General features: G+C 44.4%; 97 protein-coding genes and 1 pseudogene (2 of these 98 cut by a window edge). 59 read left to right on the top strand and 39 right to left on the bottom strand.

Features of this window, described 5'->3' with window-relative positions:
* The 3 genes from glgX to malK all read right to left on the bottom strand — a co-directional run.
* Positions 1-623, bottom strand: the 5' portion of a protein-coding gene (gene glgX / locus ACKLNH_RS10935) for a glycogen debranching protein GlgX (protein WP_413112292.1). 1,324 nt of this gene lie to the left of the window's left edge; only the first 623 of its 1,947 coding nucleotides appear in the window; the start codon lies at positions 621-623; its stop codon lies off the left edge, out of view.
* Between the two features lie 223 nt (positions 624-846).
* Positions 847-2,142 carry a carbohydrate porin gene (locus ACKLNH_RS10930; RefSeq protein WP_413112291.1) on the bottom strand — a complete coding sequence of 432 codons (1,296 nt, stop codon included), beginning with the start codon at positions 2,140-2,142 and terminating at the stop codon, positions 847-849.
* Between the two features lie 921 nt (positions 2,143-3,063).
* The gene (gene malK / locus ACKLNH_RS10925) at positions 3,064-4,173 is read right to left on the bottom strand and encodes a maltose/maltodextrin ABC transporter ATP-binding protein MalK (RefSeq protein WP_413112290.1); all 1,110 of its coding nucleotides are present in this window, start codon (positions 4,171-4,173) and stop codon (positions 3,064-3,066) included.
* Positions 4,174-4,722: 549 nt separating this feature from the next.
* Here malK and malE point away from each other — a divergent pair.
* From malE to malG, 3 genes are all read left to right on the top strand, one after another.
* Complete coding sequence (gene malE, locus ACKLNH_RS10920) at positions 4,723-5,904, top strand: maltose/maltodextrin ABC transporter substrate-binding protein MalE (protein WP_413112289.1); 1,182 nt, start codon at positions 4,723-4,725, stop codon at positions 5,902-5,904.
* A gap of 66 nt (positions 5,905-5,970) precedes the next feature.
* Complete coding sequence (gene malF / locus ACKLNH_RS10915; RefSeq protein ID WP_413112365.1) at positions 5,971-7,548, top strand: maltose ABC transporter permease MalF; 1,578 nt, start codon at positions 5,971-5,973, stop codon at positions 7,546-7,548.
* A gap of 11 nt (positions 7,549-7,559) precedes the next feature.
* Complete coding sequence (gene malG, locus ACKLNH_RS10910) at positions 7,560-8,450, top strand: maltose ABC transporter permease MalG (protein WP_413112288.1); 891 nt, start codon at positions 7,560-7,562, stop codon at positions 8,448-8,450.
* A 197-nt stretch (positions 8,451-8,647) separates the two neighbouring features.
* Here the strand turns inward: malG and ACKLNH_RS10905 are convergent, their stop codons facing one another.
* Both ACKLNH_RS10905 and ACKLNH_RS10900 read right to left on the bottom strand, forming a co-directional pair.
* Positions 8,648-9,889, bottom strand: coding sequence for a GGDEF domain-containing protein (locus ACKLNH_RS10905; RefSeq protein ID WP_413112287.1), 1,242 nt, complete (start codon positions 9,887-9,889; stop codon positions 8,648-8,650).
* A gap of 223 nt (positions 9,890-10,112) precedes the next feature.
* Positions 10,113-12,107, bottom strand: a complete 1,995-nt coding sequence (locus ACKLNH_RS10900) for an exoribonuclease II (protein WP_413112286.1) — start codon at positions 12,105-12,107, stop codon at positions 10,113-10,115.
* Between the two features lie 423 nt (positions 12,108-12,530).
* Here ACKLNH_RS10900 and ACKLNH_RS10895 point away from each other — a divergent pair, with 423 nt between their 5' ends.
* From ACKLNH_RS10895 to ACKLNH_RS10865, 7 genes are all read left to right on the top strand, one after another.
* Positions 12,531-14,402: a DEAD/DEAH box helicase gene (locus tag ACKLNH_RS10895; protein WP_413112285.1), complete on the top strand. Its 1,872-nt coding sequence runs from the start codon at positions 12,531-12,533 to the stop codon at positions 14,400-14,402.
* Positions 14,403-14,623: 221 nt separating this feature from the next.
* The gene (locus ACKLNH_RS10890) at positions 14,624-16,546 is read left to right on the top strand and encodes a putative bifunctional diguanylate cyclase/phosphodiesterase (RefSeq protein WP_413112284.1); all 1,923 of its coding nucleotides are present in this window, start codon (positions 14,624-14,626) and stop codon (positions 16,544-16,546) included.
* A 90-nt stretch (positions 16,547-16,636) separates the two neighbouring features.
* On the top strand, positions 16,637-17,266 hold the full coding sequence (locus ACKLNH_RS10885; RefSeq protein ID WP_413112283.1) for a hypothetical protein: 630 nt from the start codon (positions 16,637-16,639) through the stop codon (positions 17,264-17,266).
* 107 nt (positions 17,267-17,373) lie between these two features.
* Entirely contained in the window at positions 17,374-18,081 is a 708-nt protein-coding gene (modA, locus tag ACKLNH_RS10880; RefSeq protein ID WP_413112282.1) for a molybdate ABC transporter substrate-binding protein, read from the top strand.
* Positions 18,078-18,761, top strand: a complete 684-nt coding sequence (gene modB / locus ACKLNH_RS10875; RefSeq protein WP_413112281.1) for a molybdate ABC transporter permease subunit — start codon at positions 18,078-18,080, stop codon at positions 18,759-18,761. The genes modA and modB overlap by 4 nt, the downstream gene beginning before the upstream one ends.
* A complete protein-coding gene (modC, locus tag ACKLNH_RS10870; RefSeq protein WP_413112280.1) occupies positions 18,761-19,834 on the top strand; it encodes a molybdenum ABC transporter ATP-binding protein in 1,074 nt (357 codons plus the stop codon). The genes modB and modC overlap by 1 nt, the downstream gene beginning before the upstream one ends.
* A gap of 242 nt (positions 19,835-20,076) precedes the next feature.
* Positions 20,077-20,355 carry a hypothetical protein gene (locus ACKLNH_RS10865; protein ID WP_413112279.1) on the top strand — a complete coding sequence of 93 codons (279 nt, stop codon included), beginning with the start codon at positions 20,077-20,079 and terminating at the stop codon, positions 20,353-20,355.
* 85 nt (positions 20,356-20,440) lie between these two features.
* On the opposite strand, the gene ACKLNH_RS10860 is transcribed toward ACKLNH_RS10865, so the two are convergent.
* Positions 20,441-20,635: a hypothetical protein gene (locus tag ACKLNH_RS10860; protein WP_413112278.1), complete on the bottom strand. Its 195-nt coding sequence runs from the start codon at positions 20,633-20,635 to the stop codon at positions 20,441-20,443.
* Positions 20,636-20,791: 156 nt separating this feature from the next.
* Entirely contained in the window at positions 20,792-21,754 is a 963-nt protein-coding gene (gene rlmF, locus ACKLNH_RS10855; protein ID WP_413112277.1) for a 23S rRNA (adenine(1618)-N(6))-methyltransferase RlmF, read from the bottom strand.
* Positions 21,755-22,035: 281 nt separating this feature from the next.
* Here rlmF and ACKLNH_RS10850 point away from each other — a divergent pair, with 281 nt between their 5' ends.
* The 3 genes from ACKLNH_RS10850 (at position 22,036) to ACKLNH_RS10840 (ending at position 23,147) form a co-directional block, all read left to right on the top strand.
* The gene (locus ACKLNH_RS10850) at positions 22,036-22,542 is read left to right on the top strand and encodes a GNAT family N-acetyltransferase (RefSeq protein WP_413112276.1); all 507 of its coding nucleotides are present in this window, start codon (positions 22,036-22,038) and stop codon (positions 22,540-22,542) included.
* Between the two features lie 39 nt (positions 22,543-22,581).
* A complete protein-coding gene (locus tag ACKLNH_RS10845) occupies positions 22,582-22,800 on the top strand; it encodes a DUF3820 family protein (protein ID WP_413112275.1) in 219 nt (72 codons plus the stop codon).
* An 83-nt stretch (positions 22,801-22,883) separates the two neighbouring features.
* Positions 22,884-23,147 (top strand): hypothetical protein, encoded by a 264-nt coding sequence (locus ACKLNH_RS10840; RefSeq protein WP_413112274.1) that lies wholly within the window; start codon positions 22,884-22,886, stop codon positions 23,145-23,147.
* A gap of 12 nt (positions 23,148-23,159) precedes the next feature.
* Here the strand turns inward: ACKLNH_RS10840 and ACKLNH_RS10835 are convergent, their stop codons facing one another.
* The 4 genes from ACKLNH_RS10835 to ACKLNH_RS10820 all read right to left on the bottom strand — a co-directional run bounded on the left by ACKLNH_RS10835 (position 23,160) and on the right by ACKLNH_RS10820 (position 28,172).
* Positions 23,160-25,721 (bottom strand): LuxQ periplasmic sensor domain-containing protein, encoded by a 2,562-nt coding sequence (locus ACKLNH_RS10835; protein ID WP_413112273.1) that lies wholly within the window; start codon positions 25,719-25,721, stop codon positions 23,160-23,162.
* Positions 25,721-26,830: a substrate-binding domain-containing protein gene (locus ACKLNH_RS10830; protein WP_413112272.1), complete on the bottom strand. Its 1,110-nt coding sequence runs from the start codon at positions 26,828-26,830 to the stop codon at positions 25,721-25,723. The genes ACKLNH_RS10835 and ACKLNH_RS10830 overlap by 1 nt, the downstream gene beginning before the upstream one ends.
* 68 nt (positions 26,831-26,898) lie before the next feature.
* Positions 26,899-27,798 carry a chemotaxis protein gene (locus ACKLNH_RS10825; protein WP_413112271.1) on the bottom strand — a complete coding sequence of 300 codons (900 nt, stop codon included), beginning with the start codon at positions 27,796-27,798 and terminating at the stop codon, positions 26,899-26,901.
* A 200-nt stretch (positions 27,799-27,998) separates the two neighbouring features.
* Positions 27,999-28,172 (bottom strand): hypothetical protein, encoded by a 174-nt coding sequence (locus ACKLNH_RS10820; protein ID WP_413112270.1) that lies wholly within the window; start codon positions 28,170-28,172, stop codon positions 27,999-28,001.
* A gap of 73 nt (positions 28,173-28,245) precedes the next feature.
* On the opposite strand from ACKLNH_RS10820, the gene ACKLNH_RS10815 reads away from it, so the two are divergent.
* Entirely contained in the window at positions 28,246-28,683 is a 438-nt protein-coding gene (locus ACKLNH_RS10815; RefSeq protein ID WP_413112269.1) for a GNAT family N-acetyltransferase, read from the top strand.
* 378 nt (positions 28,684-29,061) lie between these two features.
* A complete protein-coding gene (locus ACKLNH_RS10810) occupies positions 29,062-29,823 on the top strand; it encodes a LexA family transcriptional regulator (RefSeq protein WP_413112268.1) in 762 nt (253 codons plus the stop codon).
* Between the two features lie 72 nt (positions 29,824-29,895).
* On the opposite strand, the gene ACKLNH_RS10805 is transcribed toward ACKLNH_RS10810, so the two are convergent.
* The 3 genes from ACKLNH_RS10805 to ACKLNH_RS10795 form a co-directional block, all read right to left on the bottom strand.
* Entirely contained in the window at positions 29,896-30,675 is a 780-nt protein-coding gene (locus ACKLNH_RS10805; RefSeq protein ID WP_413112267.1) for a DeoR/GlpR family DNA-binding transcription regulator, read from the bottom strand.
* 62 nt (positions 30,676-30,737) lie between these two features.
* A complete protein-coding gene (locus ACKLNH_RS10800; RefSeq protein WP_413112266.1) occupies positions 30,738-32,627 on the bottom strand; it encodes a TRAP transporter permease in 1,890 nt (629 codons plus the stop codon).
* Between the two features lie 66 nt (positions 32,628-32,693).
* Positions 32,694-33,698, bottom strand: coding sequence for a TAXI family TRAP transporter solute-binding subunit (locus ACKLNH_RS10795; protein WP_413112265.1), 1,005 nt, complete (start codon positions 33,696-33,698; stop codon positions 32,694-32,696).
* Between the two features lie 495 nt (positions 33,699-34,193).
* On the opposite strand from ACKLNH_RS10795, the gene otnK reads away from it, so the two are divergent.
* The 5 genes and pseudogenes from otnK to ACKLNH_RS10770 form a co-directional block, all read left to right on the top strand.
* A complete protein-coding gene (gene otnK, locus ACKLNH_RS10790; RefSeq protein ID WP_413112264.1) occupies positions 34,194-35,453 on the top strand; it encodes a 3-oxo-tetronate kinase in 1,260 nt (419 codons plus the stop codon).
* On the top strand, positions 35,440-36,078 hold the full coding sequence (gene otnC, locus ACKLNH_RS10785) for a 3-oxo-tetronate 4-phosphate decarboxylase (protein WP_413112263.1): 639 nt from the start codon (positions 35,440-35,442) through the stop codon (positions 36,076-36,078). The genes otnK and otnC overlap by 14 nt, the downstream gene beginning before the upstream one ends.
* Before the next feature lie 2 nt (positions 36,079-36,080).
* Positions 36,081-36,857, top strand: coding sequence for a 2-oxo-tetronate isomerase (gene otnI, locus ACKLNH_RS10780; RefSeq protein WP_413112262.1), 777 nt, complete (start codon positions 36,081-36,083; stop codon positions 36,855-36,857).
* Between the two features lie 36 nt (positions 36,858-36,893).
* Positions 36,894-37,682, top strand: coding sequence for an HpcH/HpaI aldolase family protein (locus tag ACKLNH_RS10775; protein WP_413112261.1), 789 nt, complete (start codon positions 36,894-36,896; stop codon positions 37,680-37,682).
* Positions 37,683-37,840: 158 nt separating this feature from the next.
* Positions 37,841-37,978 (top strand): annotated as a pseudogene (locus ACKLNH_RS10770) (transposase); the annotation flags it as partial.
* A 78-nt stretch (positions 37,979-38,056) separates the two neighbouring features.
* Here ACKLNH_RS10770 and ACKLNH_RS10765 read toward each other — a convergent pair.
* The 3 genes from ACKLNH_RS10765 to ACKLNH_RS10755 form a co-directional block, all read right to left on the bottom strand.
* Positions 38,057-39,442 carry a sulfatase gene (locus tag ACKLNH_RS10765; RefSeq protein WP_413112364.1) on the bottom strand — a complete coding sequence of 462 codons (1,386 nt, stop codon included), beginning with the start codon at positions 39,440-39,442 and terminating at the stop codon, positions 38,057-38,059.
* Between the two features lie 71 nt (positions 39,443-39,513).
* Positions 39,514-40,818: an anaerobic sulfatase maturase gene (locus ACKLNH_RS10760; RefSeq protein WP_413112260.1), complete on the bottom strand. Its 1,305-nt coding sequence runs from the start codon at positions 40,816-40,818 to the stop codon at positions 39,514-39,516.
* Between the two features lie 69 nt (positions 40,819-40,887).
* On the bottom strand, positions 40,888-42,381 hold the full coding sequence (locus ACKLNH_RS10755) for a sulfatase family protein (protein WP_413112259.1): 1,494 nt from the start codon (positions 42,379-42,381) through the stop codon (positions 40,888-40,890).
* 1,183 nt (positions 42,382-43,564) lie between these two features.
* On the opposite strand from ACKLNH_RS10755, the gene ACKLNH_RS10750 reads away from it, so the two are divergent.
* The gene (locus tag ACKLNH_RS10750) at positions 43,565-46,324 is read left to right on the top strand and encodes a M16 family metallopeptidase (RefSeq protein WP_413112258.1); all 2,760 of its coding nucleotides are present in this window, start codon (positions 43,565-43,567) and stop codon (positions 46,322-46,324) included.
* A 158-nt stretch (positions 46,325-46,482) separates the two neighbouring features.
* Here the strand turns inward: ACKLNH_RS10750 and ACKLNH_RS10745 are convergent, their stop codons facing one another.
* Genes ACKLNH_RS10745 through ACKLNH_RS10735 form a run of 3 tightly spaced genes read right to left on the bottom strand, consistent with a single transcriptional unit; the run spans position 46,483 to position 49,867 of the window.
* Positions 46,483-47,730, bottom strand: coding sequence for an ABC transporter substrate-binding protein (locus ACKLNH_RS10745; protein ID WP_413112257.1), 1,248 nt, complete (start codon positions 47,728-47,730; stop codon positions 46,483-46,485).
* Positions 47,727-49,160, bottom strand: a complete 1,434-nt coding sequence (locus ACKLNH_RS10740) for a sensor histidine kinase (protein WP_413112256.1) — start codon at positions 49,158-49,160, stop codon at positions 47,727-47,729. Before ACKLNH_RS10740 ends, ACKLNH_RS10745 begins: the two co-directional genes overlap by 4 nt.
* Positions 49,160-49,867 (bottom strand): response regulator, encoded by a 708-nt coding sequence (locus ACKLNH_RS10735; protein ID WP_413112255.1) that lies wholly within the window; start codon positions 49,865-49,867, stop codon positions 49,160-49,162. Before ACKLNH_RS10735 ends, ACKLNH_RS10740 begins: the two co-directional genes overlap by 1 nt.
* 253 nt (positions 49,868-50,120) lie before the next feature.
* Here ACKLNH_RS10735 and ACKLNH_RS10730 point away from each other — a divergent pair, with 253 nt between their 5' ends.
* Together ACKLNH_RS10730 and ACKLNH_RS10725 are read left to right on the top strand one after the other, a co-directional pair.
* Complete coding sequence (locus tag ACKLNH_RS10730) at positions 50,121-51,590, top strand: PTS transporter subunit EIIC (RefSeq protein WP_413112254.1); 1,470 nt, start codon at positions 50,121-50,123, stop codon at positions 51,588-51,590.
* A 409-nt stretch (positions 51,591-51,999) separates the two neighbouring features.
* Positions 52,000-53,235 carry a RidA family protein gene (locus ACKLNH_RS10725; protein ID WP_413112253.1) on the top strand — a complete coding sequence of 412 codons (1,236 nt, stop codon included), beginning with the start codon at positions 52,000-52,002 and terminating at the stop codon, positions 53,233-53,235.
* Between the two features lie 95 nt (positions 53,236-53,330).
* On the opposite strand, the gene ACKLNH_RS10720 is transcribed toward ACKLNH_RS10725, so the two are convergent.
* Positions 53,331-53,852, bottom strand: a complete 522-nt coding sequence (locus tag ACKLNH_RS10720) for a DUF2058 domain-containing protein (protein ID WP_413112252.1) — start codon at positions 53,850-53,852, stop codon at positions 53,331-53,333.
* Between the two features lie 278 nt (positions 53,853-54,130).
* Here ACKLNH_RS10720 and ACKLNH_RS10715 point away from each other — a divergent pair, with 278 nt between their 5' ends.
* Complete coding sequence (locus ACKLNH_RS10715) at positions 54,131-56,023, top strand: putative ATP-dependent zinc protease (protein WP_413112251.1); 1,893 nt, start codon at positions 54,131-54,133, stop codon at positions 56,021-56,023.
* A gap of 131 nt (positions 56,024-56,154) precedes the next feature.
* Here ACKLNH_RS10715 and ACKLNH_RS10710 read toward each other — a convergent pair whose 3' ends face one another.
* The 3 genes from ACKLNH_RS10710 to fucI are packed head-to-tail and all read right to left on the bottom strand — an operon-like array spanning position 56,155 to position 60,060.
* Positions 56,155-56,796 carry an L-fuculose-phosphate aldolase gene (locus tag ACKLNH_RS10710; protein WP_413112250.1) on the bottom strand — a complete coding sequence of 214 codons (642 nt, stop codon included), beginning with the start codon at positions 56,794-56,796 and terminating at the stop codon, positions 56,155-56,157.
* A complete protein-coding gene (gene fucK / locus ACKLNH_RS10705; RefSeq protein ID WP_413112249.1) occupies positions 56,789-58,279 on the bottom strand; it encodes an L-fuculokinase in 1,491 nt (496 codons plus the stop codon). The genes ACKLNH_RS10710 and fucK overlap by 8 nt, the downstream gene beginning before the upstream one ends.
* Before the next feature lie 14 nt (positions 58,280-58,293).
* Positions 58,294-60,060: an L-fucose isomerase gene (gene fucI / locus ACKLNH_RS10700; RefSeq protein WP_413112248.1), complete on the bottom strand. Its 1,767-nt coding sequence runs from the start codon at positions 60,058-60,060 to the stop codon at positions 58,294-58,296.
* A 437-nt stretch (positions 60,061-60,497) separates the two neighbouring features.
* Between fucI and ACKLNH_RS10695 the strand changes: the two genes are divergently transcribed.
* The 8 genes from ACKLNH_RS10695 (at position 60,498) to ACKLNH_RS10660 (ending at position 69,422) form a co-directional block, all read left to right on the top strand.
* A complete protein-coding gene (locus tag ACKLNH_RS10695; protein WP_413112247.1) occupies positions 60,498-61,256 on the top strand; it encodes a DeoR/GlpR family DNA-binding transcription regulator in 759 nt (252 codons plus the stop codon).
* A 57-nt stretch (positions 61,257-61,313) separates the two neighbouring features.
* Positions 61,314-63,335 (top strand): alpha-L-fucosidase, encoded by a 2,022-nt coding sequence (locus ACKLNH_RS10690; protein ID WP_413112246.1) that lies wholly within the window; start codon positions 61,314-61,316, stop codon positions 63,333-63,335.
* A gap of 9 nt (positions 63,336-63,344) precedes the next feature.
* On the top strand, positions 63,345-65,147 hold the full coding sequence (locus ACKLNH_RS10685; protein WP_413112245.1) for a sodium:solute symporter family protein: 1,803 nt from the start codon (positions 63,345-63,347) through the stop codon (positions 65,145-65,147).
* A 118-nt stretch (positions 65,148-65,265) separates the two neighbouring features.
* Positions 65,266-66,192 (top strand): isoaspartyl peptidase/L-asparaginase, encoded by a 927-nt coding sequence (locus tag ACKLNH_RS10680; RefSeq protein ID WP_413112244.1) that lies wholly within the window; start codon positions 65,266-65,268, stop codon positions 66,190-66,192.
* A gap of 207 nt (positions 66,193-66,399) precedes the next feature.
* Positions 66,400-66,828, top strand: coding sequence for a GNAT family N-acetyltransferase (locus ACKLNH_RS10675; RefSeq protein WP_413112243.1), 429 nt, complete (start codon positions 66,400-66,402; stop codon positions 66,826-66,828).
* Positions 66,829-66,998: 170 nt separating this feature from the next.
* A complete protein-coding gene (locus ACKLNH_RS10670; RefSeq protein ID WP_413112242.1) occupies positions 66,999-68,423 on the top strand; it encodes a basic amino acid/polyamine antiporter in 1,425 nt (474 codons plus the stop codon).
* Positions 68,424-68,536: 113 nt separating this feature from the next.
* Complete coding sequence (locus tag ACKLNH_RS10665; protein ID WP_413112241.1) at positions 68,537-69,019, top strand: acyl-CoA thioesterase; 483 nt, start codon at positions 68,537-68,539, stop codon at positions 69,017-69,019.
* A 133-nt stretch (positions 69,020-69,152) separates the two neighbouring features.
* Entirely contained in the window at positions 69,153-69,422 is a 270-nt protein-coding gene (locus ACKLNH_RS10660) for a hypothetical protein (RefSeq protein ID WP_413112240.1), read from the top strand.
* Positions 69,423-69,455: 33 nt separating this feature from the next.
* Here ACKLNH_RS10660 and rarD read toward each other — a convergent pair whose 3' ends face one another.
* The 6 genes from rarD to ACKLNH_RS10630 all read right to left on the bottom strand — a co-directional run bounded on the left by rarD (position 69,456) and on the right by ACKLNH_RS10630 (position 76,540).
* Entirely contained in the window at positions 69,456-70,376 is a 921-nt protein-coding gene (rarD, locus tag ACKLNH_RS10655; protein WP_413112239.1) for an EamA family transporter RarD, read from the bottom strand.
* A gap of 221 nt (positions 70,377-70,597) precedes the next feature.
* Positions 70,598-72,598, bottom strand: a complete 2,001-nt coding sequence (gene tkt / locus ACKLNH_RS10650; RefSeq protein WP_413112238.1) for a transketolase — start codon at positions 72,596-72,598, stop codon at positions 70,598-70,600.
* A 72-nt stretch (positions 72,599-72,670) separates the two neighbouring features.
* On the bottom strand, positions 72,671-73,621 hold the full coding sequence (gene tal / locus ACKLNH_RS10645; RefSeq protein ID WP_413112237.1) for a transaldolase: 951 nt from the start codon (positions 73,619-73,621) through the stop codon (positions 72,671-72,673).
* A 509-nt stretch (positions 73,622-74,130) separates the two neighbouring features.
* Positions 74,131-75,606 (bottom strand): transposase, encoded by a 1,476-nt coding sequence (locus ACKLNH_RS10640; protein WP_413112236.1) that lies wholly within the window; start codon positions 75,604-75,606, stop codon positions 74,131-74,133.
* Positions 75,607-75,628: 22 nt separating this feature from the next.
* Positions 75,629-76,339 (bottom strand): purine-nucleoside phosphorylase, encoded by a 711-nt coding sequence (gene deoD / locus ACKLNH_RS10635; protein ID WP_413112235.1) that lies wholly within the window; start codon positions 76,337-76,339, stop codon positions 75,629-75,631.
* A gap of 30 nt (positions 76,340-76,369) precedes the next feature.
* Positions 76,370-76,540 (bottom strand): XapX domain-containing protein, encoded by a 171-nt coding sequence (locus tag ACKLNH_RS10630; RefSeq protein WP_413112234.1) that lies wholly within the window; start codon positions 76,538-76,540, stop codon positions 76,370-76,372.
* Positions 76,541-77,445: 905 nt separating this feature from the next.
* Between ACKLNH_RS10630 and ACKLNH_RS10625 the strand changes: the two genes are divergently transcribed.
* The 5 genes from ACKLNH_RS10625 (at position 77,446) to ACKLNH_RS10605 (ending at position 83,812) form a co-directional block, all read left to right on the top strand.
* On the top strand, positions 77,446-78,978 hold the full coding sequence (locus ACKLNH_RS10625; RefSeq protein WP_413112233.1) for a Re/Si-specific NAD(P)(+) transhydrogenase subunit alpha: 1,533 nt from the start codon (positions 77,446-77,448) through the stop codon (positions 78,976-78,978).
* A 143-nt stretch (positions 78,979-79,121) separates the two neighbouring features.
* Positions 79,122-80,495: a Re/Si-specific NAD(P)(+) transhydrogenase subunit beta gene (gene pntB, locus ACKLNH_RS10620; RefSeq protein ID WP_413112363.1), complete on the top strand. Its 1,374-nt coding sequence runs from the start codon at positions 79,122-79,124 to the stop codon at positions 80,493-80,495.
* 407 nt (positions 80,496-80,902) lie between these two features.
* Complete coding sequence (locus ACKLNH_RS10615) at positions 80,903-82,000, top strand: ABC transporter substrate-binding protein (protein WP_413112232.1); 1,098 nt, start codon at positions 80,903-80,905, stop codon at positions 81,998-82,000.
* Positions 82,001-82,010: 10 nt separating this feature from the next.
* Positions 82,011-83,036 carry a FecCD family ABC transporter permease gene (locus ACKLNH_RS10610; protein ID WP_413112231.1) on the top strand — a complete coding sequence of 342 codons (1,026 nt, stop codon included), beginning with the start codon at positions 82,011-82,013 and terminating at the stop codon, positions 83,034-83,036.
* Entirely contained in the window at positions 83,027-83,812 is a 786-nt protein-coding gene (locus ACKLNH_RS10605) for an ABC transporter ATP-binding protein (RefSeq protein ID WP_413112230.1), read from the top strand. Before ACKLNH_RS10610 ends, ACKLNH_RS10605 begins: the two co-directional genes overlap by 10 nt.
* 114 nt (positions 83,813-83,926) lie before the next feature.
* Here ACKLNH_RS10605 and ACKLNH_RS10600 read toward each other — a convergent pair whose 3' ends face one another.
* Positions 83,927-84,112, bottom strand: a complete 186-nt coding sequence (locus tag ACKLNH_RS10600) for an N-acetyltransferase (RefSeq protein ID WP_413112229.1) — start codon at positions 84,110-84,112, stop codon at positions 83,927-83,929.
* 290 nt (positions 84,113-84,402) lie between these two features.
* On the opposite strand from ACKLNH_RS10600, the gene ACKLNH_RS10595 reads away from it, so the two are divergent.
* Complete coding sequence (locus ACKLNH_RS10595) at positions 84,403-85,047, top strand: DUF6795 domain-containing protein (RefSeq protein ID WP_413112228.1); 645 nt, start codon at positions 84,403-84,405, stop codon at positions 85,045-85,047.
* Positions 85,048-85,056: 9 nt separating this feature from the next.
* Positions 85,057-86,217 (top strand): lipase family protein, encoded by a 1,161-nt coding sequence (locus ACKLNH_RS10590; RefSeq protein WP_413112227.1) that lies wholly within the window; start codon positions 85,057-85,059, stop codon positions 86,215-86,217.
* On the opposite strand, the gene ACKLNH_RS10585 is transcribed toward ACKLNH_RS10590, so the two are convergent.
* Together ACKLNH_RS10585 and ACKLNH_RS10580 are read right to left on the bottom strand one after the other, a co-directional pair.
* Complete coding sequence (locus ACKLNH_RS10585) at positions 86,204-86,686, bottom strand: GNAT family N-acetyltransferase (RefSeq protein WP_413112226.1); 483 nt, start codon at positions 86,684-86,686, stop codon at positions 86,204-86,206. The genes ACKLNH_RS10590 and ACKLNH_RS10585 overlap by 14 nt on opposite strands.
* Before the next feature lie 246 nt (positions 86,687-86,932).
* Positions 86,933-88,612: an RluA family pseudouridine synthase gene (locus tag ACKLNH_RS10580; protein WP_413112225.1), complete on the bottom strand. Its 1,680-nt coding sequence runs from the start codon at positions 88,610-88,612 to the stop codon at positions 86,933-86,935.
* Between the two features lie 449 nt (positions 88,613-89,061).
* Between ACKLNH_RS10580 and ACKLNH_RS10575 the strand changes: the two genes are divergently transcribed.
* Positions 89,062-89,358 (top strand): hypothetical protein, encoded by a 297-nt coding sequence (locus ACKLNH_RS10575; protein WP_413112224.1) that lies wholly within the window; start codon positions 89,062-89,064, stop codon positions 89,356-89,358.
* 4 nt (positions 89,359-89,362) lie between these two features.
* Here the strand turns inward: ACKLNH_RS10575 and ACKLNH_RS10570 are convergent, their stop codons facing one another.
* From ACKLNH_RS10570 to ACKLNH_RS10550, 5 genes are all read right to left on the bottom strand, one after another.
* Positions 89,363-90,238 (bottom strand): hydroxymethylglutaryl-CoA lyase, encoded by an 876-nt coding sequence (locus ACKLNH_RS10570; protein ID WP_413112223.1) that lies wholly within the window; start codon positions 90,236-90,238, stop codon positions 89,363-89,365.
* A gap of 14 nt (positions 90,239-90,252) precedes the next feature.
* Positions 90,253-91,005, bottom strand: a complete 753-nt coding sequence (locus ACKLNH_RS10565; protein WP_413112222.1) for an enoyl-CoA hydratase-related protein — start codon at positions 91,003-91,005, stop codon at positions 90,253-90,255.
* Between the two features lie 11 nt (positions 91,006-91,016).
* Complete coding sequence (locus tag ACKLNH_RS10560) at positions 91,017-92,564, bottom strand: carboxyl transferase domain-containing protein (RefSeq protein ID WP_413112362.1); 1,548 nt, start codon at positions 92,562-92,564, stop codon at positions 91,017-91,019.
* A gap of 38 nt (positions 92,565-92,602) precedes the next feature.
* Entirely contained in the window at positions 92,603-93,760 is a 1,158-nt protein-coding gene (locus tag ACKLNH_RS10555; protein WP_413112221.1) for an acyl-CoA dehydrogenase family protein, read from the bottom strand.
* Positions 93,761-93,851: 91 nt separating this feature from the next.
* The gene (locus tag ACKLNH_RS10550; protein WP_413112220.1) at positions 93,852-94,220 is read right to left on the bottom strand and encodes a MerR family transcriptional regulator; all 369 of its coding nucleotides are present in this window, start codon (positions 94,218-94,220) and stop codon (positions 93,852-93,854) included.
* A gap of 131 nt (positions 94,221-94,351) precedes the next feature.
* On the opposite strand from ACKLNH_RS10550, the gene ACKLNH_RS10545 reads away from it, so the two are divergent.
* The 15 genes from ACKLNH_RS10545 (at position 94,352) to ACKLNH_RS10475 (ending at position 112,115) form a co-directional block, all read left to right on the top strand.
* The gene (locus ACKLNH_RS10545; protein ID WP_413112219.1) at positions 94,352-95,506 is read left to right on the top strand and encodes a thiolase family protein; all 1,155 of its coding nucleotides are present in this window, start codon (positions 94,352-94,354) and stop codon (positions 95,504-95,506) included.
* Between the two features lie 34 nt (positions 95,507-95,540).
* Positions 95,541-97,040, top strand: coding sequence for a CoA-acylating methylmalonate-semialdehyde dehydrogenase (locus ACKLNH_RS10540; protein WP_413112218.1), 1,500 nt, complete (start codon positions 95,541-95,543; stop codon positions 97,038-97,040).
* Between the two features lie 8 nt (positions 97,041-97,048).
* Positions 97,049-98,194 (top strand): acyl-CoA dehydrogenase family protein, encoded by a 1,146-nt coding sequence (locus ACKLNH_RS10535; protein WP_413112217.1) that lies wholly within the window; start codon positions 97,049-97,051, stop codon positions 98,192-98,194.
* Between the two features lie 14 nt (positions 98,195-98,208).
* On the top strand, positions 98,209-98,985 hold the full coding sequence (locus ACKLNH_RS10530) for an enoyl-CoA hydratase (RefSeq protein ID WP_413112216.1): 777 nt from the start codon (positions 98,209-98,211) through the stop codon (positions 98,983-98,985).
* Positions 98,986-98,995: 10 nt separating this feature from the next.
* On the top strand, positions 98,996-100,111 hold the full coding sequence (locus ACKLNH_RS10525) for an enoyl-CoA hydratase/isomerase family protein (protein WP_413112215.1): 1,116 nt from the start codon (positions 98,996-98,998) through the stop codon (positions 100,109-100,111).
* Positions 100,108-101,046 (top strand): 3-hydroxyisobutyrate dehydrogenase, encoded by a 939-nt coding sequence (gene mmsB, locus ACKLNH_RS10520; protein ID WP_413112214.1) that lies wholly within the window; start codon positions 100,108-100,110, stop codon positions 101,044-101,046. The genes ACKLNH_RS10525 and mmsB overlap by 4 nt, the downstream gene beginning before the upstream one ends.
* Complete coding sequence (locus tag ACKLNH_RS10515) at positions 101,036-101,788, top strand: SDR family NAD(P)-dependent oxidoreductase (protein ID WP_413112213.1); 753 nt, start codon at positions 101,036-101,038, stop codon at positions 101,786-101,788. The genes mmsB and ACKLNH_RS10515 overlap by 11 nt, the downstream gene beginning before the upstream one ends.
* 277 nt (positions 101,789-102,065) lie before the next feature.
* A complete protein-coding gene (locus ACKLNH_RS10510) occupies positions 102,066-103,337 on the top strand; it encodes an NRAMP family divalent metal transporter (RefSeq protein ID WP_413112212.1) in 1,272 nt (423 codons plus the stop codon).
* 374 nt (positions 103,338-103,711) lie between these two features.
* A complete protein-coding gene (locus ACKLNH_RS10505) occupies positions 103,712-105,283 on the top strand; it encodes a cytochrome-c peroxidase (RefSeq protein ID WP_413112211.1) in 1,572 nt (523 codons plus the stop codon).
* Between the two features lie 299 nt (positions 105,284-105,582).
* Positions 105,583-107,145 (top strand): transcriptional regulator TyrR, encoded by a 1,563-nt coding sequence (gene tyrR / locus ACKLNH_RS10500; RefSeq protein ID WP_413112210.1) that lies wholly within the window; start codon positions 105,583-105,585, stop codon positions 107,143-107,145.
* Between the two features lies 1 nt (position 107,146).
* Positions 107,147-107,740, top strand: a complete 594-nt coding sequence (gene rimJ / locus ACKLNH_RS10495) for a ribosomal protein S5-alanine N-acetyltransferase (RefSeq protein ID WP_413112209.1) — start codon at positions 107,147-107,149, stop codon at positions 107,738-107,740.
* Positions 107,733-108,332 (top strand): HD domain-containing protein, encoded by a 600-nt coding sequence (locus ACKLNH_RS10490; protein ID WP_413112208.1) that lies wholly within the window; start codon positions 107,733-107,735, stop codon positions 108,330-108,332. Before rimJ ends, ACKLNH_RS10490 begins: the two co-directional genes overlap by 8 nt.
* 113 nt (positions 108,333-108,445) lie before the next feature.
* Entirely contained in the window at positions 108,446-108,829 is a 384-nt protein-coding gene (gene gloA2 / locus ACKLNH_RS10485) for an SMU1112c/YaeR family gloxylase I-like metalloprotein (RefSeq protein ID WP_413112361.1), read from the top strand.
* Positions 108,798-108,962 (top strand): hypothetical protein, encoded by a 165-nt coding sequence (locus tag ACKLNH_RS10480; RefSeq protein ID WP_413112207.1) that lies wholly within the window; start codon positions 108,798-108,800, stop codon positions 108,960-108,962. The genes gloA2 and ACKLNH_RS10480 overlap by 32 nt, the downstream gene beginning before the upstream one ends.
* Before the next feature lie 240 nt (positions 108,963-109,202).
* Positions 109,203-112,115, top strand: a complete 2,913-nt coding sequence (locus ACKLNH_RS10475) for a beta-galactosidase (RefSeq protein WP_413112206.1) — start codon at positions 109,203-109,205, stop codon at positions 112,113-112,115.
* 184 nt (positions 112,116-112,299) lie between these two features.
* On the opposite strand, the gene ACKLNH_RS10470 is transcribed toward ACKLNH_RS10475, so the two are convergent.
* Entirely contained in the window at positions 112,300-112,539 is a 240-nt protein-coding gene (locus ACKLNH_RS10470) for an RNA recognition motif domain-containing protein (RefSeq protein ID WP_413112205.1), read from the bottom strand.
* 417 nt (positions 112,540-112,956) lie between these two features.
* Between ACKLNH_RS10470 and ACKLNH_RS10465 the strand changes: the two genes are divergently transcribed.
* The 4 genes in view from ACKLNH_RS10465 to ACKLNH_RS10450 are tightly spaced (at most 13 nt apart) and all read left to right on the top strand, a layout consistent with a single transcriptional unit that may run on beyond the window.
* Positions 112,957-113,745: a transporter substrate-binding domain-containing protein gene (locus ACKLNH_RS10465; protein ID WP_413112204.1), complete on the top strand. Its 789-nt coding sequence runs from the start codon at positions 112,957-112,959 to the stop codon at positions 113,743-113,745.
* Positions 113,746-113,758: 13 nt separating this feature from the next.
* The gene (locus ACKLNH_RS10460; RefSeq protein WP_413112203.1) at positions 113,759-114,427 is read left to right on the top strand and encodes an amino acid ABC transporter permease; all 669 of its coding nucleotides are present in this window, start codon (positions 113,759-113,761) and stop codon (positions 114,425-114,427) included.
* 12 nt (positions 114,428-114,439) lie between these two features.
* Complete coding sequence (locus ACKLNH_RS10455; RefSeq protein ID WP_413112202.1) at positions 114,440-115,090, top strand: amino acid ABC transporter permease; 651 nt, start codon at positions 114,440-114,442, stop codon at positions 115,088-115,090.
* Positions 115,077-115,343, top strand: partial view of an amino acid ABC transporter ATP-binding protein gene (locus ACKLNH_RS10450; RefSeq protein WP_413112201.1) — the 5' end (the start) only. The gene runs 462 nt beyond the window's last position; 267 of the gene's 729 nt are visible here — the first part of the coding sequence; its start codon is at positions 115,077-115,079; its stop codon lies off the right edge, out of view. The genes ACKLNH_RS10455 and ACKLNH_RS10450 overlap by 14 nt, the downstream gene beginning before the upstream one ends.

The following is a 115,343-nucleotide window of genomic DNA, read 5'->3' as shown; positions in this document are numbered from 1 at the left end:
AAGCGTTTATCTGGTGCAAAAAAGCAAACGGGGTTATAACCCCAGTAGTTGGTTAGCCCTTTATCAATAAGGTGTTGTTCATCTTTTTTTGTTGTAATCGGGAGTAGTTGAATTGTCGTGATGCCAGTGCGTTTAAAGTGATCGATAACGGCAGGGTGACATAAACCGAGATAAGTACCTCTTAGTTCTTCAGGTACGTCGGGGTGGCATTGGGTAAAGCCTTTTACGTGGGTTTCACATAATACTGTTGATTGATTTTCATTGGCTGGTGCGGATGCGCCTTGCCAATCAAAGTTGTGGTCGACAACGAGGTTAATATCGATATTTGGATGTAATGGGTGGGCAGTCAGTGCGTCGGCATAGGGGTCGATAAGCCAACGTTTTTCCCCAAGATGAAATTGGCAATAGGCATACCGTGAGCCAGCGACAACATTGTCTATTTGGAGAGCGTAGGTATGCCGACGATGATGCAGAAGGGGGAAATAGGTCTCTTCTCCTTCCCTGTTAAAGAGGACCAAATGAAGATGTTTTGCATTAACGGCATGAATCGCGAAGTTGCAGCCTTTTGGGGTGAGAGTTGCGCCAAGCTTATCTGTTTTACCTGGTTTTATTTGCCACTCCATAAACGTCCTTATAATGTGAAATAAGCAGTAGTGACTGCTTTGAATCAAGTGGTGTAGCCACTTTTACATGCTCTTTGGTGCATATCAAGCAAAACTGACTGAAAAATAGCGTCGTACGGAAGTGGATGAGAGTCATATAGCGGCCAGTGTTAGTCATTTCTTATTTAATCTAAAAAAAACAGCCGGTATCAAACCGGCTGCTGAGAGAAGATCTAGGTGATGTTTACCACCATGCTTCTACTTGGACTCCCGCCATTGTCTCTGCTTTATCTTTAACAGAGTCACCGCTATAGTTGGTAACAAAAGCGCGAATAGAAGGACGTGCCCAGAAGTTATCGCCCGCAGTCCACTGCTGTGCCAGTGTTACTTTGGTTATATCGTTACTGTCACCGTTGACTTTTTCGTTAGCGTGCCCTAGTTCAACAACGGTACTCATCGTATTGCTCCATTTATACGATGGGCGAACGACGAGGTTGTAGAATTCTGTCTTACCTGTGCTCATCCATGCAGTGTTGGCCACTTCATCGACATCTTTTTCACCATAAATAAATGAGTAACCGAGATTCCACTTTTCTTGCTCAACTACGCCCCAGTTAATGACACGCCAGCCGTCGCCTTTTAGTGCTGCTAGGCCTTCACCTGCGTGGTTATCAAAGCCACCTACGGCTAAACCATCAGAGCCGTATTGGAAGATTAATTTGTTAAATCCAGCAGCGTGGCCTTGCGTATGCTCTAGTGTTAGCAAGACGCCGTCATTGTCGCTAAGGTTTGGATTAGGCACCGCTGCTTTTTGATCATCTGACAGTGACGCTGTTCCATAAATAAAACCAAGTTCCAAGCTGCCATCTTTGTTTGTTTCAATACCGCTAAGACGAGCGTCAATTTTGTGGGCTCGACGCCAGTCATCACCGTGGATGCCGCCTGGGTAGTTACCCGCCATATCCCCGTCTTCATCAGTAACACCACTTTGCCAGTCTTCCGCGGACATGGTCCATGCCAGTGACAAGTTACCAAAACCAGTATCAACATTTTCAATACCAGCGCCGTACCCTGAATTGTTAAGGTAGTAGAAGTCCAAAATATGGATGTCTTTACGCTGATAGAAGCGCTTACCTGCCCATAGACTGTAATTGCCTTGGTTCGTGGTGACAAACGCTTCACGGAGTGATGTGTTACCACTGTCCCATGGGCCACCGTCACCCACTCGCTGCATTGAGTTACCTTGTTTGTTTACGTTGCCTTCAGGTGTGGCGTAAGCGACAGTGGTTTTTAAGTAAAATGATTTGTCGTCAACGTTATAGACTTCTTTGCCGAGACTAATTTCAGCATAAGTGTCACATTCATCGCCTAAGCGGCCGACAGTGTGGCCAGAGCCGCCATTTCCGTAACAAGCTTGGGCACCGCCGTCTGCGTTGGTTGCAACGCTGGCGCGCATGTAACCGTTAAAATCAACAGCTGATGCGCCTGTTGATACTAGTGCAGCAATTGCAGTTGCCAGAGACAATTTGTTCAGTTTCATTGGTATTACTCCTTAATGGAACATTGTATTTTTATTATTCCGTTTATGTTTTGGTGTTTCTTATACGCTTGTATTTTCAAGCGATTAAATCTATGCGAGAAAAAAGGTAAATATATAAATATCACCGTCTAACAATCTCAAGGTGTATTGTTTGCTAGAACTAACATGGCAGTGGTTACCTCTTCCCGTTTGGACAGGTATATATTGCTCTTGCTCTTGATTAGATAAATCATCCTAAGGGGTGTGAGGATAAGGAGGAGAAGGGAGGAGGAGTGTTTAGGTCACGTTTTGTTCAGCCTGAACATATTATTTGGATGGGAGCTAAACCATGTGATCAAGATCGACCTGACACTAGAATGCAGTACTACAGACAGTGACTTAGCTCATTATTCTTGTCTAGTTTTTAAAGGGAGTAGAAGGGTCTAGTGTGATGCTACATGCAGCACATCCTCTTTAAGTGGTTGTTTTATATGACTTTTATTGAATGAGATCTTGGTCATGTTTTTGATGTTACGGTATGTTTTCTGTGAAAATGCTCTGGGAAAGACGACGCTATTATTAATGATGGTATGGCATAGAATTAAGGGGGGAAATGTAAGCCATGTGTGACGTGTCGTTGTATAGATTAAAATGTTAACGATGAAGATAATTATGTCTATGTTATAATTTAATGCAGAGGTTGTTATGATTGGGTGTTCTTTAGTTACGCGTAATTGAGTTATTAGTTGTGGCTTTACTATGGCGTGAAAATATATATCCAATGGTGCTTGATGTTTGATAATGTCACAAGGTCAATATTAAAGGCTTGTACTGTCAGCGATCGACAGGCTTTTAATGTGACAATAGGTCGATAATTCACCCACGACAAATACCCCGAAGACAGCCTTCAGGGTATTATTGCCAACATAACGTTGTGTTTATTTAACAGCCGATTTCTTTATGTAGTCGTCGACAGGCATTGCCATTTTCGTGGAACAAGTGACAACGGTAAGCGGGGATGCCCACTTTGTAGTTTTGGTCGCTTTCAACTTGTAGTGTGTCCGGACGGCGATAAATCACGTTGGCATCAGCGCCGGGTACCTGAAGGTAGACTTGAGTTTCGTTGCCGAGTTGCTCAACCACTTGTACCGTGCCATCAAGCACCGCGTCACCTTCTTCTGCAGTGACTAAGTGTTCAGGACGAATGCCTAATGACATGCGAGAGCCTTTCTTCACCGTCGAGCCATCGACTGGGATCCAGAAAGTATTGCCATTTGCGAGCTGAACCATGACTCGATTCTCTTCGACACTCTCAATAGAAACACTCATAAAGTTCATTTTTGGAGAGCCGATAAAGCCGGCAACAAAACGATTCTCTGGGTAGTGATACAGCTCTAGCGGTTTACCGACTTGAGAAACGTAACCCCCATCAAGAACGACGATTTTGTTTGCCATGGTCATCGCTTCTACTTGGTCGTGAGTAACGTAGATCATGGTACAACCAAGTTGTTTGTGCAGCTTGGCAATCTCGATGCGCATTTGAACGCGTAGTGCGGCGTCTAAGTTGGATAGGGGCTCATCGAGGAGAAAGACCTTCGGCTGCGCAACAAGCGTACGCCCAATCGCAACACGCTGACGTTGGCCGCCCGAAAGCGCTTTAGGTCGGCGGTCTAAAAGGTGACCGAGTTGTAAAATGTCTGCAGCATGATCAACGCGTTTTTTCGTTTCGGCTTTATCTGCATTCGCCAGTTTCATGCCGAAGGACATGTTGTCGAAAAGGTTGAGGTGCGGATATAGCGCATAGGACTGAAATACCATTCCTACACCGCGCTGCGACGGCGGCACATCATTCATGCGTTTCTCGCCGATATAAAGATCGCCTGACGTAATGTCTTCTAATCCCGCGATACAACGCAGTAGAGTAGATTTACCACAACCTGACGGACCAACGAAAACGACAAATTCGCCTTCGTTAATGTCTAGATCCACATTTTTTGATATCAAGTTGTCGCCGTATGCTTTGCATACATTTCTTAACGTGACACTCGTCATTGTGTCTTCCTTCTTCTTGTGAATATCGCCTGCCTGCATTTTATCAGGCCACAAACAGGTTAAAATACGTGTTAGGTAAGAAAAAGTGGCATACGGATAATATGCCACGGAAAAAGTAAACACCATTTCCCCTTGATGTTTACGCTTCCTTAAATCCAGCAGGGAATTAACAAAAGGTGAAACAACATATCTTACCCCCCTTATTCCTAAGGGACGACGCTATTTTGCTTAAATTACCGCTGCAATGCCTCATCCCTACCTTAGTAAATTTAGGGGTATTTTGGGGGATGAGGTGTCAGGTCAATATATCCAAATGCTTGTGTGGGTATAAAACGGGCTAGAAATAAACGCCTGCACTGGATCACAAAATATGGAAAACCGTGAATGAGATCACCCTAAAGTACCTATGGAGATCACGAATTTTCATTTTTAATAATGGGGCGTAGGGACTGGGATGATGCGGCGGAATGCGATTTTTCAGATGATGTCCCCCAGATACAACGATGCCATTGAGCGCATCAACATTTCATAATCAGGAAGGATATAAAAATGAAGAAAATCCTCAGCACGGTAGCTTTGTGTACCCTTACAGCACTTGGTTCATTATCTGCGCACGCTGCGATTGAAGAAGGTCAGTTGACCATTTGGATCAACGGTGACAAAGGCTATAACGGCCTAGCTGAAGTTGGGAAACGCTTTGAAGAGGATACTGGCGTAAAAGTTCGTGTTGCGCATCCAGATGCTTTGGAAGAGCGCTTTCCACAACTAGCGTCAACGGGTGATGGCCCAGATATTGTCTTTTGGGCTCATGACCGCTTTGGTGGCTATGCACAAGCTGGTTTACTGGCAGAAGTGAACCCTTCAGCAGACTTTAAAGCGCAGTTTACTGATTTTACGTGGGACGCAGTGTCTTATGAAGGCAAATATGTTGGTTACCCTGTTGCTGTCGAAGCACTGTCTCTTATTTATAATAAAGACTTGATCGCCGAGCCACCAGCGAACTGGGAAGACATTGCAGCGTTAGATAAGAAGCTGTCTGCCGAAGGTAAGCGTGCCATCATGTGGAACCTACAAGAACCGTTCTTCACATGGCCAGTACTGGCTGCCGATGGGGGTTATGCCTTTAAGTTTACTGCTGACGGTTATGATGCGAAGGATGTTGGCGTAAATAACGACGGTGCAAAACGCGCGATGGCGTTTGTTAAGGGCATGGTCGATAGTGGTGTAATCTCTGCCGATACTGACTATTCTGTTGCAGAAGGCGGCTTCAATCAAGGTAACGTGGCGATGACCATTAATGGTCCATGGGCATGGAGCAATATTGATGCGGCTGGAATTAACTATGGCGTTACCACGCTACCTAAGTTGAGCGGTAACCCATCTAAGCCTTTCGTTGGTGTATTGACGGCAGGTATTAGTACTGCATCGCCAAACCAAGATCTAGCGATTGAGTTTATTGAAAACTACTTGTTGACCAATGAAGGTTTACGCTCAGTTAATGATGACGTTGCATTGGGCGCGGTAGCATTAAAATCATTCCAAGACGAGCTAGCTGCTGACCCACGCATTGCAGCAACAATGGACAACGCAATGCACGGTGAAATCATGCCGAATATCCCTCAGATGTCTGCCTTCTGGTATGCAGAAAAAGCAGCAATCGGTAACGTCATCACTGGACGCCAGTCCATTGAGGATGCCTTAAACACTGTTGCAGAACGTATGACCAAGTAATTAATTGTTAAGTTGAGGGGGAATTTCCCCCTCGTATTGTTTTAAGATGCACTGTGAGGATCTATGATGCAGTCTTATCAAACCGCTGACGTGGTAGTTGAAGAGGAACGCAAGCCCAAGATGAATAAATCAGCAATGATAAAAGTTGGGTTGTTGTCTCTAGTTGGTACTATCAATGGTTATGCCACGATATTAATGTACGCCCGTGGCGAAACGGCATTCGCTTTATTGACCTTAGTCTTAACGGCGCTAGGTATTTACGTTTTTGCCCGCCAGAAGACCTATGCTCACCGCTATATTTACCCTGGCGTAGCGGGCATGATCCTGTTTATTATCTTCCCTTTGATTTATACCATTGGGCTGGCCTTTACTAACTACAGTGGCAGTAATCAGTTAACATTCGAGCGTGCTCAAAGTGTGTTAATGCAGCGTACATTCCAAAGTGGGGACAGTTATAGCTTTGGCTTATATGAGCAGTCTAACGGCGAATATATTATTGGTGTCGAAACAGCAGAAGGCTGGTTATCAACACCGAGCTATGCGATTAATGCGCTGCCACAAGAAAAGGTAGCACTCACACTAGGCGGCGAACCTATCGGTGATAAAGCCCCGTTGCGTTTAGTCATTCAGAATCGCTCTGCCATCAGTGGACTGACGGTGGAAACCCCTGATGGTACAGACCTTCGCATGTCTGGTTTGCGTAATTTTGCCGGGATTCGTCCGGTTTATTTGCTTGCTGAAGATGGTGAAACACTGTTCGATCAACAAAAAGAGATAACCTTAAAGCCCAACTATGAAATTGGCTTTTATCAGCAGATAGATAACGAAGGCGAGTTTATCGGTGAACCAATTTCTCCCGGCTTTATTGTTGGGATTGGTTTCGGTAACTTCGCACGCATTGTTTCAGATCCGGGTATTCAAGAGCCGTTTTTAAAGATCTTTGTCTGGACGATTATTTTTTCAGGCCTAACGGTTATTTTAACGCTAGCTGTTGGTGTTGTATTGGCCCAAATCATTTCATGGGAAGAGCTAAAAGGGCGTGGTGTTTATCGCGTGTTGTTAATTCTGCCATATGCTGTTCCTGCGTTTATTTCGATTCTTATCTTCAAAGGCCTCTTTAATCAGAGTTTTGGTGAGATCAATGCGGTATTACAAGGACTATTTGGCTTAAGTCCGCGCTGGTTTACCGACCCATTACTGGCTAAAACGATGATAATCATCGTAAATACGTGGCTGGGTTACCCGTATATGATGATCTTAGCGATGGGGTTATTAAAATCGATTCCAGATGATCTATATGAAGCCTCAGCAATGGATGGTGCTGGGCCGATTGATAACTTCTTCCGTATTACAGTGCCGATGCTGATCAAGCCAATGATCCCATTATTGATTGCGAGCTTCGCTTTTAACTTTAATAACTTTGTTTTAATCCAGTTATTAACCAATGGTGCACCTGACATGATTGGTACCAGTGTTCCAGCGGGCCACACCGATTTACTGGTTAGCTATACCTATCGCATCGCCTTTGAAGGCGCGGGTGGGCAAGACTTTGGTCTTGCAGGCGCCATCGCGACGATCATTTTCTTGTTAGTGGGTGGCTTATCACTGCTTAACCTGAAATTCACCAAACTGGAAGCAGAATAAGGAGTATTCTCATGGCAATGGTTCAACCAGCATCTCTAAAATATCGCGTACTGGCGACACATATCGGTCTGATCTGTTTTCTGTGCATTATTATGTTTCCTTTGCTGATGGTCGTGGCTATCTCGTTCCGAGAAGGTAACTACGCCACTGGCTCGATTATTCCAACCAATCCATCTTTGGATCACTGGAAGTTGGCGCTAGGCATTCCAATTGAGCATGCTGATGGGTCGATGACACCGCCACCATTCCCTGTTTTATTGTGGCTGTGGAATTCGGTCAAAGTGGCAGGGTTAACGGCGATAGGGATCGTTGCATTATCAACGACTTGTGCCTACGCATTTGCGCGAATGAAGTTTGCAGGCAAAGGCCTCATTCTGAAGTCGATGTTGATTTTTCAAATGTTCCCTGCGGTATTGGCGCTGGTGGCGCTCTATGCTCTGTTCGATCGTTTAGGGGCTTACGTGCCGTTCTTGGGGCTAAATACCCACGGGGGCGTTGTCTTTGCCTATATGGGCGGCATTGCCTTGCACGTTTGGACAATTAAGGGCTACTTTGAGTCAATTGACTTCTCATTGGAGGAAGCAGCAGCATTGGATGGGGCTACGCCTTGGCAAGCCTTCCGCTTAGTTTTGTTGCCACTATCAGTACCGATTTTGGCGGTCGTTTTTATCCTTTCATTTATCGCCGCTGTCACCGAGGTTCCGGTCGCTTCGCTCTTGCTTCGAGACGTTGACTCATATACATTGGCTGTAGGTATGCAGCAGTACCTTTATCCGCAAAATTATTTGTGGGGAGACTTTGCTGCGGCTGCTGTGCTATCAGCACTACCGATTACCATTGTGTTCTTATTGGCACAAAAATTCTTGGTAGGTGGTTTGACCGCCGGTGGCGTTAAAGGATAATTATAAAAATGGGGCGGCTTTTTCACTTAGGGTCAGCCTCAACTTCTGAGCTAACGTGCTGTAGAAAGGTTTGGCCGCCGACACTACTGCATTAACTCGTTTATTGGCGTTACTGCATAGCTGGACCTGTCCTTGCAGGTTATTGTAACCACCCCGGTCTGAACAGCCGGGGTTTTTATCATTGCTGTTTCTTGCGACTACGCCGAAACAACACAGTTCCTGCCTTTCTTTTTTGCTTTGTAAAGCGCATTGTCCGCTGCCTTCATTGCCTCTTGTGGGTTAGCGTGGCCTTTGCCATCGGTAACGCCAATACTGATCGTGACATTAACGGCATTACGTTTTACCGCTTGTTGCCGCATTTTCTTCCCTTGCTTACGATTATCAGGGCGCTTTTTATTGTCTCGTAAAATCAGTGGATAGTTAGCGATACGCTCTCTCAACTCTTCCAAATGTTCGATGATTTGTTGGGTGTTTCTATTTTTGAACAGTACAGTGAACTCCTCGCCACCATAACGGTAAACTTGAGCTCCGCCATTTGTTAGCGTCATTTGCTTGGCAACCAGCCTTAACACATCATCACCAGTGTCGTGACCATGGGTATCGTTAAACTTTTTGAAGTGGTCAATATCCAGCATCGCGATGGTGTACTTGCGGCTGAGGTGCTTCATTTCGTCTTCCAGTGCGCGACGCCCGAGGATCCCCGTCAACTGATCGATAAAGGCGAGCTCATGACTGCTGCTAATAATATTAGCAATCAACAAAATGGCAGCCACACTATAGAAAGTAGAGGATATGAAAGGGTAATCGAAGAGCAAAAATGTTGATGTGGAGAACATTAAGCAAATGAAGATAACTTGATCTGAACCTTTGTTACGTCGAATGATAATTAGTGCCACTAAGCAAATGATGAGAATGCTTAATACCAGCAATAAAATGGGTAGTGGGGATTTATTGGGCAAGTAATATAGGTAGCCCTGCCATAGTTCGTTACTGTAAGGGATGAGCTCATCGAGCACACGATTCGCAGCCAGCAACTGTACAATCGTCCAGAGAAAGTAAATGATTCCTTGTTGGGAGAATGGTCGCCGCTGCGGTAAAATTAGTAGTGCGCTTAAGTTGAGTGGCAACAATGCAGCCATCATGGCAAAAATTAAACGATTATTACCAATAAAGAGCGGGTCTTGCAGTTGATTTTGAATAACCCAATAACTGAGTAGCATTAAAAATGCAGCTTGCGCTGTACGCCCTTGATTAAAAGGGTGAGCAAGGGCTATCGTTAACACGAAGCCAGCATAGGGTAAAAAAACCACCAAATCTAGATAATCGCTAGAGGCGGTGATGAGCTCTTCAAGATTGAAGATAAGATAACCGACAGCAATAAGCGGAAAGAAAATCCGGAAAACAGGCGTCGCGATGATTTTAATTGGTGATAATGTCATCAATGAGTTCGTTTGTGATAATGCATAAATATAACAATCAGATACTGATGTCATGATATAGACATTTCAAACGACAGAGAATGAATAATGTTAATTAACAATAAAAAGTGAGATGCTTGTTTGCTGGTTAATTAAGCAATACGGTTAAGGAATGTTAATAACTGTACAAAAATAAAAAAAGCCACCGTCAGTGGCTTTTTTAAGTGAGTAAACAATTTTATCGCTACTCTGCGCTATCGCTATCAATAGTAATGACGTCAGGGTATGTTTTGGTGGTTTTTGCAACGATGCTGCGTGTGGCATGTTTAATTTCTGCCAATTGCACTTCGATATGGTCACCTAATTGATATTCGCGTTGTTTGTCGATATTAATGACACCTTGCTCACCAATACATTCGATACGCTGTTTGTTGCTCATGATAAGTGGTGCGGGAACAAACGCTGATGCACCATTCTCAAGTAGACGGATACGCATACCTGCGCGATTAATATCAAAGATTTCAGCGGTGAATTTTGTTTCTTTCTCTAGATGCTCTTGTAACAACTGCACATATAGCCAATCACCGACACCGCGCTCTGCCATGCGGTGTACGCGGCGGTGCAATGCCATCTCTTCTCCAACGGTGTCATCTGGCTGTTGAACAGGCTCTGTGCCAGTGATGACCGCTTTCAGCATTCGGTGGTTTATCATATCGCCGTATTTACGGATAGGTGATGTCCACGTCGCGTAAACATCAAGGCCCATCGCATAATGAGGGAGTGGTGTATTACCGACTTCACTGTACGCTTGGTATTTACGTATACGGTTGTCTAGATAAGGTGTTTCTTGGTCATTTAACCAACGACGTAGGGCACTGAAGCCTTCAAGCGTTTTGAGCTGATCAGCGTCAAATGGTGCATCATGTTCATTGAGAAGCGCGATAATATCGGCCATTTTGTCATTATTTAGCCCTGCATGGCTGTTAAACACCCCTTTGTTGAACGCGCTAGCTAGGACACGACCCGCACAGATATTTGAGGTGATCATTGCCTCTTCGACCATGCGATTGGCGGTACGACGCGGTTCAATGTGAATGGCAACAACATCGTTTTCTTTACTTAGTTCGAAACGATAGTCGGGGCGATCTGGAAAAATTACCGCATTTTGGCTACGCCAATTGGTACGTGCATTAGCAAAGGCATGCAGCGTTGCAATTTGTTCTGCAATGGTAGCGTTAGGTTGCCAGGCGTCACATTGTCCATTTTCTAAGTAATCAGAAACATGATCATAAGCTAAGCGGGCTTGGGACTTAATCCATGCCGCAAAGAAGCGGATGGTGTCTTTTATCGTACCATCGGCAGCAATGTGCATTTCGCAGCACAAAGCAGGGCGTTGTTCATCTTGCTTTAGCGAACACAGTTCATCACTGAGTTCGCGCGGTAGCATTGGGATATTTCGACCCGGGAGGTAAACCGTGAAGCCTCGTTTGCGGGCTTCATCATCCATACTGTCACCAACCTCGATATAAGAGGTTGGGTCTGCAATGGCGACGGTAACTTTAAAGCTGCCATCATCGTTTTTAACAGCATATAGCGCGTCATCCATATCTTTGGTCGATTCGCCATCAATGGTAACGAACGGTAGGGCGGTCAAGTCTTCTCGCTCAAGTCCTTCGTCTAGCATTGTCCAGTTATCGATGCCTGCGGGTTCTGCATTGGGAAGGTTATGTTGAGCAAGGGTTACCCACCAAGGAGCAATTTTGTCATCATGGTCGGTGATTTTTTCGCTAATCTCACAAAAAAATGTTTTGTTATCCTTTTGCAAAGGATGCTGGGTTAGGTGAGCCACGACCCAGTCGCCTTCTTGCAATGCGTCTGCTGACAACCCCTTTTGAGTTTTTGCTTTTATTGCATCTTTTAGTTGCGGATGATCAGGTACAACGTTTAAGCGTCCTTTAAAGAGCTTAACGCGACCAATAAATCGAGATACTGATGCTTCAATTAAGTTGTCTGGTTCTGCGACTTGACGCTCTTTCTCAGTACGAATCAACGCAGAAACTTTGTCACCGTGCATGACTTTTTTCATATATGACGGTGGGATAAAAATGCTGTCTTTACTATTGTCGACTTCTAAGAAACCAAAACCACGTTCCGTTGCTTTGATGGTTCCTTCTTTTTTAGGCAGCTTTTCTTGAATATCTTTCTTAAGTTGGGCTAGTAGGGGGTTATCTTGAAACATCGTATCCAGATCTCAGGTTAATAACCTTGATACTATACGGGCTAGACGGGGTAAAACCAAGTGTTGAGCCAGATCTGACCTGAAAAGATCGAACCTGAAAACAGTATAGGCCAGTTGCTATATTGTCGATTGATGCTGCATCCAACCTATCAGGCTTGGTAATCTTGACCTATCATGAAGAAGGTGCAGATGGGCTTAAAGTCAGTTAAATCTGACATTGGTGCTCGAAAAAGTCATTTTTTGAGCTGTTATTACGATTATTTAAGTAAAAATGTGATGAGGTTCATTTTTTTCTAGTATTTGTGAAAGTTATGACGTAGAATCCGCGCCTCATTTGTCGAGGCCCATAGCTGCGGTTGCTGTTGCAGAACCTTTGAGCTTAAGGGGTCTCTATTTTTTAGTCGATTATTTATTGGGATCCCAATGCAAGAATCTGTCACAGAATTTCGCCAGTTAGATCTGGCCGACACCCTATTATCTGCACTTGACGCGATGGGCTTTACAGCTCCAACGCCAATTCAGGCTGCTTCTATTCCCCTGCTTTTAAAAGGTACTGATGCTTTAGGTAAAGCACAAACAGGTACTGGTAAAACAGCGGCTTTCTCTCTTCCTTTACTTAATAAGTTAGATCTAAACCAACATAAGCCTCAAGCAATTGTTATGGCACCGACTCGCGAGCTAGCGATTCAGGTAGCTGCAGAGGTGAAAACGTTAGGTCAAAATATTAAGGGCCTGAAGGTATTAGAAATTTATGGTGGTGCATCGATCGTTGATCAAATGCGCGCACTTAAAACTGGTGCTCACATCGTTGTTGGTACACCAGGTCGTGTAAAAGATCTGATTACACGCGATCGTTTGCATCTTGATGAAGTCCACACTTTCGTTCTTGATGAAGCAGACGAAATGTTAAAAATGGGCTTTGTTGATGATGTTACTTGGATCATGGAACAAGCACCATCTAGCGCTCAGCGTGTACTATTCTCTGCAACCATGCCACCAATGGTTAAGCAGATTGTTGATCGTTTCTTGCGTGATCCTGCGCGTATTGACGTTGCGGGTGAAAACCGCACTGTTGCAAAAGTAGAGCAACAGTTTTGGGTTGTTAAAGGCGTAGAGAAAGACGAAGCAATGTCACGTCTTTTAGAAACCGAAGAAACCGATGCTTCTATTGTGTTTGTTCGTACACGTCAAGATACTGAACGCCTAGCTGATTGGTTGTCTGCACGTGGCTTTAAAGCTGCAGCACTGCATGGTGATATCCCACAATCTTTGCGTGAGCGTACTGTTGACCATATCAAACGTGGCGTTATTGACATTTTGGTAGCAACAGACGTTGTTGCTCGTGGTCTTGATGTGGCACGTATTACACACGTATTTAACTATGACATTCCTTTTGATGTCGAATCGTATATTCACCGTATTGGCCGTACAGGTCGTGCCGGCCGTACTGGTAAAGCGATTCTGTTAGTTCGTACTAACCAAATTCGTATGCTGCGTACAATTGAACATGTGACTAAGTCTCGCATGGAAGAGATTCAGCTACCACTACGTGACGCGGTTGCTGCTGCACGTCTTACACGCTTGGGTGAAGATTTGTCTTCAGACAAAGAAATGCCAGCGCTAGACAAATTTGTTGAGTTGGTCGAATCACTACAATCCACCATCGATGTAGATGCAGCAACATTGGCAGCCATGCTGCTTAAGCGTCAGCAAGGTAACCGTCCGTTATTCTATAACGGTCCAGACCCAATGATTGCAGCACTTGAGCGTGAGAAGCAACGTCGTCAAAACCGTGGTGAGCGTGGCGAACGTGGTGAGCGCGGTGGTGAACGCCGTGAGCGTCGTCAATTTAATGCAGCTGATTGGGATACTTATCAGCTACAAGTTGGACGTGAGCAAGGTGTTCAAGTTAAAGACATCGTTGGTGCGATCGCTAACGAACTTGGTCTAACCAAAGACAGCATTGGTGCGATTAAACTAGCGCCAGAACACACATATGTTCAGTTACCGAAGAAGATGAGCCAAGAAGTGGCGACTCAACTTAAGAAACTGCGCATTCGCCAGAACCAAGCAAATGCTGTTGTGGTTGAAGGTGAAGTGATGAACGAGCAACGTCGTGGTGGTCCACGTGGTGATCGTGGTGGTTTCCGTGGTAACCGTGAAGGTGGCCGTGGTCGTCGCGAAGGCGAGCGTCGTTTTGATCGTAACCGTGGTGGTGATCATCGTGGAAGCCATCGTGGTGAGCGTAGCCATACTGGCGGTGAACGCCGTCGTCGCCCTGCTAGCGACCAATAATTTGTGAGATTAACGCATTTTATAAAAACCTCGGCCTAGCCGAGGTTTTTTTTATGTAACAAGAGTGAATAACCAGTCTCTAGGTGCAATGTCTCTCGAAGCCGTGAACAGGGTATTTTCAACACTGACAAAATCCGTTATAGCTAAGCTTCATATTATTAAACGAAATAGGTCGACAGTGTGCTTCCTTTTCGAGCACAGAATCGAGTAAATATTGTAGTATGCTTCAAATTACGCTTAACCCATTGATTAGCTTAATGCGTTCGCCTGTTGGTAGAGTGGTCCTGTTCTCATTTATGGCTTGTCTGTTATTGTTGGGATCGATTATTGTACTTTTCGTGTTGTCTCCTTTTCCCTCGCGATATGCTCTCTTTTTATTCGTACCTTTATATGGGGTATTTATTTGTTACCAACGCATACATCAAGCATTACGTGATTTTTATGATTTAAAACAACATATAGAGCGAGTTGACTTAGAAAATAGAAGCCTACGGGCACTGTGTAATAGCACGTCAGACTTCAACTGGATTAAAGATACCCAAGGTCGTTTTCTTTTTGCGAATAACGCATTTGCAGGAATTCATCGCCGTTCAGCGGATACGTTATTAGGTGAAACCGATTTTGACCTTTATCCGGCTGATGTTGCTCAGCGTTACGTGGCTGAGGATGAAACGATACTCTCTAATGGCAAGAAGCATGTAGCAGAGCTGCGCACCGATTATTTAAGCCCATATTGCGACTGGGTTGAAGTAACGAAAGTCCCCATTGTTGATGAAACAGACAGTATTGTTGGTATGGTGGGAGTTGCTCGTGATGTGTCGTTACGTAAAACCGCAACCCAAAAATTAGAGTTTCACACCTATTTTGATGAGTTAACTCGCTTACCCAATCGTCATTCCTTAGAAAAGGAGCTAAATGCTGCGATTAGCGTTCACCAAGCGGGTGAGTTATTGGCTGTATGTTTTCTGGATTTAGATAAGTTTAAACTGGTTAACGATTCGCTGGGGCAGATTGCTGGTGATCAAGCGTTAATGATGATGGCGCAAGTGCTGCGCCAATCCGTCGGTGAAAAAGGGGTGGTTTACCGCTTAAGTGGTGATGAATTTGTGGTTGTTTATCGTAAGCTAAAAGGTGTCGCCGAGCTCAATCAACAGGTGAAGCAGTTGCTAGAGGCATCGAATCAGACATGCACAATATCGAGATTTGAATTCAATCTCTCTGCATCTATGGGCGTGAGCTTTTACCCAGATCATGGTGATGATTGTTGGGATCTGATCCGTGCGGCTGACATCGCGATGTACCAAGCAAAGCAAGCTGGTCGAAAACGGTACCATTTTTTCAGTGAAGAGTACGCAGAGCTTGCATTTGAACAGCTGTGCTTAGAGAAACGTTTGAGAAATGCGTTAAAGAGTGGAGAATTCTTTTTACGTTATCAGCCTATTGTGGAAGTTCATTCTGGAGAGATGACTGCAATGGAAGCGCTTGTTCGCTGGGACGAACCCGAGAAAGGGGAACAATTACCCGCGACGTTTATTCCTTTTGCCGAGCAGACCGGATTAATTACAGATATTGGAGATTGGGTGTTAGAAGCCGCAATACAGCAACAAGCTGAGTGGCATAAGCAAGGTTTTGAGTTAGTCCCTGTTTCGGTGAATGTTTCAAGTTTACAGTTCTTTCAACCTGACTTTGTGTCACGCTTGGCGCAGCTTCTCTCTAGCTACGATGTTGATGGGCGGTGGATCGAATTAGAGTTGACAGAAACAATATTGATGAAGCACGAAGAGCGGTTGTTAACCACGTTAAACCGCATTCGGAGCCTTGGCGTAGCGTTGAGCATTGATGATTTTGGCACTGGGTATTCAAGCCTTTCTTATCTATCAGCATATCCTATTAATAAGTTGAAAATTGATCGCGCTTTTATCGACATGATAGATCAGCGGCCTGAGAAAGTGACAATAACAAAAACGATCATTGAGTTAGGAAGAAGTTTAAATTTGACGGTGGTAGCCGAAGGTGTTGAGCGAAGCCAAGAAAACGAGGCGGTGATGCACCTTGGTTGTGATCAGGTCCAAGGATTTTTCTACTCTCGTCCATGCTTGGTACATGAATTAGTTGAATGGCAGAGGGAGCTTGCTATTGCTTGATTTTTGGTACATAAATGGCAGAAAGCACAGTAGTATTAATGTGAGCTAATATACTGAGTAACTGATGCAGGCGATGAGCAGGGAGCGGAGATGGCCTCAACGATACAGATGGATGCTGATTTTCAACGGTTAAAAACAGCGTTACAGTTTAATCAGCAGCGTGAGTGGGAAGTGAATGAGCGCTTAACGATGCAGGTAAACGCCCTTGAACAACATCAGAAATCTGCTTTTGTATCATCTTTTAACCAAGATTTAGCCGGACAAGCCACCGTCGAGACACTGTTTACTCTACCGGAGTACTGGATTAATGAAGATGTTGTTGGTCGCCGTTCGTTAACGATAGATGCTGATATCACTTTAAGCAAAGGGCCAATATGTTGTGGTTTAATGAAGGTGTCGGTGAGTTTTTGGCGTTCAAAAGGACACTGGTACTGTGCAATAGATTTTAATCTAATCGCTGTGCTCTCGACGTATCGTAATCAAGGCGTTGGCTCAATGTTAGTAGAGCAAGGGATGGTACATTATGTTAATCCGCTCATCATTAGTTGCTTTACTCAAATTACACACTCTAATACAAAGTTAGACGTGGTTTTTTCAGCAGATTATCTTAACCAGGCAAGTAAAAAACTGGGCCAGTTAGCTTTCGACTACTTAGAAGCGATAGACATTGAATTGTCTGCACGTAGCTTTCTTGTTGATCTAAATAAAGAATTCTCCTAACTTATACAGTGTGCATCACGCTTATTCTTATACTGCTCACATCATTAGCGGTGGAATGTTAGGTATACTTAGCGCTCATAACACGAAGCGGTGAAAGGTATAAGGATATGATACGGGCTTTTTGGCTTATTACGTTAATGATCGCGTTTAATACACAGAGTGCTTCTCTCCAAGTCTATGTGGCCTCTTCGATGTACAAGCCCGTTAAACAGGTGCTTGAACAGATGAATATCGATGCCGTGTTAATACAAGGGTCTTCTGCACAACTGGCCCGGCAGATCAATCAGGGAGCGCCGGCTGACCTGTATATTTCAGCGCATCCCACATGGGCGGAAAGTGTACAACAACGTTACGACTTACCACCCCAGCCACCATTTGTTAGTAATCAGCTTGTCGTTATTGGTGGTAAGGCGCTATCGTTACATTTTGCGCAAATGTCATTGTTAGAGCTGTTATCTGGTGAAGGAGGAACGCTGGCAATTGGGGACCCATCTCATGTTCCAGCTGGTATGTATACGATGGAGGCGGTCGAAGCGTTGAACATTGCTGATCGTGGGCAGTGGATACCTGCGCGACATGTTCAGCATGCATTACGGTTTGTCGAGATCGGTAGCGTTCCGTTGGGCGTGGTATTTAAGACAGATGCCGTTCATTCTGATCGGGTGAATATTTTGCAAGTTATACCGGCGCAATACCATTCGCCAATTGTCTACATGTCGGTCGCATTAACCGAGTTAGGTCAACAGTTACAAACAGCGTTGAATCAAGACACGTCGCGACAAATATTGAATGGCTATGGATTCACGCCATTATGATATTGTCGCCATTTGAAATTAATGCCATCTATTTAAGCCTTAAGGTTTCAGCTGCCGCAATTATTGGCAGTTTTCCCATTGCGCTATTGCTTGCCTGGGTATTGGCACGTTATCAGTTTCGTGGCAAGTCGGTATTGAATAGTGTTATTCACTTGCCTCTGGTTGTTCCTCCGGTGGTTATTGGCTATCTGCTGTTAGTGACGATGGGGCAACAAGGTGCAATCGGACGTTGGCTATATATGTGGTTTGGCATGACATTCAGTTTCAACTGGAAGGGAGCTGCCTTAGCGTCAGCGGTGGTCTCATTGCCTTTAATGGTAAGGGCATTACGTAGTGGGTTTGAATCAGTCGATGCCAAGTTAGAGGTTGCGGCGCAAACCTTAGGGGCTAAGCCGTGGCGTGTTTTTGTCACCATTACCTTGCCGCTCTGTTACCCCGCCATTATTTCGGCTGTTATTTTGGGCTTTTCGCGTGCATTGGGGGAGTTTGGTGCCACCATCACTTTTGTCGCGAGTATTCCGGGACAAACTCAAACTATTCCTTTAGCGATATATCAGTATTTAGAAGTACCTGGTAGCGAGTGGGAGGCGCTGCGATTGTGTGTGGTTTCAGTATTATTCGCATATTTAGCGGTGGCACTGTCTGAGTATTTTCAGCGAATTCAGGAGAAGCGACCGTAATGATCAAAGTTGAGACCACTTTTCATCGTCGAACGCATTTTGAGTTTAATGTTGAAATCCCGAGTGTTGGGATTACGGCGGTATTTGGTCCCTCTGGCGCAGGGAAAACCACCTTTATCAATTTAATTGCGGGCATAGAAACACCGGATGAGGGACGTATCACCGTTAATGGCACCGTGTACTTTGATAAACAGTGTCAGCATAACGTGCCAATATACCGCCGTCGTGTAGGGTATGTTTTCCAAGATGACCGCTTGTTTCCCCACCTATCTGTTAAAGAGAATTTGTTGTACTCGCAGCAAGCGGCTAACCACCATCAATATGATGCGATTGTTACATTACTAGACCTTAATGGATTACTCAGCCACTATCCGCCACAACTCTCGGGCGGAGAGAAAAAGAGAGTAGCGATAGCGCGTGCCCTATTACATTCTCCAGAGGTACTGCTGTTAGATGAGCCGATGTCAGGACTTGATACGCGCCGAAAAGCTGAATTAATTCGTTATTTGATTAAGTTGGCGAACTTTCAGCAAGTGCCAATTGTTTTTGTTTCTCATCATTTGGATGAGATTTTCCAACTGGCCGACCATATGATACTGATTGATAATGGTAAGTGTATCAACTATGGGGCACTGAGTGATGTATGGTCAGGCAAAGAAATAAGGCCTTTTATAAATGAAACGGTATTAAGTTCTTTATTATTGGGCACGGTTGTGGCTTATCACGATAAATACCCAATGACAGCTATTAAAATGGCAGATGGTCAATTATTATGGGTAAATAATCTGGGCTATGCTTTAGGGGATGCGGTAAAGGTGAATATTATTGCCGGAGATATAGCCATTGCCAAAGCGCCGATTAAGTCGAGTATTCGCAATAGCCTAAAGGTTGTGCTGCAAGGTGTAGACAAAGAGTCCCACCAACATCTCGTTACCCTTGAGTTAGCAATTGATGGTGCGATACTGCTTTGCAACATCACCGAATGGGCGTTTGACGAGCTGAATCTTAAGATTGGTGATCGCTGCTATGCGTTGATTAAGGGGCTCAAGATACTGGCATTCAACTGTAAATAAACGTATTTAGGCAAAGGTGTCGTGATATTGACCCTTTTGGGACTGAGGCGTGAATATTTGCATCACCCGGCACAATATTTTCTAGACAATATGTAGAAGCTCTATTATTATTTGTCTATTACTACCTTTCTAAGTAGTAAATCACTTTGTGTGAAGCCTTATCAAGTAGAGCTTCATCGCTATCGTACCTTATGTACAATTTATATTCTTACAGTGGAATGCCCAAGCGGGTAAATCGATCAATGAATGAATTTGAAAAAGCGGAAAAAGCGCTAGCAGCGGCTTTAAATCAAGTAGCGACAGGTTCAACTGAGCAAAGAACAGATTATCGCAGCGTACTTATTGATTTTGCTGATGAGGTACCTGGGCGGCAAAAAGCAGTAATTAAGCGTATGCCGTTAGAGAAGGTAAATAATCTAATAGCGGTATTAAATGAGTTTAAAGAAGACTCTCGCCAACAGCGCATCGCAGAGATTAGTGAAATGTTAGCACGAGACGGAATTGATCCAAACGATTTGTAATTGTGGATCACTACCTATAATACTCAAATATTAAGACAAACCATCTTAGCCTTTAGCTGAGATGGTTTGTCTCGTTGTCTATGACCTATGTCGTCGGTTCGCCCAATTCGGCTTCTAAATGGTGGAACACTAAACTTACGTGTTCAAAACTGGCTACAGTATTGTTATTCCCATCTCGAATTTCATAAACGGGTCGACTCTTCTTTCCATCTTGATGTATCGTACGTCTTTCAAAGACTGAAAAACCGTATTTTTCCTTTATCAGCACCTCAAAATCCATATAACCTCCTTTTATATCTATTAAAGATAAGCTTATGCGAGTTCCCTTCGTTAGTTTGCTATCTAGATCAGATACTGACAAAAAAAGACCACACTTCGTTTGAAGTGTGACCAACTTAAAGTAAAGATAATGTTTTCAGTGTGCTACAGGTGTCTATTATAGATCACTTATCCACGCACAGTGTTTGTCGGTAGGAATAAAAGTCCACGCGATAAAACGACTGATTTTGTTTCCTTGCTGCATTTCACAGATGCGGTATTGGGTCGCCCCCATAGCGTTGATCTGCTTCTTTAATGGTCGCAAATTATCAGACTTTGAAATCAGGCTAGTAAACCACAATACGTTTTCTTTGAACTCTTTGCTCTCTTTAATCATATCGGAAACGAATCGTTGCTCTCCACCTTGGCACCACAGCTCATTTGCATTACCACCAAAGTTAAGCCCGTGCTTGGCTTGGCCACTTTGTCCTCGTTTAGCTTGGTTGCTATTTAGGTTATTCCGTTTTCGTTGCGTGCCTTGTTGAGCCTCTTTGGCTGAACGGTGAAATGGCGGGTTGCACATGGTAAAGAGGATACGCTGTTTTTTATTGATAACCCCTGAAAAAAAGTGATTAGCATTGCTTTGCTCGATCAGTCGAATGGCGTGTTGTAAGCCATTATTAACAATAATATTGTTAGCAGCACTGATAGAGACTGCTTGAATATCTGAGGCAATAAACTGCCAACCGTACTCTTTATTGCCGAGCAGGGGGTAGATACAGTTTGCACCAGTACCAATGTCGAGGCCTACCACACTTTCACCTTGTGGTATCACTCCTTTATTACTCTTTGCCAATAGGTCGGCTAAATAATGGATGTATTCAGCGCGACCAGGGATCGGCGGGCAGAGGTTTCCATCAGGGATTGCCCAAAATTTAATATTATAGTGGTATGCAAGCAAGGCGCTATTGAGTGCAAGCACGGCCTTAGGTTCTGCAAATGGAATCGTGCTTCTGCCTGTTGGTGACTTGGTTACCCACCTTTTTAGTTCTGGGTTAACTTTCACTAAGGCATCGAAATTATAGCCATTTTGATGCTTACTTCGTTTATGCAAGTTACTTTTTTGTTTAGAGACGTTCACTTTACCACACTAGATTTTGGAGATAGGGGAGTCATATCGTCAATACTACGTTGAGGGTATGTCTCCAGTAATGAGCCACTTATTGCTGGAGATATTATAATTCAAAGCAGGACAAACGAGGAATGAGTTTGTCACGTTAAGATGCTAAAAAGTACGGCGCATAAGCCTCGTATCTACAATGTTGGGTATGTTGTTGTTCTAACTAGCATGAAATGGAAAGACATTTGGGATTCAGCTTTAGCATGTTATTGTGACCTCATGATCCTTTAGTAAAGAAAGACATGATACGTTTAGCGAATGAAAGCGATGCAGAAAAGATTAACGAGATATATAACTATTATGTTACTCATACTGCTATCACCTTTGATATCACCCCGTGGTCACTAAGCCATCGTCAGCAATGGTTGAAAGAATTTAACCATGATGCATCACCTTACAAACTGTTTGTGTATGAAAGTGAAGGCTTGGTGGTTGGCTTTGCCTATTATCATCGCTTTCGCGAGAAACTGGCCTATGCCTCTTCTGCAGAGTTAACCTTATACTTATCACCTGAGCAGAAAGGGACGGGTGTTGGTGGCAAGTTAATGAATAAGTTACTCAACTCTCTTCATGAACATGAATTTAAGAAAGCGTATTCATTGGTGACGTTGCCCAATGCCGCGTCGATAGCACTGCATAAAAAGTATGCATTTAATCAAGTTGGCAAATTGACCGATGTTGGTTATAAGTTTGATCGCTACCATAGCGTATTGATTTTTGAGAGAACACTAAAGTTTGAACACCAATAAATGTAAAATAGGTCTGCTATCACGAGGTAATGTCATTAAATGTTTTCAAAACAAGATTTAGTTGAACTCGCCAACTCCGTCATTCCCTTCGGTAAGTATAAAGGCCGGTATTTGGTGGATGTGCCAGAAGAGTACTTACTTTGGTTCGAACGCAAAGGCTTTCCTGACAACCAGCTCGGAATAAAAATGGCTTTCATGTTAGAACTTAAACGGCAAGGGGCCGAGCAAGTATTACAGCCATTGGTTAGACGTGTTTAGGTTGAAACAGTGTTCAACATGTCGCTTGAGCCGTCATTGTCGTCTATATTAATGACAGACTAACTAAATGGTAAGGGCTGGCCGTGAACGAAAATGGAGCGGTGTTGCAAGAAAGAGAGTTTTCACTGTCTCGTTTAGAGACTGATAAAGGGGTATTTCGGGCCGAAGGTTATGCCATACTCGATGGGATCAGCGTTACCCATATACGTTATGCTGAGTTGTGGAAGTTGGGCCCAGATGGCTGGGTTGAAATTGAATTATCTGAACAGCAAGAAGAGGTCGTGGCAGAGAGTATATTTGACGACGTCGCTACCGCGATCCTCCAAAGTGGAGAACTACTGTTGTAGTTAGTTACTCTCTTAGTGAGTGATACTGCTTTTCAGTCGTTTCTCCGCGGCATAAAACTGCAACGCCTGCAGGAAATTTTTCTCTCTAATCGGCTTAGTAATAACATAGTTAGCACCAGCAGTTAAGAATTCATCCTTAATCTCATTAAATGCATCAGCAGTGCAAGCATAGATAGGCGTTTTAATGCCAAGATTGTCACGCATCTGTTTTGTCGTATCGATGCCGCTGAGCTTCGGCATATGGTTATCCATAAGGATTAAATCGTAGTCGTTTTGTTGTACGCTTTTTAGTGCATCATAGCCGTTATCTACCCATGTCGTGTTGAAATTAAATTTCTGGCAAAATGCTTTAGCGACATACGCATTGGTTTTATTATCCTCGACGATTAGCACGTTAAGTTGCTCTGTTATAGGATTTATAGTCGGCAAGGGAATGCTTTTATTCATCTTCAGTTCGTCAGGAAACGCTGCGCTGTGTGTTTTAGGAATACGCACCGTGAAACAAGAACCGACACTAACAGTGCTTTCAACGTTAATTTTGCCATCTAAAAGTTGGACTAGGTTTTTAACGATCGATAAACCAAGCCCATTACCATCGTATTCGCGTGTGGTGTATGCCTCTGCTTGGGTAAACGGTTGATACAGCGTTTCCAAATTCGATTTGTCGATACCAATCCCGGTGTCAGTGACACTGAACTCTAGGATATCTTCTTTCTGTATCACTGACAGTGTGATACTGCCTTGATGAGTAAATTTTACAGCGTTACTCATTAAATTAAATAGCACCTGAATCAATCGGGCTCTATCTGTTATGCAATATGCCCCTTGGTCGATGTCTAATTTAACAATTAGGTCGAGATTTTTATTTTTGCATAAAGGCTGGTAAACGTGTTGGACATAGTTGATTGTTTCAGTAATCTGAATTTTCTTAAAGAGTAGCTTTAGCTTGCCTTGTTCTATTTGAGAAAAATCAAGAATGTCGTTTAAGACAGTTAAGAGGTGCTCACCGCTTTGGAAAAGCATATCAACCTTTTCAAGATCGTCGGAATGGCTGAGGTTATCTCTTATTGATTGAGACAAGCCCATGATACCATTTAATGGTGTACGAATTTCATGACTCATCCGCGCAAGAAAGTCGGATTTTGCTTTTTCCGATGCTTCAGCTTGAATTTGTGCGAGTCTACTTTGTCGTTCTGCATTAAATAGTGCAGTAACATCTTGTGCTAGGCCAATAATGGCAATAACCTTTCCACTAATGCTTAATGGAGCAAAACTCCATAAATAGGTCGTGCCAAGTAGTGATGTATGTACATTTTCAACACGCGTCCCTTTTATTGCAATGTTCAGGTATGGCGTGATCTGTTTTTTAAACTCTATAAATGTCGCATGATCATGTGATTGCTCTTCCTGGTATTGGAAATGCTGACAGGCCGACTCGTTGATTCGACTAATAGAGAAATCGCAATCCCACACAACCATTGGTGAAGCTGATATTTTGAAAAGGTCGTCAAGAGAGCGTTCTTTTTCGATAATAGCTGACAGTGTTGATTGTAAGGTATCACCAATTATGTTGAACTCAGTAATTGATGAACCTGGGTAAGGGTGAAAGTTGTTTGTATTGTCTTTGGCTGATTCAGTGTAGTTCATTAGCACACCGAGTGAATTCAGAACCTTGGATGTAATGACTTTTTTTGCGAGAAGACCAAGCAGACAAGCACAAATAATGGAAATGATGATTGATTTAAGCAAGTCTAACCGTAAAAATTCTATGTTGCGGTTTGCTTTTAGCGAGACAAGGTGCATGGGAGTAGAAGCCAAAATATCGTATTCGCTAAACACATTGATTAAATGACTACCAATACGTGAGGTTCTCAGCTCGCTTTGCTTTATTGTTCGAATAATCGCATGAACAGGTGAGTCTATCGGTTCAGATGAGCTAATTATTTGATTGTTTATAATTAGCATGACGGCATCAACACCAGTAGATTGTTTAAATTCGCTCATTAAGGGTAAATTATTATTGAGAACGATTGCAATATGCAGGTAAGCGACGACTCGGCCATTGCCCCTATCAATGATTGGTGTTTTCCTCAGTATGAGGTTTTTAATTCCCAATTGCCCAGCAATTTCGTTGTAGCTCCAGTAATTATCAATACAGCCACAATCGATGATATCTGCGATCATAGCTTTTTCTATTCCGTAAAATTGGCTGTTACCGTCTTCCCAAACTAACTCATTATTTTGTGTTATAAAGCGGAAATCCGGCGTGTTGTAAGGTATCTTTTGTTCTAGCTGGAAAAATAGCTCATCAAGCCCCAATAAGTCATTTGAGTTGATAAGCGATGCTAATTGGGGATTGGTTGATTGGATCTCATGTACTGTCGACAATGATGATAATTTAAATTGGACAGTGTTTTGGAAAAGCAAAGTGGTTTGCAGTTGACTTTTCTCTATTTCATTATTAACGGCAGAAGCACTGAAGTGATATGCTAAATAACTAATTGCAATGGTAACCAGGCAAAGCGTGCTAACAACCAGTTTAAACGTTATTGTTGTTAAGGATTGTACTTTCATTATTGTGTTGTCCATTTCTGGTTATCAGAATAGCGAAAAGCGCGCTTTTTTAGTGCATTGATATGCTCAATTGAGTCATGCTTAGTAATTAATTCAAGGTTGCCCGAATAAACAAGGGGAACTGGGTGGTTTTCAAGATCCAACTTTATCGCTTCTGCCATCGCAACACCTGCATCATCATTGATTCGCATCACTGTCACATCAATTTTTCCATTAGCCAGTGCTGCCAGTTCCGCTGAGCCTCCTCCCCAGCCATTTAGCATTATCTGTGAGTTGAGATTTTTTTCAGCTAACGCTTTGGCAGCGCCGAGTGCGATATCTGTCGAGCAAGCATAGATAAAGTCGACATCGGCCTTTTGCTCTAACATAAGCATGGTTGCATCATAACCTGATTGTTGATCTGCTCGAGTGTAATAGATGCTCTCTGGCCAGTATCTTTGCGATGGCTGCAAGCGATTTATGAACGTATCCCCCCGTGCGTTACTGATATAGCCAGGAGAAAAGTAAAGCAAATTATAAGTCGCTGAATCTGGAAATATGGACTGGAAATAGTCAGCGAGCAAATGAGTCCCTTGATGATGGTCAAAGCCGACATAAAAAAAGGGCTGATTCTTGTTCCAAGACTTAATTGGTGTGGTGATGTTTTGCAAAATAAGTTTAGTGGTAGGGCTTTGTAATACGTGCTCAATAAAAATGCGGTGGCGTTCTGTATCTAAAGTGAATATAAGGTAGTCAGGTTCACTTTGTAGTGCTTCTAGGAGCTGTTCGTTTTGTCTTCTTTGATTTGTATTCGGCGATGAGAAGAAAGCTGAAATTTCATGCGGTATGCCTAGTTCGTTAAGTCTTTGGGTAAAAGCAGAAATATTACGCACCCAATAATCTGATATTTGCTCACTTGGGTAGACAATAGACACCGTTATGGGTTTGTTGACCTCCCCACTAAAGGCAATCGGATCGTTGTCTACTAACGCTGAGAAGTGCTCTGTTAGCGCTCGCTGCTTAGGGTGTAGATCCAGATAGTCACCATACTCCCAGTAACGATTGGCTGCCTGTATTGTTAAAGCAGGAAATAATAGCAGCACCAGAAAAATGGTGTGTTTAATGTGCATGACAGAATCACTTATAAATTTGCAAATAGTGCGTAGCGTTACTGGGTATCATGGCTCGCGTCCGCTGATTATTCCGTTGCCTTATAAATATGTTTTACACCTCGTAACATAGCGTGAATTAACTCGTTGGCGTCAAATTTAGATAAGGCTTCATGCGCCCCCACTTGATGAGCTTGTGATACACTGATCTCACTAGATAGTGATGTGTGTAAAATGACATAAGATTCTGATAATGATGGATTATTTTGCACTTCAAATGCTAGTTCATACCCATCAAGGCCAGGCATTTCGATATCGCTGACTAAAATATTATACGGATCATTTTCAGCCGCGGCATGATGGAGCATGGACAGCGCATCATTTCCGTTCGTGGCGAAGTGATAGGGGATACTTATGCTCTCTAATGCATCGATTAACTGACGACGCGCCACACTTGAATCATCGACCAATAGAATTTTCATTGGTCTTAATGTTTCACGTTGTAGATCTGTTAGCGTAGGAAATAGGCTGCCTGGTGATGGAGGGTAAACCGTCGAAATAATTAGCTCAATATCGAGAAGTTGCACCAACTGCTCTTCCACCATCATCACACCAGTAACGCAAGTATCCTGACCCAAAGACTTGGGTGGTGGGGCGATTTGCTTCCAATCAAAGCTAACTATGCGGTCGATCCCTCGAACGAGAAATCCAATGAGTTGCTGTCGGCATTCGGCAACAATGATAGAGCACTGCTCCCTCTCTTCTTCCCTAATCGGGCGATAACCAATGGCTTTCGCCATATCTATAACCGGTAGCGTAACGCCTCTAAAGTGAGTCGAGCCCATGATATGCGGGTGAGACTGGGGAATAGCGGTGAGTCGGCGATAGGGGACAATTTCCTTAATCTTAAGTGTGCCCATAGCAAACTTTTGCGATAGAGACAGAGAAAATAGCAGCATACCTTGCGAGGTAGTTGTGGAATTGTTCATTATAAGCTCGCCTTGTCGGACACGATACTGAGAGAATTGTTAATGGTGCAATCATGGCATCGTTGACGCCTGATTTCTAGCTCTAAACCATTAAAATTGTAAGGTTTTGTCTGGTGATGCAGAAAAGAAGATGATGTGGCTAAGTGGCTCGAACTATGTTCTGGCCCAGTATTGGGTTACTGGGCTAGAAAACGCCAAAACTAACCTGTGGTTGGAAGGATAACCCATTCGCCACTTGCTATTTTTTGGTCAAAGGTTGTTGGCTTAACTTTGCGAGACTTCATCTCATGACCACAAAGCCAGTATATAACCCCTTTTGTATATGTATATTTCGTCTCTTCACTCATTTTAGGGACATAAAAAGAAATTTGCATATTACTCCCCTCATCTATCTATGATAAAAGTGATAATTATTTGTAGTATTACACCTCCTGTAGTAGTTGATTTATGTCCGATTATTCTAAACCGATTAGTGTCTGTCAAATAACACCGACTCAAACAATTGATATCCGTCACACGGTGTTGTGGCCTGCGTTACCAAGAGAACACGTTATTTTGAACGAAGACAGTAGCGGGGTGCATTTTGGTGGTTGTTGGAATGGTGAGTTAGTTAGTGTCGCTTCCGTGTTTATCGATTCTGAGACACAATCCGCCCGACTGCGCAAATTTGCCACATTACCTGACCATCGCCGTCATGGAATAGGTAGTGCGGTTATCCACAGTATTCTTTCTTACCTTGCACAACGTGGCATACAGCGCTTCTGGTGTGATGCACGAAGCGATGCGATTGGCTTCTATAGCAAATTCTATATGGAACAATCAGGTAAACCCTTTTACAAGCGTGATGTTGAGTACGTCGTGATGAGCAGAGAAATTGAAAAGTGATCTGTTATCCACAAAATAAGTGTATAAACTTGTGGAAAAACGGCACCAGCGCAGAGAACATCAGGGCTCGCGAAGGTGTCAAGTAGTTGAGACATTTTTTCTGTTTATTTTGCTATTGTAGCGCGTCACTCTAAGTGACAAAAGAAATCGGATAGAGTGAGAAATTTGCTCGCTCTACTTTTTCGTACCTTAAGCGGTTTCTGTTACATGCCTATTACGGCACTTGGAGCACATCGGCACTATATGATCTAATCAATCCTATAGTGTGTATTCTTGTCTAGCGCTTCGTGCTTTAGAGTTGTCCTGCTCCTTTTCGACTTAAAAAGTTCTGTGGTAATATCAATGCAATTGCATAACAACATGATAAAAGAAATAACTATGGATGAGAAAGGAATCTCAGTTTCCATTGCTCTAAAAGGAACGGAAACTTTTGGTGTTCGTCTAAAAGAGCTGATAGGCGAAAATTCAGTAAAGAGTTTTGGTGATCGTGTTGGGATTTCAGAAAGCGGATTAAGAAAGTGTTTACCTCCAAAAACATCAAAACCTGCCTTCGATAAAGTCGTCGCCATCGCGGAAGTAACAGGCGTTAATTTGGAATGGCTCTGTACAGGGATTGGTGAGAAATGTCGTTGTAGCCTTTCAGGTAATCAAAGTGGTAGCGAAACATCAAAAATACATGTTCTAACGGGTAAGCCATGTGTATCAACTATTGCTACTGAGGTAGGTGAGGAGTTGGTACTTATTCCTGGTTATCACGTTCAGTATTCGTCCGAGTGCGATGACCTGGCATGCCATAAAGTCAGGCGCCACCTAGCTTTCAGACGACGCTACTTAGATTTCCGTGGTCTTGATGAAGCGAACTTGGTGGTGGTCTTTAACAAGGGCGATGCGATGGAATCGACCATTAAGGACAATGATTCGTTGCTGGTGGATGTTAGTAAGACAACACTGTTGGACGGTAAAATATTTGTCGTTAAATTGGGTAATGAACTTTATGCCAAACGTATTCAAAAAAGCTACGATGGTGCAGTATTCGTTATCAGTGATAACAAGGATTACCAACCGCTAACGATCCCAGTGGAGAAAGTGGGAGAATTGTTTGTTCTCGGCCAAGTCGTAAACGTGTCGACCGACCTATGATAGTTTCTTATTCTCACATTAAGTGAGCTATTACAATAATAGATAGGTGCGGCAATGGACGCCGCAACGTCATTATTTGAAAATTTTAACACCTTGTAGCTGAATATCGTCCACCGCTGTATCTGGAATATTTTGATCGGTAAATATCTTATCAAATACTGATAGGTCGCAGATCTTGAACATGGCAGCAGTATTATATTTTGAAGAGTCAGTGACTAAGTAACGCTGGCGAGAAGAGTTGATAATCGCTCGTTTCACTGCAATTTTCGACTCATTTGGGGTAGTAATGCCGTTACTATCCCAAGATGAAGAAGAGATAAATGCCTTTGTAATATGCAGGCCTGCGAGGGCATTGGCGGTTTGCTCTCCAACGCAAGATTGATTTTCTCGATCTACGCGCCCTCCGGTATGGTAAATGGTATAGGTTGAATGCTGAATGAGCAGCATTGTTATTGCAAAGTCATTGGTAATAATGGTGAGATCATTGAAGCCATATTCGAAAGCTAACTGCTTCGCTATTTCTAGTGTGGTGGTGCCAGCATCCAAATAGAGAATCATGCCGTCGCTGACTTCTTTGACAGCCATCGAAGCGACATAAACCTTCTCATCGTGAAACAAAGTCTCTTTCTGGATACGAGGGGGTTCATACGTTAGTTTGTTAGGGTGGTTGCTATCAATTAGTTCAATGATACCTTGATGCTTTATGACTAGATTTTCTTCTTCTAACTTTGTGATATCACGCCGGATCGTCATCTCTGAAACGTCTAGGTGTGCGGCCAACTCACCCACACTAAGCATCCCACGCTCACTTAAGACATTAATGATTTCTTTTTTTCTTAGGATAGGTGCCATGTGTATTCCTGCTACTCCATATATATCAAAAGCCCTCTATCTTGAGGGCCCTTGACTTACCACTATGCTGTTACATCGAGAACTTTTCTTTTTCGACTACTCGATAAAAGGTACAGACTTGTTGCCATAAAGATTATAACGCCCAAGATCCATAATGCACTCAGTGTCGATTGGCTAATAATTAGGATACATAAAAGAGCGTAACCCAATCGAATGCCTTTATTTAGTGTTTGCCCTAACCATCCTTGGATGGCAATGGCCCATGAAGACGTCGCGCAAAGAACACCAAAGCAAGCGGCTAGGATCATTGGCAAACTGCCTTGCCCCAGAATGGCTAAATCAGTGACAAAACCAAACGGAAGGATAAATATAACCAAAGCAAGAACAAAAGCAACTACTCCTGTCTTATTTGGGTTCGACTTAGATATTCCTGCTGCTGCGAATGCTGCTAGGCATACTGGTGGTGTAATCATTGACAGCACACTGTAGTACAGAACAAAGAAGTGAGCGGCTAAAGGTTCGATGCCTAGTTGCGTTAAAGCAGGAACAAATATAACAGCACTAATAATATATGCCGCAACCGTTGGTAACCCCATTCCGAGTGTTAGACAGCCAGCAATAACCAATATTAAAGAAAGCAGAAGGTTACCACTACCAATTTCGGCCAGTAGGCTCACAAAACTAATCGCAATGCCCGACTGAATTGATACCGCAATAATAACGCCAACCACAGACACAGCGACGGAGATAGATGCCATCTGTGCAGCCGAGTCGATTACCATATTATAGAGTTCTTTCGGGTGGTAACGTGTTCCTTTGCGTAGCATCGGAACAACGCATCCAGTTAAAATACCAATTACAGCAGACATCGAGACAGAGTAGCCAGCAAATAGGCAACTGATTATTGCAATAGGGGCAAGAAGCAGGTGGATACGCGGTTTAATAGGGCTAATTGTATCTTTTAGTTCCTGATAGTTAACCGAACCGATGTTAGTTCGACGTGCTAGCAAGTCTACGCTGATAAATAGGGCCACATAATAGCCTAGAGCGGGAATAATACCGGCAATTGCGATATCGATGTAAGGGATTCCGAGTAAATCTGCCATAACAAACGCGGCAACACCCATAATTGGTGGCATTAATTGACCACCTGTAGAAGCAACTGCCTCAGTTGCAGCTGCTTGCTCTGGGGAGTAACCTGTGCGTTTCATTAGCGGTATGGTTAGAACTCCGGTAGATGTCACGTTAGCGACAGCAGAGCCACTGACGGTACCAAATAACGAACTAGCAACAATAGCAGATTTTGCTGCACCACCGGCATAACGGCCGGATGCTAAGAGTGATAAGTCGATGAAGATATTACCACCACCAGTGTTAGAGAAGACAACGCCGAATACGACAAAGAAAAAGACCATTGTTACCATGGCGTTTGCAGCGACACCAAATAGGCCTTCGGTACCTAGCGTTGTGATCTCAATAAAGTCGTAGGCTTCGAACCCGGAGAAATATAGCCATCCCGGTAGCTCAACAACGCCAAAGCCATAAATGAGGAACGCTGAAACGATAAAGATCAGTGCCCAACCAGCGGTACGGCGTACACCCTCTAGTAGTAGGGGAATTCCGACCCAAAAAGCGAGAGTCTCTCCAAAGAATACGTCATCGACCCCTTGGAAGCGAAGTTGAAGGCGCTCGACATCTTGAAAATAGTGCCAGACTAAATACATACACACAGCGTATGCGGCAATATCTAGCAAGCGTGTTGTTGCGTTTTGAATATCTCTTATCTTTAGTGGTTTAAATAAGAAGACCAGCCCAAGTGTCATAAACACATGGAATGGAACAATCATCATCGGCTGCTCAGGAGAAAAAAACTGCTTAAACATCACTAACACATAAAGCACTGCCGTGGCATGTGTTAGCGCAAGAGTGAGTCGGTTAATTATCGTATTCATCACTGTCTCAATGTTATAAATTTAGATAAGCCCCCCATACCTCCGCAGCTATGGGGGACAGAGGAACTACCAACCTAAAGAGTCGTAATATTTTTGTGCTCCTGGGTGTAGCGGAACGCCAGAAAACTCGATGTCTTTTCCTGTTTGAGGGTTCCAGTGTTTTAGAGCAGCATTTTCGTTGATAAGCTCATCACGACCTTCAATCAGTGTTTTGGTGAAGTTGTAAATAACATCATCAGGCACTTTCTTGTTCGCCATAATTACCATGCCCGTTGCTGTAGTAACATAATTGTTGCTCATGCCACGATAAGTATCAGACTCAAGCTCAGCACTGAACATCCCTTGGCTTTTTAATGTTTCAATTGCGTCTGTTGGGATAGGGATGAAGACAAGCTCATTAGTTAAACTGACTTCTGTAACACCTGCATGGTTTACCGGAACATTATCAATATAGATGTCGATTCGGTTGTCACGCATCAACTCTCCAAGTTGTGAAGGTTGTGCTTGTACGAGTTTACGCTCAGCGCGAAGTTGTTCCACACTTGAACCAACAGATTTCAAGATCGTGTTAGCGATAGGAATAGCGACACTCCCTTGAGGCTTCATACCTAGCACGGGTTTATTGTCTTTCGAGTTCATCATCTCTTCAAGAGTGGTATAACCCGTTGATTCAATGTAACCTTTACGAGCCATTACTAGGGTGTAAGAGTTATGCATTCCGCCAGTAATGCCCATAATGTTCTCATGTGCACCACGATCGCCATATACAGCGGTATCGCCGTCATAAGCCAATTTGGCGGTATAAGATAGTGCAAAAGCGATATCAGCACGGCCGGCATTCAAAATTGTTGGGTTAGATGTAGAACCGCCGCGAGGAATAATTTGTACATTGGATCCTTCAGGCAGTGTTTCGTTCAGAAGACGTGTCATTGTCGTGGCATAAGAATAGAAGCTCGAACCTGGTTGCTGCGCTTGAATGCGTATGTTGACAGGCTCGCTTTTAGCAAAAGCACTAGCCGCTATCAAGCTAGTTGCGGCTACAGATAAAGTCAGTAAAGATTTTAGTTTCATTTAGAAGTCCTTTTAGGGGTTAGATGATATTGGATAATCATTTCATGGTTCTAGTTGTATCATCCCATTATTTGAAATGCTGAAATAATCTGTGAATACCTGCACTAAATCACAAAAAACAACACATAAGCACAACTGATCACATGAGAAGCCGTTTTGCGGAGCGAGTGTTGTGCTAAATTGTGTATGCAAGTGGTTGATTAGCGCAATTTGCCAGCATGGTAATGCTTGTTAGTGCAGAATATTAGGTGTTTATTCTTGCTATCAATTAGTCCTATTTCGATACCGTCTTACTTGTTTGAGCTTTATAGTTCAAATCTTGGTTAAATTTGTTTGTTAATTATCCATGTTATTCATATATATAAGTTATAAAGGTGGTCGAATGCATGCTTGTTGTCACAAATCTTTGTCATTAAATCACATTTGTGTGTTATTTTTTGTTTGCTGTTGTTACCCTGTGGGAAATTTACATAATTTATGCATTGAGGAGATGTCATGCGATTAGGTGTAATTGCTGATGATTTTACTGGCGCAACAGATATCGCAAGCTTTCTAGTGAAAGGCGGTATGCAAACGGTTCAAATGAATAGTGTCCCAAAAGCTACGGCTAGAATAGAGGCAGACGCAATCGTAATTAGCTTGAAATCACGTTCATGTGACACAAGTTTGGCCATTGCAGACTCCCTTGCCGCACTCGAATGGCTGAAGAAACAAGGCTGTACACATTTCTATTTTAAGTATTGTTCTACATTTGATAGCACAGCGCAGGGCAATATTGGTCCGGTGACTGATGCATTGTTAGAGGCGCTAGATCAAACGTTTACCCTGCTATGTCCAGCTTTGCCTGTCAATGGGCGTACCGTCCACTTTGGACACCTTTTTGTGAATGGCGTTCTTCTTAATGAATCTGGAATGCAGCACCATCCGGTAACGCCAATGCAAGATGCTAATGTTACAAGGTTAATGGACAGCCAAGCGAAGGGGCGGACAGGCCTGATTGATTATAAAGTTATCGATCAAGGTGTTGAAGCTACAACGAAAGCCATTAATGAACTTAAATCGCAAGGTTGTCGCTATGCCGTCGTTGACGCATTTTACGAATCGCATCTCGCCACGATTGCCGCAGCCAGTAGCGATCATGTTTTATTAACAGGTGGTTCTGGGTTGGGTTTTCATCTTGCGCAGTTTAATAGCGCGAATAAAAAGGCGGAACAATCTGCTGCACAACTGCACTCAGTGCAAGGCTCCGTTGTGTTATCAGGGTCTTGTTCAACAATGACAAACGAGCAAGTGGCCCTGTACCGCGAACAAGCACCTTCATTGGCAATGAATATTGAACGTTGCATAAATGATGATGCGTATATTTCTGAGGTGACAAGATGGGTGCTATCGAATCAGGATGGTGATAAAGCGCCAATGGTATTTGCGACGGCTGAGCCAGAAAAGCTTAAACAGATTCAGATTGAATACGGTGCGGCCAATGCCAGTGAACAAGTTGAAGTGTTTTTTGCGAAGTTAACACAAAACCTGAAAAGTTCTGGCATTAACACTTTTATCGTCGCTGGTGGCGAAACGTCTGGCGTTGTGACTCAGAATCTTGGCGTTGCTGGGTTTCGTATCAGTTACGAAATTGCACCCGGAGTACCTTGGGTAACGGGTACAGAAGGTGCTTACAATATTACGTTGAAATCCGGTAATTTTGGACACCCTAACTTTTTTGCTGACGCACAGGAGTTTTTAAATGTTAGACATTAGTGCGCGACAGCGTGAAGAGTTTATTGAGGTTTGCCAGTCACTGTTTGATCGAGGCTATGCAACCGGCGGGGCTGGTAATGTATCGCAGCGCCTTCCTAACGGGTTAGTTATGACGACCCCAACTGGTTCTTCTTTAGGGCGTTTAGACGCAAACTCACTTTCAATATTGAATATTGAGGGTGCGCATTTAGCTGGAGATAAGCCGTCAAAGGAAGCCAGTTTTCATCTTGCCATCTACCGCAATAATGAAAACAATAACGCGATTGTACATTTGCACTCAACGGCACTGACAGCGATCTCTTGTTTACAAGATATTGATACGGAAAATGCACTCACTGCGTGTACGCCATACTATGTTATGCGCATTGGTAAGCTACCGGTTGTCCCTTATTACAAGCCGGGTCATCCTCAAATTGCCATTGATATCGCTAAGTTAGCCCCAAACCATCGTGCATTTTTGCTAGCGAATCATGGCCCGATTGTATGTGGAAGTGACCTTTGGGATGCGGCGGATAACGCAGAAGAGTTGGAAGAAACGGCCAAATTGCAACTTATGTTATCGAATCAACGTGTCCGTTATCTCACTGCGGATGAAATAGACGTATTGGCTAGCGGAAGGAGATAGTCATGCCAAAGTTTGCGGCAAATTTGACCATGTTATTTACAGAGAAACCATTTATGGCGCGTTTTGATGCTGCGGCTCAAGCGGGTTTCTCTAGTGTAGAATTTCTATTTCCTTATGCACAAGAGATTCATGCGCTGCAACAAAAGCTCAGTGAAAATCAGCTAAACGTCGCTTTGTTTAATGCACCAGCCGGAAATTGGGAGCTAGGAGAACGAGGTCTTGCGGCCATTGTTGGACGTGAAGATGAATTTCGTCTCAGTATTAAAACCGCGTTGCAGTATGGTAAGGCGCTAGATGTTCCACGTATTCATGTTATGTCGGGCATAGCACCGGTAGGGGGGAATGTTACTTTTGACGAAAAGCTGTTTATTGAAAATATTCGCTGGGCAGCAGACGAGTTTGCAAATGTTGGTATCGAGTTATTGCTTGAACCGTTGAACCAGCGTGATAATCCAGGTTACTTTTTGTCTGACTATAACAAAGCGATAGCGCTTATTTCTGCCGTTGATAGACCGAACGTTAAACTGCAATTTGACTTTTATCATGCCCAAATTATTGCTGGTGACTTGAGTGAAAATTTCAAATATTTGCTGCCATTGATAGGGCATATACAAATAGCGTCGATACCACAGCGTAATGAACCAAATGAAGGTGAAGTTAACTACTCTTACCTGTTTGATTTGATAGATAAACTTGGTTACACCGGCATTATCGGTTGCGAATATAACCCTAAAACAACAACAGATGCTGGAATAGGTTGGGTACGTCCCTACCTTTAAATACAGCGCAGACTAATGATAATTAAAGGTTCCCTCATGAGAAAAAATACGCTCTTAGAAAAGTTTAATGCAAATGAAACAATGGTTAATGCATGGCTTTCGATCCCAAGTAGTTATGCAGCAGAAGTTATCGCGCACACAGGTGTCGATAGCGTGACAATTGACATGCAGCACGGCATGGTTGGTTTTTCTGATGTGTTAACGATGTTTCAAGCCATTTCGACGTCGAATGCCGTACCAATGATACGTATACCAGCGGCTTATCCAGATGTTGTTATGAAAATGCTCGATGCTGGTGCTTACGGTATCATTTGCCCGAGTGTGGATACCCCTGAAATCTGTAAAACGTTTGTTGATGCATGTCGCTATCCGCCGATTGGTAACCGTTCGTTTGGCCCTACACGCGGGTTAACTTATGGTGGGGCAGATTACGTTACCCATGCTGATGATGAAATTATGGCATTGGCGATGATTGAATCTCAGGAAGCACTCGATAACCTTGAAGCAATTTTAGATACTCCTGGACTAACAGGTATTTATATTGGACCTAATGACTTAGCATTTAGCTTGGGCGTTCGTCCGGGACAATATAGTGATAAAGTTGAACAAGCTATTGCACATATATTATCTCGTGCAAAAGCACGCAATCTATTTACTGGGATCTTCTGTAGCGGCGTGGAGAATGCGCAGCAGCGCAGGGAGCAAGGCTTTGACTTAGTCACTCCTGGAAATGATGCGGGGGCATTACGAACCCTGTACACTAATTACTCAAATATTCTTCATGATGTAGCCAGTAAAGATGAATCTAATTCTAGCGGTTACTAGTTAGTGGGAACTCTCTTGGTTACCACCTAAGTTAAGCTTATGTTAATTATACTCATGAACGGCGAAGTATTCGGATATCTATCATAGACAAGAATATGGTGCAGTTTAAAAAGTCTTTTATTCATGAGTTTATATAGGATTTTGGTAAAGAGGAGAAGTGCTTAGCTAATCGACACCGACAACGTTGGCCGGTCGGGTTTCGTTGTCCCCACTGTGGGCATGAAGAGCATTGTATACTCAGTCAGCGCCCCATTTTTCAGTGCGCCCGTTGCCATCACCGGGAAAAGAAAAATTAATGGGAGCAAGCTATCTGCTGTTTGCCAGCAGATAGCGGAAGTTGATAAGGCTGTGGCGGAGCAAAGCCTCACCGGAGCTTACTCGGGCTGGACGTGGGTCAGGGGCTTACGGTGTGCATCCATTCGCTCCATGGCATAGCCTTCGTACTCGCGCTTGAGTTGCCAAGCAGGGCGTTCCAATTCCAACTCCCAGGTGAACAGCTTTTTATATAGCTCGCGTACGAGTTCAGGGTGAACCGCTGCAAGGTTACGTTGTTCTGATATATCCTCGCTGAGGTTGTATAGCTCAGCGGGGCGATCGGGGTAGCGTAGCAGTTTCCAGTCGCCATCGCGGATAGCGCCGCGGTTCTCTTTTTTCCAGAAAAGAGTTTGGTGTGGGCGTTGACTGTTTTGACCGGTTACGTAAGGGACCAGATCAACACCATCTAGCTGTGGATGCTGTTTAAGGTCTCCACCAGCGGCTGCGAGGAAGGTTGGCAGCAGATCGAGGGTGCTGATCGGATAGTCGAAGTGGTTACCAGCCTCAATGTGGCCGGGCCAGCGGATAAGGAATGGCACCCGAATCCCGCCTTCCAAATGGTTGGCTTTTGTTCCACTTAGCGGGGTATTGTCTGAGGCATTTGCATCGGTGGGGCCGCCGTTGTCATTGGTAAATACCAAGATGGTATTATCATCTAAGCCTAGCTTTTTCAAAGTATCGAGGATCCGTCCGGTTGCTCGATCCATGGCCAGAGTCATGGCTGCTAGCTTCTGGCGTTTGTCTTCTAACTCGGGGAATTGAGCCAAGTCTTTTTCCATCGCGTCCATGGGAGCATGAACCGCGTTGTAGGACAGGTAGGCAAAGAACGGTTTACTGCTTTGCTGTTGCTCTTCCAAAAAGTCGATGGTGATATCGGCCAGCAGATCGGTTAGGTAGTAATCTGGCTCTTGGTAGTTGGCAAAGCCCTGTTCTAGACGATCTTCCTCCAGATAGCGGTCGTTCTCGCCATAGCCCCAATAGCTGCGGGCTCCGCCCCGGAAGCCATAGAATACGTCAAAGCCACGGTTAGTTGGGTGGAAGCGATCGGCGTTGCCTTGGTGCCATTTACCGATGACGGCGGTGGTATAGCCAAGATCTTGTAGATAGTTACCAATGGTGCGCTCTTCTATAGGAAGGCCCATTTCATCACCCATGGTGCCAGAGGCGCTCATGTATCCAGGCACATTATTCTCTTCATAGCCAAAGCGTTGCTGATAGCGGCCAGTGAGCAGGCCTGCGCGAGATGGGCCACATACTGCAGCTGTCACGTAGGCTTGGGAGAACAGGGTACTTTGCGCCGCCAGCTTATCTAATACCGGGGTCTGCATCACGGTGCTACCGTGGAAGCCAAAATCGGCGTAGCCGGCATCGTCAGAAACAATCAGTAAGATATTGGGTTGGCTGGTGGACGCGGTGGCGCAAAAACTTAAAGCACACAGGGCCATGGCCACTGAGCTTTTTAAGGCAAAACGGTTTTTAGAAACCACGAGAGTTCCTCCTTGAAGATATTGTTAGGTTAGATGGTGTAACAACAGCGTTTGCTCTTCTTGCCAGTACCGCAAGGGCAGGGGGCATTTCGGGCAATACGCTCGGGTTTGTAGCTAACTAGTTGAGCAGCGCGACGTGGCATGATTTCGGAGGCGGGACGGCCCTGAGACAGTAGATTGCGCATCTTGCGCATCGCTTTATCGCTGTGCTTAAAGAAGTGATAAAAGCCTTCGCAAAAATAGTTGTGGCCAGGAAGCCCTGACTTTGAGCGAGAAAAGCGATGTTTAGGACAGCCACCGTTGCAGGCAAAGCTGTATTCGCAGCGTTGGCAATCTTTGTTGAGTTGGTCGCGCTTACCGTTACCGAATTGGTCGACTTGCTCCAGCTGGTTCATGTCGGCGATGGTAGTGTCATGTACATTTCCCAGCATATGTTCGGGGTAAACAAAGTGGTCGCAGTTGTAAACATCGCCGTTTGCTTCCATCGCAAAGGCGCGGCCACAGGTTTGTGCTTGTACGCATAACCCCGGGGGTTCATTGCACCAAGTTGCTAGGGTGGCATCGAACAAGTTTACAAATACCTTGCCAACGTCTTGCTTCACCCACTTATCAAAGATGGTGTTGAGAAAATTGCCAAAGGCGCGAGGTGGCACTGACCAGTCGGTGACTTCGGCGCTGATATCATGCTCTGGGCTAATCAAGAACAGGCCTTCTTCGGTGGGTTGGCAGGCTTGGCGCTCAACGATCGGGATGAACTGTATAAACTCGGATCCAATGCTAACCAAAAAGTCATACACCTCAATGGGGTGATGGACATTGTCACTGTTTATTACCGTTAACGTATTAAAGGGAACGCGATGTTGTTTTAGTCGTTCAATAGATGCCATTACCTTGGCATGACTGCCTTTGCCTACACGGTTGGTGCGATAGCGGTCGTGAAAGCGCTCTGGGCCATCAATGGATATGCCCACCAAAAAGCCTTCGGCTTTTAAGAACTCACACCACTGGTCGTTGAGCAACAAACCGTTGGTTTGCAGCGAATTGTGAATTCGATAGTGTTGCTTGTATTTATTTTGCAGGGCAATGGCTTTTTTAAAAAAGTCCAGTCCCATCAATGTGGGCTCACCGCCTTGCCAAGTGAATTCAACATCGATGCTGCTATGGGACTCGATATACTGCTGAACATAGCGTTCAAGGGTCTCATCGCTCATTCGCTGTTGGTTCTGCTCTGGATAAAGGTGCTCTTTTTCCAGGTAAAAACAGTAGTCACAGTCCAAGTTACAGGCTGAACTACTGGGTTTGGCCATCACATGGCATTGCAGGATCGTTGGCATGGCTGTCTCTTAATAACGATGGTTAGGTAAATCAATAGTCCCATCGCGAAGCGATGGGACTGGGCGAGCTTACTCTACGGTGTAAGGCTCTCTTTCTTGTGCTTCTTTCAAGCGCGCTTGATAGAGCTCGTCATAGAAGTCATTGCGGGTGGTTTTATACGGATAGGACTGCTGCAAGATATTCTCGATGTTGTCAGCATTCCAGGCATTCCACTTAGCTGCCAGCGCTGTCTGCTTATCAGGATGTTGGCCATAGAGGTTAGTGGACTCGTACGGGTCTTTCAGCATATTGAAGAAGCTCTTACCTTCGGTGCCCGGATCCTTAACGCCACGCCGCTCTGCAGCTGGGAAGTTCTGACGCATGTATTTATGCTCCGGGGTGCGTACCGCCCAAATATGCGGACCTTCTTCAAAGCGCCAGTACAAGGCATCGTGTGGCGAGCCATTCTTATCGCCATTGAGGTAGGGCACTAAGTTCTTTCCTTCTAGGTTGGTGGTCGCTAGATCTTCACCGGCAAGCGCTACCGAGGTTGCTGCGATATCAAGTGATGACACCAGTCCGTCGAATACTTCACCTTTAGGCAGGCCATTCGGCCAATGGGCGATAAACGGTACGTGCACACCGCCTTCAAGCAATGCTACTTTACCACGGCGGAATGGTGTGTTGTCGGCCCAATCAAAGGTGGGTAGCCAAGATTCTGGATACACGCCGCCGTTGTCCGATAGGAAGAAAATCAAGGTATTGTCGAATTCGCCAGTCTCTTTCAGGGTGTCGGTCAACATACCTATGCCTTGGTCCATAGAGTCAACCATCGCGGCATAAACCCGGCGATTGAAGTCTTCGATATGCTGGTATTTAGCAATGTCTTCCTGAGTGGCTTCCAGCGGTGCGTGAGGCGCGTTATATGAAACATACAACATAAATGGTTCGCTGCCTGATCTTTCCTTGATGAAGTTGGCGGCATTTCGGCTCAGCGCGGTAGTTAGATACTCCTCGAGTAGCACGGGCTTACCATTCTCCATCATTGGCATCCAATATTCGTCGGGGTGGCCGACAGCGGTGCTTTGCGGGAAGTAGTTGCGACCGCCCCCTAGAAAGCCATAGAAGTGGTCAAAGCCACGGTTTTGCGGCTGGAAGTGTTGGTGGCCACCAAGGTGCCATTTACCCACCATCCCGGTAACGTAACCTGCACCCTGTAGGCGCTCAGCAAAGGTGGTTTCGGTTAGGGGTAAACCCATGTGGGGATCGTAAGGGGAATAGGTCACGTTATTCTCCATACCAAAGCGCGCTTGGTAGCGCCCAGTCAGCATGCCTGCGCGAGATGGCCCGCAGTACGGGTGAGTCACATAACCATTCTTGAAAATGACGCCATTGTGAGCCAATTTGTCGATATTGGGCGTTTGGATCTCTGTTTCACCGGTGAAGCCAACATCGTTGTAGCCAAGGTCATCAGCCATGATTACGATAATATTGGGTTGCTCTGGTGCGGCCGTCGCCATGGGGGCAATACTGGCACCGCAAAGCGCTACGCTAAGGCTTAATGCTAGCGGAGAGAGTTTCATTGCTCGGTCCTTGTGGTTATTGATAATGTCTACTAAGAATGTCGCCCAATGATCGATAATGGTTGACCAATAAAGCATACCACTGTGAGATGGAGCGAGAAGTGATTCACCTCACAGAAGAATAATTATCTAACTAATTGAATATAAATCGATATTTTCGTTATATTGCTGAATAAATGGGAAATATGTCTAGGGTGGCGTTTGAAGCGTTTTGTAAGTACTGGCTTGTAGGGGAAAATAACTCGGATATATTTGGTTGATGACTTGTGATTCATGCACTAGACAGCGTTGTAGTACACGTCAATCCGGCGAGATAACCCAAGGGCTAAGATGCTGCGATTTTCCTTTATTGTCTGATGTAGACTAAAAAATTTGTTAACGGCAGCTTAGATTAAGCAAATATTATATTGGCGGTAACTGAGGCCCTGTGGCGGCAGCGGGCTCACTGAAAAATGGGGTGCTGACTGAGTCGGTAGTGCGCCTTACCTCCACCGTGGGGGTAACGAAACCCGTCCGGCCAAAGTAGCCAGTGTGGATGAGCTAAGCACTTCTCCTCTTTTCCAATATCTTATATAAACTTACTAATAGAAATGCTTTTCTTAAATTGCACCATATTCTTGGCCATGAAAGATCTCCGAATACTTCGCCGTTCATGAATACACTTAACATAAGCTGAATTTAGATGGTAACTAGATGAGTTCTTACTATAGCTAGGGAGTCTCTTTCTCGTTTTTTAGTGAAGAGTGGCAATAGTAAGATTTCTGTCGAGAGAACACTAACGTCTTAAGCTACTTTTGTTTACCTATATATCTATTTCAGTGCAAAATGCGACACATTATTAATCAAGATCCAAGTGACATTTCTTGTGTTTAAATGCCTATAGGCTGCTTGCAGATAATACCTTCAGCGCTTACCGTCTCCAGTTCCGTTCCTTTATTAATCAACGCATTGCCTAATGCTTGGGGAACAGAGTGAAATTTTAAGAAAGTAGCCACCTTAAGTTTGTCATTGCCGTGATAGTTAGCCCGCTAAAGCACGCCCTGCACTGCAATCGCAGTACATCCAGCTTGCTGTCTGTTATGTTCCTCGCAAAGAAGCAACTTCTGGTTTCAAAGTTAACGCCCCCAAGCGTCTCGCATACGCTACTGAGTTAATATGCGAAATTATTGGCTTGGAGGGCTTTATGAAACAGCTTTTATTGATGATGGTGGTTATTTTTACCGTTAGTGGCTGTGCAACAGCATTAACTGAGCAACCGCTCGATAACTCGTCGGAGTGGCAAAGCGGCAAGCTGGATAATGGATTAACTTATCATCTTAACTCACAGCCCGGAGAAGCGGTGTCTCTTCGTATGTTAGTGCATGCGGGCAGCTTGCAAGAGTCCGAAGACCAGATGGGTTATGCGCACGTATTGGAGCATATGGCATTTCGGGGTGGGGACGCTTTTCAAGCCAATGAGGTGATTGCCTTTTTTGAGCAAATTGGTGCAACGTTTGGTCCGAGTATTAATGCGTATACGCATTATCAAGAGACCTATTATCAACTGGATTTACCTAGCCAGTCGTACTTAACGCAAGGCTTGATGTGGTTTCGCGATGTTGGTGATGGTTTAACACTAAGCCCTGCCGTTATGGAAACTGAAGCCGATGTGGTGCTGGGTGAATTTCGAGTTCGCTTGCCTGAGCCTATGCCTTACTCTGTGCAGGCTTATAATACAATGACATCAGGATCGCCGTTAGCGTCGCGCCACCCTTTAGGTACGCAAGCATCCATTCGTCACTTAAACCATGAGCAGCTGGTAGCCTACTATAACAAGTGGTATCAGCCGCAATTAACGGAAATAGTGATTAGTGGTGATATTGATGTTGAGCAGGCAAAAGCGCTGATACAGCAGACGTTTTCGGATTGGGAGCAGGGGGACACCAATCGACCAGAAAAGTATCGCTTTGAACTATCAGACACGTCAGATTTTATTGGCGTGACCGCGCCGGGCGAGATGCCTGCATTTGGATTATTTTTCCCGCGTGAATCAACACCAATAGCGAACTTGCAACAGCAGCGTGATCAATGGCAAGAGGCGTTGATCCGGCAACTGGTGTATCAACGCTTACAACAAGATTTTCAGGCCCAAGGAATAGCAGTATCTGGTCTATATAGTTATCCGTACCTTATTGATAAAAAGCGGTTTGATGCTGTGGAGGTGACTTTTGATCCACAAAAGCGAACCGCAGTGGTTGAACAAATGTTGTTATCTTTGGTTCAACTTCGTGACCATGGCGTCAGTGAAGTAGAGCTCGATCTCGCGTTAGGTGGATATTGGTCAGAAATTGTCGATTGGAACCAGCGGCGTGATAACCTATCTGCTGCTGAGCTGTCTGAACAAAGGCTGCAGAAATTGATAATGGGTGATGCTGTTCAATCTAGCGAACAACATAAAAGTAATTTGACTGGGTTTGTGAGAGAACAAGACCGCCGTAGCATTAATAAGGCACTTAATCGTTTTCTTGCTTCAGAATATAAGGTCATGGCCAGTCGTCATCAGGATGAAACGCAGGATACGTTGCAGGGTATGGTAGCCGACAGCCGTAAATATTGGCAAGAAACGGCGCCGGCACCACAACAAAATACGATATCGAAGAAGCTGTTCCGACCCTCAGAACAAGGCGACATTATTGTTGAAGAGGTAAAAAATAATGATGTTACGTTCTGGAAGCTCGCAAACAATATAGAAGTGATCTATCAGCGCTATCCGCAAGCTGCTGGTGATATTAGAATTGCGATGGGCTCAGTGGGAGGCATTGGTGCGTTAAACAGCGAATTGCTGGCAGCGGGCAATGTAACCGTTGAAACAATTACTCGCAGTGGAATAGGGGAGTTATCTGGTGCAGAGCTTAATCACCTCTTACAACGTAAGAAATTTTTCGCTACTCCCTATATTACTGGAACTCGACATGGATTAGAGCTGGGTTTGAGAGCCGAGTCGCTAACCGATGGATTTGCCGTGATCCATAATAGTTTCTCTCGACCTAGGTTTGATCAAAAGCAATTAGATATGATTGCTGACAGGGTTGAGAGTGAAGTGGCAAACTACTGTTCATCAGCGCGTGGGCGGTTAAATACGGCAGTATCGTCAAATATATTCTCTCCGAATGGGTATTTAGATCTTATTCCTGCCGAAGCATATCAGACAGTGACACTGGAGCAAGTAGAAGAAGTGCACGCGCAGTTATTCGGGCAGAATACCGGCTTCAAAATGGTAATAGTTGGCGACATTCCTGTGTGGCAACTTAAAGGCTTGCTGCGACAGTATGTTGCGACTATTCCATTTGCAGATCACGAGGAGCCGACGTTAAGTCTGCCGTTGAACGAGGACTATAAAGCTAAATTGGTCATTGAAGGTGACGATCCGAATAAGACAATCTATGCACTTGATATATTTCGTGAACGAAGCGAGCCGCGTTCTGCGCAAGCAGCGTTTGCAGAGGACATGTTGGCTCGGATTGTGCGGCAAAAGTTGTTTAAATTGGTGCGTGAAAAGCAGGGGCTCGATTACACGCCAGGCGCCTTGGTTTATGGTCAGGATAGTGGCGGTGCGGATTTATGGCAGCTACACACAACCGTTTCTCCTAAGAACGTAGAGCAAGCCGAAGTGGCAATCGATCAGGTTGTCAGCGACCTATTAACGAATATCTCGCAACAAGAGCGAGATGGCGTGTCGGAACAGTTAAGAAGTGACCTAGCTGATTTAGAGAAACATTTACCACAGTATACTTGGCAGTTATTACGTTATTGGATGCATTACGGCCAGTTCGATGCAATGTTAGTACGAGATACAATTATCGATAACATCGGCCGTGAAGAGTTACAGCACTTGGCCCAACAGGTGTTTGGCTCAGACGCTAAACGTGTGAAGGTAACAATGGCAGCGAAAGGATCACTTTAAGCCAATGCTTAATTTTAATCTAACGTTGCTGCTAGCGTAGAATCTGTGATTTAAATATGGGTATCACTCAGTATGTGGGTATACCCATATTTAATTTGTTTATAGCATCGTGTTAAGGCCATGGTTTGTGGTTATACGGCATTTATTTTGTCGCGACGCTATCGTAAATCAACAGAGCCTGAACCTATAGCGATGAGGTGACCGATTAGCACTTCATGGTGCCTTGTTGGGTCAGAAAAGTAACGGTATAGTTCACTCGAAACAGCACGCTGAATGACTGGATCTAATGCCATGGAGTCACTGAGGCTAGGCATGGCTGTATTGTTAGCGACGGCTTGGTTGTAATCAACGTAAGATTGTTTCTGACATCGAGAAAACCCTTCTATCGCGACGTTCTTATAGGCCGGTATTGAGCCTTTCTTCTGATTAAATTCAGTCATAAATTGTGTCGATGCCAAAGGGGCAGAGAGGTGGTGGAATTGGTCACTGTCATTGGCTTGTGTTCGAAAGAAAACCAAGCTATCAATATTGTAGATATAGCCGCCATGTGTTGAAGGAAAGGGAGTGCATTCAATATGTTCGGGAATTTCATTGTTATGGGTAAGCATTTCTCCAAGGGCCCAGTCGCCAGTCAGTTGGATGGCGTATTTACCTTCGATAAGACGTAACGTTCCTTGATCCCAACTCATATTGGGTAGGTTGTCGCCAACAAGATCAGCAATAGTACGAAATCTTGCCAGTGATTCTACCGTTAAGGGGCTATTTAGCGCTGATGGGTCGAGTTGAATAAATGCCTGGCGATAATAGTCTGGCCCCCCTACGCTAAAGGCAATATTTTCAAACAGTTGAACAATTTGCCAAGGTTCATCACCAAGCGCTAACGGAGACACCCCTTTGGCTTTGAGTGTCATAAGCAGCTTGATCAGTGAATCCCAATCATGGGGTATTGCGAGTTGATGTTTGAACAGAACATCTCTGTTTATCCACATCCAATTGAGGCGATGTATGTTGGTAGGAATAGCAACATAGCTGCCTTGATATTTATGAATGGCTTTGATCTCTGGATATAGATTCTCATCCCATTGATAGTGGTCAGCAACCTCGTCTACACTAGCAAGAAAGCCAAGTGCAGCCCATGCTTGAATGGCTGGGCCTTCCATCAATGCCATATCTGGTGGCGTTCCCGCAATTGCTCGTGCTTGGAGTATGGTCTTTGCAGGAATGCCGCCTCCGCCAGCAATAGGTTCGCTGTTCACGGTAATAGACGACGCGTTAAGGGTCTCTTCTATTACCGCCAAAGCTGCCTTTTCCCCTTTTGCTGTCCACCAATGTAGCAGTTCGACGTTCTGTTCTGCCAGACCAGTGCGGACAAATAACAAACTTAAGCAGTAAAGCCAATATTTCATAGGATACTCGCGAATAAGAGGTCTACTTCCAACCCACCCAGTGGGCTATTTGATAGCGTAATATTACCGCCATGGCTTCTTGCGATGCTTCGAGAAATCGATAAACCCAAACCAGAGCCATCCACCCCACTATTATTAATCCTAAAGTAAGGAGTGAATACTTTGTCTAATAATTTATCGTCAATGCCAGGACCACAATCACGAATAATGATATGGGTTGCTGAGTCCTCACAATTAACATGTATATTGACGCACCGACCATATTTAATGCCATTGTCTACAAGATTGAATATGCAGCGTTTTATCGCCAATGGTCGACCATAGATTTTAGTGTCATCGGGGCAAGTAAAGGTGACTCTTGTTTGACCTTCATTATTAATATCAGCACATTGCTGTAAAAGATCTTGAATATCTATCCATTCTAACTCCTCATGAATGTCATTGTCGCGAAGGCACTGAAGAGCACCATTTAGCATCATTTCTACTTCACCCAGTAAGCGCTCGAAGCGTATTTTCGCCTTTTCATCGTCGAGCATTTCTGTTCGGAGCTTTAGGCTCGCTAAGGGCGTTTTTATATCATGCGATATGGCTCTAAAAAACATGTCTCTATCTAACCAATATGCTTTAATGCGCCGGTTCATTTTGTTAAATGCGTGGATCGCGGCGCGGGTCTCATTACTGCCTTCTTCTACTATTTCGTCTACTTGCATTTTGGACCCCATTAATGTCGCAGACTTAGCTAGAGAGCGGAAGGGGCGGACTTCTTTTTGAACAATGGTATAACAAACGGCGATTAACATTATTGTTGCGATACCGAGAAATATCAGTTGGCGACCATCGACAAACTTATCTGTCAATGCATTGAAGGATAGCGGTAATACCGTGGCTAAATAGAGCCACTCCCGCTCAGATAACTGAACCTGAATCACCACGATAGGTAGGTCTAGCTCTCCTAATACGAGGCTGTACTCTTTCCAGAGCGTCGGTACTTCGTTAAGTTTGATGCCCGAGTTAAAAAGACGTAAGTCTTCTCGGTTTGTAATTGTGACATCCACTGATTGGTATGACTTAAGGTTATTAACAAAATAATACCCAGCTTGATTTTCCATGTTAGGCACTAGCGAGTGATTGGCTAGCGACGGCATATTTAGCCGCTGATTGTTCATTGATATGAAAAATCGCGTACCGCCCATATTTCTTAATTGCTCTAGTACGAGGTGGCGATAGTTTGTGGGGAGATCGGTGAGGTAGTTAACGGTATCGGAAGCCGCTAAGGAAATGGCTGACATTGCATGTTCGGCAGAGGTTTTTTTAGATGCTGAGGTAGAAGAATACCAGACGATGCCAGCAAAAACCTCAGCAAGAATTATTACGGCAATCATGGATAAGGTGATACGTATAACCATAGAGCCGGATAGGAACCGCTTCATTACAAGCCACAAATCTGTTGTGATTCAATAACTAGCATATAGCCTTTATTTCTTACCGAGATGATGAGATCACGCTCGTTGTCACGTAGCTGCTTTCGTAGTCGGCTGACTTGAACATCAATGCCCCTTTCAAGAGGTTCGGCGTTACGCCCCCATAGCGCTTGAGCAATCTCGTCTCTGCTTAATAATTTATTCGGGCACTTTAGCATTAATGTTAGCAAGGTATAATCTGCGCCGGACAATGAAATCGTATCACCATCATCACTTATTAGTTGCCGTTTTAGTGTGTCAAAGGTCCAACCCATGAAGCGAACCTTTCTTGAAGTATACTCATGGTTATAGGCGGTTCTGCGTAACAGCGCTTTTATTCTGGCGAGTAACTCTCTTGGGTTGAACGATTTGGTAATATAGTCATCAGCGCCAATTTCTAATCCAGCGATTCGATCCGCGTCATCTGTGACTGCGGTTAACATAATAATGGGAATGGCGGAGTCATGGCGTAATTTTCGACACAGTGTTAAGCCATCATCGCCGGGCATCATAATATCAAGAATAATCAGATCAGGCGTTATAACATCAAGCGTGCGCCACATTTGACTACCATCAAGGGCGGTATATACCTTAAAATTCGCCTCTGAGAGGTATTCGCTAAGAGCATCAAGAATTTCTTGGTTATCATCAACAATTAGAATGACTTTACTGTCCACTTTCCTGTCCCATAATAGGGTATTCCTTGACTGTGAACATCTTTTGCATCGAATTCAAGAGAGACGATTTCAAAATGTGCGCAATCCCCAGAATGTAACGAAACCGCTAACAAACCCGTTTCCATTTGTAACCTTCAATATTGTCGCTATTGATACGCTTTAAATGTCACTAAACCAATCAATTGAGGGTATAACAATGGTCGGAAATTTGAATAGCATTCTGTCGAAGCTTTCCTCGATAGGAAAAGCGCTAATGTTACCTATATCTATTTTGCCAGCCGCGGGCTTGCTCCTAGCATTTGGTGCGAAATTGGATATTCCATTAATGATGCGCGCTGGCGGTGTCATCTTTGATAACCTTGCGCTGCTGTTTGCAGTTGGTGCTGCAGTCGGTTTAACTAAAGAGTCTGGTATTGCTGCGTTGGCTGCTATTGTCGCAATGGCTGTAATGAATGCGACAATGGGCGTCGCACTGGGTATTACGCCTGAAATGGCAATGGGAGGGGGGCGCTATACCATGGTAATGGGGATCCCTTCTTTGCAAACGGGTGTATTTGGTGGCTTGATTGCGGGTGTTTTGGCTGCGGTGATGTATCAGCGCTTTTTTAATACAAAACTCCCTGATTTTTTAGGTTTTTTCTCAGGAAAAAGGTTTGTTCCGATTGTCACAGCGTTTTCTGCGTTTCTTATTGGCTTAGTATTGCCCTATATATGGTCTTATATTCAATCAGGTATTGATTCACTTTCTCATATGGCTAATGGCGGGAATATGTATATGTCCACTTTCATTTATGGCTTTATGGAGCGGGCACTTATTCCTTTAGGTCTACACCATATCTTTTATAGCCCATATTGGTTCTCTTTTGGAGAATACACAACAACAGCTGGTACTATAGTTAATGGTGACCACACTATTTGGTTTAAGATGTTGGAAGATGGAGTAACGAGTTTTTCTAATAGTGAGTATCAAGAAGCGGGTAAGTTTCTTTCTGGCAACTTTGCTATTTATATGTTTGCGTTTCCAGCTGCATGTTTAGCAATGTATCATGAGGCGAAGGATAGAAATAAAAAAATTGCTGCTGGTATTCTTGGTTCTGCGGCACTGACTTCGTTTGTTACTGGAATCACTGAGCCTGTAGAGTTTGCCTTCATCTTTATTGCACCAGTATTGTATATATTTTCTGCTATTATGGCTGGTATCTCTTACTCTGTTACCTATGCACTCGATGTTCATATAGGAAAGACTTTCTCAGCGGGCATTATTGACTTTGTTTCTTTCGGTGTACTGCCTTCGATGGATGGATTTAATACCAACTGGATCAACGTTATCTTTTGGGGTATGGCGATGGCAGCTATCTACTATTCCGTGTTTAGGTTTGCGATAAGAAAATTTGATCTTAAAACGGTAGGTAGGGATGAGGTTAATGCTATTACTCTCAGTAATGAGGAGTTAGCCACTGAAATCGTTACTCTCATTGGGGGGCACGATAATATCACTTCTGTTGGGGCATGTATTACACGGTTAAGGTTACAAATTAAAGACCAAGCCGTGGTTAAAGAAGATGCCATTAAATCGCTAGGTGCGATGGGAGTAATTAAAGTGGGGTCAACGGGATTGCAAATTATACTCGGTGCAAAGGCGCAATTTGTAGCAGAGATTATTAATGCTAACGGTGTTCAGCATTCTGAGAAGAACATGACATACACACCAGGTATCCAGTAATTGTTATTGGATATTTATAATTTGCAAAAATGGGTTTTAGAACGTTTCTTTTAAGGCGCTTTTAGCGCCTTTTTTTGTAAACCCCAAGACCCATAGAAAAAATGTGATTTTTTGTGTTGGAGATGATTTGTGGTCGGGTTTAGCATTACCCCTACCAACAGGTGAAGAGGGCTGATGTATGTGACCCTGTTGTCGTCGTTAATGAGGATGTTAATCCTGAGTGGGTTAGTGAACGTGTGATTGCGGTCACTTTATTGGGTAGTGAAATGTTATTTGTGTATATATCGCCTTTATCCTAAATAAATTGAACAATTTGACATAGCCATTGCGCCAATTTGAGTAGCCCTTAAAATAGAAATAACCAAAGCTAAATGCATGTTTATATATTATAAAAAGGATAAATGACAAAATGAGTGGCGATATCATTAAAATCTCAAGAAACACGGAAAATGCACCAATAAGTGTTTCATCAACACAATCAGTAGCTTTCTCTCACTATAATAATATTTCAGCCCAATTGCCGATAGATCCTAAAACAGGGGAAATTATCGTTGGTTGTGTAAAAGATCAAGCGAAGCAGTGTTTAAATAATATTAAAGCGATTGTAGAAAGCATTGATCACGTGATGGATGATGTTGTTAAACTCAATATCTTTATTAAGAACGCTTCTGATATCGCGGCTGTGGACGACGTTTATACTACTTTCTTTCAAGATGCGTTGCCAACGCGCACGGTGGTAATGGTGGCAGCTTTACCAATCAGTGATGCCTTGATTCAAATTGATGCACTTATCTCAAATGGTGAAGGAACTACACCACAAGCGCCTTGTGAGCTGATCAAAGTATCAAGAAACACCGATAAAGCCCCGCAGGGCCTATATTCGCAAACTGTTGCGTTTTCTCACTACAATAACCTTTCATCACAATTACCGATAGATCCTGCCACTGGTAATATCGTTGCTGGTGGTGTAGCAGAGCAGACTGAGCAGTGCTTTAATAACATTAAAGCGATTCTAGAAAGTATCGATCATTGCATGGACGATATTGTTAAAACAACAGTGTATTTGAATGATGTTTCCGACGCAGAAATCGTCAATCAAGTCAGTGCAAAATTCTTCTCAGGCTATGTACCAACACGAACAGTGGTTGGCGTTGCCGCGTTGCCGATGGATGCATTGGTACAAATTGATACTGTTGTTTCTCATGGAGACGGTACACCGCCTCAGCTTCCGGAAGATGCAAGCCTAATCGTGATAGAAGCAAATAATACAGAGAATGCGCCAAGCGTACCTTATTCTCATACAGTGGCTTTTTCTCATTATAATCATATTTCAGGTCAGTTACCTTTAGATCCAACAACGAATGAAATCGTATCTGGTGGTATAAAAGAACAAGCTAATCAATGTCTAAAAAATATTAAGGCAATTGTAGAAAGTGTCGATCACGTCATGGATGACGCGGTTAAAATAAATATCCAACTTAAAAACATCGAAGATATTGATGCGGTAAACGATATTTATAACACTTACTTCACTGGCGATCTGCCTGCGAGAACGGTTGTCGGAGTTTCTGCTATTCCTATGGATGCGTTAGTGCAAATTGATGCAGTGATATCTAACTGTGAAGGTACGCCGCCGCAACAATAACCTTTAAGGGGGCGGTATAAAAAGAAACACAGCCATGTAAACGTACGTGGCTGTGTTTACTTCGTATCAACCTGTCGCGATAAATGAGGTGATGATTACCACATTAGGTCATCAGGAACGACAAATTCAGCATACGGGTCGTCTTCTGACAGCTCTTCTTCCGAAGCTGACTTGTTTTCGATGATGGTTTCTTCATCTCGAGCTGCAATTTTGTAAGCGACAGAAGACGGAATGACGACATAAGTTTCGTCATAGCGAGCGATTGATAGAACACCTTTGATCAACTGCTCTCTGGTCTCTTGCTCTACATAAAGAGATTTAACAAAGGTACCATCGGTGAAGTTGTACTTGATATCGCCATTTTTGATATCAACTTTGTTCATTTCGATCAGCTGCTTCACTTGAGCTTTAATCTCTTTGCTCAATAGTTGCTCATCTCTTTGCTTGTTAAGCTCGATATCGCGTAGGCGCTGTGCTTCTTTGTTTTGCTCTGCTGCGCTTTTTGCTTCGCGGGCTTGAACGCGAGATTTCTTTTTGCTCTTCTTGGCTTTTTTCAATTTCTTTTCGTTGACGAGGCCAACTTTTAGCAACTGATCTTGTAAGCTTAGTTTTGACATGTGTTACCCAAGTTCGTTTTTTTCCATTTTCTCATTTCTTGATACTTTTGCCACTTTTTATTCACCTAGTTAGTGGCGATTGCCCCAGTTTTGACTGGTAATTGGTGTTCATATCGGCGTAACCAAGCCTAGCGTAGCATTGTGTCAATTTATAGTTAGGAGTTGAATAATTCATTGATCTAAAAATACTCTACTCTTACCATAGCGGGTTTTATGATTCGGTTCTTGACCAAGCATCATGTTACCCTCATTGAGTATCAAGAGACGATAGAGACACTATGTATTATATTCGACACCTTATTCCTCTGCTGGCTACTTTTTTCTCTCTAATTGCGTGCAGTGATAATACAGGGCGGGATATAGATAACGAGTTAGCGCTGTTCTCACACCCTACCCACATCGACGATCGCTTAGTTCTTGGGAGAACTGAGTTGGTTTATTTTAATGATATTAAAGGCTTAGATGGTGTTGGTTTTCCTGCCAAAATTGACACTGGAGCGGATTCAACGTCTATTTATGCCGAAAATATTCAAATATTGCCTCGCAGCGACCAGTTTGATGGTTTGGACGGTGATGAGCTGATCGAGGCGATTATCTATGAATATAATCGCGTTAGAAAAACAGAATTACGTGATCGCGATGATCTGAGCGACATTATGGTGGAATTTGACTTGCGGCACCCCCATAGCGGCGAGTTGAAGTCTTATCGTACCGAGTTGCTTCGAGTTGCCCTTGTGAAGGCGAGAGACACGGAAGGCTTTTTGTACCGACCTGTGGTGATGATGCCAATAACCATTGCTGGAATGACGGTAGAAACGGAAGTGAATCTTGCAGATAGAAGTGTCTTTTCCACCCCGATATTGATCGGAAAAACATTTCTACGACAACATGCATGGGTAGATGCTGGTTATGATTACCTGCAATTACAAGATAATGCCGCTGTGATTGGACGACGTGAAAAGGCAACCATTTTGGGGATGCCAGTGAACGTAAGTATCTCATTGGATAATAGCTATAGTGCATTGCATGCCGAGGATATCGAGATAGACCGGTCTGAACGCCGGGTTGAATTTATGTTGACGGGAAATAATGGTAAGAAAAAGAAGGTTGACCTGCCTTATGTGCGGATCGTGCCGTTCAGTTCTGGCGAGCGTCCTTTAGTTTATGTGCCTGTGCGATTAGGTCCAGCTGATAGTAATAATCGTACCGAAATGATCCAAGTCACATTGGCCGACCGTTCTGAGAGTAGCACCGAGTTAAGGCTAGGCAAAGAGACACTGAATCGGTTGTACTTTGTTGATATGACACAAGAGTATCTGGCTGATAAGCCATTAAAGTCGATTCGTGAGTGGGCAGAAACCGATGATATGTTTGTCGTGAGCCCGCAAGAAGTGATCAATGTAGACGGTATTGATGTGGTGGCTGAGCCAGCATTAATGCTGAAGACGTCGGTGCTAGAGGTTGCCAAGCTTGAAGAGCGAACCAAAGGGGCTGCGAGTTACACGATTCAGGGTATAGACGATAGACTGTTGGAAGAAACTTCTCGTATTCGTTCCCGTATTGCTGTCGGTGATTTACAGCGCGTTACGGTTGATACCGCGCTCTCTTTTGGCGGATTAGAATGGGAAGACAGATTAGCACTTCAACAACGAGATAGCCGTGAAACGGAAGCGTCAGTTCTACGCGTGTCGCCGTCAATGCTAAAACGCCCTGTGTTGATCAATACGCGTTCAATTGACATTTTTAATAAAGTTGCACCATTGCAAGCTGGTTATATAGAACATGTTGAAATGGAAGGACTCTTTTTTCCTGCCAAGTTGGATACAGGAGCTGATGTAAGCTCGCTTAGCGCAAAAGAGATAGAGATTTTTGAGCTGGACGGCCATCGCTGGGTAAACTTTATTTACACCAATTCAGATGGTGCCGAGCAGAAATTCACACGTAAAATAGTGAATAAAATGCGGGTAAAACCACGTCCTGGCGAAGAAGCAACCGTGCGCCCTGTTGTTAAAATGACGGTGATGATGGGTGATGTTACCAAGACTATCGAAGTTAATTTGCGTGACCGTTCGGCATTCGATTATAGCCTGATACTGGGGCGTAACTTTCTGAATAACAATATTATTGTTAGTAGTGATGAGCGTTATATTCACACAGGCCAATCACGATAGGCATGAATGCCCCTTGGGTGAACCGAGGGGCAATGTTGCAATTCTTTATTTTACACGTTCAACTACTTTACAAATATCGTGAGAAGTTTGTTTTGAGAAATAGCGGCATTAAGCCGCTATAAAGATGGGAATTACTCAACCCGTAAGCCATAAGATTTGAACTTTTCAAGAACACGATCAATTTCGTCGCTAGGCAACACTGGAACCTCACCCGTTGGAAGTAGTTTTAGATAGAGTTCTGCCAACACTTCCACCTCATGCGCTAACCATAGTGCTTTATCAAGGTTAACTTCACCAGCAATTAAACCATGGTGTTGAAGAAGCGTTGCTTTGTAATCCACCATCACTGATGCAACATTGTCCGCCAGTTCTGGCGTTCCAAATGTCGCATAAGGAACGCAAGGGATTTGATGACCTCCTCCGACTGCCACCATATAGTGAATTGCTGGGATCGCTTTATTTAAAATAGAAACGCCAGCACAATTTAGGGAATGATTATGAACAACCGCATGTAGGTCATCACGAGTTTGATATACCACTTGGTGGAAGCGCCATTCGCTGGACGGAATTTTGCCTTCTTCGAAGTTACCTTGGTCGTCGACATAAACGATGTGTTCGGGCGTCATTTGGTCATAGGCAATGCCTGTAGGGGTAATTAGCATCCCCTCTTTATATCTCGCACTCACATTACCAGCGGTGCCTTGATTCAAACCTAATTCAGTCATTTTAAGGCAGGTATCGATAATTTTCTGAGCTAAATGTTCTCTAGACATAGGTTTCTTCTTTTAATTTTGATAATGGGTGAAGTGTGTGGATATTCATCTGTTGATATATCGACATATTGGTTGCTGGCGTGATAACGATCTGTTCTGGAGCCATATTTTTTTGTGCTTCTTCTAGCGATGTATATTGGCCTAAACCATAGAACGCTGTCATAGCAGCACCAATCGCCGTTGTTTCTGGCTCGTTAACAATATGGATAGGTAAATTCAATATATCGGCGCGAATTTGATTCCATAATCTATTTTTTGTACCTCCACCGACACACAACAGCTGTTTGGTTTTAAACTGAGCGCGTGTTTCCAGCTCGCTTAAGCTGTGATTTAGCTTGACAGCCAATGCCTCTAACGCTGCGCGATATATGGCCTCGGGCGGGGTGTTCTTTTGCAGACCAGTAATATGCCATGCTTGGTCGCGACTAGGGACAAAGTGTGGTGTAACTTGCACACCATTTGAACCCGCAGGTATGCACTGTGCTGCTTCAATGATGGTTTGGTATCGATTACTTTCAGCGACAAGGCTAGGGAAATAGGTGTTCATCAGTGGTTCTAAAATACCAGATGAGAGCCATTGAATACCTGGATTTAGCAGTTGCTTATCAGCATCAAACTCCGTTGTCATTGTTGGCGACGGATAGGTTAGTGGTGGCGAGAACTGTTCGACTCGCGCCATCAATATTTCCCATGTCCCAGAGCTCAATACTGGCTGATTTTGGGCTGCGCCAGAGCCTAAAATGGCAAACTGTGTATCGTGCCCCGCTGAAATTACGGGTAATCCTGCCGGTAAATTGAGCTGCTTTGCAATCGAAGGTAACAAGGGGCCAATCGTTTGTCCCGCTTCAACGAGTGGTGGGAAACGTGTTTTATTTAGACCTAACGCGTCTAGGGTCGTATTACACCAGTCGCGAGTTGAGAGGTCGGTTAACATGGATGTGCCAGCCATTGAATAGTCAGTGGTTAGCCTTCCCGTCAAGCGATGGGTGAAAATGGATGAGATAAAGACAAATTTATCCATTTCCTTGAAGAGGTCGGGCTGATTTTCCTTTATCCAAATGAGCTTATACAGAGTATTAAAACTAAAATCACCAATACCGTTGCGCTGATAAAGCGTTGCAGGATCTAAGTATTGTTTCAATTTCTGCATGACATCAAGCGTACGCGGACACTTCCACGCGATAACTGGCGCCATCTGCTGTTGGTTTAGATCAAACGGCGCGCCATCGACACCAAATGTGGTAACCGCGATGCCGACAATTTTCGTTACATCAATTTTTCCTTGAATTTGATGACTGCAAATACAGAACTTCTCCCATATTTGCTCGGTATCCCAATGATGGAATCCAGTGTGCGCATCTACATGAGTTTCGTTGGCAATGTGGTGTGATGCCAGTACAGAACCGTCTGAATCGATGACAATGGCACGAACGTTGGTCGCGCCACAGTCTAGGATTAAGACAGCATTGTCTTGAATAGACATGCTAACTGTTCCTTTTATCGATAAAGTGGACCAAAGGTTTGACAAGCACGGTAATCTTGCCCTTCGACATCCATGCCAAACGCACTCCACGTGCTTGGACGGAAAATCTGGCTATCATCGACATTGTGCATGCTAACCGGAATACGCAGCATAGAAGCAAGCGTAATCAAATCTGAACCAACATGACCATAAGAGAGTACACCATGATTTGCGCCCCAGTTGGCCATAACCGAATAAACGTCTTTAAACGCATTGTTGTCAGCTAAGCGTGGGACGAACCACGTTGTTGGCCAAGTTTCATTGGTTCGCTCATTGAGTGTTTTATGGACGTCGTCAGGAAGCTCAATAGACCAACCCTCAGCAATTTGTAAAACAGGACCAATGCCTTTAATGATATTGATGCGGCTTAGAGTGAATGGCATACCGCCTTCAGTCAGATACTGCGATGAGAAACCACCCCCACGGAAATACTCGCTAACGGCGGCCGGCCAGCGTGTATTTTCCAGGCAATGCTTCACATCAGCTTCGTTTACTTCCCAATGTGGCTTTATAACAGGGTTGCCTTCTTCATCGCGCTGCTGTCCTGTACCATCCAATGCTGCAGAGCCGGAGTTTACTAAATGAATAAACCCGCTCTCTGGTCTATATCCGGTCACTCGTTCTACCGAATCTTCGCTCCAGTATGTACGTACATCTGCGAAAACTTGCGCTTGTCCTGACAGCAAGTGGCCGAACAACATGTTTACCCCATTGAGAGAGTCATTTTCTGTCGCCATCAAGTGAGGGGCACGGATGCCATTCCAATCAAAACTAGAGTTGAGAATGGCTTCCATGAAATCGCCGTTAGGAAGGTGATCGGTCCAATGGCGCTGACCTTGGAATCCTGCCAAGATAGCATTATGGCCCAGCCCTTCTTCTCCAAGTCCAAGTTTGCTCAACTCAGGGTTACCGACCATTAGGTCACGACAGATCATGGTCATTTTCACCACATCTTGCCAAACTTGTTGCTTTTCCTCTGCGCTAAATTGCTGCGCTTGCGGATTTGGGTCAGTGCCTTCTTTACAGTGCTGGCTTACCCAGCTCATTGCCAAGTCAAACTCTGCTTTGTCGTAAACTTCACGGTCAAGGCGTCGCTTAATTTCAATCATATCGACATATTCGTTGCGCATTCCCAGATAGTCTTGGAAGAACGATTGATCAACGATTGAACCAGCAATGCCCATGGATACAGAGCCGATTGAGAGGTAAGATTTTCCACGCATGGTCGCAACGGTTAAACCAGCGCGTGCAAAACGGAGCAGTTTTTCTTGGACGTCTTCTGGAATTGACGTGTCATCGGCATCTTGAACATCTTGGCTGTAAATAGAGAATGCAGGCAGACCCATCTGGTTATGGCCAGCTAGCGCGGCGGCAAGATAGACTGCACCCGGGCGTTCAGTACCGTTAAATCCCCAAATAGCTTTAGGCATGTGAGGATCCATATCAATGGTTTCTGAACCATAGCACCAACATGGCGTAACGGTTAAGGTCAGTCCGACATTTTCTCTGCGGAATTTCTCAGCGCAAGCAGCCGCTTCAGCAACACCACCAATGGTTGAATCAGCGATGACGCACTCAACGCTTTCGCCGCTCGGATGACGTAACGAGCTAACTAAAAAATTGGCGACATTGACAGCCATATTCATGGTTTGTTGCTCTAATGACTCACGAACACCTTGACGGCGTCCATCAATAGTCGGTCGAATACCGATTTTAGGAAGAGAAGATACTGATGTATTCATTAAAACCTCAAATAGACTCAGATAATAGGTAATGGAATAACCCAAGGAATAGATAGAATAATAAAAGCTAATGTTCTAATTAGTATCTAATTCAAAATAGAACGTCGTAAATTGTGATCCAAAGTCAATTATTGAGCATTGTAACAATGAGTTTGAGGAATTATTTTGCCCGTTAATGCGGCGAGAATGCCCGTATTGGGCATTGTGATTGGTTTTTTTTATGTTTGCAGTCAATACCACATAATAATGACCGCTTTGTGTGGTTTATTGGCGTATTCGGGCGGTTTGCGAAGTGATCTACAGCACATATTGGTTTTATATCACAAAGGAATTGTGATGGAGGTCATGAAGCAAATTATTAATAACTAACATTCGCACAAAAAGCAGGTTGAATTGGGTAAGGTATTTGCACTCAGTACTCTTTGTTAATGCTTATAATGAAAAAAAATGAAATTAGACAATCTAAGATTTTAGAGGCACTGGATGTAAATGGAGAGTTAAGTGTAAATGAACTCTCCAAGTTGTGTGGCGTCTCAATTGAAACTATTCGTCGTGATCTAAATTTATTAGATAAAAGCAAAAGGTTAGTAAGGACACATGGTGGTGCTGTTCCAATCCAACACAAGGATATTGGTAACTCTTTTACAAAAAGGCAAAGGAATCATACTGAATGTAAGAAAACCATTGCATTACATGCTCTTAACTATGTTGTGGAAGGATCTGTTATTGGTTTAGACGCGAGTTCAACTTCTTGGCATGTCGCTCAGGTAATTCCAGATATTCCGATAACGGTTGTTACAAACTCGTTAGAGATTACCTTGTTATTATCGAAAAAAGATAATATTCACGTGATTTGTACAGGCGGAAGTTATTCAACGAAATACGCATCTTTCTATGGGCATTTAACAATGCAGTGCTTGTCCCGACTCTCATTGGATGCAGTATTTATATCATGCTCTGCATTTAATCCAAAAACTGGGGTTTGGGAGTCAAACGAATTTAACGCGTCTGTAAAGCAAGCAATGATGAAATCAGCAGATCAAGTAATTTTACTGGCAGACGCCAGCAAAATTAATAGAAGAGGTCTCATTCAATTGACCACCTTTGATAAGGTCGATGTGTTAATTTGTGATCAAAGTTTAAATCATGGTGACCTGGAACAAATAAATAGCCAAGCTGTACTTTGTCTCACTTAGCGATGCTTTGCTTCTATTAACTATTAGTAATACCTATTAACATTTATTGGGAATATAATGAATAAGTTTGCATTGGCAAAACGCCAAGTCCATCTAGATTTTCACACCAGCAGTTTAATTCCAGATGTGGCTATAGAATTTAATGTTGAGACCTTTATTCAACAATTATCTACAGCAGGCGTAAACTCAATCACTTGCTTTGGGCGCTGTCACCATGGCATGCTTTACTATCCGTCTAACGTGCATCAAGACGCAATTCATCCTCACCTAGCCAATAGGGACTTGTTAGCAGAGCAATTAGGAGCGTGTAAAAAAGCGGGCATTAAAGCGCCGATATATTTAACGATTCAATGGGATCAGTTGCAATCAGAAAGCCATCCAGAATGGTGTATGCAAGATCGCCATGGTGGCCCAATCGTGGCGGATTGGTCAAAACCAGGTTATTACCATGACGGTTTTTATACGTTTTTGTGCATTAATTCGCCGTATCGCCAGTTTGTTTTTGAAGAAGTGTCAGAATTACAAGAGATGTATGACGTTGATGGATTCTTTTTCGATATTACTTATGTGAAAGATTGCCACTGTCAGCATTGCCGTAACAAGATGGTGCTGCAAGGTATCGACTTACTAGATGAAAAAGCCACACTAGCGTTTGCAGCGCAGTCATTAGCAGATTTTAAGCAGGAACTATCGGCAAGAATTCGCTCGAAGAAGCCAGAAGCTACTGTTTATTATAATACCTCTCATGTGCACCCGGGCTATCACCGTTTTATCGATGCACTATCGCATATCGAGGTGGAATCGCTTCCTTCGGGCGGCTGGGGCTATGATCACTTTCCTGTTGTAGGCCGTTACGCACGAACGCTTGGCAAGCCAGTGATGGGTATGACGGGAAAATTTCATACTTATTGGGGGGATTTTCACTCCCTTAAAAATACAGAGGCATTGGAATATGAGTGCTTTTTGATTAATGCACTTAATGCATCTTGTTCCATTGGCGATCAGATGCACCCGGATGGGCAGCTATCTAAGGCAGGCTATGAGTTAATTGGCCGAGTATATAATCAATTGGCCGAGCTAGAACCTTATTGTACCAATGCAGTACCCGTTGTCGAGTTAGCGATATTGAATCCAGAAGAGGGCATCCTTGATGCTGACTTGGACGTTTCTCGCTCTTTGATTGGGGCTACTCGGCTCTTACAAGAAGCTGGTTTCCAATTTGATATTATTGACAGCTTGGCAGACTTGTCGCATTACCGTTTGTTAATCTTGGTGGACGATTATCCACTAACACCTGAAATTGCGGCTCGGTTAGATAACTACGTTACGAATGGCGGTAAATTATTGGCTGCTGGCAGTGGGCCATTTACCGAGGATAACCTTGAGTCTCTTATTGCCGATTTAGGTGTTATCCCTAAAGGCGAGATACCTTACAGCCCTGATTACTTCGTCCCTCGTGGTGAGTTATCGCATTTGGCAAAAGACCATTCAGTTCCTGCTGAAGAAACGGCGATGTATCTCGGTGGCGTGAAAGTTGCGGCAAAAGAAAACAGTAAAGTACTCGGTGATACTTACGCGCCATATTTTAATCGTCAAGGGCGGAATTTCTGCTCTCATCAACATACACCTTCAAGCCATAAGGTATCTCATCCGGCACTAGTCAGAACCGAAAGAACGGCTTACTTCAGCAACCCGGTGTTTACGTTATATGGCCAAAAAGCTCCTCGTGCTGTGCGTTCATTGGTGGCTGATCAATGCCGTTCACTACTTGAAGAGACACTAATTGAACACAATGGACCCGCTTCATTGTTGGTAACCCTAAACCATCAACCAGACGAACAGCGTTATGTTTTGCATTTACTGCATTACGTGCCGGAAACAAAATGTTCTGACTTGTTGATTGTCGACTCAATACTTCCGCTGCACGATTTAACAATAAAAGTAAACCTGCCACGCATTAAAACACTTAGTACGACAAGAGCCGGTGAACAAATAACGCAGCAAACTATTACCGAACGTGACGTCACTATTACCGTTGGAAAGCTAAACGGTTATCAGCTGATTACCCTAGATTATTAAGGAGCAAATATGATCCTCTCACCCATCGACTGGGCTTTAATAGCCAGTTATTTTCTTTTCTCGCTCTATATAGGGTTACGTTACCGTAAGCAAGCCAGTAAGAGTATGAGTGATTTCTTTGTATCTGGAAGGAACTTAACTTGGTGGATGGCTGGTACGTCCATGGTTGCTACCTCCTTTGCCGCAGACACCCCGTTGGCCATTACGGCATTTATTGCCCGCGACGGTCTTGCGGGTAACTGGTTCTGGTGGGCAGCCGCCATGTCCGGTATGTTGGTGGCATTTTTGTATGCACGCATGTGGCGTCGATCTGAAGTGGTGACAGATACCGAACTTCTTGAGTTACGTTATACCGGCAAGCCTGCTGCAGTGTTGCGAGGATACCGTGCATCTTACATCGCACTTTTCGTCTGCACCATAGTGATGGGTTGGGTAACGGGCGCAATGGTGAATGTTTTGAAGCACACCGTTCTTGTTGACAGTGTTGGAAGTATCCCGCACATCGATTGGATAATCATCGCTTGCTTATTAGCAGCCACCGCAGCTTATACGCTATTGGCGGGCTTGAAGGGTGTTGTTGTGACAGATTTCTTCCAATTTATGGTTGCTATGATCGGTTGTATTATTCTTGCCGTGGTGGCGGTGTCACATATTGGCGGCATTGATGTCATGCAGGAAAAACTGGTAGAGAACTACGGCAGTACGCAGGTAATGGATATGATGCCGGGTTTTGGTGAAGACTCTTGGTTACCGCTCGATATCTTCTTTATCTTGATCTTTGTGCGTTGGTGGGCGTCATCTGGGCCGGGTGATGAGCCGGGTGGTGGTGGTGCGCAGCTGCAGCGCCTACTTTCAACAAAAAACGAGAAAGAGTCGGTAAAAGCAGCGTTGTGGTACTCCATTGCTAACTATTGTGTACGCCCTTGGCCTTGGATTATTGCTGCATTTGCCGCTCTAGCGCTATTCCCTGAATTACGCTTAATGGCAGAATCAGGCACTGGCGACCCAGGTGTTGGTTATCCAATGCTAATTACCGCTGTATCACCACCAGGGCTAGCTGGCTTGATGTTGGTCGTGTTCTTTGCTGCTTATATGTCAACGATTAGCTCGATCATTAACTGGGGTGCATCGTTCTTAGTCAATGATGTTTACAAACGCTTCGTTAGAAAAGGTGAATCAGAAAGGCATTATGCGAAAGCATCTAAAGCGGGCACCTTTGTGGTACTTATTTTAGGGGGCATTGTTGCTTACCTAATGCAAGATGTTTCGATTGATGAAGCATGGAAAATTCTGGCTGCGCTTGGTGCTGGTACAGGGCCAGTATTCTTATTGCGTTGGTTCTGGTGGCGTATTAATGCATGGACTGAAATTTCAGCGATGCTCTCGTCATTGGTGGTATCGTTAACGCTTAATTCAGTACTTGATGTTCGAACTGAATATGTGATTGTTATTACCTGTTTTGTTACGATTGCGGTGTGGTTAACGGTCACATTGTTAACGAAGCCAGAACCGGAAGAGCACCTTTCAGCGTTCTATCGCAAAGTGCGTCCGGGTGGCCCTGGTTGGGGACCGATAGCTGCGGCTAATCCTGATGTAAATGTTGATAAGCACATTGGTTTATCTGTACTGGCAGCAATGGTTGCATCACTCGGTGTCTTCTTTGTGCTGGGGGCAATTAAATACCTTATCTTCTTCAATGCGAGCTGGTTGGCGATTACGTTAGGATCGACATTCCTCTGCTTCTATGTTGTTGCTATCCTAATGCGTAAAATTGGGTTGACGGATGATGTCGTTGAACCAGTAACTGCATAAATAGACATAAGTTAATGTAGGGCTTCTTTATCAAAGAAGCCCTTTTTCTGTATGAAAAGCTGGTGGTAATGGCTGATAGATAGATATAGACAATCATCGATAATAAAAAGGACAGATTATGATCTTATTAACAAACTCAGAAGCTTGGCCAGGTATTGATGATGCGGCGGATCAGTTGCAAGCTGGTGCCAACGGATTAGATGCGATTATGTGTGGTATTGAAAAAGTTGAGGAAAACCCGCTAATTAGAAGTGTTGGTTATGGCGGATGGCCAAATTTACTCGGAGAAATGGAGTTCGATGGAGCTGTGATGGATGGCGATACGTTAAGGACGGGCGCTGTTGGTGCGGTGAAAGGTCACTACCATGTGACTCGGATAGCTAGAAAAGTGATGGATAACTTGAATCATGAAATTCTCGTGGGTGAGGGGGCCACACGTTTTGCGGCAGAAATGGGGTTTAGTTGCTCCAATCCGTTATTTGAAGACTCAAAGAAAACGTGGTGGAAAAAGGTTCAAGATGTCACGGGGGAAGACAATCCAGATCTTACTAAATATGAACTGGCACCGTTGAACTCGATGATAACAGACCCAGAGAAAGTACGTGATACGACAGTGTTTCTTTCTAAAGATAGCCGCGCTAGCATTTATACTGCGACGAGCACATCTGGTTGGGCGTGGAAATACCCGGGGAGATTAGGCGACTCTCCGATCGCAGGAGCTGGATTTTATGCCGATAGCCGTTATGGTGCCGCAGCCTGTACCCATACAGGTGAAATGACAATTCGTGCCAATACGTCATATTCAATTGTGATGGCGATGCGATTGGGATACTCATTGCACGAGGCTGTTGATATGGCCATTGTCGAATTAACTCATCTCAAAGGCGGGTTCTTAGGTGGGGTCGTGATTCACGCCATTGATAAAAATGATAATTACCGCGTCGTCAATGTTGGCTGTGAAGGAGAAATTAAATACTGGTTATATAAATCAGGCATGGATAAACCACAACAGTGCACCGCAGAGAAGTACGATTTGTATAAGTAGCCGCAGTTCTGATATCAACAATACAGATTTAACGTTACATCTACTCATATTTAGTAGAAGGTTAGCACTAGAATAGACGTGTCATACAAGGCTATTCAGAGCAAATTGAGTGTCAGTTTAGGAGTTGCTGGCGTCAACGTGCGCTTTTTGCTAGCAAGCCAAAAATGATAGGCACTCCGCAGTGATTTTACAATATAGAGACAGAGAATGCCCAAGATTGATTTTACGGTAGGTGCCCTTGATGCACAAAAACAGGGCCAACTAACTGCTGGTTTTGAGTCCCATAGCCAGACGCAAATGGCGCCAGCTTATCGCAAGGAGAGTTTTAATTGGACGGTTCAAGATGATCAAGGCAACCTGATTGCTGCACTCACTGCTGATCTGTTGTGGGAATGGCTTTATATCGATGAACTGTGGGTTGACGAAAGTTGTCGCGGGACAGGATTGGGCAAGCAATTGGTAGAGAAGGCAGAAGAGTATGCAATCGCTCAAGCGCTGTCAGGCCTATGGTTGTGGACCCAGAGCTGGCAGGCACCGGCGTTTTATCAGCGTTTAGGCTTTGAAGAGTTTACGCGTTTTGAAAATTTCCCTACAGGGCATAGCCGCATTGGATTAAGGAAATCGTTGGTTCGTTGATAAAGAGACAGCCCGGCGGAGATGCAACCACATTTGACGCTTTTATACTCATTCAGTCTTTGATTTATTATCATTGCTTTCACTATGCAAAGAACCTGCATATAATTGCGGTGAATATTTCCGGCAGGAGCCACACATTGTGTGCTCCTGCTTTTTTATGAGTGTGATAAATGAATAAACACAATTCAGTGGGATTAGTTGGTCTGATCGCCATCGTGTTCGGCTCGATGATTGGCAGTGGCATCTTTAGCATTCCGCAAAACATGGCAGAGCAAGCGTCAGTTGGTGCTGTTGCACTATCGTGGCTGATTACCGGCATTGGCATGCTATTTTTGGTGCAAACCTTTAAGGTACTGGCCACACATAAATCAGATCTGAATTCAGGTATTTTCTCATACGCGAAGGCAGGGTTTGGTGAGTACATAGGTTTCCACTCGGCTTGGGGCTATTGGCTGATGAGCTGTATGGGCAATGTTGCCCTTGCCGTCATGATTAATGATTCATTGGGGCTATTTTTCCCTGTATTGCTAAATCATGGTATTGAGACCGTTATATTATGTTCATCTCTATTGTGGGGAATGAACAATATAGCGCTACGCGGTACAGGCAGCTCGTCGGCACTTAACATTGTTTCCACTGTTGGTAAGTTGTTAGGTCTGATTCTCATTGTTGGCATTGTTATCTATAGCTTTGAGCCGAAACAATTAACGGTGGATGTGTGGGGGGAAGAGGCAGCGCTTGGCTCGCTGTTTAAACAGATCCAAAGTACGATGATGGTGACATTATGGTGTTTTGTCGGTATTGAAGGTGCTGTTGTTCTGTCAGGCCGTGCCAAGAAGAAGTCTGATGTTGGTAAAGCAACATTGATAGGCTTTTTAGTGGCGATATTGATGTATAGCTTAATATCGGTGTTAGCGTTTGGTATTTTACCGCAGTCGGAGCTGTCTCAGTTATCTAACCCCTCAGCGGCATCACTGCTGGAACATGCAATAGGGCCAAATGGTCGTTTGTTGGTGAATGTGTGTGTTCTCATTTCAGTGTTGGGTGCGTTGGTTGCGTGGACCATGCTAGTGGCGGAAGTCCCTTATGAAGCGGCAAAAGTTGGCGAATTTCCAGCTTTTTTAAGTAAAACGAATCGCAATGATGCGCCATCTTCCGCGTTGCATGTGTCTACGACATTTATGCAGATCTGCGTCTTGGTGGTGGTCGCCTTTGAGAATGTCTATCTGGCGGCGATAAACATCGCATCAGTAATGGTTTTACCATGCTATTTATTGAGCTGTCTGTATTTGGTCAAGCTGTCATTGAAGCCGAGCGAGCTCGGTTTAGACAGGTTTAAGCCGAGTTACTTATTGATTGCGACCGTTGCTTCATTATATTGCCTCTGGTTGATCACTGCTGCGGGCCTTGAGTACCTGTTGATGGCGACGATCTTATATTCGATTGGTATTCCGTTTTTCAAATACACGCATAAACAAAAGATTGCGGCTGGCGAGCAAGTGTATACCACCGCTGATAAGTGGCTAGAGTGGGGGCTGTTTTTAGCTGCTATTGTTTCTATTTACTTAATGAGCACAGGGTATCTTCATGCATAACGTTTGTGGTCGTTGGTTAGGCTAATGATAGAACAAGATAAGACACCTAAAGCCACATGGTTCTCTTAGAATTGGTTTATCCTTAAGAAGGTAACCGTGCTTGAGGATAAGGTGTGGCTAGACAACGTGAAATTACACTACGATTTTTAGCAGAGCCAAGCGATGTGAACTTTGGTGGGAAGGTACATGGTGGCGCAGTGATGAAGTGGATCGATCTTGCTGCGTATGCTTGCTCGGCTGGTTGGAGTGGGAAATACTGCATTACTGCCTACGCGGGAGGAATTCGTTTTGTTTCGCCAATTTTAGTGGGTAACCTTGTTGAGGTCAGTGCTGCCATTATCTATACCGGTACCTCTTCAATGCACCTTGCGATTGATGTACAAGCCGCCGACCCTAAGGTTCTAGATAAACGTCTTACGACACACTGTATCGTGATAATGGTTGCAGTGGACGAGTTAGGTAAGCCGAGTAAGGTGCCACAATGGATACCGCAGACAGAGCGCGATATTGCCCTACATGATTCAGCGTTAAAATTAATGGACATGAGAAAAGAAATTGGCGAAGAGATGGAGGCACACGTCAAGTATTTAAAATAGGTGATCTTTAGTGCAAATTGACCGAGTAATTGTCTGTTAGGTAGATGCGTTATCACAATTTGTTAACCTTCGGGTGGCAACATAGCCTAAGTATCGGATACGTTTATTGTATGCAGGGATAGCGGAGAGGGATATGAGCGAAACGAGTATCGATTTTGTTAGGCGAGAGCTGTTCTATTCGGTATGCCGGGATACGTTAATTCTGGAAGATGAGCCATACTCCGAGAATGCAAGAGAATACTGCCTTTGGCTTCTAAATCATGATTTAGACAAATGTGTGGGTGAATGTAATCAACAGGTGCATTTCAACTGTGAACATACCCTCTCCCGTCTAGCTGACGATTTGGCGCAGCAGCGGCATAAAGAAGAGGGCAGAATATTCAGCCCAGAGCTATTTATTTAGATGTGAGTATTTTCACACGCAGCCAAGAGCGCTTTAGCTTTTTGCATTGGCTGCACTTTCTTGTTTGTTAACGCTTCTGTTTCGTAGCGTGATACCCGCTTCGATAACTGTAAACAGCAGACCAAGCCAAATAAAGCCAAATGTGACGGCCTTTACCTGATCGAATACCTCACCAAACACAATAACCGCGAGTAAGAATTGTAGACTCGGCTCGATGTATTGCATCAGCCCAATCATTGTCAGTGTGGTGCGTTTTACCGCCATTGAGTAGAAAATGAGTGGTAGAAGCGTGACAGGTGCCGCTCCAAGGTAGAGCATTAGCGTTAATGAATCACTATTAAACGCTACGGTTCCAACAGTTGCAGATTTGAACAGCAGAAATAGGATGGCGATGGGTGCGAGTGATAGTGACTCCAAAAATAACTGCGTCATAGCGGGAAAGGTGACGCTCTTTTTACACCAACCATACAGTGTAAAAAAGCTGGCCATGATCAGTGCAATGATGGGTAACTCACCATACTGCCAAATTTGATAACTGATCCCGATTGTTGCTAAGCATAGTGCGATAATTTGCCCCTCGGTTAGGCGATCTTTCATTACGACTACGCCGAGAGCGACGACCATAATAGGATTAATAAAAAAACCTAGGCTCGCTTCAAGCACCCGGCCATTGGTCATCGCCCACGTAAACGCATACCAAGATACGCACATTAAACTCCCTGATAAGGCTGAAAACGCCACAGAGCGTTTATTTTCTAACAGCAATTGCTTGCTTGGAAGCTTGCCCTCGAAAGCAATAACCAGTAATAGGCAAAATGGAACAGAGCCTAAAATACGCAATGCCAGCAGCTCATCCATATTGGGAGAAGGCAAAAATTGAAAATAGAGCGGCAATAAACCCCAGAGGGCAAAGGAGGTGGCGGCAAGTATGTTGCCTAAGCTTTTTGTTTGCATTTCTTAGCTAATAATAACCATGGAAGAGAGGGTGCTATAGTAACGCGCTTATTCTTATAATCCTATAATCTATTGCATAGTTTAAAGACAATGAAATAGCCCGAATTGTGCAGGTGGCTTGATGTCATAGACAATAAAACGCCGAGCAGATGCTCGGCGTTGATTATTATGATGTACAACCTTGGCACAACACGCGTTGGCTTGTCAGTTGTTTCGTACAATTATTCGTTATTTAGCAGCGTGAGTGCCTGATTAACGATGTTCTCTTCAGTGAAGCCAAACATTTTAAATAGCTCGCCCGCTGGTGCTGATTCACCAAAGCTTGTCATGCCAATAACACGGCCCTGTAAACCAACATATTTGTACCAATAGTCCGCAATACCCGCTTCAATGGCAATACGCTTTGTTACGTTAGGCGGTAATACCGATGCTTTGTACTCTGCACATTGACTCTCAAAGACATCCGTTGCTGGCATAGAGACAACACGTACCGCTTTACCTTGTTCGGTTAATGTACGAGCGGCATTTATTGCTAACTCGACCTCCGATCCTGTTGCGATAAGAATAAGTTCTGGTGTTGTTGCGCAATCTTGGAGGATATATCCTCCTTTTGCGACAGCCGCTAATTGAGACGCATCTCTCTTTTGTTGAGCCAAGTTTTGACGCGAGAAGATCAGTGATGTTGGACCATCTTTGCGCTCAATGGCATATTTCCAAGCCACAGCTGATTCTACTTGGTCACAAGGTCGCCACGTGCTCATATTTGGCGTAAGGCGTAATGATGCTATTTGCTCGACAGGCTGGTGGGTTGGTCCATCTTCACCTAAGCCAATAGAATCATGAGTATAGACTTGAATATTCTGTACTTTCATCAATGCAGCCATGCGCATTGCATTGCGAGCGTACTCCATAAACATCAGGAAGGTTGCGCCATAAGGAATAAAACCACCATGTAACGCAATACCATTGATAATGGCGGTCATACCAAACTCACGCACACCATAATGGATGTAGTTTCCTGATGCGTCGTCCGCCGTGACAGGCACAGAACCTGACCACATGGTGAGATTGGATGGAGCAAGGTCTGCAGACCCTCCCATAAATTCAGGTAACAGTTGACCAAACGCTTCTAGTGTATTTTGTGATGCTTTACGTGATGCGATATTGGCTGGATTTGCTTGTAAATCAGCAATAATATCCTTTGTCTTTTGCTCCCATTCTTGCGGAAGCTCACCCTCTACTCGGCGTTTGAACTCTGCAGCCAATTCAGGATACGCCTTCGCGTACGCTGCATACTTTTCGTTCCACGCCTGCTCTTTAATCTCACCTGTCTCTTTGGCATTCCAGCTCGCATAAATATCTGAAGGAATCTCAAATGGCGCGTGCTCCCAACCAAGGAACTCTCGTGCCGCCGCTATTTCTGCATCGCCTAGTGGTGCACCATGGCAATCGTGAGAACCACTTTTGTTTGGTGAACCAAAGCCGATAATGGTTTTGCAGCAAATTAAAGTTGGTCGTGTTGTGTCACTTTTAGCGGCTTCAATTGCAGCATTGATCGCGTCACTGTCGTGGCCATCAACCGCTGGAATAACGTGCCAGCCATAGGACTCAAAGCGCTTGGCAGTGTCGTCGGTAAACCATCCTTCTACTTCGCCATCGATAGAAATGCCATTGTCATCCCAGAAAGCGATCAGTTTGCCTAACCCTAATGTGCCTGCCAGTGAACACGCTTCATGGGAAATGCCTTCCATCAAGCAACCATCGCCAAGGAAGGTATAGGTAAAGTGGTCGACAACCGTATGTTCGTCACGGTTAAATTGAGCGGCTAAGGACTTTTCGGCTATCGCCATACCAACAGCATTGGTGATGCCTTGCCCTAATGGTCCTGTCGTGGTTTCAATACCAGGTGCGTAGCCGTATTCTGGATGTCCAGGGGTTTTAGAGTGAAGCTGGCGGAAGTTCTTTAGCTCATCAATTGGCAAGTCATAGCCAGAAAGATGAAGCAAAGAGTAGATCAGCATTGACCCATGTCCATTAGACAAAACGAACCGATCGCGGTCTGCCCAGTTAGGATTCGCCGGGTTGTGATTAAGGTGGCTACGCCATAAAACTTCGGCAATGTCAGCCATTCCCATTGGTGCACCTGGATGGCCGGAGTTGGCTTTTTGAACGCCATCCATACTAAGAGCACGAATCGCATTGGCTAGCACTTTACGTTCCATATTAATACCTAACAAAGTTATTCTGTAATGATAGAAAAATGCAGCGGTTAACGCTGCACTCTTTTGAATTAGTTATAGTTTTTCCGCAATCATTGCGTCAAGTTTACCTTGGTCAATGGCAAAGTTGCGGATACCTTCAGCCAGTTTCTCAACAGCCATTGGGTCTTGATTGTGTTCCCACAGGAATTGCGCATGTGTCATTGGTTCTGGGCGCTCCTGTGGTTCAACATCTGGGATAAGTTTGTGTTCAACTACACCTTGTGCTTCTGTCAGTTCTTGCAGTAACTGCGGGCTAATAGTTAGACGGTCGCAACCCGCGAGTTCCAATATTTCCCCGGTATTGCGGAAGCTGGCTCCCATAACAACGGTGTTATAACCATTTGCTTTGTAATAGTTATAGATGCGAGTAACTGATACTACGCCTGGATCTTCTTGTGCTTCAAAGTCTCGGCCTTCTTTCGCTTTGTACCAATCCATGATGCGGCCAACGAATGGTGAAATCAGGAAAGCGCCAGCTTCAGCACATGCACGCGCTTGAGCGAAAGAGAACAGAAGAGTTAGGTTACAGTTGATGCCTTCTTTCTCAAGAATTTCGGCTGCGCGAATGCCTTCCCAAGTTGATGCCAGTTTAATTAAAATACGATCATTGCTAATGCCAGCATCGTTATACAGCTTAATCAACTTGCGCGCTTTTTCTACGCTGGCTTGAGTATCATAAGAAAGGCATGCGTCAACTTCTGTGGAAATGCGGCCAGGGACGACGCTCAAGATTTCTTTACCGATATTGACCGCAAGCATGTCTGCTGTGTCTTCAATTTGTTGTGCTTTATCGTCACTCTGCTGTTTTGCCCATGCAATCGCTTGATCGATAAGAGGCGCATACTCTTCGATCTGTGCCGCTTTGAGTATAAGTGAAGGGTTGGTCGTGGCATCTTGAGGTTGATATTTTCTAATAGCTTCAATATCGCCTGTATCTGCGACGACGGTGGTGAATTGGCGTAGTTGTTCTAGTTTATTACTCATACCTGACGACCTTGTATTGGCTGATGATCCGTTAGCGTTAGCAATGCTACATAGCTAGCATACTGTATAGCTCAAAAAAACGCCCACATGCATTTAACAAAATGAAATGTTCATGGTAAAACGAAGTGTTCGTTTGGATCTGTTGTGAACTTATGTATGGTTAGTTTTGCAAATTTAACGCTATCATGTCAATGACAACACCTTACAAAGTCTATTGTTATTTCTGTAAGTGGTTGATTTTAATTGCAAAGATATTGTTCGGCTAAATTTTCCCTTAAGTTTCAATTCTGTTCATTTGTTCAGCGTGGAGATCATTTGAGGGGTGCTGTGATGTTAAAAGTTTGTAGGGGGCGACAACGGTGTATGCTGTTTGGATAGTTTAGAATGTTTAAACCTATATTATTAGGAAAGTTGAGAGTTAAGCGTGTGCGAGATCACGCTTTATTTTTTGGTGACGAATGCGGATTCGTTAACGAGGTGAGCAATTGCAGCAGACAATAATGCAATTGTTACTGGCCTGATTGGTGAGGATTACCTTTGCTGAGAAGTGCGTTTATGCTTAGCGGGGTTGATAAAATATTGGCTTTTTGCGCCGCAGGTTGATTGAACACTGCCGTTAGGTTGTGCAAACTTTGATAGATACTTAATAGGTGTTGTAGCATCATTGGGTGCGAGTAGCGGCGTGGTTCGTCAAGGTACGCATGAAAATAGTGCCGATAGTTATCGACATAGCGTTTATTCTTGTCTAGCCTTGCTTGCGCTAACCAATGCTTTTCTCTACCCACTTGTTTCCCTAAATGACAAATCCCTTTACTGCCTTTGGCGTTACGATTAATCGCCCATCTGTCACGCCACCATCCCACTAATACGATATCTACCTTGTCGCTAGGTTGGTCCATTTCACCGATTGATTCGACATAAACGGGTGAGAGTGAACCATTGGCGACTTCTTGTTTAAAGATTGAGACGATGGCAGAGCGCAATAGTGGCTCTTGCGGTAAGTAAAGTGCCGTGTTGTCTATGTTTAAAAAGGGTTTTAGGTGCAGGAAATGCCCATAAACCATATATTGGCTACGAATTAGGCTGCCGTTATTTGGATAGCGATAAAAATCACTTTGGTGTAAAGGCTCTTCTACGTTGTGGCGGCTCATAATTTGTCTGTATCTGCCTTCAATTCGGCTTAACAGCTGTTCTGGCCATATAGATGGATTTGCTTCACCATGGTTAACACTATCTAATGGCAAATACTGGCAGTTTGAGTCAAAAGGATTATGTTGCCCACATTCTGGTGGTGCAATAAGATTCTCATAATTAGTGCTTTGCGAAAGAATGTAACCACTCTCTTCATCTGCAATTGTTAGCCAGTCAACGCCATTATGGCTTTTGGGTTGAAGCTCATTGATGGTAACGGATAAGTGCTGTAATGGTTTGTGGCGCAGTATGGCATGTTGGAAAATGGCGCTGACATGCTGACACCGTTGCGCGATTAACTGCAAGTGGTGATAAAAACTCTTTGGGTTGAGGCTTAACTCGCGACAAATATCCCGCACAGGTTTTGATTGTACCAATTGCTCAATGATTTTAGCGTGGATATCGAGATGGCTATTTGGCGCTGAAAATGGATCAGTAAAGGTTGTTCTGCAATGTTTGCAACGCAAGCGCTGGCGTAACCCGCTATAACCAAAATGTTGATATAGTTCAGGGTAGAGTACCGCGGGGGTCGAATAATGCTGACATTGTTCATTGGTACAGCCGGGCAGGCGATCAAGCGAGGCTTGACGCTGAGCTTCATGCTTTACTTCTATATTGGAAAGTAGGGGAGGAAATGCACCGCACTCTCTGCATATCATCGCTGGTCGAGATGGGTTTGAATGTTGCAAAATATAATATTGCTCATCTTCTAAACCAAAATTTCGACACGCCAATGTTTTACAAAAATTTAGTTGTAATCCATCTGCCGGCAACGGTAGCTTCCCTGTGCTCACAAATCATCCCCTTAAAGCTAAATTAAATAGTTAGCGTCGTCTCCAGAGCAACTCGCATCATTTCATCAAATGATTTTTGACGATCTTCTGAACTCAGCTTTTCACCACGCTTAATGTGGTCAGACACGGTTAGAATTGTCAGTGCCTTCGCCCCTAATTCAGCAGCAACACCATAAATACCAGCAGCTTCCATATCTACGCCATAGATCCCAAGGCTTTCCATTTTATCGAAAAGATCTGCTTCAGGGCTATAAAATAAATCAGCAGAGAACACGTTTCCAACACGAACTGACACATTTTGTGCACGCGCAGCATTAACCGCATTTTCTAGTAAAGTGAAATCAGCAATGGCTGCGAAATCATGGTTATTAAAACGAATACGGTTAACTTTAGAATCTGTCGATGCGCCCATGGCAACAATGACATCCATCAGTTTTACATCGTCATGTACTGCACCACAACTACCAACACGGATAATGTTTTTAACACCGTACTCTTTGATCAATTCATGAACGTAAATAGAGCAAGAAGGAATACCCATGCCATGGCCCATTACAGATACGCGTTGGCCTTTATAAGTACCCGTGTAGCCGTACATGTTACGAACATCGCAAACGAGTTCAGCGTTTTCAAGGTAGTTTTCGGCAATAAATTTTGCTCGAAGTGGGTCTCCAGGCATTAGAACCGTTTCAGCAAACGCGCCTGATTTCGCATTGATATGTGGTGTAGTCATATTCGAGAATCCTTGTTAAGCCTATTGTGATTAAGAAAAGAAACGTTCAACAATTGCGTGATACGCCGTACCACCTAGATAAACACCAACAATACCCATAATACCAGGCAGCACCGGTGGAGCAGGTAAAGGTAGTTTTATTGCACTAAAGAGTAGTCCTACAACAAGGCCGGCAAATGTCGCAAGTAGTAATTCGTTCATTTCTTTTCCTTTGAGTCTTGGTGTGACTAATTGGTGTCACTGGAAACTGAATAATAGTTTAGGGGTTGCGTCGTTTTACCTTGTGATCTAATTCACATAACCGAACGAGAGCTGTATGAATTTTGCGCATGTTTACCAATTGTGTTGTTTGTGGGGTGTTAATCGTTTGCGTGTGATGTTTATACTTCAGAATTATCGCCGTTTTTTAAGCCCATATGAGTACTCTTCATCTTTATGAGTGAAATATAGGCAAGCTGCCGATGTAATCGATTACATCGAAGGGCAAACCCTTCCCCGCAACGCGCCTGTAACTGAAGTGACTAAAATGTGCTGATGGGTTGGGTGTTTATGCATAAGCTGTGTGTTGTGCTAATTGTGATTGTCAGGTTGACGACAGGTGCGGTCCTGTATTCTTTATGTTGTAATTAGCTCAAAATTATTAACAATTTATTCTGGATACGTTTCTCCATTGTCAGCTGTTGTAGAGGAAGAATAAGGTATTACCAGTTAACTATTTACTTTAGCGTCTAAATGCCGCAAATTAGGCGATTGTACTCAGTGTGTGATGTGACGCACATTGAATGAAGAGACAGAGGATGTCCATAAAATCAGGCTTGTACCTCATAAAGCGTGATTCTTTGTATACCCCCTTCTCTAATATTTAGTTGTAAAAACGCCATATTCACCAGCATAACTTTTTGAGATTTAGTCGTTCAAAGCTGATGGATTTGATAATAACATTGGCTCATCGCGTCATGTTAACGACATGTTGATAATGTATGTTTGAAGTTATATTACAACGATAGGCATTAACTCCAACCTTGTACAGTCCGTTGGGGCTAAGTCTTACAGAACAGTTGCCATCATGTTCTTGAGGCGTGTTTTAATATTTAAATGGAATAATTATGCAAGTAGGTATACCAAGAGAGTGTTTGAGTCACGAGACTCGCGTAGCTGCAACGCCAGCAACTATAGAACAATTAATAAAGCTTGGGTTTAGCGTAGTAGTAGAAGCGGGAGCCGGTGATAAGGCAAGCTTTATGGACAACGCCTACCAGAACGCAGGTGCTGAAGTTATTTCAGATGCCGACATGGTCTGGGCGAGTGACATCGTGTTAAAAGTCAATGCGCCACTCGACGAAGAAATTGCATTATTACAAGACGGTGCAACCTTAATCTCCTTCATTTGGCCCGCCCAAAATGAAGCACTAATGACCAAGTTATCGCAAAGAAATATCAATGTGATGGCGATGGACGCTGTGCCTCGGATTTCACGTGCTCAATCTTTGGATGCGTTAAGTTCAATGGCCAATATCGCTGGCTATCGTGCAGTGGTAGAAGCTGCGAACGAATTTGGCCGCTTCTTTACGGGACAAATTACTGCTGCTGGTAAAGTTCCACCTGCAAAAGTCTTGGTGATTGGGGCCGGTGTTGCCGGACTTGCCGCGATCGGTGCGGCAGGGAGCCTTGGTGCCGTTGTTCGAGCTTTTGATACCCGTCCAGAGGTAAAAGAGCAAATTAACTCAATGGGCGCGGAGTTTCTTGAACTTGATTTCGAAGAAGAGGATACCGGTAACGGTGACGGCTACGCCAAGGTAATGAGTAAAGCGTTTATCGATGCTGAGATGAAGCTATTTGCCGAACAGGCAAAAGAGGTCGATATCATTATTACCACGGCATTGATTCCAGGGAAGCCAGCGCCGCGCTTAATTACTGCAGAAATGGTTGAATCAATGAAGCCGGGTAGCGTTATCGTTGATTTGGCTGCGGCAACGGGTGGTAACTGTGAGCTGACACAAAAAGAGCAACTCACGTTGACCGAGAACGGCGTAAAAATCATTGGTTATACTGATTTGGCGGGGCGCTTAGCCGCACAGGCTTCTCAGCTTTATGGAACAAACTTGGTTAACCTCCTTAAATTACTGGCACCTGAGAAAGAAGGCAACATTACCATTAATTTTGATGATGTTGTTATTCGTGGCGTCACCGTTATAAAAGAGGGCGAAGTCACTTGGCCCGCGCCACCAATTCAAGTCGCAGCTGCTCCTCAACCTGAGGTTAAAGTTATTGAGGCGCCGGTAGAGCCGAAGAAAAAATCCATTTTACCCAAAATTGGCTTAGGGGTTGTTGGCGCCATTGCTTATACCTCGTTAGCGGGTGTTGTTCCTGCTGAATTTCTCAACCATTTAATGGTTTTCGCCTTAGCTTGTGTGATTGGTTATTACTTAATCTGGGATGTGACAGCGTCTTTGCACACGCCGTTGATGTCTGTAACCAATGCCATTTCGGGCATTGTTATTGTTGGTGCGTTGTTGCAGATGGGATCGGCGAGTGCTGTGGTAATGATCTTAGCGTTCTTTGCCACGTTTGTAGCCACCGTTAATATTGCTGGCGGCTTTGCCGTTACTCAACGCATGCTTAAAATGTTCCAGAAATAAGGGTTGTGAAAACTATGTCGAATGAAGCATTAACAGCAATCCAAGATGCTGTAGAACAAATCAAACAAAGCGCTATTGCTGTCGAGCAAGCGGCAGAAAGTGTTGTATTAAACTCAACTTCAGCGCTAGGTGAGTCCAGTGCAATGGTAGAAGCCAGCTATCTTGTAGCCGCAGTTTTGTTTATTTTGAGCTTAGGGAGTTTGTCAAAACAGGAAACCTCGCAACGTGGTATTTACGTTGGTATTGCTGGTATGGTGGTTGCCTTAGTTGCGACACTGGCGAGCGATCAGGTGTCTAACCTTGGCTATATTCTAGCGGCGATGCTGGGTGGTGGTTTACTTGGGGTGCGCTGGGCCAACAAAGTTGAAATGACGGCCATGCCAGAAATGGTGGCTATTCTTAATAGTTTTGGTGGTTTAGCTGCGGTGTTTATCGGTTTTAATAGCTTTGCTGATAATGCCATTACTGATCCGGTCATGCTGGGCATTAACTCAACTCTGGTTTACCTTGGGGTTTTCATTGGCCTTGTTACCTTTGTTGGTTCGTTGGTTGCTTGGGGTAAGCTCAACGGTAAAGTGAAATCGAGCGCATTAACCTTGCCACATCGCCATAAGATGAACTTAGTCGCTCTGATTGTTGTGACTGTTCTGATGTTGAGCTTTGTGTCTGCCGGCGCTGAAGCGACTGTTTGGCCGTTGCTTATTATGTCAGTTATTGCCGTTGCATTTGGTGTTCACCTTGTCATGTCTATCGGCGGTGCAGACATGCCAGTCGTGGTATCGATGTTAAACTCTTATTCTGGTTGGGCTGGTGCAGCAACAGGCCTGTTACTAGGTAACAATCTGTTAATTGTGATTGGTGCGCTAGTGGGCTCATCGGGCGCAATTTTGAGTTTCGTTATGTGTAAAGCGATGAACCGATCGTTTTTGTCTGTCATTGCTGGTGGTTTTGGTGCAGCAGAAGGCACAACCACAGGGGAGGTTGTTGAAGGTGAATATCAAGTCACTGACGCCGACCGAGTGGCAGATATGTTGAAAAACTCCAAGAACGTGATTATTACCCCAGGGTATGGCATGGCAGTGGCGCAAGCACAGTACCCGGTACAGGAAATTACCGAGAAATTGCGTGCACTGGGTGTGAATGTTCGTTTCGGTATCCACCCTGTGGCAGGGCGTTTACCAGGGCATATGAACGTGTTGTTGGCTGAAGCAAAAGTGCCTTACGATATCGTATTGGAAATGGACGAAATCAATGACGATTTTGATGATACGACAACGGTATTGGTGATTGGCGCGAACGACACGGTGAACCCTGCGGCGAAAGAAGAAGGCTCTCCTATTGCCGGCATGCCAGTGCTGGAAGTTTGGAATGCAGAGAACGTTGTAGTCTTTAAACGTTCAATGGCGACCGGTTATGCTGGGGTTCAGAACCCACTCTTCTTCAAAGAGAATACGCAAATGCTATTTGGCGATGCGAAAGAGAGTGTTAGTGCGATTGCAAAAGCACTAGCGGCTTAACGCTCTATATGGGTTAAGTTAAAAGCAATTATTGGCATAAATTGCATGAGATGAACCAGTAGCGGAAACGCTGCTGGTTTTTTTCGTTTAGGCTAACGGTCTTTGCAGTAGACCGCATACTGATCTAACTTATCCGCTGGTAAGTTATGACGAGAACGCACTATCTCTCCGCTGCTTTGCTATTTACGCACGAACAGAAACGTTCTGGAGTTGTCATGATATGTCGCTTTCATCCCAAACCTAGCACTCTCTCACCTTCTTTTGTATTGTTCTTCTCTATATGTTCCTAAGATATTGTCAAAATGATCTGATTAAATTGGGTTAGATCATTGAAAGTAATAAAGAAAGATATAATCTTAACGAGATATCTATATTCAATGGATAACGACAAATAAAAAGGAAATCTAATGTTCAAAAAAGGACTTCTATTGCTGATAGTATCGGTAAGTCTTACTTGTGCTGCGAGCCCAATTACGTTTACCGATGCAGCAAATAGAGAAATCACGCTAGAGAAGCCAGCAGAAAGAGTTGCCATCTTATACAACTATACCGACTATGCTGCCGTTGCTGGTGAGGAGTGTTTTGAACGTGTTGTAGGCATTGGTAAAAAAGCGTGGTATGGATGGCGTAATGGAATTTGGAATCACTATGCTAAAGTTTGCCCTGAAATAGAAGAAATTGAAGATGTTGGGCTTCTTCGTTACGGCGACTTTTATATGGAACAAGCAATAGCTCTTGCTCCAGAGGTCATGATTTTGCCAATGTGGCAGTACGATGCTATTTCTGAGGTACAAAAGAAACAGTTTCAAGATGCAAACATTGAACTTGTTGTTACTGACTATGCAAGTCAAAAACTTGAAAGCCATATTACAAGCACGATTGCCATTGGTCATGTCATAGGAAAGGTGGATCGAGCAGAAGATATTGTTACCTTCTATCGAGAACAAATTAATGATGTTATTGCCCGAGTAGGTCAAGTTAATCAACAGCCCAATTATTATGTAGAAAAAGGCCAAAAGGGAGCGCTAAACCAAGATGAAACATGGTCAAAAGTTGTTTGGGGGCAAATGGGGGACACCGCCGGAGGTAAAAACATTGCAGATGGCGTGATTAAGGCGGGAAAGAATGGCACGCTAACGTCTGAAAAAGTTCTTTTCAGCAACCCGGAACACATTTTCATCACAGGCTCACACTGGGTTAAAAATCCAGATGCACTATCAATGGGATACATTATTAATCAGTCTGACGCAAATAATGTGCTTGTTTCATACAAGAATCGTTTAGGTTGGTCGGATATATCGGCGGTTAAGTCAGGACAACTCTATGGTGTACACCATGGTTTAGCGAGAAGTTTGATGGATTTTTCTGCTATTCAGTTTATGGCTGCTCAATTCTATCCTGATAAAATGGAAGGGGTTGATGCAGAAGCAAACCTTATAAAATTCCATGAAAAGTTTTTACCTGTCGATTATCAAGGTTCTTGGCTATTTCAGGCTCAATTCTAAGTAATAAAGAATGTTAAAATATAATGATACTAGCAGCCCATTGTTCGGTCTGCTTTTACTCTCCGCGCTTTTGCTCATTTTATTTTTGATCGATCTGCAAGTTGGTACGTTTGATATATCATTGCAAAACATACTTCATACGCTTATTGGGATTGAAGAAAATCTACAGAAAGCGCTGGTGATTGAGAAAATTAGACTGCCAAAAACACTTATGGCCATCGTTGTCGGCGCGGCTCTAGCTATGGCTGGTTGTTTGCTACAAACATTACTCAATAACCCTATGGCAAGCCCATTTAGTTTAGGCGTATCCTCTGCGGCAGCCTTCGGAGCTGCAATAGCGATCCTTACTTCATTTTCAATACCATTGCTGTCCCCGAGCTTAACTGTTGCTTTTGGATCATTTGTCGCAGCAAGCTTATCATCATTAATTTTATATTGGTTCGTATCAAAAACACGAGCTAATGGAGCGACGTTAATACTTGTTGGGATACTGATCAACTTTACCTTTCAATCAGGGCTGTCTGCAGCACAGTTCTATGCTTCACCTGAAGACTTAGCACAAATCACTTTCTGGATGTTTGGATCGTTAGAGAGAGCGAGTTACAGCAAAGTATTAACGGTTTTTTTTGTAATACTAACCGCAATTTTTTTTACCATCCCACGAGTATGGTCTCTAACAGGGTTAAGGCAAGGTGATGAAAGAGCTGAAGCTAACGGAATACCGCTGAAAAAAGTTCGTTTACAGTTTTTACTTGTTGCTTCTTTGTTAACCTCAATTGCCATTTCTTTTGTCGGAATAATTGGTTTTATAGGGATAATATCCCCCCATATAGCACGGAGCATCTTTGGCGAAGACCACCGTTACTTAATCCCTAGTTCGATGTTGTTAGGGGCTAGTCTGATGGTTTCTGCATCTATCTTAAGTAAGGTTGTCAATCCCGGTGTAATATTTCCCATTGGTATCGTGACCGCTTTGGTTGGTGTGCCATTAATGCTTGTGGTGTTAGTGCGTAATCAAGGTGAGTTATGGAACTGACAATAAAAAATATCAACGTTAAGTTTGATGGCAAGGATGTTTTGAAATCAATAAGCTATAAATTCACGCCAGGGATTTATGGGCTGTTAGGGAAAAATGGTGCAGGGAAATCAACCTTACTCAATGCTCTTCGCAACAAACCTGATTTCAAATGGGACGGTGAAGTTTTTATTAATCAAAAGAGATTAGATACTGAATTTTTCAGAGATAACCTCAGCTATCTTCCTCAGAGTAATAGCGGTGACTCAGCCCTAACGGTAAAAGAAACCTTAATTATGGGGCTGTTTAACGAGCTAAGATGGGGAGTCTCTAAAGAGCAACTATTACAGGTTAATGACGCTATCGACAAGCTCGAAAATCAATTGAATATAAGAGGTTTAGCGAAGAAGAAACTCAATAAACTCAGTGGTGGACAGCGTCAGCTTGTTTTACTTGCTCAGTGCTTAATGAAAAGGCCTCGTATCTTACTTCTTGATGAGCCATGTACCTATTTAGACATTGGCAATCAACTTACTTTTATCAGCCGCATGAAAGAACTTAAAGATCTGATAATCATCAGTACAATGCATGAAATAAATTTAGCAGTACAACATGTTGATACAATCCTACTGCTTCATAATGGGGAGATTGCATATTCAGGGCATAGTTGCCATATCACGCCTGATGTATTACAAAAGGTATATGGAGTAAAAACGATCCTACTTGAACAAAATGATGTGCGAGATTTTGTTTTTACCGGGGTTGATCCGCATCACCAGTTATTGGCATCGAGTTAAGTAAGTACAATCATTAACGAGGATCATATGTCCTCGTTCTGAGGAAGGATACCGCTCAGATCCTCGACCTATTAACTAAAGTCAGCCAAATAACTCTGTGTTAAAGAGGTGCCATTATTCGCCTTTACTCCCAATCTCTCTAACCATCTCATACGCGCTCCAAGTCGCATTATTCGGGGCTTGGATGGCGTGTTGTTCAGAGACGACTTTAAAGCCGAGGCTTTCGTAGCACTGTTTAGCATGATGATTGTGCTGAAACACCGACAGGCTCAAATAACGATAACCTAACTCGTGCTGCATTCTGGCGATTAATCGCTCAACCTCTGCTACCTACATGCTCATTCTTAATTTTATGCGAGATGCTTATTGCTGACAGTAGTTAATAACATTTTACACACCCTTAATTAGCTGGCTATCATTTGAAAAACTTTCGATTGAAGCATTGTTTTAGGGGAATGATGATTAGGTGGGGAGAGTTTTGAGGTGGATTAAACAATTAGGCTAAAGCACTAAATATTCCCATTAGGCAATATAGCTATCACTATATTTAGTTCATGGTTAGTTGTTACAAATAAAGGATGCCTTATGTTATGGTTAGAATATTTGGTAAAATTATACTGTTATTTTTCCTCTGCTTTGTTTTATCTATTTCATGGGTGACTAGAGGTTCGGAGAAAGAAATGTTTAAAAAGAGTACTGTTGAGCTTTTCCCCCCAGTGAGCGGTCAGCTCACAAACCGCGGCAAGCCACTCACAGGCGTGAAACTAAAAAGAAGCTACGAATTTATCGATATTACAGATGGTGAAGTACATGATTACACAATAACAGACAGTGAAGGGCGATTTCATTTTCCAGAGTTAACGATGCAATCACGCCATGCCGACAATCCCTTTAGAACCAATGTTATTTGGCAAGGTATTCGCATCGATGACGATAATCAAAGCAATACTAAAGCAGATGAAGTTTACCTTTGGGATGCAAACTCTCATGGAGTTAAACATATTTCATATTTTGTTGAAATGCTTTCTGAGTTGAGTTGTGATCTGTCAACTGATGAAGAAACTATTTATATCATTCACTCTGATTACCCTACTGGGGTTGTAACCCTACCGGTCACTAGCATTTGCCGTTGGCCTGAACGTTCAAAAATAGAGAAGAGAAAAGCGGTAGATATTGAAAAATTTGGAGAGCTTCAAGACCTAGATAAATACGGCAATATTAACGGATTGATATAAGGAATTAAAATGACAACGCTTTCCCCCAAGTTGGCTTCTGAACTAGCTTTTCTTGCCTACTCAGTACGTAATAATAGTCGAAACGTTAAGCCTACCCCTTACACACAGAAATACTTTAAGCTTCTGAATAAAATGACAAGCAGAACAGGTGGCTATCTTTTCAATAAAGAAACGGGGTTTGCTGCTTTAGGTTATGGCGATGGGCGGTACAAAGGCGATGCAATTATCTCGATACGAGGAACAGAAATGACCTCTGGGCATGATTGGGGAACTAACGCTCAAATTGGTTTTAAGGGAAATGATAACGGGCAAGCAGTACATGCTGGCTTTCAGCGTACGTTTTCGTTGTTACGTCCACAACTTCAAAATTTTCTCGATGAGTGGCGCAATAATTCAAACACAGGGGTCGTGCATTGTATTGGACACAGTCTCGGCGGGGCTTTGGCCACACTAACTGCCGATTGGGTTGCGGCCAACTCTTATGCCAGCCATGTGAATTTATACACCTTTGGAGCGCCTCGGGTGGGCTTGCCAGGTTTTGCTAGCGCAAATACTAATAGAGTCAATAAAATTTTTCGCTGTACGCATGGTGCCGATGTGGTCCCTAAAGTACCACTTTGGCCTTTTGTTCACTCACCTTACAAAGGTTTTGAATTTCGGCTAGATGGAAGTCAGGGGATCAGCCCTAGTGCCCATGGTATGAATCCTTTAGCCGGTGCAGTGCCTGGTTATCTTAGTACAGCGCGAGGTGAAGACTGGCAGGTGTTGCAAAGAACTGCTAGTGATTTTCTTCCCCCAGTGCGGTTAGATTACAATAAGCGTAACCAAGCCAGCTATAGCAATTATTGGACTGACCGTTTAAGTGCAGCTCTAATTACCCTACTAAAAGACACAGGCTATTATTCAGCAGTAGCATTTCAAGGTGCTATTAGCGGCGGGGCGACTTTGTACGACTTCATCGCACAAACGTTGGTTAAAATAGCTGAAGCAGGAAAAACCGCCGCATCTCAAGTAAAAGGCTTGCTGGGCCATATGTTGGTATTTGCAGGAGCTGCTAGCTCAGTTGTCATAGATTTAACTTATAAAACAATTAGAGAAATTTTCAATAAAATGCTTAAACGGTTATACCAAGGCGTTAATGAAGCAATTAAACGCGTCAATGGCCAATAACTTTAACCATTTCATACGCGCTCCAAGTCGCGTTATTCGGGGCTTGGATGGCGTGTTGTTCAGAGACGACTTTAAAACCGAGGCTTTCGTAGCACTGTTTAGCATGATGATTGTGCTGAAACACCGACAAGCTCAGGTAACGATAACCTAACTCGTGCTGCGTTTTGGCGATTAATCGCTCAATCATTGTTTTTGCTACGCCTTGTCCTCGAAATGAGGGGTCAACAAAAACCCGACAAATGCGACCTTGATGAGCAGACAGTCGACGTAATTCAATAAACCCCGCGCTGGTGCCATTAATGTTTAATAGGTAAGGAAATATATCTGGTTGTGCGCAGTGAGTGGAGACTTGCTCGATAGTTAAAGGATAACGGTATACGGGCCCTCCCCATTGAAAGTTAAGTTCTTCAGATGTTATCCATTCCAAAAGCTTCACATAGTCAGTGGTTAAAAATGGCGTTAATTGCATTGCTCGTCCTTGATAGCAGTGTGGTTTGTTGTGAAGTGAATAGTTGACTATGTATAGAATGAAAAAGAAAAAGAAACAGCCAGCATCTGGGAAGGAGTAGCGTAGATACTGGCTGCCTGGGCTGAGTACACCGAACCCAATTCCTTTCAAAGTGTGCAGCGTGTTGAGCAACCCTGCACATTCATCAGCCTATAGGATTTTGTTGTCAGGTGAATAAACTTTGCGTGTTAATTTGAACTAGTTCGACTAAAAAGGTGCAGCGATTTCAAATTTCAGCATTTTTTGCGTAACAGGGTGCTCAAACTCAAGTAATCCAGCATGCAGGTGCAAGCGCTGCTCAGTCACACCGTAAAGATCATCGCCAACAATGCTCGCATTAAGTCCTAGCTGATGTGCGCAGTGAACCCGTAGCTGATGTGTCCGGCCTGTTTTAGGGAACAGGTGTACTTTGGTCTGCCCCTGTTTTTTCTCAATAACTTCCCATTCGGTTTCTGCGGGTTTGCCGTGCTCAAAACAGACCAATTGACGCGGTCGATCATAGAGATCCCCTCTTAAAGGCAAGGTGATGACCCCTTGATGCCCGTTAATCTCACAGTCTAATAGCGCGGTATAGCACTTGTTTACAGTACGCTGAATAAACTGTTGCTGAAGGTGCTTGTTCGCACGACGAGAACGAGCGAATACCATCAGACCCGATGTTGACATATCTAGGCGATGGACAACCAATGGCCCTTCGTCTGATGGAAATTGCTGTTTTATTCGGGTGTAGACCGAGTCTTGGATCGTTTTTCCGGGCACAGACAGAAACTCTGCAGGCTTATTAACCACAACGATGTGCTCATCATAATAGACGATTGGTAGCTCTTTACCTTGGGCTGGGTTGTTAAGCAGTGGATTATCATCAACCGTTAATCCTTGCAGCATGTGGGTAAGAATAGGCTCACATTTACCGTGGCATGAAGGATAGAAATGGCCATGCTTACGTATTTCTGATTTAGGGGAGCGCCCCCACCAAAATTCAGCCATAACGACCGGACGCAAATGATGCTTGTAAGCAAATTGCAGTAGCTTTGGTGCTGCACACTCACCAGCACCAGCAGGAGGTACGCCAAGGGATGTTTTGCTAAACAGTGTTTGTAAGTGACTTTCGTCGCCGTTTGCATTGAGAAAGCGGTATTGTTCGAAAAGCGTTTGCTGTAGCGTAGAAGAACGTTGTTTGCGCTCTTCGAGTAATGCATCAATATTTTTTTGGTGCAGAGCAATGTCTGCGTTTAACCCATCGGTGAGCGCTTGCCAATGCTGTTTTAGATCACGTAGCTGCAATTTTTCGATCACGCTTTCTTGGTTTAAGCGCGTTTTTAGTGCGTTACGCTCCTCAGTAGGGAGGTCGTCACAGGCGTTGCGGCGCAATTTACGCTGTTTACGTCCCTCTATCATTTTCGCTCGATGGTTGGCGATTTGCTCATCGCGATTTTTGATAGTCTGTTTTAATTCAGCATGCAGTATTGCAGCAGCAGTTGAAGAAGGGTGATCCTCTAACTCTTTGGTTATTTTATTAATCTTCCTTTGCTCTTTAAGAAAGAAGCTGCTTTCGGTCAGCATATCAAAAATAGGTGGTACAAACGGCGCTAGAATATTCTTATCTGCCAGTTTTCCAGAAAAGCCTGCGAGGTAGCCAAGTTGTCCATTCTCATTTTCTACCACTAACACACCAAACATTTTCCCGATAGCACTCTCTAAGTTGCCATTGAGGCCAAAATTGTGTTGCCATTCTTGTTGGGTCTTTAGGTGTTGCTGAAGCTCAGACGCAGCCTGTATCGCCAGTGGGTGTGGTTGATAATAAAATGGAAACGTGAATGACTCCGGCGTGTCGCCATGAAGAGATTGATCTTTAAAAGGGATGAAACAGTCGTTTAATGTCAGCATAGCAATTGGCAGCGGTAATCAACAGGGCGGCGATTTTACCTTGGAATCGGCCAAGGATCACCCTAAATCGAATCAGTGAAGAAGCGGGGAGATCGTCCGTTGAGAGGATAGATAACGCGACACAACATTATTTCGTAGCGATATCTTATTATACCGCAGCTGAATAGGCGATTGGCTTGGTTAGGCGGTCCTGTGTGGTTGCTTGCTCTGCTTTTTCGGTCAGAGAGAGTGATTCATAATAAGTTCAATAATATTTCACGTGATTTTATTTGTAGCTAAAAGTCTGAGATTTCAATGGAAAATAAGTGGTGGAAAGTTACATGAACAACCTATTTAACGGCGTTAATGTGGTTGCATATCATCGCGGCTACTTATTGGCTAGGGTTTATTACAGTGCGCACAATAGTGCACCGTCTGTCACATTGGCCGTTGAATAATAGGAGGGAATTATGATTGCAACGAATGATGTTGCTGGCATTAAGCAGGAAATTAGCTATGCAGTAAATGCGCTATTTCAACAGTTCGAGAAAGATAATGTACGAATGCCAACAACAGAGGAGTTTCGTTGTCTGTTCGCAGAGCAGGTAGAAGAGCTACTAGGCAGTGACCATGGCTGGCAACAAGTAGAGCGTGATGCGCTGAATGTGTTGAGTGAAAATGAACAAAAGGTATGGGCGGCGGCCTGTGAGCTGGAGGCTGAGATACGATTTAAACGCAGCCAGTTTGAAGACTACGAAGTATTTTAACGCATTAACCTGAATGAAGTAATCCTGTTCCGGGGGTAATACCAACGCGTTGACACCACGCACGATTTTTTTGGATTAAGTGTTGCAAGTTAACCCCAGTTTTAAGGTGGTTTCGCTCGCAGTACCATAACAACTCTTCTGTTGCTAAATTGCCAGATGCTCCCGGGGCATAGGGACATCCTCCCAGCCCAGCGGCACTCGTATCAAATCGTGTAATACCTAGCTCTATTGAACGAATAACGTTAGCCAATGCCATGCCATAGGTATTGTGATAGTGACCACTCAGCGCAGAGAGAGGAATTGTGGCGCTGACCTGTTCAATGACACTGGCGATCTGATTTGGAACTGCATGTCCGAGGGTGTCACCAAGGCTAATTTCGTCGCACCCCATTGAGAAGAGTTCTGTGGCAATGCTGGCAACTTGGGCTGCCGGAATTGCACCAGTAAACGGACAATCAACGATACACGAAAGATAACCACGTATCGCTAGCCCATTGCTTTTCGCTTGTTCGATGACAGGATAAAGGCGTTGCAAACTTTCATTAATAGAGCAGTGGCTATTTGCTTGGCTGAACAGCTCTGATGCAGCCGTGAAGACGGCGATATGTTTAGCGTCACACTGGAGTGCGAGTTCAAGCCCTTCGAGATTGGGAACTAAAACAGAAGCTGTTATACCAAATTTATTGGCTTCGATTAACACTTTCTCACTGTTTGCCATTGCCGGTATTCGCTTCGCTGACACCATGGCACCGACTTCTATATGTTTTAGGCCTACTTCAGCCAAGCCATGAATCAGTGCCAGCCTATCTGTCATGCTTAGTGGCGTTAATCCTTGTAGCCCATCGCGTGGGCCGACTTCGATGAGGGTTATGTTGTTCAAAATACCTCCTATGCTTACTCTTGGTTGTCCCAAGGCGGTCGCTGTTTTTGTAAAAACGCCTCGATGCCAGCTTGTGCTTCATCGCCTTTACGAACCACATTGAGTAACGCATGGGTCTCTTGGATATGCTGTTGCGATATTGGGGTTAACTCACGACACAGCCATTTGATTTGTTTAATCGCGTTTGGGCCGCAGGCAAGGGTTTGTTTTGCCCAGTGAAAGGCATCGTCTAGCGCTGTTTGAGATACCTGATGTATCAAGCCAATTTGCGCGGCATGATGCGCGGTAAAGAGATTAGCCGATATAACGAGTGGCTTTAATTGCCGAAAGCCAACAGCACGCAGAATATAAGGGGAGATAAGGGCTGGCACTAGGCCAAGCTTAGCTTCGCTAAAGCAGTATTGAGCGAGTTCGTTAGAAAAAACAATATCGGCGCAAGCGAGCAGACCCAGGCCACCACCGTAGACATCACCAGTGACAGCAATAGCGATGGGTACGGGACAATGATCCATCGCTTCGAGCAGAGCGGCCAATTTGTGGGCCGGGGCGTCGCTGTGTCTATCTTGCATCCAGCGTAAATCAGCGCCAGCACAAAACACGGGTCCAGACGCACTAATCACGATAACGCGTGTGCTAGGGGATTGAAATTGCGCCATCAATTCGTCCATCATATCGACGGAGAGCCGATGGTGAGAGGCCGCTTGATTCAGCTGGATATGCTGAACCTGATCACATACGGTTATCGTTAGTGTGCTCGTTATGGTCATAGTCGTTCCATCTACATTCTAAACACGCCGGGCTGTCGATATGACATCGTCGGCAGCGAAGCGTGGCTCAGTGGCTGAAGAAGAGTGAAACATCGGATCAATGTTAAACGCGTATCCTCAGGGGCAAGGATGCCATCATCCCATAACCGAGCGGAGGCATAAGTCACGTCACTTTGGTATTCATATTGTGCAGCTAACGCATCCGCGACGGTTTTACTTACCCCTACGTGTTTCATTACATCGGCAGCTTGTGTTCCTCCCATGACGGCAATGCGTGCATTTGGCCAGCAAAATAGAAAGTGAGGGGAGTAGGCTCGCCCACACATTGCGTAATTTCCAGCCCCAAAAGACCCACCAATGATGAGTGTGACTTTAGGTACTGTTGCTGTGGCGACGGCCATCACCATTTTTGCGCCGTGCTTAGCAATCCCTTCTGCCTCGGCTTTTTTTCCGATCATAAAGCCTGTGACGTTTTGTAAAAACAGTAAAGGGATCCTGCGTTGGTCACAGAGTTGGATAAAGTGGGCCGCTTTTAGTGCAGACTCAGAATAGAGAACACCGTTATTACCAATTACACCAACTAATATGCCACCCAGCTGGATGAATCCACAGACTAAGGTCGTGCCATACAGTGCTTTAAACTCATCAAACTCTGAACCATCAGCAATTCTCGCAATGACCTCTTTGCAATCGGAGTGTTGCCGATAATCCATGCTCATTACCCCATTGAGTTCCGCTGCGGGGTAAAGAGGAGGTGACGCGGTGGGCAGCGACGGTGGTGCTAAGGTAGCAAAGCTGTGCTTTAGTGCTTCTCGGGCAAGGTCGAGAGCATGAACGTCGTCATTGGCTAAATAATCTGCCACACCTGATGTTTGGGTATGAACTTTCGCACCGCCAAGTGTTTGAGCGTCGACTTGCTCACCAATTGCCGCTTTAACTAGAGGTGGTCCGGCTAGAAATAAGTAACTTTGTTCTTTAACCATGATGGCAACATCTGCCATTGCTGGAATGTACGCACCGCCAGCCGTGCAAGAGCCCATCACAACGGCGATTTGTGGGATGCACTGCGCAGACAGTTGTGCTTGATAGTAAAAAATACGTCCAAAATGTTCTTTGTCTGGAAAGACGGCGTCCTGACGGGGAAGGTTTGCACCGCCAGAATCAACTAAATAGATCACCGGGAGTCGGCAGTTTAATGCGATTTCAAGGGCTCTAAGGTGCTTTTTAACCGTTAGAGGATAATAGGTTCCTCCTTTCACGGCTGGATCATTAGCAATAATAACGCACTCTCGATTCTCGACGTTGATTAAACCAGTAATAATGCCCGCTGCTGGAATGGCCTCGTCATAGACGTCATGGGCAGCGAGTCGACTGAACTCTAGCAGCGTGCTCTGGTCATCCATGAGATGGTCAATGCGCTGTCGCACAGACAGTTTGTCCTGCTTTGCTGGAAGGTCGCGATAGAGCGCTGAGATCGAGGTCAATTTAGACAGCATGGCATCAACATTGCGCTGAAATTGTGTAGAGTCGGTATCTAATGTGCTTGATAGGATCGCCATCATTGCCTCCTTCGCTAAGGATCACTGCTTTGCTATATTCAGTCGCAAAACATGTTAACAAGTGTCTTACCGATGATGAGACGGCGTATTTCGGAAGTACCGCCCCCAATTTCATACAGCTTTGCATCTCGTAATAGTCGTGCGGCAGGGTAATCGTTGGTATAACCATTACCGCCAAGAAGCTGGATTGTATCTGATGCCATTTTTGAGGCGTGCTCGGCTGCCAACAAAATACAGCCAGCAGTGTCTTGTTTAGGGGCGTGTTGGGCGTCATAGTTACGCGCCACAGTATAGACATAACTGCGAATCGCATTCATATTGCTATACATATCGGCCAACTTTGCCTGTACGAGTTGGAAGTTGCCGATGCGCTGACCAAACTGTTGACGCTCACGAACGTAGGGTAAGCAGATATCCATACAGGCTTGCATAATACCCAATGGACCACCTGACAGAATGAGGCGTTCAATATCTAAACCGCTCATCAGTATTTGCGCACCCTGATTGATTTTGCCTAAGAGGTTTTCACTCGGAACATAGCAGTCTTGAAAAACCAACTCAGAGGTATCGGAGCCGCGCATTCCGAGTTTGTCGAGCTTCTGCGCGCAGTGAAATCCGGGCATGCTCTGTTCGATGATGAAGGCAGAAATGGCATCTGGTGCTGTGCGTGCGTATACAATCAATACTGTCGCGGTCGGCCCATTGGTGATCCACATTTTACTGCCGTTAAGGAGGTATCCCCCATCAACCGGCGTTGCGCGTAATTGCATCGACATAACATCTGAACCAGCATTGCTTTCGCTCATTGCTAACGCTCCGATACCCTCACCGCTAATAAGCGCAGGGAGGAATTGGCGTTTTTGTTGTTCATTGGCATGTTTAAATAACTGATTTACGCACAAATTAGAGTGTGCAGCGTAGCTAAGACCTACTGCAGCACTCGCTCGACTAATTTGTTCCATAGCCAAAATGTGGCAAAGGTAATCACAGTGACTTCCGCCATATTCCGATGATACTGTTATACCTAATAGCCCCATCGCGCCCATTTTCTGCCACAAATTGCCCGGCATGGCGTTGAGGTGATCGATATCATTTGCATTGGGCGCAATTTCTGCGTTAGCAAATTCATGTACAACGTCGGCTATCTGCTGTTGTTGGTCTGAAAAACCAAAATCGAGTGGCGAAAATGGATACATAATGCTCTCTCTGCTTGATGATCTGAACCGAACGCGCTACCTGATGGTTGTATGCACATGCATCGCTGAGTATAGGCCAGCGAAAGCGATATTAAGATGGCTCTATCGCCTCTAAACAGCGTGCTTTGGCTGCTTCTAGTTCTGCCATTACGACATCAATATCTTGTCGCCGCGATTCGAGTAGCTCTCTTTTCTCATCGATCAGTGCGATCATGGATTTCAATTGTTGCTCGCTATCGTGGTGATCATAAAGTTCGAATAATTCACGAATTTCTGCTAACGAAAAGCCTAAACGCTTTCCTCGAAGTATTAAACGAAGTCGAATCTTATCGCGGTGATTAAACCAACGAGTTTGCCCTTCACGCCGCGGGCTGATCAATCCTTGATCTTCATAAAAGCGGATACTGCGCGTAGAAACATCAAACTCCTTCGCTAGTTCGCTAATTTTGTACCACTCCATTATTCAAACCTCTTTGTTAATTCTGCTTTACAGGGTAAGCGGGGCTATTCCGACTGGCCTTCTTGGTTAAGTTGACGTTTACGTAAATGTTAGTGCTATGCTTTTGGTAACGTCAAGTACGGAGATAGGTAATGGGGCAATCTCTCAACCAACCTGTTTGGGTTACTGCTGCTTTACGCAGTGCACTAGGTAAGTTTGACGGTGCATTGGCAACCACGCCTGCAGTTAACATTGCTGGAGCAGTGATGCGTGAATTAACTGACTGGAGCGAGATGTTGCCTGACACGGTCTACATGGGGCAGGTATTGCAGGCCGGGGTGGGTCAGGCACCGGCGCGACAAGCAGCCCAATTGGCAGATATGTCAGACGAAGTCCCTGTTACGACAGTCAACAAGGTGTGTGGCTCGGGTATGCAGTCTGTCATTTTAGGGTGTGATCAAATACGTTTGGGGCGCTATGACATGATTGTGGCTGGTGGCATGGAAAACATGTCACTCGCGCCTTTCTTGCAGCCCCGTTGCCGTCCAAAAATGGGCCACTTTGCGGTTAATGATCACCTTTTCACTGATGGATTGGAAAACAGCGATGATCATCAGTTGATGGGGCATTTTGGTGAATTGTTAGCAAACGTAATGGGTTATACCCGTCGAGATCTTGATGAATGGGCAGTGCGTTCTGTTACCTATGCAAAAAAAGCGATTAAAAATGGCTATTTTCAGGATGAAATTGTGGCGGTTGCCGGGGTGGAAACGGATGAAATCCCACCAAGTCTGGACATTGGTCGGATTGAAACCTTACGTCCGGTGTTTCAGCAAGAGGGTGTGATCACGGCTGCAAATGCCAGTGCGATGGCTGATGGCGCAGCAGCATTATTGTTGATGTCTGAAGCGCAAGGACAACGTTTAGGGGTAACACCTTTGGCTTATGTCGTCGGCTATTGCGAGTTTTCGCATGCTGCAAAATGGTTTACCACTGCGCCGATTTATGCAGTGCAAAAGCTACTAACACAGCTTAATTGGCAGGTTGAAGATGTCGATCTCTGGGAGATTAATGAGGCGTTCGCCGTTGTGACTGTTCATGCGATTCATACCCTTAAAATCCCAGCGGACAGAGTAAATATACAAGGTGGTGCATGTGCACTGGGGCACCCCTTGGGTGCGACAGGGGCCAGAATTATGGTGAGCCTAATTCATGCATTGCGTCGCTGTGGCTTAACACGAGGCATTGCCGTGCTTTGCATTGGTGGCGGTGAGGCGACGGCCATCGCAGTGGAAATCCCGAGTTAGTGCATTTTGAAAATGACCATAGTGAGGAATGAAAATGGATAAGTCACTACAGCCTGTTCCCATTTATATCGAGACACAGTGGACTCACTCTTCAACCTCGCGTTGGCAGGAAGTGGTTGACCCCACCACAAATCATCCCATAGCAAGAGTCCCGTTTTGTACAAAATCTGAAATTGATGATGCCGTTGATGCCGCGAAAATAGCCTTTATTGCATGGCGTGATACACCGATTAGTGAACGAGCAAGGCTGATGTTGCGTTATCAAGCACTGCTAAAACAACACCATGATGAGTTGGCGATGATTGTTAGCCGAGAAACAGGCAAGGTAATCGCGGATGCGAAAGGGGATGTATGGCGTGGTATTGAAGTGGTTGAACACGCGGCCAATATCCCTTCTTTGCTGATGGGTGAGCATTTAGAAAATGTGGCGGATGAGATTGATTGTTACAGTGTCACTCAATCATTGGGCGTTTGTGTGGGGATTACTCCTTTTAATTTTCCAGCCATGATTCCTTTGTGGATGTTTCCTCTGGCGGTAGCCTGCGGCAATAGCTTTATTCTGAAACCGTCTGAACGTGTTCCCCATACTGCTGTAAGGCTGTTGGAGTTATTTTATCAATCCGGTGCGCCGGAAGGGTTGGTGCAACTGATTCATGGTGGGCAACCTCAAGCCGAACATCTTTACCAGCATCCTACTGTGAAAGCTGTGTCGTTTGTTGGGTCGGTAGCGGCAGCACAGGCGATCTATTTGGGTGCGAGTACAGCGCTTAAACGGGTTCAGGCGTTGGGGGGAGCGAAGAACCATTTAGTCGTTATGCCAGATGCCAATAAAGAGGAGGTGTTGAACGCATTGGTGGGGGCGTCCGTTGGGGCTGCGGGGCAACGTTGCATGGCGATATCAGTCGTTATCTGGGTAGGAAAAAGCAAGCAGTGGTTAGCGGAGTTAGCACAACGCATGGCGAAGATTAAACCAGGCTTGAGTGATGAAAATGCGGAGTATGGGCCTTTGATATCGCGTCAGGCAAAAGATCGGGTTATCGCGCTGTTAGCGACAGCAGAACAAGAAGGCGCTAGGTGCCTGTTAGATGGACGGGCATTTCAACATCCGACTAACCCAAATGGTAATTGGTTGGGGCCTTCAATTATTGACGGGGTCACAACGCAAATGACGATCTATCAACAAGAGGTCTTTGGGCCTGTGCTGGTCAGCATGTGTGCAGACACATTGCATGATGCGTTAGACATTATTAATGCCAATCCATGCGGTAATGGTACCAGTATTTTCACGTCCTCTGGCGCCACTGCTAGAACGTTTCAGCATCAGGTTGAAGTGGGACAAGTGGGGATCAATGTACCGATTCCAGTCCCTCTGCCCTATTTTTCATTTACCGGTTGGAAGCAGAGCTTTTACGGTGATTTGCACACCTACGGAAAGCAGGCAGTGCGTTTCTATACTGAGACAAAAACTGTTACCGCACGTTGGTTCTCTGATGATAGTGACTCTCCACTCAATATGACGATTGATCTCAAGTAGGTATAACGATGGATTTCTGTTTAACCGAAGAGCAGTTAGCGTTGCAAGAAGCTGCACGACAGTTTGCCGACACGACACTCGCTCCTTTCGCAGCGGCATGGGATGAGCAGAGTGTTTTCCCTCGCGAAGCACTCAGTTCAGCGGGGAAGATGGGGTTTCTAGGCTTATATTCGCCAGTATCTAGTGGCGGGTTGGGGTTAACCCGTTTGGATGCTTGCCTGATTTTTGAAGCGCTGGCAAAAGGATGCACCTCAACCACGGCATATATGACGATTCATAATATGGTGACTTGGATGATTGCCACCTATGGTCGCAGTCAAGCGCTGCAGCCCTTAACGGCTTCGTTGGTGACTGGAGAGAAGTTGGGGTCGTACTGTTTGACGGAAGCCGAAGCAGGGTCGGATGCAGGCGCGTTGAAAACCAAGGCGATTAGTGTGGAAAATGGCTTTCATTTAACGGGCAGTAAAGCATTTATCTCAGCGGCAGGAGATAGCGATGTGTTGCTGGTTATGGCGCGGGAAGAGGATGGCCGTATTAGCGCGTTTGTGGTTGATGCTGATGCGCAAGGGATCAGTTATGGCCGTAAAGAGCCTAAGATGGGTTGGCATTCCCAAGCTACCCGAACGGTCAACTTTGAAAAGGTGTTTGTGTCAACAGCCTTTCGACTTGGTGATGGTGGTGATGGCTTTCATTTTGCGATGCAAGGGTTGGACGGGGGCCGGTTAAATATTGCGGCTTGCTCATTAGGTACAGCGCAACAGGCACTGCGCGTAACGCGAGATTATGTTCAACAACGTCAGCAGTTTGGTCAACGATTGGCCGATTTTCAAACCGTGCAATTTCGGTTAGCTGATATGACAACAGACTTGGTGGCGGCACGGCAATTACTCTATTGGGCGGCATGGACATTGGATAATCACCGTCCAGAAGCAACAGCGGCATGTGCGATGGCAAAGCGCTATGTTACTGACGTCGGTTTTCAGGTTTGCGATCAAGCACTGCAGCTATTTGGCGGCTATGGTTATATCAAAGAGTACCCACTAGAGCGTTATTTTCGGGACACACGCGTACATCAAATTTTGGAAGGAACGAATGAGATTATGCGCCTAATTATCGCGCGCGACCTGTTGGGAAAACACGACCATCTATTGTGACTGGAGGAAGGGCAATGAGCGATAAAGCTAAGATCGATGTTGAACTGCAAGGGCATGTCGCGGTTTTAACCATCGATAACCCACCAGCGAATACATGGACACCCGGTAGCTTAGAGCAGTTGGCGATGCATATGCAGCATTTGCAGCAAGACCGTGCCATTTACTCGGTGATACTGACAGGGCAAGGAGAGCGTTTTTTTTCTGCTGGCGCAGATTTGCACCAGTTTTCCTCTGGTGACAAGGCGCTTGCATGGGAAGTCGCGCAGCGCTTTGAGCAGGCTTTTTCTGCATTGCGGCGATTTCGTGGCGTGGTGATTGCGGCAATAAATGGCTATGCGATGGGGGGAGGGCTAGAAGCGGCACTCGCTTGTGATATCCGCATTGCTGAGCGCCATGCAGTCATGGCTTTACCAGAAGCGCAAGTCGGTTTGCTGCCATGTGCTGGGGGCACGCAGCAATTGCCGCGTTTAGTTGGTGAAGGGTGGGCGAAGAGAATCATACTGTGCGGAGAGCGTTTGCAAGCCCAACAAGCACAAGATATCGGTTTGGTCGAGATAGTGACGTCACCGGGTGAAAGCTTGTCTACTGCTTTAGCGTTAGCTGATCAGGTAGCAAAGCAGTCTCCCGGCTCAGTGGCTGCGTGCAAAACATTGATTGAAGCCAGCTACCAACCGTGTGATGGGCGTGTTCTGGAGCGTGAAGCATTTTTGCAGTTGTTTGACAGTTATGATCAGCAAGAAGGTGTGGCAGCATTTCTTGAAAAGCGTAAACCGCGTTGGCGCAATTCGTAAGGAAGATACTATGCAGCAAGTGCAATTTTCGACTCTCCCTTGTATGAAAGGCTATAAAATAGGGGTCATTAACTTAACCAATCCTAGCGCGTTAAACGCACTGACTTTAACAATGTTACAAGGCATTACGCATCAATTGCAGGAGTGGTTAGATGATCCACTTATAGTGGCTGTGTTTCTCCACACTGAAAATGACAAAGCGTTTTGTGCTGGTGGGGATGTTAAGGCCATGTACGCGACGGCCTCTGAGCCAGATGCGCTAAGTCAGTTAACCCAGTATTTTGAAACTGAGTATCGCTGCGATTATCTACTGCACCGTTATCCCAAGCCGATTGTTGTGTGGGCGAATGGCATCACGATGGGAGGAGGTGTCGGGCTCTTTATGGGGGCGTCACACCGTATTGTGACGCCAGAAACTAGATTAGCGATGCCCGAAATAACAATAGGGCTTTATCCTGATGTAGGAGCAACCTGGTTCCTTAATCGATTACCGTCTGGCTTGGGTCTCTTTTTGGGTATGACGGGAGCCGTGTTAAACGCAACGGATTGTATTGATATTCAATTTGCACAGGCGTGTTTCAACAATGCCGATAAACACGCTTTGCTGGCGGAACTGCAAAATCAGAGCTGGGCGGCAGAGATCAGTGACTATCAGCGTATTGATGATTTGTTAGTGAGCTTTATGCCAGCGACACTGCCTGAAGCGCAGTTATTGCCCTATTTTGCACGAATTCAATCAGCGTGTTGCGCAAAAAACCTTAGCGAGTGTATTGAGAATTTGAATGCGATTCCTGACGCTGATGCGTGGTTAAATCAAGCACGTAATAACTTACGCCAAGGGAGTTTAATAACAGCGCACGTTTGCTTTCGTCAATTACGTGGTTATCACACGTTATCGCTGGAAGATGCGTTTCGATTAGAGCTCGGACTCTCCGTGCAAAGCGTACTGAAGGGCGATTTTATCGAAGGTGTCAGGGCACGATTAATCGACAAAACGCAATCACCGCAATGGCGCTTTGGCCAGATTGAGAATGTAGATATGCAGTTAATCGATGCGTTGTTTGAGCCGCCGTGGCAGCAAAATCCGCTACATAACCTTGGTGGGATTCCTGGGAGATACGTATGATCACCATCGCATTTATTGGGGTTGGAAACATGGGCCTTCCTATGCTTGATAACCTTTTAACGACAGAAGCAACGGTTCAAGCGTATGACATTGATCCATCGGCACGAAAGGCCGCCCAAAGGTTGGGCGCTAGAGTCTACGATAGCATTACCAAAGCGGTAGCGGGTGCCGACGTTGTGATTACGATGTTGCCTGCAGGGGAGCAAGTAAAGCAAGTCTACTTGGGGCATGATGGACATGTTGGCGTCTTGGGCGAGCTGAGCACCAATACGCTACTTATCGATTGCTCTACGGTGGAACCTGACGTTGCCCGATTAGTGGGTGAGCAAGCACATAATATGCACATGCGCTTTGTCGATGCGCCAGTTTCTGGTGGTATTGCTGGTGCTAAAGCGGGTGCGTTGACATTTATTGTTGGTGGCAGCAATGAGGATTACTTAGCAGCGAAAGCCGTATTACAGCCAATGGCAGGACATGTCTTCCACGCTGGTGATATTGGTGCTGGGCAAATGACCAAGATTTGTAATAACTTGATTTTGGGTGCCGTGATGGCAGCAACGTGTGAAGGACTCGCTTTAGGAAAATCGCTGGGATTAGACCCGAAAATACTCAGTGATATCGTGCACCAAAGTTCAGGCAACAATTGGGTGGTGGAAAAGTATAACCCTTGTCCCGGTGTATCTGAACTAACCCCGGCGGCATCAGAGTACGCGCAAGGCTTTATGACCCGACTCATGATTAAAGATCTAAAGCTTGCACTGACGGCGGGAAAGACGTGTGCGCATCCACTGTTGAAGCAATTACCAATGACACAACAGGCATTGGCACTGTTTGAACAGCATTTTTCCCTTTTGGAACATGACCTTGATTTTTCGAGCTTATTTACGCTTTATCAATCAACAAAGGACAATAAAGGAGTGATAGGTGGATCTTGATAATAAAACAGTGGTTATTACAGGTGCAGGGCAAGGAATAGGACAGATCATTGCTGTCACTTTGATTAAAAGTGGTGCTAGGGTGGCGTTGTTGGACATTGGTGATTTATCCGCGACAGAAAAGACCTGCAAAATGTTAAGTGGCGAAGTAAAAAGTTATCACTGTGACGTGACTGATGAAGACGAGGTCGATGCAACGTTTGCTGCGATTGGGCGAGATTTCGGCTCGATTGACGTTTTAGTGAACAATGCTGGCATATTAAAAGACGGCATGCTTGTAAAACGGCGTGAGGGTGACACACAGGTCTTGGGGTATGATCAGTTTCGCGATGTGATGAATGTGAACGTGAACGGGACCTTCCTGTGTGGCCGTGCCGCCGCTAAACAAATGGTAGAGCGTGGCGTAGGTGGTGTTATCGTGAATATATCCAGTGTGTCGCGTGCTGGTAATATTGGGCAGACAAATTATTCTGCCTCTAAAGCTGCTGTTGCGGCTATGACAGTGGTATGGGCGAAGGAGTTAGGACGATACGGTATTCGTGTTGGCGCGATTGCCCCAGGAGTAGTGGAAACCGCAATGACAGATGCGATGAAACCAGAAGCCAAAGAGCGTCTTACTGCCTTAGTGCCCGTGGGTAAAATGGCGAGTGCCGCCGAGATAGCTGAAGGGGTCTGTTTTGTTATTCATAATGAGTATTTTAGCGGCCGAGTATTAGAGCTTGATGGTGGGCTAAGGTTATAATGCTGCAATAACTGTCGCATGTGTAATTAAGTCTCATGTAGGCACGTTTTTTATTTTCACCGCTATTTTCCAAAAATACCTCGCGTACAACGCTAATTAAGCAAAATTAGCGGCAGGGCGTGCAGGTATTCCCCTTATTGTTAAAATTATTCTCAAATTACAATACAGGTGTATAAATATATCATCACCCTGTGGTAATGTTATCTTTACAGGTTTCGTAACAAATAGTGTACGAGGCTGTTTGTGTATGGATAGATGATAACAACGGACGTGAAATATGGAAAACTCAACGTTAGCCCCCGAAAGAGGGCGCATAGGTGTGGCGCACTTAGTACGCTCTTTAGGGCCCGGCATTATGATGGCAGCGGCGGCGGTTGGTGGCTCTCACTTAGTTGCTTCAACGAAAGCTGGCGCGATTTATGGCTGGCAATTGGCGCTGCTCATTTTATTGGTAAATTTGTTTAAGTACCCATTTTTCCGCGCATCTGTACAGTACACGATGGGGACGGGAGATAGCCTTATTCAAGGTTATTCCGGACTAGGTCGTGGCTATCTTTGGGGATTTACGGTGCTGTGTGTTATTTCAGGCATCGTCAATACTGCCGCGTTATTGCTGTTTAGCGCTAGTCTATTGGGCTACTTCTTACCGATAGCATTACCAACGGTGACATTGTGCGTTATCGTTCTAGCCACTTGCTTAGTTATCTTACTGGCTGGCCATTATCGTGCTTTGGACTCGTTATCTAAGGTCATCATGGCTGTATTGGCGATATCGACAATTATTGCGGTTGTGATCGCAGCGTCGAATGGGGCAGTAGCGCCAGCAGACTATCAAGCACCCTCACCTTGGAACATTGCTGCAATAGGCTTCATTGTTGTGACGATGGGGTGGATGCCTGCACCGATCGAGATCTCTTGTTTGACCTCTATGTGGTTAAAGAGTCAGCGTAAGAAGCAAGTGGTAACCGCACAATCTGCACTCTTTGATTTTAATGTGGGTTACATTAGTACAGCTACCTTAGCATTGGTCTTTTTAGCGTTGGGGACCTTAGTAGTGCATGGTTCAGGTATTGAGCTTGCGGCATCAGGCGTTGGGTTTTCTCACCAACTGGTTAATATGTACGCGTCAACCATTGGTGAATGGTCACGTTACCTGATTGCAGTTATCGCCTTCTTTTGTATTTTTGGTAGTACAATTACGGTTATTGATGGATATTCGCGCGCGATTGCTGAGTCCCAACGTCTGCTTCAATCCCATAAGCAAGAGAATCCAAAAGTGTATCAATTTTGGGTGTTGGCTGTTTCGCTAGCCGCATTGGGCATTATCATTTTCTTCGCCTCGGCGTTGATGCCCATGCTTGATTTTGCGATGGTATTGGCCTTCATGACAACGCCAATATTTGCGCTGCTTAATTATACCTTGGTATCCCGCGCTAAATTGCCGTCGGCGTTAAGCATTGGCCCAAAACTAAAAGCCCTCTCTGTAGTTGGTTTGGTTTACTTGTTTGGTTTCCTTGCAATATTTATTTGGTGGAAATGGTTAATGTAACGCGTTAACTATTTCGAACATATTTTTACCGCATTATGGCAATGTCAGCGCCTGAACTGGTGCACTGATGACACCGTTAACGTGAAGTTATCGGTGTCACTTTAACTTACCGTATGGTTATGTAACAAAACCAAATATTTCGAACGCCTTTTATTTCCCTACTTTAAATAAGCGAGCTTTAAGGCTGATAAAAGTCGTATAAATATGATGACGATGTAGATTAGTTTGAAATAATTTCATCATTATTGTCTCTATTTTGATACCTTCCCCCCAAAGAAAAGAATTATGCGCTTCCTCTCCCCCGCGTCAATATAGGCTGCCTACACTCACTGTGTCTTAATGCATAAGCAGTTACTGAATAGTGAGGGGTAAACATGGTCATTAACTATTTGCATGTCAGGGGGGCAACAAAACCTTTGCTCAAAGCCATTGCTGGGCGAGCGATTTTCAGTTTTGGGGTTGTCATTGCATTGACAGGGTGCCCACTAGATGGTGATGACACGGTTCAAGTCTCCTCGTTATCAACACAAGATGAGCAGTTGTATCGCATTATGGAGCAAAGTGATTTAGCGGTAGACCCGAGCCAAAATCGGACGTTCCCATCCATAGATGATCCCATCGCGCAGCTAGGTAAGAAACTGTTTTTCACCAAAAGTTTAAGTGGAGAATTTGATGTGGCTTGTGCATCTTGCCATCATCCAATGTTAGGCGGGAGTGATGAGTTAAGTTTACCTGTCGGCGTTGAAGCTGTGCAGATAAATGTGCTTGGTGTTGGTCGTAAAGACGGTGATGGCCTGCCCAATGTGCCAAGAAATAGCCCCACCACGTTTAATGTAGCGCTTTGGGATCAGGGATTATTTTGGGATTCGCGGGTTGAAAGCTTAACCAAAGCCGCAGATATGAATGGAGAGGGAGGGGGGATTAGCTCTCCTGATTCAGGATTTAATATCGTGGATGAAAACGGTGGAGACAACTTGGTCTCGACACAGGCGCGTTTCCCCATCACCTCAGCAGACGAGATGAAGGGCCATACCTTTGAATCGGAAGGTGATAATACATCAGTGCGTGATCATCTAGCGGCAAGACTTGGTGATTATGGAATAGGGCTTAATGAGTTAACTTCACCTGAATGGCTGGCGGAGTTTCAATTGGCGTTTGACAGTGATGCTGATGCAGAAAGCTTGATAACGTATGACAACATTGGTTTGGCTTTGGGTGAATATCAACGCTCAATGGTATTTGTTGATACGCCATGGCATCGTTACCTTGATGGCGACTTAGAAGCCATTACTGCGCAGCAAAAAGCGGGCGCTTTACTGTTCTTCCTATCTGTTGATGAAGGTGGGGCGGGGTGTGTGGCATGCCATAACGGCGATTTGTTTACTGATGAGCAGAATCATGCCATTGGTTTTCCACAGATAGGTGAAGGCAAGGGTAACGGAACCAATGGAACTGACGACTTTGGTCGAGAGCTTGTGACAGGGTTAGAGAGCGATCGCTACAAGTTTCGTACCCCTGGTCTAATTAATGTTGAAGTCACATTCCCTTACGGACATGCCGGTGTTTATCAAACCTTAGAAGAGGCGATTCGTCAGCATGAATCCCCTCGGGATATGGTGAGTGCCTACTTTGATGCTCAGCAGTGGTGTGACTTACCGCAATTTATTGATGTGGATGTATGTGCAGATCTTTATCCAGAAGGGCGTGATAATTCGTTAGCTGCCGTGAGTGTGGTAGAAGCAGCACAACAGTCAAATACATCATTATTACAGACAAGAGTCTTAACGGACGAAGAACGACAGCAGTTAGTGACTTTTATTCAATCACTAACCGATCCATGTGTAAAAGAGAGGGCTTGCATGGCTCCTTGGATTGCACAAGAGGGGGATGATGACCACGATGGGCAATTATTGCTAGCGACGGATGCGGCAGGAAGTCCGTTATAGCTGATTAATAATAAGTAAAGAGTGGTTTGAATCGCGGTTATTAAAAAAGGTGCCATCGGCACCTTTTTTAATATTCGGAGTTATTGATATCCACGTTTAATACGAGAGATATATTCATTGCGCTATTAAACTGCATAGTGAGTGTGCAACTGACCGTGTTAGCGCATGTTTTAGCGATTGGTATCTTGACTAGACACCGCTAGCAACGCAAACTTGAAGAGCTGTCAACTTATCCTGACAGTTTACGGATGACGCACCATAGGTCGGTGTGTATATTTAGGTTTTAAAGGCTATCAATTATGCGTCTTGAAGTGCAGTGCGAGGATCGGTTAGGTCTTACTCGTGAACTATTGGATATTCTGGCAGAAAAAGAGATTGATTTACGGGGGATCGAGATAGATACCTCCGGCATTATCTTTTTGAATTGCCCTGAAATTGAGTTTGAAGCATTTAGTAAGCTAATGTCTCAGATCCGCCTTATTGACGGGGTGATAGATGTTAGAAAAATTCAATTTATGCCGGGTGAACGGGAGCACAAAGAACTTAAAGCACTCTTAGGTAGCTTACCTGATCCGGTTTTCTCTGTTGATCTTAACGGTAAGGTGGCGTTGGCCAATCAATCAGCCAGTCATCTACTTGGTGTGTCATCGGAAATAATTAAAGGGCAAAATATTGATGAATATTTAAGCCAATTTAACTATTCTCGTTGGCTTGAAAAGCACAAGCGTGATTACACCCCAACACAAAACAGCATTCCGCCAATGCATAGTCAAATGGTGGTGATAGGCGGCCTTGATTATATTATTGAAGTCATGCCTGTGTATGTCTCTGATGAAGCAAAAGCACAAGTGCTAGCCAGTGCCGTTGTGTTATTGAAGGCTGTTACAGGTACACAACGTTTAATTTGGCGTCAAGAGAACGATAATACAGGTTTTGAGCATTTGATCGGTGTATCGAGCCGTTATAAGCAGCTATTGGCACAGGCGAAAAAGTTAGCGCTGCTTGATGCTCCTTTATTGATTCAAGGTGAGACTGGCACTGGCAAAGAAGTGTTAGCCAGAGCGTGTCATCGTCGTTCACAGCGCGCGGAAAAGCCATTTTTGCTTTTAAATTGCCTGTCCATGCCAGATGCTGCGGCAGAAACTGAGCTATTTGGTTATATCGAGTCAGATGGTTCTTCAAAAAAAGGCATTTTTGAACAGGCTGATGGTGGCACTGTATTCCTTTATGAAGTGGGTGAAATGTCGACCCATTTACAAATTAAATTGCTGCGCTTTTTGCAAGATGGGAGTTTCCGTCGAGTGGGTGAAGAGCAAGAACAACGCGTAGATGTTCGTGTTATATGTTCTACCCAGCGTAAGTTATCTGAATTGGTAGCTGAAGGTAAATTCCGAGAAGACCTTTATTATTGTCTCAATGTTTTGTCATTATCGATTCCGCCACTACGCGAGCGAACTGCCGATATTCTGCCGTTGGTTGAGTTATTTGTAACGCAATTTAGTGCGGAACTACAACAAGCGAAACCTGAATTAACAGAGAGATCCCAGCAAGCATTGGTACAGTACCCTTGGCCAGGAAATATCCGTCAGTTGAGAAACATCCTATTACGCAGCTTATCCCAGCTTGAGGGAATGCGATTGGATGAAGAAGACCTGCAGTTGCCTGAGCTAGAGAGTAATACTCTCATCAATGAAGCAAGTTTAGACGGGACGTTGGATGAGATCATGGGACGTTATGAGGCGTCAATTCTCGCCAATCTGTATAAATCTTTTCCATCAACGCGAAAATTAGCTAAACGATTAGGTGTCTCGCATACCGCAGTAGCGAATAAGTTAAGAGAATATGCCATCAATAAGTCGTAGTATGTTGCAAAAATTACGTTTTGGCGCAGATAGTCACGATATAGTGCTTGAGACCTCACGCCTAAGTGTCGCTTTGTCGACGATTCGGGATGCGAGTGCGCTCAACCTCTATTACGTTCGAAATCGACAGTTTTTGACGCCATGGGAGCCACGGCGAGAAGGGAACTACTTTTCTCTCAGTGGTTGGCAACAGAGGATTATCCAGTTAGTTGAGCTGCAAAAGCATGGCTTGGCATTTTATTTTGTTATTCGACAACAGCAGCAGGATGAGGTGATCGGGGTTATTACATACAGTAATGTACTTCGCAGTCCAATGCATTCGTGTTATGTCGGTTACTCGATGGATGAACGCTGTCAATCGCAGGGATATATGTCGGAAGCGTTAGCGGCCACCAATCAATGGATGTTTAATGAACAAAACTTGCACCGCATTATGGCAGGGTATATGCCTCACAATAGTGCGAGTGCTAAAGTTTTAGAGAAACAAGGTTTTGTAATAGAAGGGAAAGCAAAAGATTACCTTTTAATCAATGGGAAGTGGGAAGACCATATCCTCACTTCATTGACGAATATGCAGTGGAATAATTATGACTGAGCAATGGCAGCGTCTCGAGAAACAGTTAGCGCTGATAATCGAAGTCGATCAATTAAAAAATGTATTACGACGTACAAAAGTAAAATCAGCGCAAGGGCGGTTAGAGAACAGTGCCGAGCATAGCTGGCAAGTTACCTTGCTGGCGGTGTTGCTAGAAGAGCATGCCAACCAGCCGGTTGAATTAGCGAAAGTGCTAAAAATGCTACTCATTCACGATATCGTGGAGATCGATGCTGGCGACACCTTTGTTTATGATACGGTGGCAAGTGCAGCCCAAGAAGAGAACGAGATCGCAGCAGCGGAACGGTTGTTTGGTATGTTGCCTGAAGATCAGGCAGTAGTGCTTTATGCGTTATGGCAAGAGTTTGAAGCAGCGCAAACAGCAGAAGCACGCTACGCAAAAGCGTTAGATCGTATGGTGCCTATGTTGTTAAACCATCACAATGATGGACAAAGCTGGGTCGAGCATGGTGTCGCTCGAGACCAAGTTATTCGAGTCAATGGACGCATTGCTGATGGCTCCGCTATTTTATGGGAAAAAATGACCCAAGTGATAGAGCATGCTGTTGAACAGGGCTGGCTTAAACCTTAGTCACGCTCCGAGCGATAGACAAAAGGCAGCCTGATTGTGGGCTGTTTTTTGTAGTAGGCAATAGGCATAGGAACTAGGCACAGAGGATCTGGGCACATAGGAGCAAGGCTGTGATTATTGGAGGTTTTCATCACGTCGCCATCATTTGTACTGATTATCAGAAGTCGAAGCACTTCTATACTGACGTTCTTGGATTGCGAGTGATAGCTGAAACGTATCGCGCGCAGCGTCAGTCGTATAAGCTTGATCTAGCACTTCCAAATGGTCATCAAATCGAGTTGTTTTCGTTTCCATCCCCGCCGTCAAGAATCAATAATCCAGAGGCAACCGGCCTTAGGCATCTCGCCTTTGCGGTAGCATCGGTGACCGCATCATCTGAGTATTTGTTGTCTTATGGTATTGATGTTGAGCCCATTCGTGTCGATGAACTGACAGGAAAGCAATATACGTTTTTTAAGGATCCTGATGGACTCCCGTTGGAGCTCTACGAAAAATAGCCTGCTCCGTCAGGAAGTGACCACTGTATTTAGAGAGTACATGCAACTACAAGAAGAGCCAGTCGATCTACCTGCGGTTCCAAACGAACCACAGCTGCGCACTGTTGGCTCATTGAATGTATTCTCTTGCTAATCATTGCTATTTTAGGTTGTGTGCGTAGAAAACACGTGTTGTAGACTTAACTGCATAAAATAATGGAAAAGCTGCGATAGTCGTTATCGCAGCTTTTTTTGTTGTCTAGCGCACAGAACGGATAACCGGCCAGCATGTCGACCAATAATGGATCCTTGATCACATCAGGAGTCGTTATTGGTATGTAGTATTGTGTAAATTGGTTATCAAGATCTTAGATTTATAAAAAGGAGAATCTCTGTGCATTTCAATAAAAATTCAATCGTGCTCGCTATTATTGCTAGCACTCTGGCTGCAGGTAGTATTGCCGCTACAAAAACACCTGACACTCCCAGTAATGGAGCTACTCAACAAGATATGAGTAGTGCCGTCCAAAAAGTTGTCATGACGGATGAGCGGTTTTTATCAAAAGCAGCCAACACGCATGCTTCATATAACGCAGTTGGGGAAAATCTTGAAATCGTGTTTGATGCAATATCTGAATCAGAAGTTAACTCCAAATGGCCGAACGTGAAGTTTCATCCAGAGTCAGGTTCATACGATTGGAATACGAAAGGCGGGTTGCAGTTAACACTTGAAAACCCAGGAGATCAAGAAGCACGCATCGAAATTAAAGTCTCTGACAACATTGGCATTATGGGAGCTGCAGCACACCAACTAGATCTACCGATATATCTACCTGCAGGGAAAACGACAACAGTTGATTTCCTTTTCAATGGTACAGAGATGAACATTGAGGGTTACCGTGGAGGCAGCGAGCTTGATCTGCGCAATATTGCTGAGTTCCAATTCTACGCTGTAGGTCCTATAGCAGAGCAAAAAATTGTGGTGCATGACATTGATTTTATCGAACGTACGGGAGATTTTGTTCTTTCAGAGGCTCGCCAAGGACAGGTTATTGAATCTCAAGTCCCAACACTATTGACTATTACTGACTTTGAAAGTGGGATGGATGAGGTTGTTGAATATTACACGGGTACTAATGTCGATATCGTGAATTCTGACATGGGCTCAGCGATTAAAGTACATTACACCACAGATGAAGATTACCCTACTATTAAGTTCTCAGCGGGTAAAAACGGTGAAGCTTGGGATTGGTCGAAGTATGGTGATGTGGCGCTTGCATTTGATGCGAAGAATGTCGGAGACTCAGGCATGCAATTATTTGTGCGTGTTGATGACGCTCTCGATGAAAAGCTGGGTGGCACAGCGACAGGTGCAGTGAATAGCCGTACAGGCTATGTACAAATTGCAGCAAACTCGGAAGATAAATATTACTTCACCTTTAAAGATTTGGCTGAAGGTTTAGATTCAGGCATGCGTGGTGAGCCGCCCAAAAAATCATTCTCAGCGAGCCAAGTAATCTTTGGCTGGGGAGAGTCTGAACTTGATCTCTCCAACATCGTTAGTGTTCAACTTTATATGATGAACCCTCAAAAAGAGGCGACATTAGTTATAGATAACTTCTCTCTAATTCCTAACCTAAGTACAGATACAACTCGTTACACTAGTTTATTGGATGAGTTTGGTCAGTATCAAGAAGAAACATGGCCAGAAAAAGTAACGGATGTTGCTCAATTGAAAGCACAAGCCAGAGTTGACAAAGAGCTACTAAAGAGTGCTTCGCTAATGGATGATCGCTCTAAATATGGTGGTTGGTCAAAAGGTCCAAAATTTGAAGCTACTGGTTATTTCCGAACTGAGAAAGTGGACGGGAAATGGGCACTTGTTGACCCTGAAGGGTATCTCTATTTCGCTACTGGTGTTGATAACATTCGTATGGATGACAGCTACACCGTTACAGGTATGGACTTTGCTGATGCGGTAGAGGCAGATACAAAAGGCATGCGCCCAAGCCAAGTTGCGACAGAACGCTATGTGGATGACAAGCGTGTTCGTGTGGAAGCATCACCATTACGTCGTGGCATGTTTGAATGGTTACCAGACTTCGGTGATCCACTCGCTGACAACTACAGCTATACACAGATGATTCATACGGGGCCGATCAAGCATGGTGAGCTATTCAGTTTCTACTCAGCAAACTTGCAACGTAAATACGATACCGACTCTGCACAAGAAGCGATTGAAATCTGGAAAGATGTGACATTAGCGCGAATGCAAGATTGGGGTTTCACCTCATTAGGTAACTGGTCAGATCCTATGTATCGCAAAAACGATAAAGTGCCTTATACCGCGCATGGCTGGATAACAGGTGATCACCAACGTGTTAGCACAGGTAATGACTACTGGTGGGCAATGCATGACCCGTTTGATCCACAATTTCGTGTTTCTGTGGCCACAATGGCAAAAGAGTTGGGGGAAGAAGTCGATAAGGATCCGTGGTGTATCGGTTACTTCGTTGATAACGAGTTGAGCTGGGGTAATACGGTTAATGATACCAACCATTACGCATTAGCCGTATCTGGTTTACGTGAAAGTGTAGAAGCAAGTTCAAGTAAAGCTGCTTTTGATAGGATTCTTAAAGAAAAGTATGGCTCTATAGAGAAGTTCAATGAGGCTTGGGGAACTGATGTGACTTCTTGGAAAGAGTTTGGTAAAGGCTTCAACTACCAAGGTGCGTATACGGATGCCGTTAAAGCGGACCTATCAGTATTGCTTGATGCATTTGCAGATAAGTTCTTTGCTGTAGTCAGTGAAGAGATGGGAAAAGTGCTACCAAATCACTTATACATGGGAGTACGTTTTTCTGACTGGGGTGTTACACCAGAAGCCGCTTCGGCCGCAGCTCGTTATGTTGATGTAATGAGTTACAACCTCTATGCCACGGACTTAAATGCAAAAGGCGACTGGAGTCACTTACCAGAGCTTGATAAGCCAAGCATTATTGGTGAGTTTCACTTTGGTTCAACTGATTCTGGGTTATTCCACCCAGGTATTATAAGCAGTGATAACCAAAAAGGGCGTGCGGAATCTTACGCTCAGTATATGGAAAGTGTGATTGATAACCCATATTTTGTTGGCGCACACTGGTTCCAGTACATGGATTCTCCAGTTACGGGCCGAGCATGGGATGGCGAAAACTACAACGTTGGTTTTGTGACAGTCACTGACACGCCATATGAGCCTTTAGTTGAGTCTGCAAAAGAAGTTAACCGAAACTTATACAACCGGCGATTTGGCAATTTGAACTAATTGTAATCTAAGTAAATACAGTACTAGAGTGACTTCTCATCGCTCGATCAAAGGCGGTAAGAAGTCACAAATAAGTACTTATGTCAATCTAACTATAACTATTGGGGGTCGTAGTTGAATGAAAATAAAAAAGCCAGTGAAAGTCTCTCTCACTGGCATTTTTCTACGCAATATTATCGCCGAATTATTTATCCGCGACTTTTACCCGTATTTTGCTTTTTGCTACTGAGGTAAGGTTTAAGCTTTTGAGCGCTGCTTTTGCTTCATCGTCATTTGGCATTTCGACAAATGCAAACCCTTTTGACTGCCCGGTCTCTTGGTCTAAGACTAGGTTGCATAGAGTTACTGCGCCATGCTCAGAGAAAAGTACACGGAGCTCTTGTTCCGTAGTGGTACGCGCAAGGTTGCGGACTAAAAGTTTCATAATGAACCATTTGATATTGGGGTTTGGTGTGGATTGTCGCAGGTTAAACCCAGTAAACCAAGCAAATCTTTTGTCTTTGCAGTGTTGTCTCTTCGTGTAATAGACCTTTCGTTAACTTCTTAGCGTTTTACTAGATTACTCTGCTTCATGATGTTCTATTGCACCAATAAATAGCATGTCTGCACTTTCATTGAGCTTATCTTCACCTTTAGCATGGTTAATTTAATCTAGTTGCTCATAAAGTACCTTATAAACAGTGACATAGCGTAAAAATGCTCACTAGGCATACTAGTTGCATATATATTAATTGTTTATAGCTATCAGGTGCTTAGGTGAGGTCGGAAACACATTATTTATAGCAATAACTAAATAAACGATATTACAAACGGATGATTAACAAACTATAGGGAAATAACGATGAAGTTAATGAAAACGTTCTCAGGTGTATTGCTCACTATCGCAGTGATACTAACGTCAATTTCACATGCCTCTCAACTTGAGTCTATTCAAGAAAAAGGCGTCTTAAAAGTGGCAGTGCCTCAGGACTTTCCTCCATTTGGGTCCGTTGGTACCAGTTTAGAGCCGCAGGGGTACGATATTGATATGGCAGCCTACTTGGCTGAACAGATGAATGTCCGCCTTGAGTTAGTTCCGGTTACCAGCGCCAATCGTATTCCTTACTTGCAAACGCGTAAGGTTGATTTAGTGATCTCGAGTATGGGGAAAAACCCAGAGCGGGAACGTGCGATTGATTTTAGTGATGCCTATGCGCCGTTCTTCTTGGGTGTATTTGGTAAAAAAGCGGAAGCTGTTGCTTCGCCAGAGGATCTTGACGGTAAAACAGTTGGGGTAACCCGTGGCTCTGTTGAGGACATTGAACTGAGTGACTTGGTGACGGCGGGAACCACCATCCAACGCTATGAAGACAATAACGGCACGCTGTCGGCCTTTCTTTCTGGTCAAATTAGTTTAATTGCCACAGGCAACCTTGTTGTGACAGAAATTGCAACCCGTTACCCAGATCGCGCCCCAGAACCCATGTTTATGCTAAAGAATTCGCCTTGCTTTGTCGGTGTATTGAAAGGGGAAGAGCCGTTATTACAAGAAGTTAACCGCCTAATTAAGCAAGCTAAAACAGAGGGTGTTTTGGATAAAATTTCACAACGCTGGCTTAAAGCCCCATTCCCTGCGGATTTAGAAGCTTAAGGCGGAGTTGCTGATGAGTTATCAAATAGACTTTTCTGGTTTAGTGCCCTATTTGCCGCAGTTCGTGTCTGGTATTTGGACAACGATACAGTTGACGTTGATATCGACAATTGGCGGGCTACTACTAGGCACGGCATGTGCGGTGGCGCGTACCAGTGGCGGTAGACCATTTAGGTTTGTTTGCGCCACGTACATTGAGTTGGTGCGCAATACGCCATTTATCGTGCAGCTGTTTTTTATCTTCTTTGGTCTACCTGCGCTGGGCATTAAATTGTCTGCGTGGCAGGCAGGGACGATAGCCATGGTGGTTAACTTAGGTGCATACAGTGCAGAAATAATTCGTGCTGGCATTGATGTCACGCCAAAAGGGCAGTGGGAAGCAGGCAAGGTCATTGGGCTATCGAAGGCACAAACTTTCATGCACGTGGTGTTACCGCCTGCCTTTCAGCGTGTCTATCCGGCTCTGACTAGTCAGTGCATTATCGTGATGCTGGGCTCTGCGGTGGTATCGCAAATCTCTGTTGAAGATCTAACGTTTGCGGCAAACTTCGCTCAGTCACGGAGTTTTTTAAGCTTTGAAGCTTACATCGTTACGGCGTTGATTTATCTGGTGTTGGCGATGGCGATGCGATTGGTCTTTAGCCAAATTAGGCAATTCACGTTCAAGAATTCGTCGGTATAGGAGCGCCATGCAATGATGCAATTTACGGATTGGGATATTCTAAAAAATCTCCTATTAGCGGGGCGTTGGACGGTGGTGTTGTCGTTGTTGGCGTTCTTTGGGGGAGGAGTGGTCGGCGGAATAATGACCTTTCTTCGTGCCACGCGTAGCCGTTGGTTAACTAAGTTAATCCAGATCTATGTGGAAGTCTTTCAGGGCACACCGCTATTGATGCAGATGTTTCTCGCTTTCTTTGGCCTCTCGTTAGTGGGGGTGGAAGTGAGTGCGTGGTCGGCTGCCATTTTGTCGCTAACGCTCTTTAGTAGCGCGTACTTTCATGATATTTGGCGAGGGTCCATTGAAGCTCTGCCGAAAGGGCAGTGGGAAGCGTGCAGAACGCTAGGATTAACGTATATGCAAACTATGTGGCATGTCATCATTCCCCAGGCTGTGCGGGTAGCGATTGCACCCACGGTAGGCTTTTCTGTGCAGATCGTAAAGGGGACAGCGTTAGCGTCCATTATTGGTTTTGTTGAACTGACCAAGGCAGGCACCATGCTAAACAACGCCACTTTCCAACCTTTCAAGGTATTTGCACTTGTTGCTTTACTCTATTTTGCAATCTGTTTTCCGTTGTCGTTATGGGCACGTTATTTAGAGGGGAAAACCCATGTCACTAGTTAGTATGGAAAATGTCCATAAATATTATGGTGAAACCCATGTGCTAAAAGGGGTAGATCTTAGAGTTAATGCGGGTGAGGTTGTCTCTATTATTGGCCGCAGTGGCTCAGGTAAAAGTACCTTGTTGCGATGCGTTAATGGTTTGGAGACCTATGAAGATGGTGTGATTGTTGTTGATCGTCAGTCGGTAGAGAACGATGACTATAAATTACGTCTGTTAAGTCGCAGCGTTGGCATGGTGTTTCAAAGTTTTAAT

This window comes from Thaumasiovibrio clandestinus (assembly GCF_047250365.1).
In the GTDB taxonomy this organism is placed as follows: domain Bacteria; phylum Pseudomonadota; class Gammaproteobacteria; order Enterobacterales; family Vibrionaceae; genus Thaumasiovibrio.
This window is presented reverse-complemented; position numbering and strand designations above follow the sequence as displayed.

Coding starts and splice junctions, on each gene's coding strand:
- ACKLNH_RS10930 (WP_413112291.1), bottom strand. CDS start 2,142: ATGAAACTGAACAAATTGTCTCTGGCAACTGCAATTGCTGCACTAGTA.
- malK (WP_413112290.1), bottom strand. CDS start 4,173: ATGACGAGTGTCACGTTAAGAAATGTATGCAAAGCATACGGCGACAAC.
- malE (WP_413112289.1), top strand. CDS start 4,723: ATGAAGAAAATCCTCAGCACGGTAGCTTTGTGTACCCTTACAGCACTT.
- malF (WP_413112365.1), top strand. CDS start 5,971: ATGCAGTCTTATCAAACCGCTGACGTGGTAGTTGAAGAGGAACGCAAG.
- malG (WP_413112288.1), top strand. CDS start 7,560: ATGGCAATGGTTCAACCAGCATCTCTAAAATATCGCGTACTGGCGACA.
- ACKLNH_RS10905 (WP_413112287.1), bottom strand. CDS start 9,889: ATGACATTATCACCAATTAAAATCATCGCGACGCCTGTTTTCCGGATT.
- ACKLNH_RS10900 (WP_413112286.1), bottom strand. CDS start 12,107: ATGTTTCAAGATAACCCCCTACTAGCCCAACTTAAGAAAGATATTCAA.
- ACKLNH_RS10895 (WP_413112285.1), top strand. CDS start 12,531: ATGCAAGAATCTGTCACAGAATTTCGCCAGTTAGATCTGGCCGACACC.
- ACKLNH_RS10890 (WP_413112284.1), top strand. CDS start 14,624: ATGCTTCAAATTACGCTTAACCCATTGATTAGCTTAATGCGTTCGCCT.
- ACKLNH_RS10885 (WP_413112283.1), top strand. CDS start 16,637: ATGGCCTCAACGATACAGATGGATGCTGATTTTCAACGGTTAAAAACA.
- modA (WP_413112282.1), top strand. CDS start 17,374: ATGATACGGGCTTTTTGGCTTATTACGTTAATGATCGCGTTTAATACA.
- modB (WP_413112281.1), top strand. CDS start 18,078: ATGATATTGTCGCCATTTGAAATTAATGCCATCTATTTAAGCCTTAAG.
- modC (WP_413112280.1), top strand. CDS start 18,761: ATGATCAAAGTTGAGACCACTTTTCATCGTCGAACGCATTTTGAGTTT.
- ACKLNH_RS10865 (WP_413112279.1), top strand. CDS start 20,077: ATGAATGAATTTGAAAAAGCGGAAAAAGCGCTAGCAGCGGCTTTAAAT.
- ACKLNH_RS10860 (WP_413112278.1), bottom strand. CDS start 20,635: ATGGATTTTGAGGTGCTGATAAAGGAAAAATACGGTTTTTCAGTCTTT.
- ACKLNH_RS10850 (WP_413112276.1), top strand. CDS start 22,036: ATGATACGTTTAGCGAATGAAAGCGATGCAGAAAAGATTAACGAGATA.
- ACKLNH_RS10845 (WP_413112275.1), top strand. CDS start 22,582: ATGTTTTCAAAACAAGATTTAGTTGAACTCGCCAACTCCGTCATTCCC.
- ACKLNH_RS10835 (WP_413112273.1), bottom strand. CDS start 25,721: ATGAAAGTACAATCCTTAACAACAATAACGTTTAAACTGGTTGTTAGC.
- ACKLNH_RS10830 (WP_413112272.1), bottom strand. CDS start 26,830: ATGCACATTAAACACACCATTTTTCTGGTGCTGCTATTATTTCCTGCT.
- ACKLNH_RS10825 (WP_413112271.1), bottom strand. CDS start 27,798: ATGAACAATTCCACAACTACCTCGCAAGGTATGCTGCTATTTTCTCTG.
- ACKLNH_RS10820 (WP_413112270.1), bottom strand. CDS start 28,172: ATGCAAATTTCTTTTTATGTCCCTAAAATGAGTGAAGAGACGAAATAT.
- ACKLNH_RS10815 (WP_413112269.1), top strand. CDS start 28,246: ATGTCCGATTATTCTAAACCGATTAGTGTCTGTCAAATAACACCGACT.
- ACKLNH_RS10810 (WP_413112268.1), top strand. CDS start 29,062: ATGGATGAGAAAGGAATCTCAGTTTCCATTGCTCTAAAAGGAACGGAA.
- ACKLNH_RS10805 (WP_413112267.1), bottom strand. CDS start 30,675: ATGGCACCTATCCTAAGAAAAAAAGAAATCATTAATGTCTTAAGTGAG.
- ACKLNH_RS10800 (WP_413112266.1), bottom strand. CDS start 32,627: ATGAATACGATAATTAACCGACTCACTCTTGCGCTAACACATGCCACG.
- ACKLNH_RS10795 (WP_413112265.1), bottom strand. CDS start 33,698: ATGAAACTAAAATCTTTACTGACTTTATCTGTAGCCGCAACTAGCTTG.
- otnK (WP_413112264.1), top strand. CDS start 34,194: ATGCGATTAGGTGTAATTGCTGATGATTTTACTGGCGCAACAGATATC.
- otnC (WP_413112263.1), top strand. CDS start 35,440: ATGTTAGACATTAGTGCGCGACAGCGTGAAGAGTTTATTGAGGTTTGC.
- otnI (WP_413112262.1), top strand. CDS start 36,081: ATGCCAAAGTTTGCGGCAAATTTGACCATGTTATTTACAGAGAAACCA.
- ACKLNH_RS10775 (WP_413112261.1), top strand. CDS start 36,894: ATGAGAAAAAATACGCTCTTAGAAAAGTTTAATGCAAATGAAACAATG.
- ACKLNH_RS10765 (WP_413112364.1), bottom strand. CDS start 39,442: ATGGCCCTGTGTGCTTTAAGTTTTTGCGCCACCGCGTCCACCAGCCAA.
- ACKLNH_RS10760 (WP_413112260.1), bottom strand. CDS start 40,818: ATGCCAACGATCCTGCAATGCCATGTGATGGCCAAACCCAGTAGTTCA.
- ACKLNH_RS10755 (WP_413112259.1), bottom strand. CDS start 42,381: ATGAAACTCTCTCCGCTAGCATTAAGCCTTAGCGTAGCGCTTTGCGGT.
- ACKLNH_RS10750 (WP_413112258.1), top strand. CDS start 43,565: ATGAAACAGCTTTTATTGATGATGGTGGTTATTTTTACCGTTAGTGGC.
- ACKLNH_RS10745 (WP_413112257.1), bottom strand. CDS start 47,730: ATGAAATATTGGCTTTACTGCTTAAGTTTGTTATTTGTCCGCACTGGT.
- ACKLNH_RS10740 (WP_413112256.1), bottom strand. CDS start 49,160: ATGAAGCGGTTCCTATCCGGCTCTATGGTTATACGTATCACCTTATCC.
- ACKLNH_RS10730 (WP_413112254.1), top strand. CDS start 50,121: ATGTTACCTATATCTATTTTGCCAGCCGCGGGCTTGCTCCTAGCATTT.
- ACKLNH_RS10725 (WP_413112253.1), top strand. CDS start 52,000: ATGAGTGGCGATATCATTAAAATCTCAAGAAACACGGAAAATGCACCA.
- ACKLNH_RS10720 (WP_413112252.1), bottom strand. CDS start 53,852: ATGTCAAAACTAAGCTTACAAGATCAGTTGCTAAAAGTTGGCCTCGTC.
- ACKLNH_RS10715 (WP_413112251.1), top strand. CDS start 54,131: ATGTATTATATTCGACACCTTATTCCTCTGCTGGCTACTTTTTTCTCT.
- ACKLNH_RS10710 (WP_413112250.1), bottom strand. CDS start 56,796: ATGTCTAGAGAACATTTAGCTCAGAAAATTATCGATACCTGCCTTAAA.
- fucK (WP_413112249.1), bottom strand. CDS start 58,279: ATGTCTATTCAAGACAATGCTGTCTTAATCCTAGACTGTGGCGCGACC.
- fucI (WP_413112248.1), bottom strand. CDS start 60,060: ATGAATACATCAGTATCTTCTCTTCCTAAAATCGGTATTCGACCGACT.
- ACKLNH_RS10695 (WP_413112247.1), top strand. CDS start 60,498: ATGAAAAAAAATGAAATTAGACAATCTAAGATTTTAGAGGCACTGGAT.
- ACKLNH_RS10690 (WP_413112246.1), top strand. CDS start 61,314: ATGAATAAGTTTGCATTGGCAAAACGCCAAGTCCATCTAGATTTTCAC.
- ACKLNH_RS10685 (WP_413112245.1), top strand. CDS start 63,345: ATGATCCTCTCACCCATCGACTGGGCTTTAATAGCCAGTTATTTTCTT.
- ACKLNH_RS10680 (WP_413112244.1), top strand. CDS start 65,266: ATGATCTTATTAACAAACTCAGAAGCTTGGCCAGGTATTGATGATGCG.
- ACKLNH_RS10675 (WP_413112243.1), top strand. CDS start 66,400: ATGCCCAAGATTGATTTTACGGTAGGTGCCCTTGATGCACAAAAACAG.
- ACKLNH_RS10670 (WP_413112242.1), top strand. CDS start 66,999: ATGAATAAACACAATTCAGTGGGATTAGTTGGTCTGATCGCCATCGTG.
- ACKLNH_RS10660 (WP_413112240.1), top strand. CDS start 69,153: ATGAGCGAAACGAGTATCGATTTTGTTAGGCGAGAGCTGTTCTATTCG.
- rarD (WP_413112239.1), bottom strand. CDS start 70,376: ATGCAAACAAAAAGCTTAGGCAACATACTTGCCGCCACCTCCTTTGCC.
- tkt (WP_413112238.1), bottom strand. CDS start 72,598: ATGGAACGTAAAGTGCTAGCCAATGCGATTCGTGCTCTTAGTATGGAT.
- tal (WP_413112237.1), bottom strand. CDS start 73,621: ATGAGTAATAAACTAGAACAACTACGCCAATTCACCACCGTCGTCGCA.
- deoD (WP_413112235.1), bottom strand. CDS start 76,339: ATGACTACACCACATATCAATGCGAAATCAGGCGCGTTTGCTGAAACG.
- ACKLNH_RS10630 (WP_413112234.1), bottom strand. CDS start 76,540: ATGAACGAATTACTACTTGCGACATTTGCCGGCCTTGTTGTAGGACTA.
- ACKLNH_RS10625 (WP_413112233.1), top strand. CDS start 77,446: ATGCAAGTAGGTATACCAAGAGAGTGTTTGAGTCACGAGACTCGCGTA.
- pntB (WP_413112363.1), top strand. CDS start 79,122: ATGGTAGAAGCCAGCTATCTTGTAGCCGCAGTTTTGTTTATTTTGAGC.
- ACKLNH_RS10615 (WP_413112232.1), top strand. CDS start 80,903: ATGTTCAAAAAAGGACTTCTATTGCTGATAGTATCGGTAAGTCTTACT.
- ACKLNH_RS10610 (WP_413112231.1), top strand. CDS start 82,011: ATGTTAAAATATAATGATACTAGCAGCCCATTGTTCGGTCTGCTTTTA.
- ACKLNH_RS10605 (WP_413112230.1), top strand. CDS start 83,027: ATGGAACTGACAATAAAAAATATCAACGTTAAGTTTGATGGCAAGGAT.
- ACKLNH_RS10600 (WP_413112229.1), bottom strand. CDS start 84,112: ATGCAGCACGAGTTAGGTTATCGTTATTTGAGCCTGTCGGTGTTTCAG.
- ACKLNH_RS10595 (WP_413112228.1), top strand. CDS start 84,403: ATGGTTAGAATATTTGGTAAAATTATACTGTTATTTTTCCTCTGCTTT.
- ACKLNH_RS10590 (WP_413112227.1), top strand. CDS start 85,057: ATGACAACGCTTTCCCCCAAGTTGGCTTCTGAACTAGCTTTTCTTGCC.
- ACKLNH_RS10585 (WP_413112226.1), bottom strand. CDS start 86,686: ATGCAATTAACGCCATTTTTAACCACTGACTATGTGAAGCTTTTGGAA.
- ACKLNH_RS10580 (WP_413112225.1), bottom strand. CDS start 88,612: ATGCTGACATTAAACGACTGTTTCATCCCTTTTAAAGATCAATCTCTT.
- ACKLNH_RS10575 (WP_413112224.1), top strand. CDS start 89,062: ATGATTGCAACGAATGATGTTGCTGGCATTAAGCAGGAAATTAGCTAT.
- ACKLNH_RS10565 (WP_413112222.1), bottom strand. CDS start 91,005: ATGACCATAACGAGCACACTAACGATAACCGTATGTGATCAGGTTCAG.
- ACKLNH_RS10560 (WP_413112362.1), bottom strand. CDS start 92,564: ATGGCGATCCTATCAAGCACATTAGATACCGACTCTACACAATTTCAG.
- ACKLNH_RS10555 (WP_413112221.1), bottom strand. CDS start 93,760: ATGTATCCATTTTCGCCACTCGATTTTGGTTTTTCAGACCAACAACAG.
- ACKLNH_RS10550 (WP_413112220.1), bottom strand. CDS start 94,220: ATGGAGTGGTACAAAATTAGCGAACTAGCGAAGGAGTTTGATGTTTCT.
- ACKLNH_RS10545 (WP_413112219.1), top strand. CDS start 94,352: ATGGGGCAATCTCTCAACCAACCTGTTTGGGTTACTGCTGCTTTACGC.
- ACKLNH_RS10540 (WP_413112218.1), top strand. CDS start 95,541: ATGGATAAGTCACTACAGCCTGTTCCCATTTATATCGAGACACAGTGG.
- ACKLNH_RS10535 (WP_413112217.1), top strand. CDS start 97,049: ATGGATTTCTGTTTAACCGAAGAGCAGTTAGCGTTGCAAGAAGCTGCA.
- ACKLNH_RS10530 (WP_413112216.1), top strand. CDS start 98,209: ATGAGCGATAAAGCTAAGATCGATGTTGAACTGCAAGGGCATGTCGCG.
- ACKLNH_RS10525 (WP_413112215.1), top strand. CDS start 98,996: ATGCAGCAAGTGCAATTTTCGACTCTCCCTTGTATGAAAGGCTATAAA.
- mmsB (WP_413112214.1), top strand. CDS start 100,108: ATGATCACCATCGCATTTATTGGGGTTGGAAACATGGGCCTTCCTATG.
- ACKLNH_RS10510 (WP_413112212.1), top strand. CDS start 102,066: ATGGAAAACTCAACGTTAGCCCCCGAAAGAGGGCGCATAGGTGTGGCG.
- ACKLNH_RS10505 (WP_413112211.1), top strand. CDS start 103,712: ATGGTCATTAACTATTTGCATGTCAGGGGGGCAACAAAACCTTTGCTC.
- tyrR (WP_413112210.1), top strand. CDS start 105,583: ATGCGTCTTGAAGTGCAGTGCGAGGATCGGTTAGGTCTTACTCGTGAA.
- rimJ (WP_413112209.1), top strand. CDS start 107,147: ATGTTGCAAAAATTACGTTTTGGCGCAGATAGTCACGATATAGTGCTT.
- ACKLNH_RS10490 (WP_413112208.1), top strand. CDS start 107,733: ATGACTGAGCAATGGCAGCGTCTCGAGAAACAGTTAGCGCTGATAATC.
- ACKLNH_RS10480 (WP_413112207.1), top strand. CDS start 108,798: ATGGACTCCCGTTGGAGCTCTACGAAAAATAGCCTGCTCCGTCAGGAA.
- ACKLNH_RS10470 (WP_413112205.1), bottom strand. CDS start 112,539: ATGAAACTTTTAGTCCGCAACCTTGCGCGTACCACTACGGAACAAGAG.
- ACKLNH_RS10465 (WP_413112204.1), top strand. CDS start 112,957: ATGAAGTTAATGAAAACGTTCTCAGGTGTATTGCTCACTATCGCAGTG.
- ACKLNH_RS10460 (WP_413112203.1), top strand. CDS start 113,759: ATGAGTTATCAAATAGACTTTTCTGGTTTAGTGCCCTATTTGCCGCAG.
- ACKLNH_RS10455 (WP_413112202.1), top strand. CDS start 114,440: ATGATGCAATTTACGGATTGGGATATTCTAAAAAATCTCCTATTAGCG.